The sequence below is a fragment of the Synechococcus sp. YX-04-1 genome (assembly GCF_030546365.1).
Classification (GTDB): Bacteria; Cyanobacteriota; Cyanobacteriia; order PCC-6307; family Cyanobiaceae; genus Parasynechococcus.
This window is the reverse complement of sequence record NZ_JAUONZ010000001.1, coordinates 1-108,848: the sequence shown is the minus strand read 5'-3', so window position 1 is coordinate 108,848 and position 108,848 is coordinate 1. Positions and strand designations below refer to the sequence as shown.

Below are 108,848 nucleotides of genomic sequence, written 5' to 3'. Positions count from 1 at the left end.
AGGAAAACCTCTTTGAACTTAGTATCAATCAGGATTGGTTTGTGCAAATCATGTATTGCCATTCAATTTATACGATAAATTCATCTATTGCGTTTGAGAGCTGGCTATTTAATCCTTCATTAGATATTTATTTATCTGGTATTGCTGGCTGGTATCCTTCAGGGCATCTTTATGAGAAATATCACGGAGTCTCAGGTAAATTCAAACAATTTGTCTACCCCCTTGTTCCAGATGTTTTGAAGGGTATTGCATTATTTTCGCTTGGTGGGTACTTGTATTGTTGGGATAAAACCGGTAAAACTCTGGTTCAGAATATTGTTCATAGGATCCTTGCTGAATCTGTTTCAGCCAGCCTCCCGCACCTGAGATTTGGAATGCCTGGTCCTGGCCTTCAAGAGGTCATGCAGCGCGCTTCAGCGACCTCTCATATACAAATTAAAGAAAAGTTCGATCAAAATTTTCTTCCTAGGCCATTATCTTGCAATGTAATCGAGCTTCTCACTTTCCTAAATTCTCAAGAACTCAAATATTTCAATGATATCTACGATTATGATGATAATAGCTCTATTCCGTTGTCCTTGTCTCTTGATAGGGTGTCATCTGTTTTGACTTTGGTATGGCAGCATTGCGAGGAAGACAGAGAAGCAATCGAATCTTCTAGTACAAATAAAAGCGATCAAACACTTCATCTCTTCGTTGCTACTTCTTTAAATCATGTTATTTGTAGAGAAACATTCTCTCTTCTGGCCCTTAAGGCAGAAAATATTCAATTTAAATTACCTCTTAGTAAATTCGATGAAATTGAGTTAGAGCACTTATATGTTTACGTCTTCTTGCCTTTGTTGTATGACGGCCAAACATGTAAGGGCTCTTACAAATATCAGGTGGGAACTTACTAGTTTGTATTGACTGTTTTTCTGGCCTGTAGATTTAATGTTGGTCAATCCCTCTTGTTTATTTACGTTTAAACTCAAGGTTTTAAATAAAATTCAATCAATCATCGGTAGAGCATTTGATTGAATTAAAAGTCTTGCATATTGCGTGAGTTGCTCCTTAATGTTATTCCAGTTTGCAGCTACATTCCCATAATTAACATGACCTTTGAATAGTTGTAGATTAATTTGCCCTTCATCACTACTTACCTCTGGTTCGCGTGTTCCCTCTAGAAGTGGCATCAAATTTAAAAATAACATCTCATAGCTTTCTGACGAGAATTTTTTGAGATTGCCTTGAAATGATTCAAGTATTTTCATTTTCTTTTCGCGGGAGCCCGAAAAAACAATGATCTTTCTTTTGCAAGTACTAAAACTGAAAAGGAAGGCATGCGTTGCTAGATCTAGGTGTGCGAGACGATTTAACACGTCTTGCCGAAGAATTTCATTGGTATAGGGTCGTGGAGTATCAAATCCACCGTCATGATTTAGCAAGAACATTCCAAATGGATTTTCCAAGTAATGAATATTTCCGTTACCTAGTACCATAAAGTTCTGAGCCCTTTCAATTGACTCGTTTGTGATATTAAGTGCTTCTAGTAAGGTGAAGTGTGATGATTCTTTCGTGTTGTTCAAGTAGTTGCATGTGAACTCTGGACTTATATTTCGGAATCCAAAGATTGATGGATAGTAGTTTTTGATCGACTTTGCCAAAAAACTAGAGTAGCAATCTGTACCGATAGGAGCTATCAAAAAATTTGAAGCCTGGAACTGCTTTGTTATTCGGTCTAGGTGTGCACTGGGATATGTGATAATTTCCGATGCTGTCTTTTTCACTACGACCAGTTCTAATCTTGAAAGCCACTATAGCTCACAATTGATTTTCTAAGTTTTATTTAGGCTGAGTTGGGAATCAAATTTTTTACTTTTAGTTTAACCCCTCATTATCTCGGCTCTAAGAGAATGTATTGTCATGGCTTTATTAATTCTCTTGCCTGGCCTGTCTTAATTTAATTCAAGATATCTTATTTGGTCCCTTTGGTGAGAATTTGTGGCCTCAATACGAGCCCTTCTTAATCATGAACGATCGGAGCTATATAAATCAACTTGTGTTGATCATTGTAGTAGTGCCAGGCTGTCTTTCCTCTTATGGTATTTATCGATGATGTTTGTAGTCTCCCTTTGATGCCAATGTCTGTCATCTCTCTCTATCTCTATCTCTGTCCGGTGGCTCACGGTGCTCTGTGTACTGAATGAGCTTTTAGCCTGCTTCCGTGCAACCTTACCTTGCCCGTGTCCAGATAGACGGCCAAGCCTCTTGGTGAAAAGATGCGACAAAAAGAATCAGTGGAAAGTTTGCATCTTCTTTCTGAAGAGTCTTCTGCTTTTACAACAGTGTTTGTTGGCTTTTAAGTGGTCCACTTGTAGCTGTAATTCTTAGATCGACTAATCCTCGAGCTTTTTTCTCTGTCAGTGATTATTCGTTCGCGATTGCTCTTTGTATCCAATAGTCCAGTTCGTCAATTCCATTATCGACTTCGCTGCAATATAATAAAATATCTTGAAGATAAAGTGTCGACACTTTTTTAATCATCTCGTTGGTATACATGTTTTCAGCAATTGGTATTTTATTTTTGTTGAGTAGGTTGTTGATTTCGCTCGCTTTCGTTGTGTGGGTTATCTCAGTAGTGCGTTCGCAGCCTTTGCTCGTGAAGATTGAGTTCTTGTCTCTTATGTCTTCTACGTTAATTCCAGTTCTCGCATATATTTCTTGATTGGCAAGTTTAATCTTTTCTAGTGAAAAATATTGGTCGTAGCTGCGGTATAGCAAAAAGTCGCATTGAGGTCTCGTGTGCTCGTCGTTGTATATCGAATCTATATTCTCCCAGATATGATCGATGAAGTCAGTGAAGCTTAGGCTTTTATTGAAATTAAATGCTTTGTGCGCGCGTTGGTAGCTTTCTTCTGAATGTTCATTCTGTGAATGACATAGCTTATCTAAAAAAAATGATAAGAGTCGCTTGAATGGATTCCGAAGAATGATGTACGCGTAATCGGCTTGTAATGCTTCTTTTGTGCTTGCATTGAAACAGTCATTATTGAGGTGTATCCATTCAATTTCTCTTAGGCTTGTAATAGTACCATTTCCCTTTGCGATAGCGTATCGGAGATTAGAACAGCCATTTTTAGGTATCCAAGTGCATATAGAGTTGCTTTGATAATGAATACTTGTGTGCTTGATTGCAAAGTCGTGATCTTGATTCGTCTTAAGGTTGGATGCGTCGCCTTTGGTTTTGAGGAGTGAGAGATTTCTCTTGCCTTCTCCCGCACTTTGTGGTGAGTTCTGTTTAAGGTTCAGGTTTTTTAGGCAGCTTTTTGTTGCTTTAAGAGCCGCTATATCAGCATATTTGAAGTTTTCTCTCTCACGCTCTTTGGACCTTTGTAGCTCTGATGCAAGCAGTGTTGCCGCTTCTTTGAGGTTTTCATAAAGGCCAAGCTTTATTTTCTCGCCTTCTTTCTGAAAGTCTATTTCATTGACATCATATTCAATAAAGTGTTCGATGATTTTCTCTCTTATCCCTTCGCATTGTGCTTCTACCTCAGGTCTGGCTTGTTTATACTTCTCTATTGGAAATACCTTTTTTAGAGCGTATTCAAGCTGCACCTGTCTCTCTTTTGCCTTTTTTAGTTCGATCGCTAGCGCTGAGGCTGCTTTTGTATCGTCTTGGCTGAAATCTGCTTTGTTCGCCATGCTTAAGCCCAATCTGGGTTCGTAGCATGCATTCTGTCATAGCTGTTGGGGTGGGTTGCATCATTTAGAATGCTCCTGCATGCGCTTGAATCGGGGGAGCAATCAATGTCATGTATGGAGAATATTGAAAAGCAAGATGGCATTGAAATGGCTATTCACGAATTAATATCCAAGGTAGATGAATCTCAGTCATTGATTGATGAGCTTGAGGGCCAGATCCAGGAGCTAAGGTCGCAAATACAATCAAAAGTGGACGCTGAATATGCTCCTAAGTTGCAAGCATTGCAAGAGCAATTAGACTTTTATTATGCCCTTAGTTGTAAGCAGTCGGAGATCATTCGAGCATCCGAGTTATTGCAAGCGAGGACATTTGCTTTGTTGGCGGGTTCTTAGGTCTGAGTGTTGGCCCGCTCGGCTCTATTAAGGAGGTCTTCAATAAAAAAGCCGGCATTATGCCGGCTTTGGTGCAATCAAATTCTCACGCTTTGATCAGGCGGAACCAACTCCGGTGTATGACCCGTAGAAGAACAAGCCCACAACGAACAGAACTGCCATTCCGCCTGCAGTGGCAACCAGCCATAGGGGAAGAACGCCTTCGGTCCAACGGCTTCTCCAGGGTACAGCCGGTGTTCCATCAGGATTGCGATCGGGAATTCGACCGTCGGGATACGGGGATTTTTTTCCGCTCATCGAATAATCCTCAGTTGAAGAAGTAGCTGGACATGAGCACTCCGGTTACGAAGACAAACAGCAGGCCCAAGTACAGGCTGGTGCGGTTGAGCTCAACCGGAAGGTTGTTGGGGTTGGGATTGCGTTCCATGGGTCAGATCAGCGGCGGATGAACTGCATCGCGCCGAGGGCGCCAAGGAAGAAGACCGTCGGGATGCCAAGGGTGTGCAACGCCAGCCAACGCACCGTGAAGATCGGATAGTTGCGTGGCGTGGTGGCGACGGGTGGAGCTTGTGTCATGACTTATTTCAGGCGGATGTCGAGTTCAGATTTGCCCTCATAGCGCTGGCTCACCACGGGAGCCTTGCTCTCAGATGCTTGGAAATAAGCATCGGGGCGAGGGGTGCCGAAAGCGTCGTAGGCGAGGCCGGTGGACACGAACAGGAAGCCTGCCAAAAAGATGGAAGGCAGTGTCACGGCGTGGATCACCCAGTAACGGATGCTCGTGATGATTTCGAAGAACGGTCGTTCTCCTGTTGAGCCGGCGGCCATAGCGTTGGGCGTGTCAGAACAAGGATCTTAGGAGGTGGCTCTGGTGTGGTGAGGCTGAGGCGTTACCTCAGTTACACAGCGTTGCCCACCCAACGGAGCAGGTTGCCCCGCTCACCCAGCACAAAGGCATGCTCTCCGTCGAAGACCATGCGGGTGAAGTTGCTGGGTTGACGGTCCCCGACAGGGTCGTTTTCCCAGCTGTCGCCGCCGTCTTTGCTCACCAGAAGGGTGCCGTTGCCGCCGCCGGCCCAAATGGCTCCGTCGTCATCCCACGCCAGATCCATGTAGCCGTAGCCGTTAGTGATCGGGATGATCGCCTTGCTCCAGCTGTCGAAATTTCCAGGCTCATCGTTGAGGCGGATCTGAGCACCGCGAGCAACCATCCAGAGATTGCCATCGGGTTGGAAGCCGATGCTTTGCAGCCGCTGGCTGCTCACGCGCTGGTGCACCTGCCAGACGGAATCTCCCGGTTCCCATGTGGCATAGAAGTTGCCGAGGCCACTCACGCTCACGTAGCTGCCATCGTTGCTTCGACGCAGATCCCGGACGGCACCCGCGGCGTCGGTCACCTTGGCTTCCCAGCTGCTGCCATCGTTATGGGTCTCGTAGACCGCCCCCACGTTGGTGGCCAGTTCTGCGGAATGGCTTCCCAGGGCAGTGATTAGGTAGGGCTCGCCGGGCAATTTGGTGTCGAGGAACAGGCGGGTCCAGTTCTGCCCGCCGTCATCGCTGTGCATCAGCAGCCCTGGCTGTCCTGCGATCCAGCCTTCATCGCCATTGAAGTCGATGCTGATCAGACGAAAGTTTTCTTCGTCGGGTAGGTCCAGGCTGCGCTCATTCCAGTGGGCGCCACCGTCATTGGTTTCCCGGATCATCCGGTTACTGCCCACCAGATAGCCGTGGCGGCTGTCGGTGAAGGCCACATCCAGTGGGTTGGCCTGGGTGTCGAGATCCATGGCCTGCCAGGGGCTGGTGGTGGCCGTGGGGACGTGGGTTGTAACGCAGCCGCTGAGGCTGATCCCCAACACAAAAACCAGTATGAGCTGGGTCGCAGAGTTCAACAGACGTTTCATGGGTTGGCCTCAGCGCAGGGAATAAAGGGATAGGAAGAAGGCGAAGCCGAGGGCAAGGCCGCCAAAGATCAGAACATTCTTCTGTCCTGGGGTCATTCGGTTGACACCGAGGCCGAAATTCAGATTTTCGTCGAAGCCGCTGGCTTTGGCGCGCGGGCCGATGTCGCGGAAAGCGGCCACTCTGCTCCTGCAGACCGGACAACGAAACGACATCGGATCGAGATCTTCGAAAGCCGTGCCGGCTTCGATACCAACCTTTTTGACGCCTTCCTCTGGGTCGTAGACGTAGCCACAGCTGCGACATTCGAAACGGTGGGTCCGTGTGTCGCTCTCCGGGGTGGTTTCAACCGCTGGCTCCACCGCTTCGGTCGATTCGACCGGCTGGACGGACTGTTGTTCGTCGCTCACCGCTGTGATGCTGGGCGAGTCGACTCTATCGGCGACAACTCTCGGCAGTGAATGCCAGACTGGCTCGACCTACGGGGACCTCCATGTTTGCCCTGCCCGGCTATGACGCCTTCCTGGGGTTTCTGCTGATTGCAGCAGCTGTACCTGTGTTGGCTCTGGTGACCAACAAGTTGGTGGCGCCGAAAAGCCGTGCCGGTGAGCGCCAGCTCACCTACGAATCCGGCATGGAACCCATTGGCGGGGCCTGGATTCAATTCAATATCCGCTACTACATGTTTGCGTTGGTCTTCGTCATCTTTGATGTGGAGACTGTGTTTCTTTATCCCTGGGCTGTTGCGTTCAACCGTCTCGGCTTGTTGGCCTTCATTGAGGCCTTGATATTCATCGCCATTCTCCTGGTGGCATTGGCCTACGCCTGGCGCAAAGGCGCCCTTGAGTGGAGCTAGTCATGTCTGAAAACACATCCCCCTCCATTTCTGCTGTTCGTGATCTGCGCGAAGCCAGCTGCGGTCCGATTGGTACCCCGACGGTCACCAACGACCTCAGCGAAAACGTCATCCTCACCAGCTTGGATGATCTGCACAACTGGGCTCGTTTGAGCAGTCTCTGGCCCCTCCTTTATGGAACGGCCTGCTGCTTTATTGAGTTCGCAGCTTTGCTCGGCTCCCGTTTCGACTTTGACCGTTTTGGTCTTGTTCCGCGCAGTTCTCCGCGTCAGGCCGACCTTTTGATCGTGGCTGGCACGGTGACCATGAAGATGGCTCCCGCGCTGGTCCGGCTTTATGAGCAGATGCCAGAGCCGAAGTACGTGATCGCTATGGGTGCCTGCACCATCACCGGTGGCATGTTCAGCGCTGACTCCACCACCGCGGTGCGCGGCGTCGACAAATTGATTCCGGTGGATCTTTATCTACCGGGCTGTCCGCCCCGCCCCGAAGCCATTTTTGACGCCGTGATCAAGCTGCGCAAGAAAGTTGGGGATGAGTCGTTGGCGGAGCGGCGCAAGCATCAGCAGACCCATCGCTATATGACGGTCTCCCATCAGATGAAGCGTGTGGAGCCTGTTGTGACCGGCGCCTACCTCCGGGCTGAATCCCAAAAAGCTGCCCTGGCTGCAGCTCCGGCCGGTCAGACCCTGGCCACCGATGCAGCCGTGCTCACCCCTGCTGCTGATCCTGTCGAGTCATGAGCGAAACCCCTTCCAAAAAAACTGTCGCCTCCGATGAAGCGGGTGCTGTTGTTGCTCCCGAGTCTGGTCCTGTGAGCCAATGGCTGAACAAGCAAGGCTTTGATCACAACAGCCTGGAGCCTGACCATCTCGGCGTTGAGCAGATCGGTGTTGAAGCTGCCGTGCTTCCGATGATTGTTGCTGCTCTTAAGAGCAACGGTTTCGACTATCTGCAGTGTCAGGGGGGCTACGACGAAGGCCCTGGTGAGCAGCTGGTTTGCTTCTATCACCTGTTGGCGATGGCGGAACAGGTTGAGGCGATGGCTTCTGACCCTTCCGCCACATTGCGGGAAGTGAGGATCAAAGTCTTCCTCAACCGTGAGGGAACCCCTTCGCTCCCATCCATCTATGGGTTGTTCCGCGGTGCGGATTGGCAGGAGCGTGAAACCTTCGACATGTATGGCATCCATTTCGAGGGGCACCCGCATCCCAAGCGCTTGCTGATGCCTGAAGACTGGAAAGGTTGGCCGCTGCGTAAGGACTACGTTCAGCCTGATTTCTACGAAATGCAGGACGCCTATTGAACGCGGTTCACGAGGCGTTCTGGGAACGGTGGCTGCGGTAAAACCGCATCACCGCGAGGGCAAGGCTGCGCGAATCGTGGCGCAGTGTTGCCGTCGGCCGCACTCCCTGCAGTGGTGCTTGGGTGACGTCATAGCCGTCCGAGCGGAGCCCTTCCGCATCGCAACGCACCGGATCGGCTCCGCGACTTTGGTAGTAGCGCACCAGATTTGAATCGGGCAGGTCGTCCTGGGCCAGGACGGCATTAAAAAGTCTGGGTTCAATACCAAGGCTGGCAAGCTGTGCTTCGATCGCTCGGATGTGACCTCGTACATCTAGGCCATCGGTCTCGCCGGGTTGCGTCATTAGGTTGCAGATGTAGAGCCTTGGTGCCTTGCTGCGTTTGATGGCGCTCACCAGTTCTGGCACCAGCAGATTGGGGAGCAAGGATGTGTAAAGGCTGCCCGGCCCGAGCACGACCAGGTCGGCATTGGCGATCGCTTCGAGTGCCCGGGGCAGGGCCGGCGGTCGTTCAGGACTGCAGCCCAGTCGAACGATCGGGCTGGGGGCGTGACCGATGTTGCTTTCCCCTTCGATCCGTTGGCCGTTTTCAAGTTCGGCCCAGAGCTGCACATCCACGTTGGTGGCCGGCACTACCTGACCTTGCACGGCCAGCACTCGACTTGATGCGGTGATGGCTGTTTCCAGATTGCCCGTGATCGCTGAGAGGGCTGAGAGAAACAAATTGCCGAAGCTGTGCCCCTCCAGACCGCTCCCGGCCGCAAAGCGGTATTGGAACAGGCGGGTGAGCAGTGGCTCTTCGGTAGAAAGGGCGGCCAGGCAATTGCGGATGTCGCCCGGGGGGAGCACCCCCAGTTCCCGTCGGAGAACCCCGCTGCTGCCGCCGTCGTCAGCGACGGTGACAATGGCCGTGATGTGGCTGCTGTAACGCTTCAGGCCGCTCAGCAGGGTCGATAAGCCTGTTCCGCCCCCGATGGCCACGATGTTGGGCCCCCTGTTCAAGCGGCTTTTGGCCCGCAGGGCATCCACCAGAACGGTGTCTTTGTCGGGGGCGAGAGCTTGTTGAATCGAGCCGAAGCTGCGGCTCTGCCCCCACAGCAAAAGGCCACTGCCGATGACCACCACCAGGGGGCCTGTGATCTCGCGGGGTAACACGGTGGTGAGGGTGCTCAGCAGCCAGCTGAGGGTTTCCAGAATCCAGTAGATCGGTTTTAGGTCGGCCCAGACTGCGGCCCCCAGCAGCGCCATCAACAGGCCCAGGCCGGACGTCAGCAGCCAGCGTTTGACCACCAGGCCAGGTTGCAACCAGCGCACGGCCCTTTGGGATCGGGTCATCAGATCCCGTCGCCGTTGATCGCGCATCATCCGGGCTTGGCGTCTGCTTGTCGGGGGCTTTCGCGCCAAGGAACGGCTTGGTCAGCAAGTTCACCGAACTGTACGGAGCTTGCGGAAAGGCGGCAGGATGTCTGTGTTTTTCGGCCCAGATCGTGCCGCAGCTTCAACCCGTCGTGGAGATGCGGGACCTCACGATGCAGTGGGGACCTCGGCCTGTTCTTGATCGGGTCAACCTGACACTGCGGGCTGGTGAGCGTTTGGCGGTGGTGGGGCCATCGGGGGCGGGGAAGTCAACAGTGCTGCGTCTGCTGGCCGGGTTGCAGCTGCCCACCAGCGGTGAGCTTCGCTTGTTCAACAAACCGCAGACCTACCTGCGGCTGGACCAGACCGATCCGCCGGACGTGCGGCTGGTGTTTCAAAACCCCGCTCTGTTGGCATCGCTAACCGTTGAGGAGAACGTCGGCTTCCTGCTGCGGGAACGGGCGCAGCTGTCGCGGCAGGAGATTCGCGAACGTGTGCATGGCTGCCTTGAGGCGGTGGGGCTTTACGACGTGGCCCACCTCTATGCCGGTGAATTGAGTGGTGGCATGCAGAAGCGGGTGAGTTTCGCCCGTGCCCTGATTGATGATCCTCAGCGGGGGGATCAGTCGATGCCTTTGCTGTTGTATGACGAGCCCACAGCAGGGCTCGACCCCGTGGCTTGCACGCGGATCGAGGACTTGATTGTGAAAACCACCACCGTGGCGCAGGGATGTTCTGTGGTGGTGAGCCACGTGCGCAGCACGATTGAACGGTCTGCGGAACGGGTGGTGATGCTTTACGACGGTCAGTTCCAGTGGGAAGGCTCGGTGGATGCGTTCCGCACCACGGACAACCCCTATGTCGTCCAGTTCAGGACGGGTAGCCTGCGCGGACCGATGCAACCGGCGGAGCACTGACCACCATGCGACGCAGCGTTCGTGATGCCATCGTCGGATTCACGGTGATTGGCGGCATCATCGGATTTGCTTCAACGGCCCTTTGGCTCAGAGGGGTTCGTTTGGGGTCCAGCCACTGGTCCCTGACCGCCCGTTTCAACGATGCGGCTGGTCTGGCAGAGCGTTCTCCTGTCACCTATCGGGGCATCCTTGTTGGTTCGGTGCGCTCGATTGAGGTCACGCCTGAGGCTGTGGTGGCTGAGCTTGAGATTGACAAAGGTGATCTGCGCTTGCCTCTCCCCGTGACGGCCACGGTGGGAGCAGGCTCGCTGCTGGGTGGTGACGCCCAGGTGGCACTGTTCAGCGGTGGACCTCCACTTCCCAAGAACGCACCCTTACCCCGTGGGGCCGATTGTCAGCCAACGCGTCAGCTCTGCAACGGTGGAACTGTTGTGGGTCGAGAGGCCCCCAGCCTCTCGACCGTGACCGCAACCATGCAGGAACTGCTGGCACAGGTTCAGGACGAACGGGTGATCCCCAATGTGGCTGCCTCACTCGAGCAGATTGAGGCCACCACGAAGGAATTCCAGGCGCTGACGGTGCAGTTGCAGGATGAATTGGCCAAGGCCGCTCCCGTGATTCGCAATTTGGAGGCGGCCACGGCTCACGTGAACAACATCGTCTCCTCCCTCGACAATCCCCAGACGGTGAGTGAGCTCAAGCAAACGGCCGCCAATGCTGCCCAGCTCACCGCCAAGATCGATGCTGTGGGTGGCGATGTGGCGCAACTGACAGGTGACCCTGAATTCATGAAGGGTGTGCGCAATCTCACCATCGGCTTGGGTGAATTGTTTGGCGAAATCTATCCGGTGCAAACCGCTCAGTAGGCACGGTATCGGGTCGATATTGGTGTGATTTCGATCCGATATCGTGCTGCTTAGATGTTGCTGATGGCGTCCATCGCAACCGCTGCAATTGCCTGATCGCTGGCCTTGGGCAGTTGAACGTATTTGCCGCCTGCGGCTTCGGCGAGGTCTTTGCCCATGCCGCTGCCGATGAACTTACGCTCGGTGTCGATTACCAGCAGCTTGATGCCGAGCATCCGGTAGCGGGCCGCTACATCCAACACCTCCTGTTTGAGGTCGGGCTTCTCTTCGCCTTCCAGTTGGGGTTGGCCCAGGGAGGTGCTGAGCGGCACGTTTCCGCGTCCGTCGGTAATGGCCACTACCACCACCTGGCCGAGATCGCCAGTGGCGAGGGCATTGGCGCCGACACGGGCGGCCTGGGTGAGGCCATGGGCCAGAGGTGAACCGCCGCCGCAGGGCATCGACTCCAGTCGGCGTCGGGCGGCGGTGATCGAGCGGGTGGGCGGGAGTAGCACCTCAGCCTGATCGCCCCGGAAGGGGATTAGGGCCACTTCGTCGCGGTTTTCGTAGGCCTCGGTGAGAAGCCGGATGACGGCACCTTTGGCGCTCTGCATTCGGTTCAGGGCCATCGAGCCACTGGCATCCACCAGGAACACCACCAGGGCACCGGCTTTGCGTTGCAGCAACTTGGCCCGCAAATCGCCTTCTTCCACGATCACGCTGCGATCTGGTTCCCGCTCCCGACGGATCTTTTGATACGGCGCTGCTGCCCGCAGGGTGGCATCCACCGCGATCCGGCGGACCGGCCCGCGGGGCAGCATCGGTTTCACGTAGCGACCACGGCTGTCGCTGAGCACCACCGAACGGCTGCCGCTGTTGCCGCTTTTGGATTTGGCGGCATTAAACAGCAGCAGATCGGGGTCAACCTCGATCGCCTCGGGATCGAGCATGAACTCCTCAGGGACTGCCGGAGGAGCTTGGTCCTCCTCGCCATCACCCTCGTCATCATCGGTGTTGTCGTCCTCGCTGTTGTCTTCCGGAGGTTCGTTCTCCTCCTCTCCGGATCCCTCCGGCGGTGGTGGTGGGTTCTCCTGTTGTTGATCGCCCTGGTCCTGGGGCGGTGGCGGCGGCTCCTGGTCCTGTGGCGGTGGTGGTTCCATCTGCTGGTCCGGTGGCGGCATCTGGGAGGCCCGCGGGGCGATCACCAGGGCCACGGCGACTTGCAAGTCTTCGGCTTCCACCCGGTCCCGACCGCTGAGGGCGGCATGGGCCTTGGCCACCCGTACGGCGTAGAGCTCGGAGCGGTGCCCTTCTACGCCGCCGCGGATGGCTTCGGTGACGAGGTATTCGATCTGTTCGCCGCTGATCTGCACATCCGGAAGCCACTGGCGGGCCAGCAGCAGTTGGGTGGCCAGGGCATCGGTTTCCTCGCTCCACTTTTCAGCGAAGCTGCGGCTGCATTGGCCGTGGCTGATCACTGCGTTGGTGATTTCCACCCGCTGCTCGGTGCTCACCAGCTGATTGGCCGAGAGCGCGATGGCAAAGCGATCCAACAGGTGATCGCGAACGTTGCCCTCTTCTGGGTTGTATGTGGCGATCAGCAGGGGGCGGCAGGGGTGGCTGAGGCTGAGACCTTCCCGCTCAACGCGGTTTTCGCCGCTGCCCACGGCCGCCAGCATCAAATTGACGATGCCGTCATCAAGGAGGTTGAGCTCATCGACGTAGAGCACTCCGCGATGGGCATCTGCCAGCAGCCCGGGCTGAAACACAGCACTACCGCTGGAGAGTGAGGCGGCTACATCAACAGCTCCCACCAGACGGTCTTCTGTGATGCCGAGGGGGATCTGAACGAAGGGGGCAGGGATCACCGTTGATGGAGCTTCGCCGCTGATCTGTTCACGTGTGGCGTCGTCCCATTCCTCTGGATTTTGTGGATCAAGATTTCTCCCCACACCCACTTCAGCGTCAAGAACGTCGATCGGGGGAAGAAGGGCATGTAATCCCCTTGCCAAGACTGATTTGCCGGTGCCGCGCCCACCCGCGATCACCACTCCACCCAAGCCAGGGTCGACTGCCGCCAGTAAGAGGGCGAGCTTGAGGGTCCCATGGCCGGTAATGGCAGCTAGGGGAAAGGCGCGGGTCGCCTGGTCGTCTTTGATCCCTACACCGCTTGCCACCATGGAGGCCTTCAACCCGCTTTCGGGCCAGTCTTGCGGATCGTGCCTGGCTTTTGAGCTGCCGCTGCAGCCAGATTTAAACGGCCTTGCTCATGCAGATGAGCCTCGAGAAATTCGATTGTCAGAGTGTTGAGTAGGAGCTGGAGTTGGTGTTGTCGTAACTCCGGGGTCACCGAATCAGGATTTAAAGGCTCGATTTTTAAGAGAATCTCACTTATTTCTTTGTTTAATTCAGGCGCAAGATTGTAATTGAGATGCTGTTTTATGATTGATGAAATCACGGCTTTTGGAGGCCTGTTGGCGCTGACTGGACCTGCTTCTTGTGTCAAGACCAAAGAGATTAGTGCGCGGGCTTTTTTGGCAATTTTTTCGGTTTTTGAGTGTGTGAGTTCTTTCCAGATTTGTATTGCTTCGTCGTTTTGTTTTAGCTCTGCAAGCGCTTCTCCTTTTAATTGAAGAGAGGCGAGGTCTCCTGGAAAATAGTCGAGAATCGAGTCAACAAGGCTGAGGCATGCCTGAGGGTTATCGCCTAGGCAGGCTCGGGCTTGTTTGAAGACGAGTGCTTTTATGTTGGTTCTTTCATTGATTTTTTCCGGGAGTTGGAAATTGAGTTTTTTGGCCTTGGCTGCTAATACTGACTGCTTAGCGAGACATGCCTTTGATTTTAATTGATTTTGCTTTGAATTTTTCTTGATTTCTTCAATATTTTTTTCGATAGACTTCGTAAGTTTTTCTCCCGTTCTGTCTTTTTTGAGCTCCTCTAAAAGGCTCAGCGCTTGCTTTTGCTGGCCCATCATGCTGAGGGATATGGCCTTGTCATGGAGCAGCCAGGGTGATTCGTGGCCCGCTTGTAGTGTTAGTTCAATCAACTCACAGGAAAGCTTTGGCAGTTCTGTAGTTCGTGCTCTGCGAGCTTCCTTGCGTATCTGTTGAGTTAATTCAAAATCATTGCATTGATTTTCTGCTTGAGGCAAGTCAAGTAGTTTTTGGTGATACTTTTTGGCGGTTTCATTTAAATGCTCGAAAAGATTATTGGTTTTATTCGCACTGGTTTTTTGTTGGAGTTGTTGAGATAGCTTCAGTAATTTCTTGGCTGAATTTGACGCTTTGGAGTCGTTTTTGCTTTGGCTGAGCTCGTTGAGGATTCGTCGTGCTTGATGGAATTTGCCCTTGCGCAAAAGCAGTTCTGCCTTTTTGAGTAGGAGTTCGTTCGAGGGACCTTCGCTTTGGATGGCCTTTTCAATATCACTAAACGCTGTGTTGAGTTTGCTTTTTGTGTTGAAGTTTTCGTTGGGCTGAAGGTAGGGTTGTTCAGTTAACGATCTGGATCTTGGCTCCCCTTGTTGAGCTCCAGCGCGTTTGTTGCCGATTCGCTTGGCTGAATTGGTTCGAAATTTTGCGAGGAGTTGATCGAAAAACATTCCCTCAACCTGCTCAGCAATTTAATAAATTAATCATTGCACGCTTCGGTTCGTAGGGTTGAGTCGTGCTTTGCCATCACGATTGCAATGGCATCGTTCCCGCTTGAATCAGCGCTTGCCATTGGACTTGGGGCCAATCTGAGCAGCTCGTATGGACCTCCTGAATCCACGTTGCGTTGGATCGCGCCGCGACTGAGCGATTTGCTTGTGGAGTGGGGCGATGCTGATGCTCGAGATGTGCGTTGTTCATCGTTTCTAAAGACCCAGCCGGTCGGGGGGCCGCCAGGCCAAGACGCGTATTGCAATGCCGTTCTTCTGATGTCTCGCGTGAAACGGCCGCCGTCTGAAATGGCGGCGCTCGAGTTGCTGGAGCAGCTGCAGCTCTTGGAGCAGAGGTGCGGCCGCGATCGTCAGCGAGAGCAGCGCTGGGGACCCCGACCATTGGATCTTGACCTGTTGTTTTGGGGTGAGTTGCGGCTCGAGCATTCCCGCTTGGTTTTGCCCCATCCACGGATGCACCTGCGCCGCTTTGTGCTGGAGCCGCTGCTCCAGGCGATGCAGTGCACTCACCCGCCATGCTGGTGACCCATCTCGCCTGATCCCATGGCGCCGCTGCCGGCCCCGGAGCCCTTTGAGTTGCTGGACACCGTTGAGGCGGTGGATGCTCGCAAGCTTCGTTTCGAGCGCAACAGGATCAAGTTGCCGATGGGGGTGGAGGCCACCTTCGGGATGATCCGTCACCCAGGCGCTTCCCTCGCGGTGCCGATTACGGATAACGGCCAGGTGGTGCTGTTGCGCCAGTACCGCTTCGCAGTGCAGGCTCGACTGCTCGAGTTCCCCGCCGGCACGCTTGAAGAGGGCGAAGACCCATTGGAATCGATGCAGCGGGAGCTGGGGGAAGAAGCCGGTTACAGCGCTGCACGCTGGGATGTTCTGGGCCCGATGCTCCCTTGCCCCGGGTATTCGGATGAGGTGATCCACTGCTTCCTGGCCCGGGAACTCACCCCTTTGGAGAACCCACCCGCTGGTGACGATGATGAAGACCTGGAGGTGGTGCGGATGAGTCCGGCAGCCCTGGATGCAGCCCTGGCCTCCGGTGATGAATGGCTCGATGGCAAGAGCGTCACGGCCTGGTTCCGCGCCAAGCAACTTCTCGGCCTCTGATGACCACCGCTCGCGTTCTGTTCTGGCACCGCCGCGATCTGCGCATTACGGACAACCTCGGCTTGGTGGCTGCTGCGGACATCAGTCCGGCGGTGACGGGGGTGTACGTGCTCGACCCGCAGGTGATCAACCCGCCTGATCATCTGCCACCAATGGCGCCGGCCCGGCTTTGGTTTCTGATCGAGAGCCTGGTGGAACTGCAGCAGCGCTGGCGCGAGGCCGGTAGTCGTCTGTTGATCGTGGATGGCGACCCGGTGGCGGTATTGCCGCAGCTGGCGGAGCAGATCGGTGCTGATGCTGTGGTTTGGAACCGCGACGTGGAGCCCTATGCCCGTGAGCGGGACCGCCAGCTGGCCAAAAAATTACAGGCCGATGGTCGCAAGGTGGTGGTGGATTGGGATCAGCTGCTGATCGCTCCTGAGCTGCTCAAGACCGGGGGTGGTGCCCCATACCGTGTGTATGGCCCTTTTTTGCGCAACTGGCGAGGCCAGGTGTTGGCCAAGCAACCCAGCAGTGTTGCTGCCCCCGCCGCTCTGTTGGATCTCGATCCCGCTCAGGTGCCGGCCGGAGATCCTCTGGAGGTGCTGCGGGGGAGCCATGGTTTCAAGGGCGCCGAGATCTGCCCCTGTCGTCCTGGCGAGGCGGCGGCGCTGGCGCAACTCACCGCGTTTTGCGATGGGCCGTTGCTCGGCTATGAGCCTGACCGCAATTTCCCCGGCACTCCCGGCACCTCTTACCTCAGTGCTGCCCTGAGCGTCGGCACGCTCAGCCCCCGCCAGGCTTGGTGTGCTGCCCAGGACTCCCGTGAGCAAGCCCGCAGTGAGGAGCATTTGCAGGCCATCGCCGTGTGGGAGCAGGAGCTGGGCTGGCGCGAGTTTTACCAGCAGGCCCTGTTCCACTTCCCGGAACTGGCGGATGGCCCTTACCGCGAGCAGTGGCGCCGCTTCCCCTGGGAGAACAACGAGGACTGGTTCGACTTCTGGAAGGAAGGCCAGACCGGCATGCCGATCATCGATGCCGCCATGCGCCAGCTCAACCAGACCGGCTGGATGCACAACCGCTGCCGCATGATCGTGGCCTCTTATCTGGTGAAAGACCTGATCTGCGACTGGCGCTGGGGCGAGCGCGCCTTCATGGAACTGGAGGTGGATGGCGACCTAGCTGCCAACAACGGTGGTTGGCAGTGGAGTGCCAGCAGCGGCATGGATCCCAAGCCGCTGCGCATCTTTAACCCCGCTACTCAAGCCTCCAAGTTCGATTCAGCCGGTGATTACATCCGCCAGTGGGTGCCGGAGCTGCGCCATGTGAACACCAAGGATTTGCTCAGCGGAGAGATCGGTGCCCTCGAGCGGAGGGATTACCCCGAACCACTGGTGGATCACAAGAGGCAGCAGGCCAAGTTCAAGGCGCTTTACGCCACCATCCGGTCCTGATCGCGACCTTCGCTGCGGCGGAACTGGGCTGGCACATTGGACACCAGCAGTTGGCGCAGGGTGTCGATCACCGTTTGTTGCTGGTCTTCCTTTAGCTCAGGGAAGATCGGCAGGCTGAGAACTTGGCTGCAGAGCTGTTCTGTCACCGGCAGGGAGCCCTGCTTTAAGCCGAGGTGGGCGTAGGCAGGTTGCCGGTGAATCGGGATCGGGTAATAGATGATCGTGCTCACACCGTGCTCCTGCAGGGTTTGTTTGAGCCAGTCGCGGCAGCAGCTCTCCGGGATCCCGTGGCGTGCACTGGTGGTGGAGGGATTACAGCTGGCGTTGCAGAGCGGTTGACCGCTGGGGCAGCTGCCAATGCGCACGACGAACTGGTTCCAGCTGTGGCCTTCGTTGGAGGAAGGCAGGGTGAGTCCTTGGAGATCCCCAAGGGCATCTCGGTAACGGGAGGCAATGGCTGTGCGGTTGCTGATCCAGCTCTCCAGCTTCGGCAGTTTCACATTCAGAACTGCTGCCTGAATTGCATCAAGTCGGCTGTTGTATCCAAGGCTTGTGTGCAAGTAGCGCTCGGGCATGCCATGCACGGCAAGCTCGCGCATGGCCTGAGCTAGCTCGGCATCGCGGGTGGTGACGGCACCACCGTCTCCAGCCGCACCAAGGTTCTTGGTGGGGAAGAAACTGAAGCAGCCCGCATCTCCGAAGCTCCCCACCGCCTGGCCCTGCCAACGGGCTCCCGTCGCCTGGGCGCAGTCTTCGATCACCTTCAGCTGATGGCGCTCGGCAATGGCCATCAGACGAGTCATGTCCACCGCACGGCCAAATAGATGCACCGGCATCAGGGCCTTGGTGGCCGGGGTGATCGCGGTTTCGATTTGTTCGAAATCGATCAGGTAGGTGCTGGGGTCGACATCCACGAACACCGGTATGGCGCCGACGGCGCTGATGGCCTCAGCGGTGGCGAAAAAACTGAACGAGCAGGTGATCACCTCATCACCTGCACCAATCCCAAGGCCACGAAGGGCAAGGATCAACGCGTCGGTGCCGCTGTTGCAGCCCACGGCATGCTCGCAGCCGACGCTGACGGCAAAGGCCTCTTCGAATTGTTTGATCTGCGGTCCGCCGATGTACTGACCGCTTCGCAACACCGCAAGAACCGCCTCTTCGAGGTCCACACCGAGATCGTTGATCTGCTGGCCGAGGCTGAAGGGAGGTACCTGCATAAAGGAAAGCTTAAGTGGCTCCGCCGAACCACTCCGGTTCTTGTCCGGGGTTCCACTTCACATTGCATCCCACCGAGGCCGTCTGGTCTGTGCTGACAGGAGTTCCCGTCAGCACGGCATCGAGGGCGGCCCGCAGGTCTCGGCCGTCGAGGGGCTGATTATTGCCGGGTCGGCTGTCGTCCAACTGGCCGCGATAGCGCAGGCTTTGTACGCCTTTGCCGTCGGGTGAGAACAGATAGAACTCCGGCGTGCAGGCGGCCTTGAGAGCTCGGGCCAGGATTTGCTGCTCATCCAGGAGGTAGGGAAAGCTCCAGCCGTGACGCTGGGCTTGATCTGCCAGTTGTCCCGGTCCGTCCTGGGGGTGGGTGATCAGGCTGTTGCTGCTGACGCCGACCAACTGCACCGCATTGCTGAAGTCGTTGTCCAGCCGAGTGAGCTCAGGTTCCACGTGTTTCACAAACGGGCAATGGGCGCAAAGCACCATCAGCAGCACGGGTCGCTGGTCCAGAGAACCGCTGCTCAGCCGGCCGCCGGTGACCTGGGGAAGATCAAAACTAGGAAGGCATGTGCCGAGCGCCAGCATCGTGGATGGTGTCAGGGCCATAACGCGCAGGCAGATGCGGCGAATCTGCTTCAGGATGGCCACCTCCGGTGGTGATGGATGCCGCGCCTGCGTCTGCTTTGGGGATTTGCCCTGCTGCTGGGGGCCTGCGGTGCTCCAAAGGAACCACCCAGCTGGCGGTTGTACCCCCTGCAGCGCCATTCCCCCCATGACGGGGTGGCTGTGGTGAACCAGCCCGATGGCTATGGGCTCCACATCTATCTGGAGACAGACACCAGCTTCCCGGGGGTGTGTCGTCCCCGATGGCTGCCGGATCCTGCCCGCTTGTTCAACGGCAATGGAGCCACTCCGTTCAGTTCCGGGCTGGCGACCCGTCAGGAGTTTTTCGATGCCGTGGCCCGGCGCGATGTGCGAGCTCTGTTGGAGAAGGAGCTGGAGGCTCTGTGCCAGGCACGCGCCCCTGAGGACCGCTGGCAGTGGACTGAGCCGCCCCGGAGCGACGATCAGGTGGTTCCTGTGCAGCTGCCCTCACTCGAAGAGGAAGACCTGCTCACCAATCCCGTGGAGGAATTGAAGCGGGCCCGGCAGCTGTTGAGGGATCAACGGGCTGGTGAGTAGCCCTCCCACACCACAGCTTCGGCTGCGCGCCAATAGCGGCTGAATCGCCCCAGCCGGGGTGGCCGCGGAAGCTCCACGAACGGTTCGGGTTCCAGCAGTTCAAGCGGCAGTTCTGCATCGATGGCTTCGCCGATCCGCTCCAGGCGTGGATCCACCGTGCTGCTGCTGATCACACCATCGGCCTGATGGCGACGGGCAAATGCCAGCACCTCAGCGGCCACATCCCCCTTGCGCAAGGTGAGGGGAAGGTCGAGGGCGTTTTCGTAGAGGAAACCAAGCCGTTTGCGGCTGATTCGTGCGTTTTGGATCCAGCGGGTGTCGAACACGAACACCGCTGGGGCATCAGGCCAGGCCTGCAGTGCTGGGTTGTTAGCACCAAGAGCCTCCTCGTGAATCCAGAGGATGGGGCGTTGAAACGTCATGGAGAATCTCCTGCTTATCGCTTGGGACGGGCCAGAGCGGCACTGGCGCCCCCGCTGTTCCGGCGTTGGCGGTTGCGTTGCTGGTTTCGGTCGTTGCCGATGTCCCGGATGGCTGGCATCGGAGCGAACAGCTGGTTCTCCAGTTGGTCGTAGCTGCCCTCGAAGGGGCAGGAGTTGGCACTGGGGCAGCCGTCGCAGTACTGCCCGTCGCTGTAGCGCTCCAGGTTGCCGCGGTTGAAGAAGTAGGGCTTGTGGCTGAAGGTGCTGGCCACCCATTGCCAGCTCAGATTGTTGCTGGCCGGATCGCCATCCAGCAGGTGCTCCAGGAACCAGTCGGCACCGGCTTTCCAGTGCACCCGTCGCCAATGCACGAGCCAGGAGGCCATCCACATGCGGGTGTGGTTGTGCAGCCAGCCGGTGCTCACCAGTTGATCGCGGAAGCCATCCATGCAGGCCAGCCCCGTGCTCCCGTCGCGCACATCGGCCGGCAGCTCCCGGGAATAGGCACCAGCGTCATGGCCCGTCTTGAACGGTTCCTGATCGTTGTTAATCCCGTCACCCAGGTCGAGCCACATCCGTTGCCAGAAGTCGCGCCAACCGAGTTCGTTGATCAACTTTCCGCCTTCATCGCGGTTGCGGATCCGTGCAAAGACGGCATCGCGCACCTCCGCGAGGCTCAGCACGCCGTGGCGGATGTAGGGCGACAGCCCGGTCACTGCGCCCTTGAGGTGGTTTCGGCTTTTGGCGTAGCGCCTTGCGTCAATGCGCCGCAGCTTCTCTTCGGCTGCCTCACGCCCACCACGGATCGGGCTGAGCTCCCCTTCCGCCCCTGGGAACTCCTGCGCCAACAGGGTATTCAGCGCATCGCGTGAGGCGAATTGCCGTGGCAGGTCGCCGTTGATCGGGGGTGACGCAGCGCTGGACACCGGCCTTTGGCAGCAAAGGAGCGGTGATCTTGGCGGGGGATGGGGGAGAATCGCGCGAATTCAACCCGTTCCGGTCTGTCCTGATGCTGCTTGATCTCACCGGCAAGAAGATTCTCGTCACCGGCATCGCCAACAACCGTTCGATCGCCTGGGGCATTGCTCAGCAGCTCAAGGCGGCCGGTGCTGAACTCGGCATCACCTACCTGCCCGACGACAAGGGCCGCTTTGAGGCCAAGGTGCGTGAACTCACCGCGCCCCTCGAGCCCAGCCTCTTCCTGCCTCTGAATGTGCAGGATGCCGACCAGATGGCTGAGGTCTTCGGCGAGATCAAGGAGAAGTGGGGCGTTCTTGATGGTTTGGTGCACTGCCTGGCCTTTGCCGGCAAGGAAGAGCTGATCGGTGACTACAGCGCCACCACCGCTGAAGGCTTCGCCCGTTCCCTCGACATCAGCGCCTATTCCCTGGCTCCCCTCTGTGCCCATGCCAAGCCGCTGTTCAGCGAGAAGGCTGGCGTGATCACGCTCTCGTACCTCGGTGCTGAGCGGGCGATCCCTAACTACAACGTGATGGGTGTCGCCAAGGCGGCTCTGGAGGCGTCCGTTCGCTACCTCGCGGCAGAGCTGGGTCCCGACAAGCAAGTGCGCGTCAACGCCATCAGCGCCGGCCCGATCCGCACCCTGGCTAGCTCAGCCATCGGCGGCATCCTCGAGATGATCCACAACGTTGAGGAAAAGGCTCCCTTGCGCCGCACCGTCACCCAGATGGAGGTGGGTGGCACCGCTGCCTTCCTGCTCAGTGACCTGGCCAGCGGAATCTCCGGCCAGACCATTTATGTGGATGCGGGCTACTGCGTCACGGGAATGTGAGGCACGATGAGGGAACTGAAGGTCGAGTGATGGCACGCCAGGGAGACATCCATCGGGTCACTGGTGAAACCGATGTGAAGGTGCGTCTGGATCTGGACGGCTCCGGCCAGTGCCAGGCCAGCACCGGTGTGCCGTTTCTCGACCACATGCTTCATCAGATCAGTAGCCACGGCCTGATCGACCTGGAGATCAAGGCGGTGGGAGACACCCACATCGATGATCACCACACCAATGAGGATGTGGGCATTGCCGTGGGGCAGGCCCTGGCCCAGGCCCTGGGGGACCGGCGCGGCATCCACCGCTTCGGTCACTTCGTTGCACCGCTGGACGAGGCCCTGGTGCAGGTGGCCTTGGATTGTTCCGGTCGCCCCCACCTCAGCTACAGCCTTGAGATTCCCAGCCAAAAGATCGGCACGTACGACACCGAGCTGGTGAAGGAGTTCTTCGTGGCGGTGGTTAACAACAGCGGACTGACACTGCACATCCGTCAGCTGGACGGCGTCAATTCCCATCACATCGTTGAAGCCTGCTTCAAGGCTTTTGCCAGGGCCCTGCGCATGGCCACGGAGGTGGATCCCCGCCGTGCCGGCGCGATCCCCAGCAGCAAAGGTGTGTTGGAGCAAGCCGGCGCCAGCTGAGGCCGGCCGCGCGCTTCACAGTCCGTTCCGAGAAGATGGGCGGACGTTGATCGTTCGCCCGTGACCGTTGCCCCCGCCCGCAGCTACGACCGCAGCGACTGGGCCAGTTCCTTTGTCAATGTTGAGGAGGAACTGACTGACGTAGCGCTGACTCCGGTGCGTGGAACGGTGCCGATGGAGCTTCAGGGCACGTTCTATCGCAATGGACCTGGACGACTTGAGCGGGATGGGCATCGGGTGCACCACCCCTTCGATGGCGACGGCATGATCGCGGCGATGCGGTTTGAGAACGGCAGCGTCTCCCTCAGCAACCGTTTTGTGCGCACTGAGGGTTGGCTGGCGGAGGAGAAGGCCGGCAAGGTGCTCTACCGCGGGGTTTTCGGCAGCCAGAAGCCCGGTGGTCGGCTGGCCAACGCCTTTGACCTGCGCTTGAAGAACATCGCCAACACCAACGTGGTGCGTCTGGGCGATCAGCTGTTGGCCCTCTGGGAGGCGGCGGAACCCCATGCGCTCGATCCGCGCAGCCTGGAGACTCGCGGCCTTTCACGCCTCGATGGAGTGTTGAAAAAGGGCGAGGCGTTCAGTGCTCACCCCCGCTTCGACCCCGGCCACAACGGCCGACCCTGCATGGTCACCTTCGGGGTCAAGACCGGGCCCCGCAGCACCATCCGCCTGATGGAGTTCGCCACCGATGGCCCTGAGGCCGGCACGTTGCTGCACGACCGTTCCGACAGCTTCCCCGGTTTCGCCTTCCTCCACGATTTCGCCATCACCCCCAACTGGGCGGTGTTCCTCCAGAACGCCATCGCCTTCAATCCCCTGCCGTTTGTGACCGGCGAAAAGGGCGCGGCCCAGTGCCTGGCATCCCAACCCGGTGGCAAGGGGCGCTTCTGGTTGATCCCCCGCGACTCCGGTCGTTTCGCTGGCCAGAAGCCCCGCATCCTCGAAGCCCCCGACGGCTTCGTCTTCCATCACCTCAACGCTTTCGAGGACGGTGATCACGTTGTGGTGGAGAGCATCGTCTACGACGATTTCCCGTCCATCGGCCCCGATGACGACTTCGCTCAGGTGGATTTCGACACGGTGCCGGAGGGAATCCTGCACCGGTGCCGCCTCGATCTCAGTCGTGAATCGGTGCAGACCGAGCGGATCAGCGAGCGCACCTGTGAGTTCGCCATGGTCAACCCCGAGCGTCAGGGCCGCAGCGCCTGCTTCGCCTGGATGGCGGTGGCTGAGCGGGAGACGGGCAACGATCCGTTGCAGGCCATCCAGAAACTTGATCTGCACTCCGGGGCGACCCACACCTGGAGTGCGGCGCCCAGGGGCTTTGTGAGTGAGCCGTTGATGGTGCGTCGTCCCGGTGCTGAAGCCGAAGACGACGGCTGGGTGCTGGACCTGGTGTGGAACGGGGCCCGCTCCGCATCCGACTTGGTGATCCTCCATGCCCGTGATCTGACTGAGGTGGCGGTGCTGGAGCTGCCGTTGGCTGTTCCCCATGGATTGCACGGGAGCTGGGCACCCCAACGCTGATACGTTGAGGCCTTTCGCAGGCCTCACGGGTGCCAACGTCATTCACGCGTCCGCAGATCAATCGTGACGAGCGGATGCTGTGGATCCATGCTGGTCCCCACAAGGCAGCCAGCAGTTACGTCACCGAGCGGCTCCGTCAAAACAGGGAGCATCTGGCTGCTCAGGGTGTGTTGATGGATGGCGATAACAACCGTCTCGCCAATGCCATTGCAGAAAAAAACTATGAACCAGTTGAGGAGGCACTTGCCACGCTGCCTTCTTCGCTGAACAGGGTTTTGCTCAGCAGCTCCTCTTTGGATGACCGCATCCTTAGTCGAACTGTCTTAGGAAAATTGCAGGATTTGGTTGAACGACAAGGCTTCAAATTAGGCGTCAGTTACTTCGTCCGTGACCAGCAGTCCTGGTTGAATTCGGTTTACGCGCACCGGGTGCGAAGGTTTCGTGAAGCCCCCGATTTTGAGCAATATTGTGATTACATTATGCACGATTCTGATTCATGGAATATTGCTTATCCATCCAAATTTCGCGTGCTGAGTCGCTTCCCAGCGATTGCGACGTTGCTTCTTCCTTTGTCCAAGCAGGTTGCGATTAGTGATCCCTTCCTGGCCCTTGTTGAGGCCCTTGATCTGGACACTCCTGCGGGTGAACAGGGCTGGCTTGCGGGCCGTTCCTCCAAGCAGAACATCCAGCCCGGGGCCCGGGGAATCTGGATGTCTGCCCTCTGCCGTCGCTTGATGGTGGAAACGGGTTTCGACCCGGAAGTGCTCAAGCGGAAGGGCAAGGTCATCCGTGATCTCGCCATCGAGCGCGGTTGGGATGGCGAGAAATTTGATGGCTTCGATCAACCGCTTCAAGATCGGGTTTCAGCCTTTTACGCCAGCTCCAACGAAGCGTTTGCCCAGGAGCACTGGGGTGTGAGTTGGAACAGTCTTTTCCCGGTTCGGCCTGCCGCGCAACGGGTGTATGCGGGTCCTCAAACCGAGGCGGAACGCAAGGAGATGCGCCGTCTCATGGTCCGTGTGCTGCGGGAGTTGCGTTTCCCCTGGCTGTTGCGGCGTCGTTTTTTTGCTCTGTATGACGCCGCTATCTGAGCGCGACGGGTGGGCTCCCGGGTCAGTCACGGCTTGACACAGGCCGGTCATGGTTGAGCAGGGTTTGTGGCTCCAGGCTCGCCAGCATGGAGATCCCAACGGAAGGCTCGGCATGACGAATCGACTCTGGGGCGCTGTCAACGTCGCCGCGCCCGTCCTCTTCGGCCTCAGTGTCTTTGCGCCATCCCCCATGAGGGCTGCGGAGCGCGTTTGCAATGGCACCCTGCTTCAGATCCAGGTGAATGAGCGTGGAACGAGCCGTAGCGATCGCTTTCGCTTTTCGCTCGGGCTCGACGCTGAACATGCCAGTAAGGACGCTGCGATGAGCGCCCTTAACGCCCGGTTGGCAGGGGCGCGTCAGGTCATTCAGCCCCTGGCGATGGGCCGGCTCACGATCCCTGCACCCCGCAGCTACTCCATTGGGGGAGGCACTTCGGGACCACGGCTGGAGCGGGCGAGCACCAACATCACGGGCGAGGTGAGCCGGGACAATTACGACGCGTTGATCCAGGCCGCCGGTCGCTTGCCGGGTGTTCGACTGCAGGTAATGACGTCCTTGGCGTCGAGCGAAAGCAGTGCCTCATTGGCGGATCAGTTGCTGAAGCAAGCTCTGGACACGGGGCGACGTCGCGCCCAGGCCACAGCTCGGGCTCTCGGCCTGCGCAAGGTGGAGTTGTTGCTAATTGACCAGCGTGGATCGACCTATCGGCCCATGGCGATGGCTGCACGCATGGGGGAAGCAAGCTTCAAGCCTGCGGAGGCTCCCAAGCCAAGTCAGAGCCTCACCCTCAAATTGGATTACTGCCTGCGTTGATTGGCATCGGGATCACTGCGGAGTGACCGTGCCCCGCCGCCATTCTTTCCAGGCCAGCCTTGGCGCACTCCAGAGGGTGGCCAGCACCAGCGGGGTGACCGGCACCGCGGTAATCACGATGAAGGCTTGAAGTGCGTCGATGGAAGTGCTGTCCCCCAGGCCCGTGCCGATGCGCAGCAGCACCAAGGTGAGACTGCCGATCATCAAGGCCCAGAACAGGCGAAGTAGCGCAGGGGGCTCGTTGCGGCCGCTCACCACCATGGCCGCGGCGTAACTCATCGAGTCGGCGCTGGTGCACATAAACAGCACCACCAGCAGCAGGCCGATCGGAATCAGCAGGCCGGCCAGGGGCAGCTGGCTGAGGATGGTCAGCAGTGCAGCGGCGGCTCCGTTTTGGGCGAGTGCTTCGCTGATGCCGCCTCCGGCCAACTCCAGATGCAATCCGGTGCCTCCCAGCAGGGTGAACCAAAGGTTGGTCACGATCGGACAAAGGATGGCTACTGCCAGCACCAGTTCACGGATGCTGCGACCTCGGCTGACGCCGGCGGTGAACAGCCCCATCAAGGGCGCGTAGCCCAGGAACCAGCCCCAGTAGAACACCGTCCAGCCATTCACCCAGTTCGACGGCACGGCATTGGGTGTGAGGGCCATCTGCGGCAGATGGATCAGGTATGTGATGAAGCCGCTGAAGAAGTGCTGAATCAGCCAGAGGCCTGGGCCCAACAGCAGCAGGCCCGCCGCCATGGCCAGGGTGAGCCACACATTGAGCTCCGAAAGCCACTTGATGCCTTTTTGAATGCCGCTGACGGTGGATGTTGCAAAGACGGCCGTCAGCAGCACTACCACCAGGGATTGCAGGCCGGCACTGTCGGTGAGCCAGGGCAGTTGCCCTGCGGCATTGCTGAGCTGCAGCGAGAGGAAGCCCAAGGGGCCAACGGTGCCCGCGATCGCGGCCACCACGGAAAAACCATCCGCCAGGTGACCGATCGGGCCATCCACCCAGGAGCGCGGCACGATGTTCACCAGGAGGGTGCGGGGACGAAGGGGTTCACCGCGTCGTTCGAGGATCGAGAAGGTGATCGTGGTGGTGGTGGCTACAAGAGCCCAGGCCAGGAAACCCCAGTGCAGAAAACTCACCGCCAGGGCGGGATCCACCGCTGCGGCTGTGCTGGGCTCGATCCCTTCAAACACCGGTGATGGTGTTTGGAAGTGATACAGCGGTTCGGCAGCGGACCAGAACACACCACCTCCCGCCAGCAGGGTGCAGATCAGCACCGCGCACCAATCGAAGAATTTGAAGCTCGGCTTGGCGTCCGCTCCCCCAAGCCGGAGTTTGCCGATGGGGCTGATGGCAAGGATCAGCGCGATCAGAAACAGCAGCATCACCATCCACTGCCAGACCCCGCCGAGGGCATCACTGATCACGGCTTTGCCGGCTTCGGTGAAATGCTTGGCCAGAGCCAGGTCGATGGCCGAGACCAACAGAAAAATCAGCAGGGGGATGGCGCCGACCCAAAGAGGGGGCTGTTGCCACCAGGAACGCTGGTTTGCGGGGTTGTCAGACATCGGATGAGGGGTGAAAGGTCAGGCTCGGACGGCGTCGCGTTGGTGGCTCCAGCAGGAGAGATCCACTGCAGGTTGTTCACCACTGGCGAGGCGTGCCAGAGAATCACCAATCAGGGGAGCGAACTTGAAGGCCTGGCCGGATCCCCCCGCAAACAGACTCAGCTTTGGGGTGAGCCGATCCAGCACGAAGTTCACATCGCTGGCCATGGAGTACGGGCTGATCACGGTCTCGACTCGCTCCTGAACTCCCTCCAATTCGTTGAACAGGAAGGTGTCGAGCAGCTCCACCAGTCGGGCTGGTGGGTCGGTGGCCATGGCGTTGGGTGCGGCGACCCGCAGTTCTTGTGGGGCCCAGTCGATACCGGCCTTGATCCGGGGTCGGCCATCCGCCGTTTGGCTCAACACGGGGAAGCCGTAGTACAGGCCACCATCGTCGCCTCGTTCTTGCTGGAAGCAGAACCACTGGGGGTAGCGATCAGCGAGTGCTGGGTTGACGGTGTAGTGGGCCCAAAGCATCGGCCACACCTCCAGTTTCGGTGCCAAGCCGAGGGGGGCCAGCAACAGTTGGCTCCAGATCCCGCAGGCCACCACCAGTTGGCTTGCGGCGATGTGCTCGCCGCTCTGCAGGGTGACGCCTCCACCATCGGGATCGAGTCCGGCCACTGGGCAGTGCTCGATCAGCTGATGGCCGGCGTTACGGGCGGTATTGATCCAGTGGGTGACAACTTTGTCGCTGCGCACGGCACCGGCGGTGGGTTCGAACAGGCCAGTGAAACCCGTCTTTGGCTTCAGCGGGAAACGGGCAGCGATCTGTTCGGCATTGAGGGCCTCATAGGGGATTCCCTGATCGTCCATGACCCGGCGGGCCCCGGGGATCGATCCCTCGATCGTTTCCTCATCCCAGCTTTCGCCGTAGAAGAGCAGGCCGTGGGTCTCTCTCAGCTGCTCGCCGGCGTGAGTTTCCTCTTCCCGCCAAAGGCGATTGGCCTCCTGGGCCAGACGGCAGAGCACCGGGTCGGAATACATCTCCCGGAACATCCGGGTTTCGCCGTAGCTGCTGGCCTTGGCGTGGGCCAGAGTCTTGGCTTCAAGCAGCACCACATCGCGCACGCCGCGGCGGGCCAGGGATGCAGCGCAGCTCAGGCCCGCCATGCCGCCGCCGACGATCACGACCGCTGCGCGGCTGGGCAGTGAGGTGGGCGTGCTCATTCGCTCTCTCCAAAGCTGAGGCCGATGGGTTCGGTGGAGGGTGTCGCTGCCACCTCCTCAAGGGCGGCACCCACCGACAAACCCTGTTCGCGCTGATTGAGATAGTCACTGGCCCGCCGGCGCACCTCATCGCGCACGAAGGCATAGACGTCCGTGGCGCCTGCGTCCTTCCAGGCATCGGGGGAGAACCGCTCGATCGAATCGGCGATCACGGCACCAGCATTCACCAGAGGGTCCGGCAGCACACGCACACCGCGGCGACGCAGGTCGTCTGCCAACTGCGGTTGCTGGAAGGGGGCATTGGCTGCAGGAACCACGGCGGGGGTCTTCAAGGCCGTCGCCATTTCGGTATTGATCAACCCGGAGATGGAACAGGGCAGCAGCAGGTCGAGATCTAACTCCCACCAGGCGCAGCTGTCCGGCAGCGGCGTCGCGCCGGGAAAACTGGCTCTCTCGCGATCAAGATCCACGGTGAACACGGTCCAACCGTGCTCGACGAGATGGCGGGCAACGGTGCCACCAACGGCACCGCAGCCATGCACGAGGGCCCGGCCGGGATGGGCGTCGTTGAGGTCCTTGTCCAGAACGGCCTCCACAGCACCAAGGGTGCCGTGGGCGGTGGCAGCACTGGCATCCACGGGGCTGCCAACTGCCGCCAGCACATGGGGGGTGAGCGCTGTCAGACGCTCCATGTCCTCCAGGCTGGTGTTGAGATCGCAGCCGGTGATCATGGCGCCATCAAGCGACTCCAGCAGCTCGGCGGTGACGCTGATCAGTTCATCCTTGACCGCATCGGGCTCCGCTGCCCGGGCAACGATCTTGCCTCCAGCGAAACCGGTGCCGTAAAGATCGTGCTTGTGGGTCATCAACCCCGCCAGCCGCTGTCCATCAGCGATGCAGGCTTCGTCGCTCGGGTAATTGAGCAAGCGCAGGCCCCCGTTGGCGGGGCGCTTGGCGTCGGTGTCTTCCGCTACGACAAACACCGAGAGGTGGTCGGAGACGTGTTCCGCCAGTACCGACACGGTCGGCGCTGTTTTCTTGTCGCTGCTCATCAGGCCACCTTCTCCATCATCTGGTGGTGTTCGACGTAGTCGAGACTCCACTCGCTGGGGGTTTCGGCGATGCGCTGTTGCAGACGCTCGTACACCGTGTCTGCAGCGGCGTCTCCGGCAGCATTGGCAAAGCTGTGGCGACTCCAGCTGCGGATCGTCGCCATTAGGCCGGCGGCGAAAGCGGTTGTGTCACCGTTGTCGTTCCAGCGGCGTCTGTACGGGCACTTCACATAGACCGTTCGTTCGTCCACGAGGCGCAGTCCGTTGCAGTAAGCGGCGCTGCTCGCGTCCTTCAGCGGAGCCATGAACTCCTCGGGGGACTTGTAGAAGTTCAGAACGGTGCCTTTTTTGTATTGCTCTGCGCTAATCAGACCTTCTTCCGCCATGCCGCGCCAGATCTGGTGCAATTGGTCGTGCACATTGCGGGTTTCGCCGCCGTTATGACCGAGATAGCGTCCTTCGTTATCGCGTGAGAGGTTCACGGTCAGCAGTCGCCCGCCCACCTTCAGCTCGCGACTACGCAGTTCGAGGATGTGGTTCCAGTCCTTCATCGCCTGGGCGGTGAAACGCTGAAGGGCATCGGCATCTCCGGAGGCCAGCACGTGGGTGTGGCTATCGAGTGGTCCGGGGGAGGTGCTCAGCCAGTGCATGGCTGTTGCGGAGAAGCCGAAGCTCACGCTGTCCGGAGCCACGGAGGGCTCGTAGAAGCTGCGGGCACTCACCAGCACTGTTGGCTTCGGATCCCGGGGAATCTGCAGGGCCAGGTTTTCTGCCAGAGCGAGGTTGTCGTTGCTCGGTAAGTCGTTACCGATCAGCGTCAGATGAGCACTCGGCTGGTTGGCATGCAGGCGATCCAGCACCTGATTCCAGAGCCCTACAGCAGTTCCGCCGTCGGCAGCTCCGTAATCGATCAGGACATGGCTGTCTGCGACAGCCAGTTGATTCACACAAGTCAAGGCCCAGTCCGAGGCGGCTTCGATGCAGAGAAGAGCGCCCTCGGTCTGCGCGCTGTAACCCGTGGTCATGGCGATGGCCATGGACCTCGTCAGCGGCAGGCTTCACCGTACAGACCATGCTCCAGGAGCCTTTGTATCCGTGGTTCTTCTTCAGGATGCACCGAGCAACTGGCGCAGCTTGGGTTCCAGGAGGCTGAAGGCCTTGCCGCGGTGGCCGTGCTGCTTTTTCTCCGCCAAATGCATCTCGGCGAAGGTGCGGCCGGTTCCAGCGACTTCGAAGATCGGGTCGTAGCCGAAACCCTGATCTCCCCGGGGTGCGGCTGTGATCAAGCCGTCGCAACGGCCTTCCACCTCCAGCAGGATGGCGCCGTCCGGAGCGGCGACACAGAGCGCGGCGCAGAAATAGGCCTGGCGTTGGTCTGAACCGTCCAGGGCTTTCAGCAGCCTGGCAATCCGTTCTGGATCCGTGGGGGCGTAGCGGGCGGAATGAACCCCCGGAGCGCCATTGAGAGCATCCACGCTGAGGCCTGAATCATCGGCCAGAGACCATTCCCCTGTTGCGGCCGCAATCGCTTGAGCCTTGAGCCGGGCATTGGCGGCAAAGGTGGTGCCTGTCTCATCGACCTCCAAACCTTCAGGCTGGGGTCGCACCGTGACGGGCAGGGCCTGCAGCAAGCCCTCGAATTCTCGAATCTTTCCGGCGTTACCGCTGGCGATCACCAGTGTCTTCATGCGGCCTCCGCGAACTGTCTGGCCCAGGCGAGCACCTTGTTCACTCGATCGGCATCAGGCCCTTCGCAGTAGAGCCGCAGCAGCGGTTCTGTGCCGGAAAAGCGCAGCATTAACCAGTGGTTCGGTCCCATCCTCAGTTTGATCCCGTCGGTGCTGATCACCTCCAGCACCTCGGCTCCGGCGACGGTCGAGGGCGTGCTCTGGTCCAGCAGCGTCTCGAGCCGTCGGCGCGCCTCCATGTCGGCCAAGCGCAGGTCGAGTCGGTCGTAGTGACTGCTGCCTCCGTGCTGTTGCTGGAGTGCATCCAGCCGCGCGCCAAGGGGTTGCTCTCCTTCCACCAGGGCTTCCAGCACAAGCATCGCCGCGAACAGGGCATCCCGCTCGGGCAGGTGCATGCCGAAGCCGACACCACCGGATTCTTCGCCGCCGATCAGCACATCCCCGGCCAGCATCTCTGCCGCGATGTATTTGAAGCCCACCGCGAGCTCCAGAACCTTGCGCCCCTGGGCCTCTGCCACCAGCCGCATCAGATCGGAGCCGCTCACGGTTTTGACAACGGCGCCCGGCAGCTGGCGGGCCCGGGCCAGGTGATCGATCAACAGGGGCATCAGCAGCTGGGTGCTGCAGAACCGGCCGGTTTCATCCACGGCGGCGATGCGGTCACCATCGCCGTCGAACACCAGTCCCACAGCAGGAGTCCCCCCGGCGGTTGAGGCTTTCACCGCTGTGATCAATTCCCCGAGGTAGGGCGCCAGGGGTTCCGGCGGATGACCGCCAAACAAGGGATCACGTTCGCTGCGGATTTCCTCCACAACGCCAGCAGCTGCAGGGCCGAGCAGCTCTGTCACACACCCGGCTGCTGATCCGTGCATCGGATCGACGATCACCTTCAGGTTGATGGCCTTGAGGCCATGCACCAGGGCGCTCAGATCCAGCTTGCTGCGCAGCCCTTCGAGATGCTCGCCGCGCCCATCAAACCGGGGGACTTCCGCCTTGATCGGTGCCGTGATGCCCCCGGCGGCCAGGCGTCGTTCGACAGCGGCCGTGAAGTCTCCTTCGACCGATCCACCAAAGGGACCTTTGATTTTCAGCCCCAGCCATTCCGGCGGGTTGTGACTGGCGGTGATCACCAACGCTCCCAGGGCTTTGCGCTCCACCACGGCCCAGCTGCAGGCCGGCGTGGGTACAGCGGTGTCGGTGAGTAGGGGTTCGAGTTCACAGCCCCGCACCGCGGCCGCGATGGCTTCCGCCAATTCGGGAGCCAGAAAGCGCCGGTCGTAACCGATCACCACCGTTCGGCTGTTGAGACCCTCGGGGGCGCGATGGGCAAGCTCCTGAGCTGCGGCAGCGGCAACGGGCAACAACCGCTCAACTGTGATGTCGACGCCGGTGATCCCGCGCCAGCCATCGGTGCCGAACTTGATCGGAGCTGGACTCAGAGGGAGGGGAGCCGATGCCATGGCACAGCCTGCACTTCAGAGGATCTAGCAGCTGGTAGCCGTAAGGTCGGCGGATGGGTGACACCCCGCCTGCCGACAACGCCCTCACCGACCGGTTGCTGCGCAGTTGGCTGCGTTGCCGTCGCAAGGCCTGGCTCGATCGCCACGGGAATCCAGCAGAGCGGCGCTGGACGGCCCATCGCAATCTGCTGCTGGACGACCAGCAGCGCAGTTTTGTGGCCTTGATGCCCCGTAAGCCAGGCCATGGCCTCGCCGCCTGTGCTGCCGGTGCCGAGGCCGTGGTGGGTCTGCGCCTAAAGGGGCTTGGCTCATCCGGTGAGCGTTTGGAGGCGCATCCTCCACTGCTGCGGCGGGTTAAAGGCCAGAGCCGCTGGGGCGACTTCGCCTATCAACCCGTGCTCGCCCGTCAGGGCCGCCGCACCACCCGGGAACATCAATTGCCTCTGGCGCTGATGGCTTTGCTGCTTGAGCAGGAGCAGCAGGGTGACGTTCCGTCCATGCTGGTCCTCGGCGGTGGCGGCCGGCGTTTGGAACAGGAGCGGCTGAATCTCTCCAGTGGCCTGCGCCGACAGTTGTCGGAAGCGCTGCGGAAACTGAGTGTTGATCTCGAGCGGCCAGACCCGCCTCCTCTGGCCGCCGACCGGCGCAAGTGCTCACTTTGCAGCTGGCGGCTGGCCTGCAATGCCGTGGCGGATGAGGAAGGGCATCTGAGTGAGGTCAGCGGCATCGGGGCCAAGCGGCGCGAGATGTTGCTGGAGCTTGGGATTCGTGGCCTGTCTGATCTGGCCGCGGCTGATCCGTTGCAGCTCGCCGAACGGCTGCAACGCTTTGGGGATCAGCATGGTGAGGTGGCCGCATCCCTGGTGGCCCAGGCCCGGGCGCAGCGCGATGGACGGGTGGACCGTTTGGACGCCGCACCGGTGCTTCCGGAACTGCAGGACTGCCCGGGTGTGCTGCTTTATGACATCGAATCAGATCCCGACGCCCGTCACGATTTCCTTCACGGTTTCCTGGTATTGCCCAGAAGCGAAAGCGGGGACTGGGATCTGGAGACAGTGGCGTACCACCCGATCCTGGCCTTGGCGGAGCACGGTGAAGCCAGATGCTGGCTCCGTTTGCAACGGTTGCTGAATCGCTATCGGGGTTGGCCGATCCTTCATTACGGGGAGACAGAAAGCCTTGCCTTGAGGCGTATGGCCGAGCGGCAGGGTGCCGCTGAGGCCGAGGTGCTGCAGCTTCGTCAGCGGTTGGTGGATGTGCATGCCCGGGTGCGGCATCACTGGCGCCTGCCCCTGGCCAGCTATGGCCTCAAGGCCGTGGCCGGTTGGCGGGGGTTTCACTGGAGTCAGGCAGGTGTGGACGGGGCCCGCGCCCTGCTGTGGTGGCGGCAGTGGCAGGGCGAGGGACCTGGTCGACGCGGCAACAGTCACGGCCTGCGCTGGATCTTCGATTACAACCGTGACGACTGCCTGGCCACCTGGGCCGTTGCCTCTTGGTTGCTTGAACAAGATCAGGCGTCGGGATCCTGAAAAGCCCAAGGTTTGCGGATCTGGAGTTGTTCTCTGTTGGGTCCCTCCAGCGTTGGACTGGCCAGGCACTGGCGTCGCACTAGGGCTAGCCCAAGCCAAGTGCCGTTGCATTCGAGAGCACTGGTAATCACCCCGGCTCGCATGCCATCCAGCGTGAGTTTGGTGGCGGCTGCCAGCGGACTGGGGCAGCTCCAACAGCGCAACTGTTGTTTCACCCCCGCTTGGCCAATGAGTTTGGCCATGGTCTCCTGACCCAGGTAGCAGCCTTTCTCCGTGCTGATCTGAGCGACGAGTCCCAGTTCCAGGGGGTTGGTCTCGCCATTGAGTTCACCAGGCCCCGGGGGAAATCCGCTTTGGAGCCGCCAGTGCTCCAAAGCCTTCGCGGTGGCTGGTTCTCCTGATGCCCAGGGTTCTGGCAGTGCCGCCTCCGGATCGCACCACACGGCTGCAGCGTTGGGCTCCAGCCACTGCAGTCGGCGCAACTGGGCCAGGGGTTGGAGGCGAACCCGATCGGCTGGAAAGATCACCTGATCGAATCCAGTTTGAACGGCAGAGGGCTCTCCCGCCAGAACGATCACATCGGCCCCCTCTGCATCTAAACGAAGTTCCAGTACGGCCCGCAAGCGTCCCGTTGCCGTCAGCCAGCAGGTCTGAAGCAGATCGCCGGATTTGAGTGCGTTGAGGTCAGCACTGGTCTGCCCCTGAAGAAACTGACGTGCTCCGCTGCCGTTCAACCGCAGCCAGGGGATCTGGGCGTCCCAAAACAACTTGCTCATGCCGGCGTGAAGGCGGCGATCTCAGACAGCTTGTAAAGGCTGATTAACTCAAGATTGTCAGCCGTCATGGCGGCGTCTCCCCCTTCCTCCCGGTCGACGATGGTGACGACTCGGTTCACCTTGTAACCAGCGTCGCGCAGCTGCCGGACCGCCTTGAGAGAGGAACCTCCTGTGGTGACAACGTCTTCCAGCACGGTGATCAGGGCCCCGGGGGCTGGTAGCGGACCCTCCAGCCAGGCTCCGGTGCCGTGGCCTTTGGCTTCCTTGCGCACGATCAGCGCATCAAGCTCCCGACCTCGATCGGCGGCGGCCATGGCAACACCACTGACCAGTGGGTCTGCTCCGAGGGTGAGACCAGCCACGGCCACCGCATCCGCTTCCACGTGGGTGAGCATCGCCCTGCTGATCAGGGCCAGGCCGGAACCGCTCAGGCTCACGGGTTTGCAGTTCACGTAGTGCTCGCTCTTGCGGCCTGAGGCAAGGGTGAAGTCTCCACGTCGATAGGCCAGGTTGGCCAGACGGTTCAGCAGTTGCTCCCGCTCAGTCGGGACACTCGACGATTCAGGCATGGGACTGGCCGCGCTTCGCAGATGTCCTTAGTTTGCGTGTAGAGCTGTTTCATCCGGTGCTGCTGCGGTCGTTCTTTCGCTCGAGCCTGCTCCTGCTCGCTGGTTCATCGGTGTTGGCAGGCCCGTTGGTGTGCACCACCAGCGTTGAGGCTCCTCCGCCCGGTAGTGGTTCGGCTCCCGTCGAAGTGACGGTGTGCCATCCCACGGAGACCACCACTGAGCTGATCAACCGTCGCTTTTACACCTGGACCTCGCCCATGGCCAGGGGCGTGGACCCCCTGCATCAATTGACCGATGTTCTGGGGATTGCGGTTGGCGGCATCGAGGGGAACCGGTTCATGGGCTTCGGCTTCCCCGACCAGACGCTGATCTGGGATGGGTCTGAACTGCAGAACACGACGGGAGCTCTGCTGGAGGAGCAGAGTCCGCCGCTGCCGATGCGAACTCTGGATATTTCGAGCGGGTTCAACGGCAGCCTGGCGGCCACCGAAGCCATCGAAGCCGTGCCGGACGCGCCCATGGCGGATCACTTCCCCGACGTGACTCCCCTGTGGTAACACTCTGTTCGAGGGGGTCTAGCAATCTGGTGAATGCAGCGAACTCATAATTCGCCTAAGGCGAGTTCGATCCTCGCGACCCCCATTTCCCCCTGTTGATGCGGCTTTTTCTGCTGGCTGTTCTGTTGGTTCTGCCGGCCTTCTTTGCGGCTGCAGAGGTGGCCCTGCTTCGGCTACGCCCCAGCCGCGTTGAAGTGCTGGTGGAGGAGCAGCAGGCCGGGGCCCGTTCCATCCAGCGTCTCCAGCGACGCCTGCGGCGCGCTTTGCTGGTGTCTCAACTGGGTGCGACCCTCGCGCTGGTGGCTCTTGGCTGGGCTGGCCGCGGTTTGGGCGGTCGGCTCTGGTCGGATGGGTCTGTGGGTGTGGCTTGGCGCGACACAGCTTTGTTCCTCAGCATCGTGCTGCTGGCCACACTGGTGGCTGGTTTGTTGCCCAAGGCCTGGGTGCTGAACCGTCCCGAATCCTCGGCGCTTCGACTGGTGCCGCTGCTGGAGGTGGTGATGCGCTGCCTGGCTCCGCTGCTCAACCTGCTCGAGGCGCTGGCCGGGCTGCTGATGCGCCTGCTCGGCCTTGCTCCCCAATGGGATGTGCTGGTGCCAGCTCTTTCGGCTGGAGAGCTGGAAACCCTCGTGGAATCCGGTCGAGTGACTGGATTGTTCCCCGATGAGAAGAACATCCTGGAAGGTGTCTTTGCTCTGCGGGACACCCAGGTGCGGGAGGTGATGGTGCCGCGCTCAGGGATGGTCACCCTGCCGGCCACGGTCCGTTTCGCGGAAATGATGGAGGCCGTCCATCACACTCGCCACGCCCGCTTCCCGGTGATCGGCCAGTCGCTGGATGACGTGCGCGGCGTTCTGGATCTCCGTCAGATGGCTGAACCGATCGCACGGGGGGAGCTCCAGGCCGATTCGCTGCTCGAGCCCTACCTCCAGCCTGCGGTGCCCGTGCTGGAGACCTGCACGTTGGCGGAGCTTCTGCCGATGATCCGCAGCGGTCAGCCGCTGCTGCTGGTGGTGGATGAGCACGGCGGCACCGAGGGTCTGGTGACCGCAGCGGATCTCACTGGAGAAATCGTTGGTGATGAGGATCCCGGCGAGACCGACGAACCGGATCTGCTCGAAGATAAGGACTGCCCTGGTGCCTGGCTGGTGGCCGGAGATCTGGAGATCTTCGAGCTCAACCGACAGCTCGATCTCGATCTGCCCGAGGCCGATGACCATCACACCCTGGCGGGCTTCCTGCTGGAGCGGCTCCAGCACATTCCATCCGCGGGGGAAGGGCTTCATTTCAACGGCCTTCAGTTCGAGATCACAGCCATGGCAGGGCCGCGCATCGAGCGGGTCCGGCTTGTTCTCCCCAGCTCAGAGGATGAATCCGACTGAAGGCCGATAGTCTTCCCCCAATCGAGCGCCTCTGCTGATGTCTCCCGATCCCATGGCCCCAGTCAAGGTCGGGGTGATCGGCATCGGCAACATGGGTTGGCACCACGCTCGGGTGCTCAGTCTTCTGCGGGATGCCGATCTGGTAGGGGTCGCGGATCCGGATGCTGATCGTGGAAAGCTCGCTACCGAGCAATTTGGCTGCCGCTGGTTCGCCGACTACAACTCCATGCTCTCGGAGGTGGAGGCCGTCTGCATCGCGGTTCCCACCCTGTTGCACCATCCCGTCGGTCTGGCCTGCCTGCGTGCGGGTGTGCATGTTCTGATCGAAAAGCCGATTGCAGCCAGTCAGGACGAAGCCACTGCGCTGATCGAGGCTGCTTCAGTGGCGGGGTGTCTTCTGCAGGTGGGCCATATCGAGCGGTTTAACCCTGCCTTCCGTGAGCTCACCAAGGTGGTGGCCAACGAGGAGGTGGTGGTTCTCGAGGCGCGTCGCCACAGCCCCCACTCCGATCGGGCCAATGACGTCTCCGTGGTGCTGGATCTGATGATCCACGACATCGACCTCGTGCTGGAGTTGGCCAAGGCACCCGTGGTGCGGCTTGCCGCTGCCGGTGGTCGCAGTGCCGAAGGCCCGATCGATTACGTCAACGCCACTTTGGGTTTCGAGAACGGTGTAGTGGCCAGCCTCACGGCTAGCAAGATGAGCCACCGCAAAATCCGCAGCCTCAGTGCCCACTGCCGTTCGAGCCTGGTGGAGACGGACTTCCTCAACCACACCCTGCATATCCATCGCCGGGCCCATGAGTGGTACTCCGCTGATCACGGTGAGCTGCTGTATCGAAATGACGGCTTCATCGAGGAGGTGAGCACCACCTCGATCGAACCGCTCTACGCCGAGCTCGAGCACTTTCTCCAGTGCGTGCACGGCCGGGAAATCCCTGCGGTGGATGGCCTTCAGGCCTCGCGTGCCCTCAAGCTGGCAGACCTGATCGAGCAGGCCGTTGAACATCCGGATACGGGAGCGCCCCTGTGCGCACCGATCTGAGTGCGATCGCTCGGATCAGACCAGCCCTTGTTGTTCGGCCAGTTCTCGCAACGCCGTGACCTGCCAGCGGCGGCAGTCACCGGGTGAGGATCGATAGAACTGCCCCCAGGCCTGGGCCTTGTGTTGCGGGTAGTTCTCCGGTCGGAGGGAGGGATGGCTCTGTTGCCAACCCACCCGGACGGCATGACCGATCACCACGTCGAGGGCCAGGTCATCCTCGAAGCGCACCTCTGGATTGGCTTCGACGAAGGCCATCAGCGAGAGCAGGCATTCGCTGCAGAGTTGGCGGTATTCCGGCGCCTTGATCCGACTGAGCAAATGGTCGACCTGGGCGGCGAAATTGCGTTCCCCTGGTGTTTTCTCAAGAATGAGTCGGCTGTTGAGCCGATTGCGCCGCTCCAGCTTGTCGCCGATCACCAGGCCGCGGCAGTGCTGCAGCAACGACCAGATCCCGGCATAGAAATCGCGGGGAACTTTTTGGAAGGACCCCAGGCGGATGCGGTGCTGAAGCCAGTCCCCACCCCCCGGTGTTTCCTCTAACGGGTCAGGCACTGACCACTGCACTCGGCCGCTTACGTGCAGCTGTTCGCCGCGTTGCAGGGCTGCTCTGGCATGGTCCACATCGGAGAGCACGGCGCGCAAGCGCTTGCGAATCGCGTGGGGTGCTTCGCTGCAGAGGGCTTCAAAGGCCTCGTCCTGACTGAGCATTTTCTCCACGGCTAGCTCTGATGTCAGCAGCAGCAACAGCTGCCCCAGTTGCAGGGTGAGGCTGCCCTTCAGTAGAGCTGGCTCCCGCCTCGCCACGCTGTCGAGGGCGAGCAGGAGTTCCTGTTCGAGCATGCGTTCACGGCCGTCGATCCCGCTGGTGGTTTCAATCCGTTGGGCGATGGCTGCACTGTCCATCGGTTGACGAAGCCTGGAGTCGCCGGTGTAGTTGCGGCCCACCACCACCTGTTTCTGGCGGACGAGAAGGTCGGTGAGGGCATCTTCCAGCTGGGGATGGACCATCCCCATGGCGCCAGCACAGCGCCGCACCACGTTCCAGTCTTCACAACGCAAGCCCCGTTGATAGACCTCCTCAAGCAGGGTGTGCAGGGCCACCGGATGGCCCTCGGGGCTGCGTTGAATCCCCTGGGGGCCGAGGCGCCGTTGCAGCAATTCGAGCACTTCGGCCTGTTCATGCAGCAGCCCACTGCTCCAGAGGCGCTGGCTCAGTTGTTCGATTGGAGTGTCATCCAGCTCTTGCTCCTCTGCGGCGGTCAGATCCCGTAGATCAGTGGCGTCGCGCAGCAGCGGCTGGGGTGGCTCGGACCGTTGCACCGGTTTCTGTTGGAGCGGCGGCAGCTGCACCTCCTGCGCCTGATCCACCAGCTCACTGAGGCAGCCCAAGCGGACGGGGATGCTTTCAATGACGCCCCTGCCGAGTTGTCGGGCCAGTTTGAGGATCACGTCGCGATGCTGCTGGAGGGCCGCATCGCGAATGGGGATCACCAGCAGGGGACGTCCCATGCCGCGCCAGTGCCGTTGCAGCAGATGCAGCTCGTCCACAACGGTCTCGAGCAGCTCCTCCGGGTCATCGGCCAGATAGCTGCTGACGTCTTCCAGCACCGACGGGGTGAACACACTGATGGCGCCGTCCTGGCGATAGACCCGAGCCGTGTCCTCGGTTTCCACCCGGTGCCCGGGGCGCCCAGTGAGCTCAAGCCGTGGATTGGTGCCAGCGGCTTTCAACCGTTGCTTCAGCTCGTCGGACGACTGCACGGAAATCACTGAGGTCGGATCGATCGGCACCTCTGCAGCCAGCAGCTCCTGGCGCACGGCATCCGTCTGAGCAGCCATCGCCACGAGAACGGTTTCGGCGCCAAGCGGCTGCGGCTCCCTGCGGCCACAGGGGTCAATGTCCTCTGGACGGATCAGATCGTCGATCAGCATTTCCCCGAGCCACACCAGGCTCTGGGTCCAGATCAGCGGCAGGTTGGTGTTGGCCACCCGCTCTTGGCTGCCTGGATTCAGCCGTTCCTGATCGACCGCACTGGCCGGGACCTGATAGAGCTCGGGATAGAGACGTTCGCCGTCCTGTTCAACGGCCAGTGTCTTGAGCTGGCTGTGCAGGCGCCGGGCCTCGTCCCAGCGCCTTTCGCAGCATGCAGTGACCAGTTCGAAGGCCAGAAACAACGGCCACTCCGACTCGATCCCTTCAAAGGCGGCGAGCTCCTCCGGTTCGTAGTGCAGGCGGTTGACGTCTTCCACCGCCGTCTGGTGACCATCCCGGAGGAAGCGTTTGTAGCCGTAGGCCCCGCCGAGTTCCCGTCGAATCCGACGGCCGGTGCGCTCCACCAGGGCGGCATCCTCCACCGCCCAGGCGGGATAACCAATCACCGAGAGGCAGGCACTGTCGGCTTCCTTACTGGCGGATTCCCGTGGCAGGAGCCCTTGCAGGGCCCGACGGAGGCGCACGATGGCTCCCTGGGGAATCAGCAGGATGCAGCTGCCGTTGCCGTGGGGGCCGTAGAGGTCGAGCCCATCGAGTGCTTCTAGGGCGGCTTTGGCCATTCCGATTGAGCTGGCATTGCGCTCCGGCAGGCCATGATTGCCTTTGTCGCCCCGTTCCCAGATCCCGTAGTCGGGGGTGCGGTAGGCCCTGGCGATGTAGTGCACCAGGTTTTGGAGGAAATCCACTTCGTCACGGCTTTGCACCACAGCGCAGCCGCCCTTGGTTAATTGCGCCAGCTGCAGCAGGAACAGTGAGGTGGCATCGAGTTGGAGATGTCCCCAGGCGTCGTCAGCCACCACTGGCTCGCCGGTGCAGCTGTCGTACTTGGCGTGAAGGGCGTCGAGGGGGTTGAGGCTCTCCTTGAAGCGCTCCACCTTCGCGGCCTGCCGCATCATCGAACGCATCAGCCCGCGCATGAGGGCCACCACCCGCTGCTCCAGTTCCCATGAGCGCAGGCTGTTCTGCCCCTGCTGACGGCGGTGGGCCAAGGCCAGTCCCCAAACGCACTGCACCGAATAGACGCAGTCCCGCACCCAGGCATCGCCGTAGTTGCCATGGATGGTGTGGGCGGTGCTGGCGGGGAGCAGGCCGCTGATCGGGTCCTGCCGATCGAGAACCACCCGTTGGATGGATTGATCCAGCCGCTGAAGGGTTGTGGCGTGGTTCTGCGGAAGGGTTTCCGTCGTCGTCACAACCATGCCCTCATGCATCACCGCCTCTAAATTCTCCATCGCAGCCCCACGGCCATGGACTCTGTCAGCACCGCTCCCGATGACCGTCGCCGCTGCCAGGTGCTCGGCGTGCCGGTGGATGCCTGCCGTGATGTCTGTGCTGCAGCCCTCGGTCTGCATGCCCGGGGCGGCGGACGCATCGTCACCCTGAACGCTGAGATGACGATGTCGGCTCGGGCCGATGCCGCTCTGGGTCAGGCGATCGGAACGGCTGATCTGGTGATCCCCGATGGAGCGGGAGTGGTTTGGGCCCTGGGCCGTCAGAAGATCCGGGTCGTCAAAACGGCGGGAATTGAGCTGGCCTGGACCTTGCTGGAGTACGCCGCAGCCCATCGATGGCGCGTGGCGCTGGTGGGCGCATCACCTGAGGTGATGGCAACGCTGCGTGCGGAGTTGCCGCGACGCATCCGTGGCCTCACCCTGGCGCTCGCGGTGGATGGTTATCAAGCTCCTGAGGCTTGGCCGGGCCTTGAGGATCAGCTCAAGGCTTTGAAGCCGGATCTCGTTTTGGTGGCTCTGGGGGTGCCGCGCCAGGAAACCTGGTCGGAACGCGTGGCGTCAGGGCAGCCTGGACTCTGGATGGGTGTCGGCGGCAGTTTTGACGTTTGGGCCGGCATCAAAAAACGTGCCCCCGGCTGGATGTGCCGGATGCAAATTGAGTGGCTATACCGGCTCATTCAGGAACCTTCACGCTGGCGACGCATGCTGTCGCTGCCAGCGTTTGCTCTGAAGGTGATCCGGTTGAGCTGAAGCTTCAGCGGAAGCCCACTGAGGCCTGCCAAACGAAGGCCAGCAGCAGGAAGAAGACCGGGATCAACGGAAGAATGTCGATCAGCGGAGAGAAGGCCTGATAGGCCTCGGGCAGCTGTGCCAGCAGGTCGAGGGTGAAGGCGGCCATCCCTTGCATCAAAAAGGCGTTGGGCTGGACGCTACCACGTGTGATGGGCTGGAGAGTCTGGCTCCCAGGGAGCGAAATCCTCTGAAAAACAGCCGTCTCGAATGGCTTGTGCCATGGCCGAGGTGAAACGCACCAGATGGGTGATGTTGTGAATGCTCAACAAGGTGAGGCCCAGAAGCTCCTCGCTACGAATCAGGTGATGCAGGTAGGCCCGGGTGTGGCCGGTGCAGGCCACACAGGAGCAGCTCGGATCCAGGGGGGTGTGGTCGTGTCGGAAGCGGGCATTGCGCAGGTTCCAGCGTTCGCCGCCCACCAGGGCGGTGCCGTGACGGCCGAGTCGGGTGGGCAAGACGCAGTCGAACAGGTCAATGCCGTTGGCCACGGCGATCGCCATCTCGCGCAAGGTGCCGATGCCCATCAGGTATCGGGGCTTTTGTGTGGGGAGCAGGGGTGTGACATCCCGCACGATGCGATGCATCTCCTCCACGGGCTCACCGACGCTGACGCCACCGACGGCGATGCCCGGCAAATCAAAGGAGGCGACGGCTGTCGCACTTTCCCGTCGCAGATGCGGGAAACAACCGCCCTGAACGATGCCGAATAGCGCCTGATCCTCACGGGTGTGGGCGGTGACGCAGCGCTCGAGCCAGGCATGGGTGCGGCGACAGGCATCGATGACGTCGTTCTCCGTCGCCGGATAGGGCGGGCATTGGTCGAAGGCCATGGCCACATCCGCCCCAAGGGCCATTTGGATTTGGGTGGCATGTTCCGGGGTCATGTCGATGGTGCGTCCATCGCGAGGGTTTCGGAACACCACGCCACGGTCATCGATCTTGTTCAGGTCCCCCAGGCTGAACACCTGAAAGCCGCCGGAGTCGGTGAGCATCGGGCCGTCCCAGCCCATGAACCGGTGCAGGCCTCCGGCCGCTGCCACGATCTCCTCACCCGGCTGCAAATGCAGGTGGTAGGTGTTCGAGAGCACCATCTGGGCCCCTGTGCGCCCCAGTTGTTCGGTGCTGATGCCCTTGACGGTGGCCAGGGTTCCCACCGGCATGAAGCGTGGTGTGTGCACCGGCCCATGCGGGGTCTCAAAGGTGCCGCACCGTGCTGATGTGTTGGCGCAATGCGCGTTGATCTCGAAGCCGAACACGACTGATCCGCCCCTGCAATGACCCTACGGTGAGGGCCGATTGCATCCATCGCGCCATTCCCAGGATCGTTCCCCCCTGGCTTTCTGATCTGGCGGGAGCCTGGATCTTCTACACAGTGCTGCCCGCATGGCCCTGGCCGCAGCCCTCGTTTCAGCGCATTGCCCGCTTCGCCCCCTGGATGGGGCTGCTGATCGGTGCGCTCCAGGGGGTGCTCTGGATCGGTTTGTCCAGGCTTGGTTGGCCTCTGGCTGCCTGTGCCCCCTGCGTGGTGGCTCTTGGAATCCAACTCAGTGGTGGGTTGCACCACGACGGCTTAATCGACACGGCAGATGGCCTCGGGGCTCCAGCGGAGCGGCGGCTCGAGGCGATGGAGGACAGCCGGGTGGGCGCGAGTGGCGTGCTGGCTCTTGTGATGGTGCTGCTGTTGCAGGTTGGGGCCTTAATTCAGCTAGGGGGGCAGGCCCCGCTCGGGCTCTGCCTGGCTGCGTTCTGGGCTCGGGTGGCACCGCTCTGGGCCATGGCACGTTTCGACTACCTCCGCTCTGATGGAACTGCTGCGTTTCATCGCGATCACGGCAGGCCGCTCTGGGACGCCTTGCCCGCGTTGTTGGTGGTGGTTGTGTTGGCTGGTTTGGTGGGGCCCATGCCCCTTTTCCTGGGGGGCGTTGTGGCGATCCTTGTCGCCCAGACCCTCGGGCGACGCCTGGGGGGGCACACCGGTGACAGTTATGGAGCGGTGCTTGTGCTCACCGAGATGATCACGTTGTTGGGTTTGGCCTTGCTTCTGCCGGCCAGTTGAGGACGAAGGCATTGCCCTGAGTGGGCAGATCCGGAGCGATCGTGGAAGGCTCCACGCAGAGCGTGAGGTTGCGGCCCTGCTGCTCCGCCAGGGAGCGTGCAAGGGCGAGTCCAAGGCCGGTGCCCGCTCGGTCCTGTCCGGTGGACCCCCGCGCTCCCCGCTCGAAAATCAGGTCGCGCTCCTCCAGGGGGATCGGCGGCCCGTCGTCCCAGACGCAGAGCCCGTCGGGCAACAGACACAGGCCCACGATGCATCCCGCTGGGCTGTAGCGGAAGGCGTTTTCAAGGAGGTTGGCGACGATCTCTGCGATCGTTCCGTCCTGGGATGGCTGATGAATCCACTGGGGCCACAGGTCCGGACCCTGCCAGGGGCGACCCTGCAGGCTTGCCGTCGCTTCCGCTCGCTCCAGCAGAGGCATCAGCAGCGTTTGCATGGTTGCCTCGCCTTCGGCAGGGCCGGGGGGCAGCAAGGTGGGGCCAAGGGGCTCCTGTTGCGGGAGACGTTGCTGCCCGAGGCCATCGAGCACGTCGATGTACTGGCCGAGTTGGCGTTGCTCCGAGAGCATCCCCTCCACAAGTGCACGGTGGGAGCTGTCTGGTTCCAGCCGCCGCAGCAGCAGTTGGGCGTAGGTGCGCAGGGCCGCCAGTGGATTGCGCAACTGGTGCACAAGGGTGCGCAGTTGATCGTTTTGTTGGCTGAGTTCCTGGCGCAGTTGCAGGCATTCCAGGTCTCGCCCCAGGGCGTGACTGATCGCGGCAGCACTGCGCCGCATCCGTTGGTCCAGGGTCAGCGTCCAACTCCGTCGCGGATCCAGATCGGCGCGCAGTGCTCCCAGGATCAGGCCGGCATCCTGGAGGGGATACCAGCGCCGACTCTCGTGCGGCAGGCGCAGGTTCGGGTCTGCGTCGGCAGGGGGAAGAGATCGTTTATTGGTAGACCATTGCCGGATCAGCAGCAAGGGCGGGCCTTGCTGATTGGGTGGCGCACTGACGTACAGCCCCAGATGCTGAATGCCTTCTTCTGCGATTAGATCAGCCAGCTGTTGATCGGTGAAATCGAAGAATCGATCGGTGAGCTGCATCAGTTCCGGACGATCAATTCAGGTGCTTGGGCAAGCCTGCGCCAGGGGGACTTGAAAAATCTGGGAAAAGTCTTAAGATCCTCTTATCGACCGAGACGCTGTTCATCATGAACAGACGTCCGCCAGCCCTCACAAAGGTTGCAATTGCTTTGCGACCAAAGCTACAGCAGAGGTTGCAGTGTCCTCAGCTGGTTCCCGCTTGGGTGTTGGCGTCCTGCCGGTGATTGTGGTGTGTCTGCAATTGCCTTGACGCTCCCCTTGCGTCTGGCGTTTTCGCGCCGACGGCACCTGTTTGTTCTGACGATCCACCCCGTTCTTCCTTTCGTACCGGAGCCCTTCCATGTCCAAGAAGCGCAAGCGCATTAGCCGTCGTCGTCTGGCAGGTCAGCGGGTCCTGGCCCATGTGCCAACCCATCACCTTGAGACCGGTGAGTACAAGCCTGTTACGGCCGCTCGCCGCTACATCGCAGAAGCGGCCATGGTGCCTCCGGCTCTGCTGAACGTGCGCCGCAACGAGCACACCACCGACCGTTTCTTCTGGGGTGAGAAGGGTCTGTTCAGTGCCCAATACGCCGAAGAGAACCACTTCCTCTTCCCGTCATTGCGCACGATTGTTGATTCCATCGGTGAAGACAAGCTCTTTGAAGGCCTCGAGCTTGGCGCTGATGATTGGGAGGAAATGGAGGAGTACGAATACGCCTTCGTTTGATCAGGCGTTCTCTAGAACACGTTCAATAAACAACAGGATCGGCTGCATCGTCTCATCAGGGATGGTGTGGCCGTTTTTGAATGGAAGCGTCTGACAGCGATCGGGCTGCAACTGCGAAGCGATCGCTGGCATGGCCTCGAACGGCACCACCGGATCATCTGAACCATGCATCAGCAACACAGGGGGGTGTTGCTGGGGTGGAGCCCAGTTCGGGTGCGGATAGCCGCTGCAGCTGATCAACCCTGCGATGGGCAGGACGCAGCCGCTCTCCAAAGCCATGGCCCCCCCCTGGGAAAAGCCGAAAACCACCGTCCGTTCGAGTCCAAGGCCTGAACTGTTTAGGCTCTGAAGTTGAGCCTTGAGGCGCTCAACGGCCGCGGGTACGGCGTCCCATTGGGCTGGGAATAGGCCATACCACTGGCGTCCTCCAGGTTGGTCGGGATGGAGTTCAGGGGCCTCAAGGCAAACCACATCAAGGGTTTTTGAGCACTCGCGCGCCAGGCGATCGCCCAGGGGCTTGAGATCCTCTCCATTGGCTCCCCAGCCGTGGAGCAGCACAAGCCGGCCATCCATAGGTCATCAAGATCACTGCTGCGTAGGTTGGCTCACTACCCAGTCACGACCCTTCGATGGCTCCTGTCGCTCTGCTGAGTGTTTCCGATAAGTCCGGGCTGGTGCCCCTGGCGGAGGCCCTGCATCGGACCCATGGCTATCAGCTGCTCTCCAGTGGGGGCACGGCCAAGGTGCTCGAGCAGGCAGGTCTTCCAGTGACCCGTGTTTCAGAGCACACCGGGGCCCCAGAAATTCTTGGCGGTCGTGTGAAAACGCTCCATCCAAGGGTGCATGGCGGAATTCTGGCCAAGCGGGGTGACGCGTCCCACCAAGCCGATCTTGAGCAGCAGAACATTGCCCCCATCGATGTGGTGGTGGTCAACCTTTATCCCTTCCGCGAAACGATTGCTCGGCCTGACGTCACCTGGGATCAGGCGATCGAGAACATCGACATCGGTGGCCCCGCCATGGTGCGGGCGGCTGCCAAAAATCATGCCGATGTGTCTGTGCTCACCAGCCCTGACCAATACGACCGTCTGTTGACCGCCATGGCGGAGACGGGCGGGAGTGTGCCTTCAGAGCTGCGGCGCCAACTCGCCCTTGAAGCGTTCCAGCACACCGCTTCATACGACACCGCGATCAGCCGCTGGATGGCCGAGCAAAACGCCGCGGAAGACAGCCCTTGGTTGGAGGCGGTGCCATTGCGGCAGACCCTGCGGTACGGCGAAAACCCCCACCAAAAAGCGCGCTGGTTCAGCCATCCCAAACAGGGTTGGGGTGGTGCCATTCAGCTGCAGGGCAAGGAGCTGAGCACCAACAACCTTCTGGATCTCGAGGCGGCCCTCGCCACGGTGCGGGAGTTCGGCTATGGAGTTGACGGCTCCGCGCCGGCGTTGCAACCTGCGGCCGTGGTCGTCAAGCACACCAATCCCTGTGGTGTGGCGATTGGAGCTTCGATTCCTGCAGCACTAACGCGGGCCCTGGATGCCGATCGGGTGAGTGCCTTCGGCGGCATCATCGCCGTGAATGGTGTGGTGGAAGCCACGGCGGCCCGTGAGCTCACCAGCCTGTTCCTGGAGTGTGTCGTTGCACCGGGCTTCACTCCCGAGGCGCGGGAGGTGCTGGCGGCCAAAGCCAATCTGCGCCTGTTGGAGCTGGCTCCGCAGGCTATTGATGCGGCCGGCCCCGATCACGTGCGGAGCATCCTTGGCGGTCTCCTGGTTCAGGATCTTGATGACCAGGTGATCACGCCGGCCGACTGGAGCGTGGCCAGCCAGCGGCCGCCAACACCGCAGGAGAAGCTGGACCTTGAATTTGCGTGGCGTCTGGTGCGTCATGTTCGCTCCAACGCCATCGTTGTGGCCAAGGATGGGCAGAGCCTTGGCGTGGGTGCCGGGCAGATGAATCGCGTGGGCTCAGCCCGGATTGCCCTGGAGGCGGCAGGTGAGAAAGCCCAGGGAGCCGTTCTGGCCAGTGATGGCTTTTTCCCGTTTGACGACACGGTGCGTCTGGCTGCCAGCCACGGCATCACCGCCGTGATTCATCCCGGAGGGAGCATGCGCGATGGCGATTCGATCAAGGCCTGCGATGAGCTTGGCCTGGCGATGCAGCTCACGGGGCGCCGCCATTTTCTGCACTGATGCTGGTGGGGGCCGCCGGCCCCCTAGCCTCGCGACACTGAAGAGTTCCCTTCAATGCTCGCCACCCTCCCCTTCAGCCTCAATTTCGCTCACCCCCTCGCGGAGTGGAGCCTGCTCGCCGTTGGTGGTTGGGCTCTGTACCTGGGGATCAAGGTCAAGAAAACCCGCACCGGCTCCGCAGAACAGCGCAAAGAGCTGGTGCCGAAGAAGTTCGCCCAGCGCCATTACCTCTGGGGCAGCATCCTGCTGGCTGTGATGACGCTCGGCACGCTGGGTGGCATGGCGGTCACCTATCTGAACAATGGCAAGTTGTTCGTCGGTCCGCACCTTTTGGTGGGTCTGGCGATGACCGGGATGATCGCCGTTGCCGCGTCGCTCTCACCCCTTATGCAGCGTGGGAATGTGATCGCGCGTAAGGCTCATGTGGGCCTGAACATGGGCATGCTCACGCTGTTCCTTTGGCAGGCCGTCAGCGGTATGGAGATCGTCAACAAGATCTGGACCAACCGCTGAAGAACCTTCAGAAGGCTGCCCGCTGACGGGGTGGGCAGCTCAGGCCATGGGCGGCATGGAAATCTTCCTGGACCTTCCAGGTGAGCCGTCGCGAAATCTGGCGGACAATCTGCTTGAGCAGATGATCACCACTGCTCTGGACCAACTGATCCGGGAGCATGGTGATCACCTTGGGCAAACGGATCCAGACCTTGAGATCCAGGTCCCATTGCACGGAGGTGTTCTCCTGTTCGGGGATGAGATGCATTCCCGCGCGGAAGTCGACGTCGTAGTGATGGCGCAGGGCGAGGGACTTTGGAACGGTCCGCATGGTTTCGATCCGGTAAATCCCTTCCTGCTGCGGCAGCAGTCGTAGAGCGATCGTGGGCTCCACTTCGAAGCCGAAGTTGCCGAACCGCCCCAGGGTCAGGCTGTAGGACTGCCGATCGATGGCCTCGACCTGCATCGGGCTGGCGCAACGTTCAAACCAGCTCTGATGGTTATCCAGGTAGCGAGCTACGACCGCTTGGGGCGCCAGCATCTGCATTGAATCCTCGAAGTGGCTGCTGTAGCAGCGCACCTGAGGGTCTGCACCGTGAAGCTGATTGTCGGTTTCAGTGGGCGACAAGACCGTCACGGATGGGGAGCTGCCGGTGAAGGGCGGATTAAAGATGAACCAATGTAAAGCTCTCCGCGGTTCAGTTTTCGCTCAATTGCATCAGTTTTTCGATCACCTCTTCCACCGCTCGATCCGGAGTTGAGGCGCCGGAGGTGATTCCCACCCGCACGGGCCCCTCAGGCAGGAAATCGCCTTCACGACAGAGTTCCGCCGCTAGTGGTTTGTGCTCGATCGAATTGCTGCCGACGTCAATCCGCTCGGGCGTGTCGATGTGGAAGGAGCGAATGCCGCGGCTGACGGCAATTTCCTGCAGGTGGGTGGTGTTGGACGAGTTGAAACCACCGATCACCACCATCAGGTCCAGCGGTTCATCCACCAGGGAGAAGATGGCGTCCTGACGCTCCTGGGTGGCGTCGCAGATGGTGTTGAAGGCCAGGAAGTGGTCGTTGAGCTGGGTTGGACCGTATTTGCTCAACATCGTCCGTTCGAACAAGCGTCCGATTTCTTCCGTTTCGCTCTTCAACATCGTGGTCTGGTTGGCCACGCCCAGACGTTCGAGGTCCCGATCGGGATCGAACCCTGGAGAGCACGCCTTGGCAAAGCGTTTGATGAACTCATCGCGGTCACCTTTGCCGAGGATGTAATCGGCGACGTACTGGGCTTCCTCCAGATCGAGCACCACCAGATAGGTGCCGGCAAATGAGCTGGTGGCCAGTGTTTCCTCGTGCTTCACCTTGCCGTGAATGATCGAGCTGAAGGTGTGCTTTTTGTGTTTCTCCACGGTGTTCCACACCTTGGAGACCCAGGGACAGGTCGTATCAACGATGTGGCAGCCCCGTTCATTCAGCAGCTGCATTTCCTGAACGGTGGCACCAAAGGCCGGCAGGATCACCACATCACCGGAGGTAACACCTGAGAAGTCCTTCACCCCCTGTTCGACAGGGATGAACTGCACATCCATCTCCCTGAGGTGATCGTTCACTGAGGGGTTGTGGATGATCTCGTTTGTGATCCAGAGACGCTCGCTCGGGTAATGCCTGCGGGTCTCGTAGGCCATCGCCACGGCCCGTTCAACCCCCCAACAGAACCCGAAGGCTTCCGCAAGCCGGACGTTGAGCCGGCCGTGTTCCAATCGGTAGCCGTTGTCTCGGATCGTGCCGATCAGGCCGCTCTGGTAAGCCTGCTCAAGGCTTTCCGCCACTTCCTCGGCGCGCCCGAAGCCTCGCCGGTTGTAACGCTCGGAATGGTGGAGGGAGCGCTTGAAGGCGTGGGTGTCCATGGAGGGCGCTGGAGTGGGGGAACTCTATGTGGCCTGAAGCAACACTTCAGGCAGTAAAAAAGCCCGGCCAGTTGGCCGGGCTCGAAATCAACAGCTGAGTCCGGAATGGAATCAGTTGTTGGTGGTGGAGAAACCGGCGTAGGCCTCCATGCCGTGTTCGCCGATGTCCAGACCTTCGGACTCTTCCTGTTCGGTGACGCGGATGCCACCGAAGAGGGAGCCGATGATCTGCCAGGCGATGAAGCAGGTGACCACGGTCCAGATGGCGTAGGCAGCTGCCCCCAGGGCTTGGATGCCGAGCTGGTCGATACCGCCGCCGACCAGAAGGCCAAGACCGGAGCCGTCGCCCTGGACGTCGTAGCCCCAGAGACCGATCACGATCGTGCCCCACACGCCGCACACACCGTGCACGGAGAAGGCGCCGACGGGGTCGTCAATGCCTGCGGCATCGAGAGCTGCAACGGAGAAGACGACGATGATGCCGCCGACCAGACCAGCCACCCAGGAACCCGTCAGGGTGAGGTTGCCGCAACCGGCAGTCACGCTCACCAGGCCGGCCAGGATGCCGTTGATGATCATGGTGAGATCAGGCTTCTTGGATGTGATCGTGGAGATCACCGTGGCACCGATGGCACCGCCGGCTGCGCCGAGGGTGGTGGTGACGGCCACATAGGGAACCCACTGGTCCATGGCGAGCTGGGAGCCCGGGTTGAAGCCGTACCAGCCGATCCAGAGGATCAGAGCGCCAAGGGTGGCGATGGACATGTTGTGGCCAGGAATGGCCTGAACCTTGCCATCGACGTACTTGCCGATGCGGGGTCCGAGAAGCATGGCGCCGACGAGGCCGGCCCAAGCGCCGACGGAGTGCACGATCGAGGATCCAGCAAAGTCGATGAATTCGACGCTGCCAACACTGTTGAGCCAGCCACCGTTCCATTCCCAGCTGCCAGCAACTGGGTAGATGAAGGCGGTGAGGACCAGGGCGAAGATCACGAATTCGCCGAACTTGATCCTTTCAGCCACAAGACCGGAAACGATCGTGGCTGCTGTTCCAGCGAAGGCCGCCTGGAACAGGAAATCAACGGTGGGAACCAGGCCGGCATCGCTGATGGTCTCAGCGGTGACGGTTGGATCGAAGAAGAGGCCTGAGAAATACAGCCAACCGTCGATGACGGAATCGCCGTACATGAAGGAGTAGCCCACAAACCAGTAAGCGGTTACCGCAAGGGCAAACACAAACAGGTTTTTGGAAAGAATATTGACGGCATTCTTTTGCCGGCACATGCCTGCTTCGACCATGGCGAAGCCGGCATTCATGAAGATCACCAGGATGGTGGCGACCAGAAGCCAGAGGTTGTTGGCCAGGAAAGCTGCGGAGAGCTCAGGCAGCTCTTCGGCTTTGGCCGAGAGCGTGAAGATGCCAAGGCCCATGAGCGCCAGGGGCGCACAGGCGAGCCAGGTCATGGCGCGGTTAGAACTGAAGCCCCGGATGCTCTTTAGGAGCAGCATCGGGCCTTCCAGGAGGCTGGCCTCCTGAAGGGTTTTGCGCCGCTGTTGCGGTGGCGCGTGGAATGCAGTTGTCATGAACGAGGGTGCAGAGCTGCGTGACACGCCCAGTTGTAACTAGGCGAACCAGCCCACGCTGCACGTCAATCTCGTCTTTCTATGTTCGATCTGCTACAAAAAATCAATCTAGGTCGACTAGGCGCGTTCCCTGCCAGTGCACCGCATCAGCGCTGTAGCTGAAACAACAAGGTAGAACTTCCACGCCGCTGTTGGTCGCCTGGCGAAACAGCTCTCCATAGCGCGGATCGGCGCTGTCGCCCGGTGCAAAGGAATTCACATCCGGGCGGCTGAGGCAGGGCACGAGCATCGCCCGCGCGTCAGGGAGCACCCCCATCAGCTCAATCAGATGTTTTTGCCCCCGTTCGGTCACCGTGTCGGGGAACAGGGCCGTGCTGCCGTCGGTCCAGGTGGTGTTCTTCACCTCCAGGTAGATCGGTCGTTGATCGGGGTTCTGTGCTGCTGGAGTCAGCAGGAGGTCGATCCGGCTGCGCTTGTTGGTGCCGTAGGCCACTTCAGCGCGGATCCCCGCAATGGCACCGAGTTGGGCCTCCAGGCACCCCGCTTCAATCGTTGCGCGAATCAGGCGGTTGGGCAGGGCCGTGTTGATGCCAACCCAGCAAGGCTGGCCATCGGCGCCTGGCACTTCGGCTTGCTCCCAGGTCCAGGCCAGCTTGCGTTTGGGGGAGGGTGCGTGGCGCAGACGCACCCGTTGGCCAGGGATCAAGACCCCGGTCATCGGGCCGGTGTTGGCGCAGTGGGCGGTGACGGTCTCGCCGCTGCTCAGCTCCACATCGGCCAGAAAACGTTTGTAGCGCTTCAGCAGCACGCCCTCCGTTAAAGGTTCAAAGCGCAGCAGGGCATCGCCCGGAGAGGGAAGGCCAGTCATGGCATCAGCCGAGATTGGCCCATGGTCTCGCGTGGTGCCTCCACAATGCGCCCAATGCTGTGGGGCGAATGGCGCGTTCACTGAAGGGGATCGCACTGGTGGTGACCCTCGGCACCCTGCTGAGCAAGGTGGGTGGCCTGATTCGGCAGCTGGTGATTGCGGCGGCCTTCGGTGTTGGCGCGGCCTATGACGCCTACAACTACGCCTATGTGCTGCCTGGATTTTTGCTGATCCTGCTCGGGGGGATCAATGGCCCCTTCCACAGCGCCATGGTGAGTGTGCTGAGTCGTCGCCCACGTGCGGAAGGAGCCCATATCCTTGCGGCGCTCAACACCAGCGTCAGCGCACTGTTGCTACTGGTCACCATCGTTTTGGTGTTGGCGGCGGATCCCCTGATCACCCTGGTGGGCCCTGGCCTTGCCCCCGAGCTTCATGCCATCGCTCGGGTTCAGCTGCAGGTGATGGCCCCGATGGCGCTGCTGGCCGGGCTGATTGGGCTGGGCTTTGGCTCCCTCAACGCTGCGGACGAATTCTGGATTCCTGCGATTTCCCCGCTGATGTCCAGCGGTGCCTTGATCCTTGGGGTGGGACTGCTCTGGTGGCAGCTCGGCGCTGACATCGTCTTGCCGTCCGCGGCCATGACCGGGGGTGTGGTGCTGGCCTTGGCCACGTTTGTGGGGGCCTTGCTGCAGTGGTTGATCCAACTACCAGCATTGATCCGGCAGGGTTTGGCCCGTTTTCAACTGGTCTGGGATTGGCGGCACCCGGGGGTGCGCGAGGTCTGGCGTGTGATGGGGCCGGCGACGCTGTCGTCCGGGATGCTGCAGATCAATGTGTTCACGGATCTCTTCTTTGCTTCCGGCATCGTCGGTGCGGCGGCGGGTCTGGGGTACGCCAATTTGCTGGTGCAAACGCCCCTGGGCTTGATCTCGAATGCATTGCTGGTGCCCTTGCTGCCCACCTTCGCCAGGCTCACGGCGCCGTCGGATCGTCCGCAGCTGATTGAACGGATTCGGCAGGGGTTGATGCTTTCTGCCGCATCGATGATTCCTCTGGGGGGACTGTTCATTGCCTTGGGCGGCCCCATCGTCGCCTTGGTGTACGAGCGTGGTGCCTTCGATGGGTCCGCCGCCCAGTTGGTGACGGGCCTATTGATGGCCTACGGCCTGGGCATGCCGGCCTATCTCGGCCGGGATGTGCTGGTGCGTGTCTTCTACGCCCTCGGAGATGGGACGACGCCCTTTCGTCTCTCGTTGGCGGGGATTGGTTTGAACGTGGTGTTTGATTGGCTCCTGGTGGGTGGCCCGACACCTTGGGGGAATCAGTCGCCATTCAATTTCGGTGCACCTGGGCTGGTGCTCGCGACGGTTGCCATCAACCTGTTCACCTGCCTTGCCCTGTTGTTGGTTCTGCAGCAACGGATTTCAGGGCTGCCACTGCGGCGCTGGGGGATGGACCTGCTGCGGCTGGCCATCGCCGGTGTGCTGGCAGCGGGGGGCGCGGGGATCGTGGTGACCGTCATGCCCTGGCCCTCAGGGCTCGTGGGCCTCTCGCTGCAGGTCTCTGTACCTGGCTTGTTGGGTTTGGTTCTGTTCGCCTTGATCGGAGCACAACTCAAGGTGCCGGAGGTGCGTGAGATCGCGCAGTTGGTGGTGGGCCGATTCAGGGCTCGCTGAGGCGAACATCGAGCTCTTCACGCACTTGAATGGGAAGTTCCAGCTGTTCGCGACCCACGAGTTGTGGACCTTGAACAGACACGATCCTTGCCTCAATGCCGAACTCTTTGAAGGCGGTTTCCAGTTCCTGAATCAGAGCTTTTTCAACCTGAGCCTCCGCATCCACCACGCGCCCAATCAGCCGTTCACCCAAGCGGCCAATGCGTTGGCGGACCAAATCTCTTGAGTTGGTGACTTCAATGATCAGCACACCAACCGCCGCGGATGGACTGCAACCTTATCCGCAGTACGGCTCGAGGATCTCCTCGAGATCACGCAGCTGGCTGGGGGGGATCAGCTTGGCGAGAGGCAGCTGACTAGCACCCCCAGCCAGCTGCACTTTCACGGCATCCAGGGCCTGCCGCGCCGCCACTTCAGCGCCTTGATTGACACGGGCACTGCATTCGATGGCTAAGGCTGAGGCCAGATCGGCGTCGCCCAGGTACAGATGCCAGCCGCTGATCTGAACGTACAGGCGATCCGCCAGAGCACTCTGAAGGTCCTGTAGGTCGCTGGCGGAAAGGGACATCAGCCCAGGAGGATCGAGGAAAGGATTGCATCCATGTTGGCTTTATTCCTCCGGCTTGGGGCGTTGACGAATCACCCAAATCAATTGGCCCAGCCACAGGGTGGCCCAGAGGCCCGTGATCCAGGGCAGGCTCCCCTCAGGGAAGGGATGGCGCATCTCCTGCAGGAACCAACCGCCGCTGTTCACCGCGGCGAAGATGCCGCCGTGCAGGCATAGGTTCACGATGCGCTCGAAATGCCGGTAGGTCGGATCCTCAGGGTTAGCGGGGCCATACCAGCGGATCGGCATTGCTCGAGCTCAGAAACCCCTGAATCCTGACGCGGCTCGGGCCCAGTTGACGAGCGGACCCTCGATGGGGTCTGATGGTTCAGCGCAAGCGCTTGTAGCTCAGCGGATTAGAGCATCTGACTACGGATCAGAGGGTCGGGAGTTCGAATCTCTCCAGGCGCGTTTCAACTGCCCCCACGGGCAGTTTTTTTTTGGTTGATCGGTCGGGCTGATCGCTGCGATTTCTTACGATTGGGCAAAGCTTTACTGACATTTCATGGGCCAGGCATCTGGACGCGCCATCGACGCCGATCTGGCTCAGTCGGATCCGGATATCGCCGCGTTTATCAATCAAGAACGGCAGCGTCAGGAAACCCACCTAGAACTCATCGCATCGGAGAACTTTGCCTCCCGTGCGGTGATGCAGGCCCAGGGTTCCGTGCTCACCAATAAGTACGCCGAGGGTCTGCCCAGCAAGCGGTATTACGGCGGTTGTGAGCACGTTGACGCCATTGAGGAGTTGGCCATCGAGCGGGCTAAGCAGTTGTTTGGTGCCGACTGGGCCAATGTGCAGCCCCACAGCGGTGCCCAGGCCAACTTCGCCGTTTTCCTGGCTCTGCTGCAGCCCGGCGACACGATCATGGGTCTTGATCTGTCCCATGGCGGGCATCTGACCCATGGTTCTCCGGTCAACGTCAGCGGCAAGTGGTTCAACGTCGTCCAGTACGGCGTCGACAAAGAGACCCAACGCTTGGACATGGAGGCGATCCGCCAGCTTGCGTTGGAGCACAAGCCGAAGCTGATTGTTTGTGGCTATTCCGCGTATCCACGCACCATCGACTTCGCCGCCTTCCGCGCCATCGCTGATGAAGTGGGTGCCTATCTGCTGGCCGATATGGCCCACATCGCCGGCCTCGTGGCCGCTGGTGTGCATCCCAGCCCGGTGCCCCATTGCGATGTGGTGACCACCACCACCCACAAGACCCTTCGCGGCCCCCGCGGTGGCCTGATTCTCTGCCGCGATGCTGAGTTCGCCAAGAAATTCGACAAAGCCGTGTTCCCTGGCAGTCAGGGCGGCCCCTTGGAGCATGTGATTGCTGCCAAGGCTGTGGCATTCGGTGAAGCGTTGCAGCCTTCGTTCAAGGCCTACAGCCAGCAGGTGGTTGCCAATGCGGCAGCCCTCGCCGAACAGCTGATCGCCCGCGGCATCGATGTCGTCAGCGGTGGCACCGACAACCACGTGGTGCTGCTGGATCTTCGTGGCATCGGCATGACTGGAAAAGTGGCTGATCTGTTGGTGAGTGATGTGCACATCACTGCGAACAAGAACACAGTTCCCTTCGACCCCGAATCGCCCTTTGTCACAAGTGGCCTGCGGCTGGGAACAGCCGCACTTACCACCCGTGGTTTTGACGTACAGGCCTTCCGTGAGGTCGCTGATGTGATTGCCGACCGTCTTCTCAATCCTGAGGATGATGCGATTCGCCAGCGTTGCCTCGACCGGGTGGCCGCCCTCTGTGAGCGCTTCCCTCTCTATGCCGACAGCAAGCAGCCGGTTCTGGCCTGAGGCTTGGCCTTGGCTTTCGAACGAGCCTCGGCCGTGCCTGGTTGATCGGTTGCAGGCTCTTTAGGATTGGAGCCACTCCTTCTGACCTGGGGATCGTCTGTTTGCTGGAGCCTGCGTGAACCTCTTGGCCAGCCCTATCGCGGTCGCCTCGGTCAGCTTTCTTCTGGCCGCGGTGACCACCATGGTGCTGGTGCCCCAAGTGCGCCGGCTGGGCTTGCGCTTCGGGTGGACCGATCAACCGGATGAGCGCAAGCAGCACATCACTCCAATGGTGAGGCTGGGGGGCATTGCCATGGTCCTGGGTTTTGCCCTGGCTTTGGCGGCGGTGTGGTCCGTGGGGGGGTTTGGCTTGCTTGCCCCGGCCCGGGATCAACTGATCTGGAGCACCCTGGCCGGTTCGCTCTGCTTTTTTCTGATCGGCCTGGCGGACGACCTATTCGCCCTCTCCCCCTGGCCGCGGCTGGCTGGACAGGTCGCCGTGGCTTGTGCGGTGTGGAGCCAGGGCGTTCGGATTGGAGCGATCGATCTTCCCTGGTTCACGGCTTCAGCCGGTCCGATTGCTCTGCCCGACACCCTCAGCCTGCTGGCCACTGTTGTTTGGCTGGTGGGAATCACCAACGCCATCAACTGGCTGGATGGCCTTGATGGCCTTGCTGCGGGAGTGGCTGGCATTGCCGCTGTCGGGCTGGTGTCCGTCAGCTTTTCGCTGCATCAGGTGGCCGCTGGATTCCTCGCCGCCGCGCTGGCGGGCTGCTGCCTCGGCTTCCTGCGGCACAACTTCAACCCTGCCCGCATCTTCATGGGGGATGGGGGCTCCTACTTCCTGGGATTCACCCTCGCTGCCGTGAGCATCGTGGGACCTGCCAAAGGGCTCACGACGGTGAGCCTGCTGCTGCCGCTGCTGATTCTCTCGCTGCCTCTGGCCGACATGTCGGCTGTGATCATGGGCCGTCTGCGGGAAGGCCGTTCCCCCTTCTATCCCGATCGCCGTCACCTCCATCACCGACTGTTGCGCGCTGGCTTCAGCCATCGGCGCACGGTTCTGCTGATCTACGTCTTCACCCAGTGGCTAGCTGCCTTGGCCCTTGTGGTGGCCAATGCTGAGATGCGCTTCCTCTGGCTGGCTTTGGCCACGGCCATCCTCGTGGCCACGGTGGTGATCAGCCGTCGCCAGTTGCAGCACGAGCGAGCTTTGATGAACACCAACCCCTGTCCCACCCCTGCTGATCCCGCTGCCCTTGGCGAACCGCGTGGCTGAATCGGGTGTTGAAATCCTGTGCGTGGGTACAGAGCTGTTGTTGGGCGACATCCTCAACGGCAATGCCCGATGGATTGCAGAACAGTTGGCAGGCCTGGGGCTGCCGCATTACCGCCAAACCGTAGTTGGCGACAACAAAGATCGTGTGATCTCTGCCGTACGGGAGGCATCGCAGCGCTGCAGGGTTCTGGTGACGACAGGAGGTTTGGGCCCAACCCCCGATGACCTCACCACAGAGGCCCTTGCTGCTGCTTTCGAGACTCCCCTGGAGGAGCGGCCCGAACTCTGGCTGGAGATCCAGCGGAAGTTATCGGCGGGTGGCCGGCCGGTTGCTCCCAGCAACCGCAGCCAGGCTTATCTGCCCCGTGGAGCGGATGTTCTTCCAAATCCAAAGGGGTCTGCACCGGGAATGATCTGGTCGCCCCGACCTGATTTCACGATCCTTACCTTCCCGGGGGTGCCTGCGGAAATGCGGGTGATGTGGACGGAAACGGCCGCCCCCTGGCTTCAAGCCAATGCTGGGACTTCAGGGGTGTACGTGAGCCGTCAGCTCCGTTTTAGTGGCATTGGTGAATCCGATCTGGCTGAGCGCGTTGCCGATTTGTTGGCGTCCGCCAATCCAACGGTTGCTCCTTATGCCTCTCTCGGAGATGTGAAATTGCGGCTCACGGCCTGTGCTCCCACTGCCGATGCCGCCGCTCAGCTGTTGGTGCCGCTGGAAGCTGAGCTGCGCCGTCGCACAGGGAACAACTGCTACGGCATCGATGAGGACAGCCTGGCGTCGGTGGTGATCGACCTGCTTAAGCAAAGGCACCAGACGATGGCGGTGGCGGAGTCCTGCACCGGTGGTGGATTGGCGGCAGCCCTTACGGCTGTTCCAGGCTCCTCGTCGGTGTTCCAGGGTGGCGTCGTCGCTTACAGCAATGCGGTGAAACAGGCCTTGCTTGGGGTGTCGCGGGATCTGCTCACGGCCCATGGTGCTGTTTCCCAGCCTGTGGTTGAGGCGATGGCTCGGGCAGCCCGGGAGCGCCTGAACTGCGACTGGGCGATCGCGGTCAGCGGTATTGCCGGCCCTGGCGGTGGCAGTGCCGAGAAGCCCGTGGGCTTGGTGCATCTGGCCTTGGCTGGTCCCGATGGCTGTGAGGCCTGGGTGCAGCATTTCGGTGAGCGGCGGGGTCGGGAGGCCATTCAGAAGATGAGCGTGATCCGTGGCTTGGACCGTCTGCGTCTTCGCTTGCTCGCTCAGGTTTAGGGTCGACGGTTCTTGCGGCTGAACTGTTGAGTTCCGGCACCCTCTACGACAAGGTGTGGGACCTGCATCGGGTGGCGGAGCTCCCCGGCGGATCCACCCAACTGTTTGTCGGTCTGCATTTGATACATGAGGTCACCAGTCCTCAGGCCTTCTCGGCTTTGAAGGACAAGGGCCTGACGGTGCGCTGTCCTGAGCGCACGGTGGCCACGGTGGACCACATCGTGCCGACCACCTCTCAGCAACGGCCGTTCGCCGATCCGTTGGCAGAGGAGATGCTCAGCACTTTGGAACGGAACTGCCAGGAGCACAGCATCCCTCTGAACAACATCGGCAGCGGCCGGCAGGGCATCGTGCATGTGATTGCCCCGGAGCTGGGCCTAACCCAGCCGGGCATGACGGTGGCTTGCGGTGATTCCCACACCTCCACCCATGGCGCCTTCGGGGCGATCGCCTTTGGGATCGGCACGAGTCAGGTGCGCGATGTGTTGGCCAGTCAGAGCCTGGCCATGAACAAGCTCAAGGTGCGCCGGATTCAGGTGAATGGCCTTCTTTCAGAGGGTGTGTCGGCGAAGGATCTGATCCTGCATGTAATCCGCCACCTTGGTGTGAAGGGCGGCGTTGGCTACGCCTACGAGTTCGCCGGCTCGGCCATCGAGGCGTTGTCGATGGAAGAGCGGATGACCCTCTGCAACATGGCGATCGAGGGGGGAGCCCGATGCGGTTACGTCAATCCCGATCAGGTCACCTTTGAGTATCTGAAAGGTCGCCCCCATGCCCCTGAAGGTGACGCCTGGAGCCGCGCTGTCGCCTGGTGGAGCTCCTTGGCCACTGATCCTGACGCAACGGTCGACGACGAGGTGGTGTTTGATGCCGCTGCGATTCCACCCACGGTGACCTGGGGCATTACACCCGGCCAGGGACTGGGGATCGATGAAACGGTGCCCAGCCTTGATCAACTGGATCCAGGGGAGCGTCCGATTGCGGAGGAGGCCTACCGCTACATGGATCTCCAGCCGGGAACGGCCATCGCTGGGGTGCCTGTGGATGTTTGTTTCATCGGCAGCTGTACCAATGGCCGTCTCAGCGATCTGCGTGCGGCTGCCGACGTGGCCCGTGGGCGCCAGGTGGCTGAAGGCATCAAGGCGTTTGTGGTTCCCGGCTCGGAGCAGGTTGCGAAGGCTGCTGAAGCTGAAGGGCTGGATGCGGTGTTCCGTGCCGCAGGCTTTGAGTGGAGGGAGCCCGGCTGCTCGATGTGTTTGGCCATGAATCCGGATCGGCTGGAGGGGCGTCAGATCAGCGCCAGCTCCAGCAACCGCAATTTCAAGGGTCGGCAGGGATCGGCCTGTGGCCGGACGTTGTTGATGAGTCCAGCAATGGTGGCCGCAGCTGCCGTTAACGGTCGTGTGACCGATGTCCGTACTTTGATTTCTCCGTCCGCATCGTGATGGCTCTCTTCCCGACTGGTCCGGTTCAACAGGTGAGTGGAACGGCGATTGCCGTCCCCGGTGAAGACATCGACACGGATCGGATCATTCCGGCACGATTCCTCAAATGCGTCAGTTTCGAGGCGTTGGGCGACCAGGTGTTTGCCGATGACCGTCTCGAGCTCTCCGGTGAACATCCCTTTGATCAGGCCCGTTATCAGGGGGCCTCGATCCTCGTGGTGAACGGCAATTTCGGCTGCGGTTCCAGCCGTGAGCATGCACCTCAAGCGTTGATGCGCTGGGGAATTCGCGCGGTGGTTGGGGTCAGTTTTGCCGAGATCTTCTACGGCAACTGCCTCGCCCTTGGCATTCCCTGTGCAACGGCAGCCCCGGAGCAGATCAAGGCGATTCAGGCGCAGGTGGATCGTGAGCCGGGACGCTCCTGGAGCCTGGATCTCGCCGGTTTGCAACTGACCTCAGCGGAGTCCAGCTGGCCTGTGTCCATAGATCCTGGTCCTCTCGACATGCTGCGCAGTGGTCGTTGGGATGCGACGTCCCAGCTCCTGGACCATGGCCCCCAGGTTGCGGAATTGATGCAAACACTGCCCTACATCAACCAGTTCGCCTCTGAGTAACAGCCAAGTGCGACTCCTGTGTCTATGAAAGAGATAGGAGGTCGCATTCGGAGGTCGGATCTCAATGGCTTATTCGCTTTCGCGGTTGTTGTTGCCCCTGTTGCCGCTCTTGGTTGTTGCCGGTGTGGTTCCTGCTGGGGCCGTTCCGCTTAAGGTGCAGCCCCATGATCCGTTGGATCGCAGCTGTCCTGGCTGTGATCTCCGCCAGGCGGATTTCCGTCAGGCCCATCTCATCGGTGCTGATTTTCGCGGCAGTGATCTGCGCGGCGCCGATCTGAGGGAGGCGAATCTTGAAGGTGCTGACCTGACGGGAGCGTTGCTGGAAGGTGCTGACCTGCGGGGAGCCAACCTCAGCAATGCTGAGCTGTCTGGCGTGGACCTGCGCAATGCCGATTTGCGGGAGGCCCAGGTGATCAATGCCTATGCACCGAACGTGCAGACCTCCGGCATGCGCTACGCCGGAGCTTCACTGTTTGGCAGCGATCTGATCATCGGGGGTGCTGATTGATCAGAAGGGTCGATCCGCGTTGGTGGTTTCCATCCAGTTCGTTGGGGTGTAGGGCACAAACGGCACGCCTGTGCCCTTGAAGTCAAAGTCGTTGAGCCGGAAGCGAACGCCACCAATGCCCTTGTAGGGATTGAAGTAGACCCCCACGTCGTAGCTGCGCCGTTGCCAGCGCAATTCGATGTTGGAGTTGACGGTTTTTCCGAAGTACTTCGAACCGGGATCGACGTTGTAACTGACGCCGGTGCTCAGCACGACCGGTCCAACAATCTGTTGGGTTAGGCCGACCCCAAGGGTGGCGAGATCGACGTTCCGATCGAAGTCGAACGGGCTGTCGCCGTTTTTCAGGGATCCGCTGCCGACGATCGAGATCTGCGTGAAATCGAGGAAGGGCTTGCTGAAGGTGCCCAGGGTGATGGTGGGGCCTCCGCTGAGACTCAGGGTCTCCTGGTGACGGCCATCGCCGTACACCGCAATTGAGGTGTTGACGTTGGTGTTCAGGCTCAGCCCCGGAACAATGGGGACGGGGGAATAGCGATAGGCCGCTGTTGGAATGAGCTCTGCTGTCTTGCCTTTCAGCAATGGAATCTTGCTGGTGACGGAGGCGAACAAGCTGCCACGCCCACTGCGCAAACGGCGGTCGCTGTTGAAGCGGTCGGCGTCGTAGTCGCCGATGGCACCGCGAATCAGGTAGTCGTGGTCAACCTCGCCTGTCGACCAGCTGCCCTTGGTCTCGGCATAAACGCCATAGGCCGCATGGATGTTGGTTTCACCGAGGGAGCCATTCCAGGTGCGGTAGCGGTAGGCCCCGAAAAGATTGGTGTTCAGCACACCCAAACCACCGAGGTTGATATCCCGGCCGAAACTTCCCCAGTAGCGGCTGCTGCTGAGGATGTCCGTGGGGTCGAAGCTGCTGATATCGGCGTCGACGTTCAGTTCGTAATTCCCATAGCGGCCGCGCATTTTGGCGTCCAAGCCAAACAAATCTGCGGCGCTGTTGAAGTCGCCATCAATGGCGCGCTGAACCATGAACTGCGGTTGAACGGACAGCTCAGTGCTGGTGCCGATGGTCAGCGGCTTGAGGTTGCGTCCCACAAAAAGGCCACCGCGGTCTCTGTTGTCGATGCCTACAACGAAGCGGTTCTCCACTTCCTCTTCCTTCTGGATGAGTTGTCGACGGGTGACCGGAATGGGTAGCCGCTCTTCGACGATCAGCCGGTTGCGTCGCGCCGAGATCAGCACGTCTCCATTGGCTTGTTCGCGGGCGATCACATCTTCTGCATCGATCCTGGTTTGCGCTGGGGTAAAGGGATCGTTGCTGAAGCCCATGCGATCGGCTTGCCAGCCATCCGCTGTAACCAAGACTTTCGAGGCCTGAACTCTCCAGCGGCTGATCGTGCCATTGAGGAAATTTGTGCTTCCCAGGCTCTTCAATTGAGGAACCTTGACCACGCCGAAGCGGTTTTCATCTCTGACTGAGGAATTCAGGCGTTGAACGGGGATGCCACTGCGCCGTTCGATGCTGAAGCTGCCCTGGAGGTCGACATCTGAGATGCGTTGGTCGATCTTGGCGATCGCCTCAGTTCGCATGGCCTGCTGCTCGGCTGGCGAGATCGTGGGTTGTTCCGTTTTGCCGCCGCCGTTGACATGACGCTGGGGGTCTCCTCCATCGCCGAGGGCAATCGAGTCGAGACGCTCGGAGAGGGAGGAGGGCTTGACGCGCTGGCCAAGATCCGGGTCGTCACACTCCGGCAGGGGCGGCACCATGGCGATCTCCGGCTTGGGTGTATCCCGTCCCCAGCGGTAGCGCAGGCCCAGCAAGTAGGCATTGCTGCCCTCAGTGACGCCTCCATAGGTGCCGAATGCACCGGAGCGGTGGTGAATCCGGCCAACGAGCGAGAGGTCGGAGGACACTGCTGCCTCCACCTCGAAGCCGAGATAGTTCAACAGTTGGGTGTAGTTCTCGCGGAATGTTTTCTCGTAAAGGCTGACGTTGGAGTTGTAGCTGATGCCTTCAACAACGCTGAAGCTCAGCCAAGGCTGAACCCAGACACGCGCTCCGATTCCAAGGACCCCTTCGCCGAAGTTCTGTGCGGGCAGATCGGCATAGGCCTTGCTCTGGTTGAATTCGCCCCCCTGTTGCTGCTTGGCGATGTGGCTGAACAGGTCGGCCTCAAGTTCAATGGCGAATGGACCAGCGCGCATGATCCGTTTCTGCACGCCGACGCCCAACACGGCTTCGGGACGCATTCGACCGTTGAACAGGAAGGTGTCGCCGAAGGCGGCATCAATCATCTGACCGCCCCAGGCCGTGACTGCCCAAGGTTGCGGATGCCAGTCGGGAACCGGAGGAAGCAGCGGCGGGCATGCCACAGGAGGCATGTCTTCAACGCTTGCTGGGGTGGGTGACTCAGGCGGGGCTGATGGTGTTCGAGAGGTTGTTAACGGATTGGTGAGGGGCTCCTCAAGGTCGATCACTCCGTAAACATCGTTGAGCTGACCTTCGTTTTGAACGAGGTTGTAGCGAAAGCTCGATGCTTGAAAAAATTGCTTGCCACGTCTGAAACGGACGGCGCCGCGGGCGTAAAGCGTGCGATAGGCAGCATCAAATTCGATGCGATCAGCGCGTAGTTCAGCGTTTCCGAGCTGAACAGAAACGTTGCCTTCGGCGATCGTGGCCTTGGACTTGGTGTCGGTGTATTGGCGATCGGCACGAACGTTCAGGCGCGCCGGCGCTGGAGCAACTGTCTCTGACGTTGATACAGCTGAACCGGCCGTGACGGGCAACACAGAAACCGACCCTGTCATCAGGGTTCCGGTCAATGCAAAGAGAAGGCGGTGCGCCGCCAAGGCAATCCTGCTGCGGGCAATGAGCTTGCCAGCTCATTTCAGAAATCACGGTCCGATCAGACCAGTGTGTGGCGCGGTCTGATCGAAGGGGTGAATCAATCTTCCAGGTCTTTGCGGCTGGGGGTGCGGCTTGGATCGCTCGCAAGGAACCCGAACACGAAGATGCCGAGGAAGAAGAAGACGACCGAGTAAACGGAGATCTTGAGGGCGAGCATGGAGACCGACCGGCGTCTGTGACTAGGGCATCATCCTATGGGGCATGACAGCGTCAGCAGGGGTATGAACCCTGATCAGGTCGGTCGATCGGAGTGGATTGAAACGTTTCGCAGTCGCTCGCGTCGTGATCTGCGCGCCGGGTGGCGCCGCTCAGGCGCCGCCCAGGCTGGGTTTTTCCTCGATGAAAGCTGGGGAGCAAGGCACCGTCCCGACTGGGCCAAACGTGGTCTGCTGATTTGGCCAAGAGGGCGACAGTGGCTGCGGCTTGAGCAGCAGTTGAGCTGGCCTGATGGCTGGTCTGCCAGTGATTTCTGTAGTGCTCGGCTGGTGCTGAGCTGGTGGGCCGAGCAGATGCGGCTCTGGGTGGATGGCGTGCTGGTTCATGAGGGAGATCTGTTCGATACCGCCTGTCGCTGGCCTTTGCCTGAGGCTTGTCGTGAGGGGGCGGCGCTGGATCTTGTCCTGGAGCTCTGCAGCCCTTTGCATGACGACGGAGCTCTGATCAGCAGCCATCTCGATCTGGAGCCGCAGGCTGCTGGCCCTGATCCCGAGCGCACGTTGTTGCCTGCGGCCTTGGAACTGCATCTAGCGGCGGATGGAGACCTGCCGTCGCATTGGGCGGATCTGAATCCCAGCGGTGTTGAGGCGCAGGCCGCTGTTGCAATGCACCTGGATCAGGTGGACCCTCCACAAGGGTCGTTGCATTGGCTGGGTCATGCCCATCTCGATCTGGCTTGGCTCTGGCCGGTCGCCGATACCTGGCAGGCCGCTGAACGCACCTTCCGATCAGCGTTGGCTTTGATGCGTCGCTGGCCCGAGCTGCGCTTTGCCCATTCCACGCCGGCCCTCTACGCGTGGATGGAGCAACATCGCCCGGCTCTGTTCGCGGAGATCCAGGTGGCCAGCCGCGCCGGTCGCTGGGAACCGATCAACGGCCCCTGGGTGGAGACCGACTGTGTGCTGGTCAGCACGGCGTCGTTGTGGAATCAGTTTGTTCTCGGTCAGGACGACAGCCGGCGCCGCTTCCCGGAATGGACCCATGAGCTGGCCTGGTTGCCGGACAGCTTTGGCTTCGCTGCTGGCCTGCCTGCGGTGGCGGCAGCCACCGGTGTGCGCTGGTTCTGCACCCACAAGCTGGCCTGGAATGCTGAGAACCCTTTCCCCCATCGTTTGTTCCGCTGGCGCGGACGGGGACGGTCTGAACTGCGCAGCCTGATGCTGCCGCCGATCGGACGTCGAGCTGATCCTGTGGAGATGCTGGGAGAGCAGCGGGCATGGCATAAGGCCACGGGGCTGGAGGCGGCGCTCTGGATTCCGGGCGTTGGTGATCACGGTGGTGGCCCCACCGAGGAGTTGCTGGCGCAGATCGAGCTCTGGGAGGGGCAAGCAGCCGCCCTGCCCGCCCGTGCCGGCACGGTGCGGGAGTTCCTGACAAGCCTGGAGCAGGACGATCAGGCCTGGCCGGTGTGGCGTGATGAGCTCTTCCTGGAGTTGCACCGCGGTTGCGCCACCAGCCGTCCCGATCAGAAGCGCCACAACCGAACGCTTGAACGGTTTTTGCGGGAAGCCGACACTGTTTCGGCCCTGTTGGCCATGGCCGGCCGGGATGGCGGTGGCAGCGATTGGCGCCCGCTGTTGTTTCAGCAGTTTCACGACATTCTTCCGGGAACTTCGATCCCGGAGGTGTTTGAACAGGCGGAACCGGTTTGGCGCTCGGCCCGGCGCCAGGCCCGCCGTGAGCGCGACCGGCGGCTGGCAAGGCTGCCTCGTTCGAAGGGCACAGCGGCGGAATGGAGTTGGTGGGGTCTGCAGCCCTTGGCCTCCTGGTCGCCTCTGGTTCGTCTTCCGGTGGGGTCGTGGTCAGCCAACGCCGTTTCACTTCCGCAGCAAGCGGCTGCCGGTGGTGGCACCTGGGTGCAGTTACCGCGTCAGCACGGGACTTGTTCTGTGCCGCTCCGGCGAGAACCAGGGTTGGCGTCCGGCGCTGCTCAGCCCCGTCAGCCTGTGGTCATCACGTCGCTTGGGTCGGGTGTTTGGCGCGTGGGTAATGGTCTGATCGATATTGACGTCTCCGCGGCAGGACTGCTGGCTCTGCGGGATCGCGATGGACGGAATCAGTTGTCGTCCCCCCTGCAGTTGGAGCGGTATCGGGACCGGGGCGAATTCTGGGATGCCTGGGATCTGGCGGCGGACTACCGATCCCAGCCCTTGGGTGTCATGTCCATGGATGTCGTGGAATGGCTCGATCAGGGGCCCCTGGTGGCCCATCTGGTGCTGCGGCGCCAGCTCGGCGCCAGTTGCATGCGTCTGGACCTGCGGCTGAAGGCCGACACGCCCTGGTTGGAGCTGATCTGCAGTGTCGACTGGTGTCAGACCCATGAGCTGCTGCGCCTGGACCTGCCACTGGCGACCCCTGCTGTCCGTATCGCTGCCGACACCAGCGGGGGGGTGATCGAACGGCCCGCTGAACCTATGACGGCTCGAGAACAAGCCCGCTGGGAAGTCCCTGTGATCTCCTGGTTCGCTTCGCAGTCGCCAGCTCCCGGAGGCGGGATGGCTGTGTTGCTGGACGGTCCCCAGGGTGTGGATTGGTCTTCAGACCGACTCGGCATTTCGCTGCTGCGGGGTCCGACCTGGCCTGACCCCAGCGCTGATCAGGGGTGGCATCGCCAGCGTTTGGCCCTTATGCCGTTCTCCGGCTCCTGGAGTGATGCCGGTGTGCCGCAGGCGGCCATTGCGTTTCGCGAGCCCGGGTGGTGTGCGGCTTTGCCTGCGGAGCTGCGTCAGTGGTTCCCATCGCTGCCGCTTCAACTCACGCCGGTGGCCTTGGAGCGCCATGTCGACGCTTGCCTGCTGAAGCTGCTCAATGCGGGGTCAGCGCGCTGCTGTTGGACCCCCGGTGCGGGGTGGAGTGTCCGCAGGCAAGCTGATTCCAATGCTGCTGATGCCGTGGTGATCGCTCCGGGAGAACTCGTCTCCCTGGTGGTTGATCAGTCCTCGTGATCGTCGAACGGGTCGTCGAGTGCTTTTGATGGAGGTCCAAAGGCCTGGTACACGCCAAATCCGGTGAGTCCGAACAAAACGGCGAGCACGCCAATGGCGACGGACAGGGCTGGGGACGACGTTTCCATCACATCTCTCGACAGGATCAACCCCGAACCGGAGTCGGCCCCTACAGTATCGAGACTTCAAACCACCCGAGACCCGGCGTCGCCATGGCACAACGCACCCGTCTGGGAGACCTTCTCCGCCCACTTAACTCCGAGTACGGCAAGGTGGTACCCGGATGGGGCACCACTCCGGTGATGGGCATCTTCATGGTGCTGTTTCTTGTGTTTCTGCTGGTGATTCTTCAGCTGTACAACAAGTCCCTCATCCTCGACGGCATCAACGTGAACTGGAACGGCCTCGGCTGATCAGCACCCATGAACATCTTCGGCGTCGGTCTCCCCGAAATGGCGGTTATCGGCGCCGTTGCTCTTTTGGTCTTCGGGCCGAAACGGTTGCCAGAACTTGGCCGGACCCTCGGAAAAACCCTGAAGGGCTTCCAATCCGCGTCCAAGGAATTCGAGCGCGAGATCAACAAAGCCATGGCTGAGCCGGAGGTGTCCGGTGAGGCTGCGAAGACGGCCGAAGAACTTCCCCCCAGCGACTGAGTTGTTCCAGCGGTATGACCACTGATCTCAAGCTGGTGGTGGGACTGGGCAATCCGGGGGAGAAATATGCAGGCACTCGCCACAACATCGGCTTCATGGCCCTAGAGCTTTTGGGTGAGCGCTCTGGATTCAGTTTTCGTCAGCAAGCCAAGTTGCATGGTCTTGCAGCAGATACAGGGGTGGGTGAGCAGCGGTTGCGCTTACTGATGCCCCAGACCTACATGAATGACAGTGGACGCGCGATTCGTGCTGCCCTTGATTGGTTCGGGCTGGAGCCCCACCAACTGCTGGTGCTGGTGGACGACATGGATCTTCCGCTCGGTCGTTTGCGATTGCGGGCCCAGGGCAGCGCCGGTGGCCACAACGGCTTGCGCAGCACCATTCAACATCTCGGGACTCAGGCGTTTCCCAGGCTGCGGATCGGCATTGGTGCACCAGCTGAGAATCCTGCTGAGCGTCGCGCTCGAACGGTGTCCCATGTTCTTGGCCCGTTCAGCAAGGTGGAGCAACCTTGTGTCTGCGCTGTTCTTGATGCTGTTCTGGACGGGATTCAACGTCTTCAGCGCCAGAGCTTTGAGCGTGCTGGAACCTGGATCAACGGTTTTCGCTATGACCTGGAGCCAGTCGACTGATGCCGGCTCTCCCGGCGACAACGGCCCATTTGCGGGTGCTCCGCCAGTGTTTTCAAGCCAAGTGCGTGGAGGGTGAAGTCTCGGCTGGAGGCTTCGAGTGGCAGTTCTCCTGGGCCTTTGACCGCGGCGAACTGATGGTGGAGCCGTCCTTGGGACGAGCCCTGATTGAGGATGCCCTTCGGCGGTTTCTGGTGCGTTCTGATTACAGGCTGGAACCGGGGGGTGACTACACCTTCATGGTTAGGGCCAGGTTCTGAGCGAGAACGTGGGAGCAGGCACCGGCCATTTCAGGCGGCACTGCAGGTGCTCCTCGAGCATCACCAAAGCGGCCACGGCATCCAGATCCACCGGTGGAATGCGCAGTCCTGCCGGCAGCATTCGTCGCCAACCTCGAGCCGGCCACAACGTCCAGTAACGCTGTCTTGCCCTCAGGGTTGTTCCCTGTTCAGGAATCACGGTGAGATTGCCCAGCCATTCCAGTTGCTTGATCCAGGCTCGGCTGCCCGTGCCGTCGCCGATCAGGATGCGGTCGAGAGCTTGGTCGTGATTCCACTTCTCCAGCCAGGGTTCCACAGCGTCCGGGTCCAGCACATGCCCTTCGCGCACGAGGCCGAGCTGAAGATCAGCCAGCACAAGACCACATTTGCAGCGGCCTGGATCGAGAACGGCCACCCGTTTCATGGGGATGGCTGAATTGTGACGACGACAGGATCGGCGCTGTTGCTGACCCCTGCGGAAATCACTTCCAATCCAACGCTTTGGCTGGGTCCTTCCATCAGGGTCTGGGCCAGTTGGGAGAGGGCTGATCCATCGAACTGAAGGCCCTCGCTCAGCGATCCTCTCCGCTGCACCTCGGCATAGGCCGAGGCCAAGAGAAGGTTCAGTCGTGTGCGAATGCCCTCTGGCGTGCGTTCATCCGGTGGCAGTGTGGTGGTGGCCAGCACGTCTCCGCGTTGGGCCACTGGCCGGTTGGGACGCACCTCGGGGAAGGCGTACACCGCTGTTTCACCCCGCAGCACATTGGTGGCGGAGCGCAGCGAGATCACCCAGGTCTCCGGTTTGCGGATGATGCTTTGCAGGCGTTCAACATCGCTGCGCGGAACGCGGATCAACTGGCGTTCGGGGGCTTCGCCAGGCCGCACTTTCCCGTAGGCGTTGAGATTGGCCTCCTGCAACAGCCTGTCCACAGCCTGTTTCGCCTGGTCTGGGGCATCGAGTCGAACCGTTGCTCTCGCCAAGGTCTGTCCGCTGCTGATCACCACCGATCCACGCCTCAGGGCGACCAGATTGCGTTCCAGTTCCTTGAGTTCCTGCTCACCGGCACGGATGCGGCTGCGAACGCTGTTGAGTTCGGCTTCCGTCCGCTGGATGTCCGCATCGCGGGAGGCGATGTCCTGGCTGAGGCGTTCACGTTCAGCTTCGAGTTGGGCCCGCTCTTTCTGAAGAGGAGCCAGTTCAAGGCGCAGGGTGTTGGCCCGTTGCTGCGATTGCTTGAGCTCAGTGGCGATCCGCTTGGTTTCCGTTTGGGTCTTGTCCCGTTCCCGCTCGGCTGCCTCCAGCTGTTGCCGGCTGTCCTGGAGTTTCTCCTGCAGGGCATCCAGTTCAAACAGGCCCACCCGCAACTGCCGGCTCACCAACAGCATCAGGCCAAGCGAGAGTGCGCTGATCAGGCTGCCGGTCAGCACCGTGATCAAAACGGCGGTGCGCCTTGGGCGCATCCTGAACAAACTGAGTCGCGCTTTGCCGACGCGGCTGCCCAAACGGTCGCCCAGGGTCGACAGCACGCCCCCGAGCACCAGCAGAACCAGGATCAGTGCCCAGCCGCTCATGGCTGCACCCGTCGGTCGATGGCCGGCTTAGCTGAAGCGTTTGGCCAGAGCGATTGGATCCAGAACGGTGATTTTCTTGCGGTCAATCTGAACCAGACCGGATTGACGCAAGTCTCCCAGCAGACGCGTGATTGTGACCCGTGTTGAGCCAATTGCTTCGGCGATGGCTTGATGGGACAGGCGTAGGTCGATGGTGATGCCCAGCTCATCTGCCACGCCGAAATCCCTGCACAGCACGAGCAGGAAGCTCACCAGCCGGGATGACATGTCCCTGTGGGTCAGGGTTTCAATCATCGTTTCGGTCTGCAGAATTCGGCTGGAGAGACCCTGCAGCAAGCGCAGGCCAACGCTGGTGTCTGCTTCGATGGCGGCCTTCACGGAGGTCGCCGGTGCCGTCACCATTTCGACCCGGGTGAAGGCCACAGCGTGGTAGAACCGATCGGACCTTTGACCGGTCAGCAGGGACAGCACTCCGAAGAGGCTGTTCTCGCGAAGCAGGGCCACGGTGATTTCTTCACCCGACTCGTAAACGCGGGACAGGCGCACGGCTCCCCGGCGGATCAGATACACCCGTTCTGCGGGATCTCCGGGGAAGAAGATGGTCTTGTTGCGGTCAACCAGTTCACTGCTGGCGCCATCGAGATCCCGGATGATCTCCAGGAGAGAACGGTTGGCCGGCTCTGCGCTGGGAGCTGGAGCCACCATCTGCGGGGCGTATCGGCTGAAACCTCGGCTACTGGTCATGACAACCCCCTGGTGAGGCGAAGTTACGGAGCTGGCGGTGGCCGCCATGTAGCGGTTATTACGTAACGCTGCTGTGCTCGTTGAAGGCCTGGCGTTGCGCCTGCATCAGGGATGACACTCCCGGCTCCGCTAAATCCAGCAGCTCATTGAGTTGGTTGCGGCTGAAGGGCGCTCCCTCAGCAGTTCCCTGGATTTCCAACAGACGTCCATCGCCGGCCTGCACAACATTCAGGTCCACCTCAGCTCGGCTGTCTTCGCTGTAGTCCAGATCCAGCAAGGCCTGGCCATCCACCAAGCCGACGGACACGGCCGCCACCTGGTCGACCAGGGGCGATTGCTCCAGGACTCCTTGTTCCACCAGTGATCGGCAGGCCTGGTCCAGGGCAAGCCAAGCCCCGGTGATCGAGGCCGTCCTGGTGCCGGCGTCCGCTTGGATCACGTCGCAGTCGATCAGCAAGGTGCGCTCACCAAGGCGCTCCATGTCGATCACGGCGCGCAGGCTGCGGCCGATCAACCGCTGAATCTCCTGGGTGCGACCCGAGAGTTTCATTAGCTCCCGTGATTGCCGCTGTGGGGTGGAGCCGGGCAGCAGACGGTATTCGGCGCTGAGCCATCCCAACCCTTCTCCCTTACGCCAGCGGGGAACCTTGTCCTCCAAGCAGACGCTGCAGAGCACAGCGGTTCGACCGGTGTGAACCACAAGGGAGCTCAAGGCGAACCCCATGGGATTCCAGGTCACCGAGAACGGTCGCAACTGCTGCGGGCGACGGCCATCAGTGCGGTGTTCAAGGGATTGGCTCATCGGTGGTGTGCAGTTCGTCAAGCCTCGCAGGCGGTTGGGTCTCGCCCTGTCCAAACACCATGGGTGGTGTCAATCCTCTTGTGGAATGTGATCTCGCCGCTAGATTCAAGGTCTCGCCGGGATCGCCCGGACAGATGCTTCCGCGATGACCACAAGCCTCGCCGACCCCCAAGCCTTCCAGAACTCCCTGGATCGGGATCAGCAGGCTTTGCAGCGGGCGGGCCTCAGGCCCTTACCTTCTGTCTCTGACCCGCCACCCCTACATCTGGTGGCTCCAGAAGGGCAGCTGCAAGTGCATACAGCGCCCTACCGAGGCAGTTTCGCCAATGTTCTGAGTCAAGCCATGCGTGCTGCCGGCTTGGGCAGTCGTGTTCTGATCAGTCAGTTCCTCAAAGGGGGCGTTCAGCAGGGACCTGCAGGACGGGTGCAGCTCTGTGGAGGCCTTGTTTGGCTGCGGCCGGAAGTGCCCCTCTGCCTCTCCTCGCCGGGGCATCCCGGTGGCGCTGAGGCGGTGGCTGCTGTTTGGTCCATCTGCCGCCAGCATCTGATCCAGGGAGATCTCGACCAGCTGGTCTTGGATGAAATCGGTCTTGCAGTGGCCTTCGGATACCTGGATGAAGCGGACGTGATTGAAGCCCTCGAGCAGCGGCCCGCTTCGATGGATGTGATCATCACTGGACCTGCAATCCCCGCCGGTGTGGTGGAGATGGCAGATCAAGTCACGGAGTTGCGCCGAGGTTTCTGATGCTCAAGTGCGATCGCTGGATCACTGAACAGGCCGGTCAGGGAATGATCGAGCCATTCCAGAGCGGGTTGGTCCGTCACCTCGAGCCGGAGCAGAAGCTGCGACCGGTGCTGAGTTTCGGTTGTTCGTCCTACGGCTACGACCTGCGCCTGTCTCCTCAGGAATTTCTGATCTTCCGGCATGTTCCGGGCACGGTGATGAACCCCAAGCGGTTCAACCCGGCCAACCTCGAGCCCACCCCCCTTCATGAGGATGAAGACGGGCGCTACTTCATTCTTCCGGCGCATTCCTACGGCCTCGGTGTGGCGTTGGAGAAGCTGCGGGTTCCCCCCAACATCACGGTGATCTGTTTGGGCAAGAGCACCTACGCCCGCCTTGGAATCATCGTGAACACCACCCCTGCTGAAGCGAGCTGGGAGGGTCACCTCACCCTTGAATTCAGCAACAGTTCCGGCGCTGACTGCCGCATCTATGCCGATGAAGGCATCTGTCAGCTGCTGTTTTTCGAGGGTGATCCCTGCTCAACCACCTACAGCGATCGACAAGGTAAGTACCAGCACCAACCGGAACGGGTGACGCTGGCCAAGGTTTAGATCTCTCTTGAATTAGGGAGCTAAACGAGCACGGTGCAGCCTGCTTTTTTCGTACCAGGCTGCGAATTCAGGGGCCCACTCCACCATGTGGGGCCACATCAGATCGCAGAGCTGGCGGATCTCTAACTGGGCATCAAGCTTGGCCCGCAGATCCATGAAGTGCAGGAACGCCCGCAGGCTGAAGCTCACCACAAAGTGCTGGCGGTAGTCGAAGGGAAGGATGCCGCGGGCATGCTCTTCGGAGAAGCCGGCCTTGAGCAGATCCCTGTAGCGCTCGGCGGCGCTTCGGCACAGATCGAGGTCCTGTTGGCGTAGCGCTTCGGTGTAGGCGTATTTCTTGCCCTGCCGATCGCTGTACTCGCCGACAGGCCGCAGATAAAACACCTCTTCCAGGTCCAGGGCTCCATCCGCTGCACGGCAGATGCGTTCACCGGTGTAACGCATCGATTGCACATCGAAGCTCACCCCCACCCGGTGGGTGCGGGCCTGCTGCATCACCGAGTGTGGGAACCAGCCCACGTTCAGAACGATCTGCGCATGCTCCATCGGGCCGTAGTGGCCGCGTTCTCCAGATAGCAGACGTTTCACACAGATCTCTCCAGCTCGCTGCTCATCGGGCCAGTTGGCACGATCTCCGGCCACGAACCCTTCGCTGTAGTCCTGATGCATGGCGGCGTACACGCATTGCTGCGGGTTCGGCGTAGCTGCGATCAGATCGACCCGAAAGCGGTCCATGGGAGCGTCAGAGTGACGAGTTGTGGTGATCATGGCGAGGCGTGTCAACCATGGCTGCGGGGCCCGGCCGTGGATTGGCTCGACGCTCCAGCCAATGTGTTGTCAGCGGAGGTGGAGGCTGGCAGCTGGCTGACGTTGCCGACGCCTGGCAGAGCCGGCAGCGGCTGATTCTCAAGCAGTGCTGTGGTGAGCAGCTGGAGTTCCTCAGGGCTGCGCAGACCAAGAGATCTCCCCCTCGGCTCTCCTTCAGCGTTAAACAGATTCAGCTGAGGGATGCCGTTGACGTCGTAGCGATCAACGAGATCTTGCCAACGGGGGTTGTCGACGTTCACCAGAACTACATCGAGTCGATCCCGCGATTTCTTTTCCAACTCCAGCATCGAGGGCGCCATCTCCCTGCAGACCTGGCACCAATCGGCGTAGAACTCGATCAGCGTTGGGCGTCCATTGGTTAACGCCGTTTGCGGGTCGAGGGATCGTCTCGCCAGCTGCTCCATCGGGCTTTCGCTCTGAATGCCGCCGCGCAGGATGACCAAGCCAAAAGCCAGAGCCACCGCGATCAGCACCAGCACCCATCGCTGTGCCGTGCCCAGGGGCGAAGACTCCGGGGTGCCTGTCATCGCACTTCAACCGCAGCGGTCACTCTGGCAGCTCCTTCGAAAGGCCGCCGCTAACTTGCATCCATGCCAATTCTGCGACTGCTGAGCCTTCCGGTTCGAGCGCCGTTGCTGACGGTGCTGTTTCTGGTTGCAGTTGTGCTCGGCAACCATTGGCAGATTGTTCAGCCCACCTTCACGTCTCTCTACGACGTGAGTGCGGTCTGGTTCTGGTGTTTTGTGCTGCTGCAGACCCAGGTGGTTGTCGTGTTCTGCACAATGCCGGATCTGCTGTTGAGACAGGTGTCGTTGCTCATGGCATCAAGCCGGGTGATGACGTTGGTGGTCACGCTGCTGGTGGTGATCACTGGTGGCATCTACCTGTTGAAGCTCAATGTGCTCACCGACGTGCTCATCCTGGCTTCAGCCTTGTTGTTGGCCAGGCTCGATCTCATTCGCATCGGCGTTCTTCCCGCTGCTGGGATCTGCCTGGTTTTGATGAGTTTGGTCGTGATCTCTGGCATCGTCGCCGGCACGCTCTTGCCGCACCCCAGCGTCAGCCTCTTCGCAGAAGGATTGGTTGCCGCCTAGGTAGCCGAGCAGATTATCGAACACTTTCTTGGTGTAGAAGCGCGTTTCCGGGTAGGGAATGCGTTCCACCCAGAGCGCGGAGTCGTCTGCATCCGTGGGTTGCTTCCAAGCCGCCACGGCACCTGGCCCGGCGTTGTAGCTGGCAATGCTGCGAAAGGGGTCGTTCTCCCATCGCTCCAGCAATTGGTTGAGGTACCGCGCGCCCAGTTTGAAGTTTTTGGCGGGATCCTTCAGCATTGGCGTGCTGGTGGGTGCGCCAGCCATCTCTGTGGCCGTGGAAGGCAGCAATTGCATCACGCCAACGGCCCCGGCGGGAGAGACGACTCCAGGTGCGAAGCGTGATTCCTGTTTGGCGATCGCTCGCAGCAGATTGGCTTGAAGGCTTTCTTGCTTGGCCGCTGTCTGTATCTCAGCTTCGAAGAGGTGAGGGAATTGGCTGCGATGGAGAAGACGGCGTTGGTGGCAGCTGGGATCACGCCAGCGGAGGCTGAGCCACCAGAGCTGATCCAGTCCCATCCAGGTGTCCCCGACGGCCAGGCGCAGCCTGCCTTCTGCGAGACGTTCCTCGGGTGGCGGCGGGCTTGCAGGATCTCCCAGGGCCTGCCAGGCCTCCCAGGCGGCGTGCACCTGGCCCAGGCGCCAGAGCTCGTTCACTAGGCTGTGATGGCTGTTGAGCGGTTGCCAGGTTGGTGACTCTTGCTGCGGGTCTGGGGATCGCAAATCCAGGGGTTCGGCGATGCCCAGCTGCTCCATGGCGTGCCATCGGTAGTAGCCCCCTGGGAAGGCCCTGATCAGGCGGCGCCAGGTGCGTTCCGCCTCTGCCACATCACCGAGTTCCTGATGGCTGCGCCCAAGCCAGAACAGCCGCCGCGCCTCCAACGGAGGAGGCAGGGGGCCATCCTCGTGGCGGCGTTCCAGCAGGTCGCGGGCACGATTCCAATCCCCAGCGAGAAACGCCTCGCGGGCCAGGTCCCATTGGAGTTGCCAGATGTCGGGGTCGTTGGGCCAGCGGCTTAGGGCGGCATCCGCTCCATCGCCGCCGGCGAGTCGCACGCGGGCCGCGGTCACAGCGGCTGAGCGCTCCTCAAGGGCAGCCGGTAGAGCATCCAGTACACCAGGCTCGGGATAGAGCGGTTCGCTCAAGATCCGCGCCGCTTCAAGGCTGGCGGGGTGGTTTGGATGGGTCTGCGCCAGCGTCAGCAGTTGAGCAGTGCCCGCTTCAGGGTTGCCATGCAGCAGCCGTGAACGACCGATGGCCAGCTGGGTCTCGGGGGCAGCATCGAGCTCCCGAAGGCAGGTCAGTGCGGTTTCGGCATGGCCTCGTTTTGCAAGTGCCTGCGCCAAGGTTTGGCGTTGTTCGGGCTGCGGTGCCTGCGCCCCTGTGGCTTGGCAGGCGTCAAGCATCAGCTCCAGGGCGCCGGCTCGGCGCGCATTCCAATGGGCCAGGTGCAGGGCGCCTCGATGGTTCTCCAGCGCTTCGTACCCATCCCCAGCCGCCAAGGTCAGTGCTGCTGGGTGGGCGGGTTGCTGCTGGAGCAGCTGCCGATGAAGGATGGGGTTGTTGTTGCCAAGCGCCAACCGAGCCCAGGCGGAGCCGGGTGCTTCGGGAAAGCGATCCAACAGGAGCTGCCAGGTCTGAGCGGCTTCCGATGTCTTGCCTTGTGCGGCGGCGGTGAGGGCTGCCCGTTCGAGCACCACGGCTGCCATCGGATCGCGCCCCCAGCCTTGGCCATGGAGCAGTTCCGGCGCCCCATCCCTGGCCACCATCAACAAGGCGGCTTCGCGACGGGTCTGCGGATCGATGGCCCAGCGGTAGTGCTGCCACAGCTTTGCCTGTGAGAGCTGAGGTGTGAGGCGCTGATGCTGCTTGTTCAGCAGTTGCTGCCCGCCCCATGCAGCCAAGCCACTCAGACCAGCAACCGACAGCAGCAGCAGCGTTCCGATTCGCGGCCCTGCCTGCACACCCAACCTGGAGCTGGTCGCATTCTGATGCTCCAAAGACAGTTGGCGAGCCTTTGATCAGCTGAGGGCCGTGGAGGGCAGAGTTGCACCTGTCACGTCCCTGGGAATCAGCGTCAGAGGTGCTTCCTATGGTGCTGTCCACGATTGAGACCCATGGTTCAAAAGGCGTGTTCTCCGATCGGCCCCGCTCTCGGTGACGCTGCGCCAGGGTTTGGAACCGATGGGATCCGTGGGCTCGCCGGCACCGTTCTCACCCCAGCCTTGTGTCTTCAGGTGGGCTATTGGGTTGGCCGGGTTCTGCAGGCGGAAGGCCCTGTTCTGATCGGGATGGACTCCCGGACCAGCGGCAGCATGGTGGTGTCTGCCCTGACGGCCGGTTTGACGGCGGCCGGTCGCGATGTGTGGACGCTTGGTCTTTGTCCGACGCCGGCGGTTCCTTTGTTGATCCGCCAGCTGGGGGCGGCTGGTGGCCTGATGGTGTCTGCGAGCCACAACCCCCCTGCAGACAACGGCATCAAAGTGTTTGGGGCCGACGGCGCCAAACTCAGCGCTCCACGTCAGGCCCAGGTGGAAGCCGGTCTGAAGGGGCAGACGTCCATGGTTGAGCAAGGAGCGTTCCGCTGCGGTGTGGCGCGCTCCAGCGCCGACCTCCTGGATGGCTACAGGGAGGTATTGCAGCAATCGGTGGCTGAACGGCGACTGGATGGCGTCCCCATCGTTTTGGACCTTTGCTGGGGATCAGCGACAGCCTGTGGTGCCGATGCCTTCCGTGCCTTGGGGGCTGATCTCACCGTGCTCCATGGGGAACCCGATGGCTCCCGCATCAACGTGGCTTGCGGATCAACCCATCTGGAACCGCTGCAGCGGGCTGTGATCGAGCGCGGCGCGGCGATGGGCTTTGCCTTTGACGGTGATGCTGACCGAATGCTGGCGGTGGATGGCCGCGGTCGCATCATCGATGGGGACCATGTGCTTTTCCTGTGGGGATCCGTGCTGCAGGAGCAGCAGGCGCTCCCCGATCAGCGGTTGGTGGCCACCGTGATGTCGAACCTCGGCTTTGAGCGGGCTTGGCAGCAGAGGGACGGCATCCTTGATCGCACGCCGGTGGGAGATCAGCATGTCCATGCCGCGATGGTGGCCAGTGGCGCGGCCCTCGGTGGAGAACAATCCGGCCACATCCTCTCGGCCTCCCATGGGCTATGCGGCGATGGTGTTCTGACCGCCGTGCAGCTGGCCACCTTGTGCCATGCCCAAGGCATCAGCCTCAGCGATTGGTTGGACCGCAGTTTTCAGGCCTACCCGCAGAAATTGGTCAATGTGCGGGTGATGGACCGTTCACGTCGCAAGAACTGGAGCTCGTGCACCCCTCTGACCGACGCCATCGCTTCAGCAGAGCAGTCGATGGGAGAGACCGGCCGCATTTTGGTGCGAGCCAGCGGCACGGAGCCCGTGCTGCGGGTGATGGTGGAAGCCGAGCAGTCCGATGCTGTTGAGCATTGGACAGGGCATCTGGCCGCCGTTGCCGAAGAGCATCTCAACGTGGCCTGAGGATCAAGGCCTCTGCCATCAGAAGGGCGCCATCACAGGCATCGCCCCTGGCCTCACCCCAGCGGGCTTTGGGAATCGACTGACGAATGGCCTGTTGCACGGCTGTTCGGAACCCCGGCAGATGGATAACAGCTCCCCCATGGCAGACCACCAGGGGGGAACGCAGTGATAGCTGCTGGGCCACGGTGCTGATGCAGTTGGAGAGGGCTGCTGCTGATCGCTGCACGATTTCCTCTGCGCTCGAGCAGCCCTGGGCTGCTGCCTCCACCACCAGCGGAGCTAAGGCTGCGAAGTTCGCTGTGCCGAAGTCGTGCTGCACCACCCGGGCTTTCACCGCTGCGTGGCTGTCGCATCCCATCTGATTCCAGATCTGCAGGCGCAGAGGATGGTCGGGCAGGCGCCCATCGGCCATGCGCAGGGTCAGTTGCAATCCCTGGTGGCCGAGGTCAAAGGCTGAACCGGCTCCATCAAGCAGCCATCCCCAGCCGCCACAGCGGTGTTCATGGCCGTTCTCGTCTCGGCCCAGCACGATCATTCCCGTACCGCTGATCGCCAGGATTCCCGCACCCTCAGGGATCGCACCTCGCAAGGCCGTGCGTTCGTCTCCGGTGACCAGCACCTTTCTGAACTCCGTGTCATCACCGATGGCCAGGGCGTGACCCACCAAACGTTCAGCGCGCTGTTGCAACGCTGTTCCGTGTTCGATGCCGCTGGCTCCGACAACGGCCGCCTGGATCACGCCAGCGGGGTGATCTTTGAGGGCGTTTTGTGCACTGATGCGGATCGCCTCGAGGAAACGTCCTTCACCCTGGGGGGCATCCAGGTGACTGACGCCGGGCCCCTCGCCTTCGCCAACAGTCTGGTGCAAGCCCTTTTGGACCACGCTGAGGCGGCAGCGGGTCTGCGTCTGTCCAGCATCGAATCCAGCGAGCAGCCTCATGATTCGCTGGGTCGACTCACCAGGCTGGCCAGGGCAAACCAGCCGATCAGTTGAACTTCGGGGCGGAAGAAGATCGTGTCGGTGCTTCCCTGCATCAGCAGGCCAGCGATGGCAGCAAGGCTGGCGATGGCTGCCAAGGCGCTTGGACCATCGGCATTGAGCTGCTTGAGGCCCTGCTTCAGGCTGCTGGTCAGCAATCCCAGGCAGGCCAGTAGCCCAGGAATGCCGGTTTCCACCAGGATTTCCAAGGGAACGGAGTAGGCACTGAGGGCGTTGAACTTCGGTTGCTGATACAGGGGATAGATGCTGTTGAACGCCGCATTGCCTGGGCCGATGCCCAGCCAGGGACGGTCTTGCACCATCTGAATGGCCGCCATCCAGACGTTGATGCGGAAATTGTTGGAACTATCACCCCGTCCCGCCAGCAGGCTGGTGATGCGCGTGCGGATGGGATCGATCTGGGTGGCCGCCACCACCAGGCAAGCGGCTCCAACCAGCAGCACGGAGAGGGGCACCAGACGTCTCCAGAGTGGGGGCCAGTGGCGTGTCCAGCGCAGCAGCAGCAAAAGCAGAAGTACGGCGCCGGCAGCAACCATCCCCAGCCAGCCGCCGCGGCTGTAGGTGAACAGCGTGGCTGTCCCGGCCAACACCAGTGTGGTGCCGGCAAACAGCTGGGCTCCCACGCCACGCCAGCGCACCAGTGCAATCGCTGCAAAGGGAATCAGCGGCAGCAAGTAACCCGCCAGGAGGTTGGGGTTCCCCAGGGGGCCATAGATCCGAATGGTGCCGGCGCTGATGGAATTCGGATCGGCCCAGCCGGCCAGTTCCTCGCTGGAGGCATAGAGCTGTCGCAAAGCCAGAACACTGCTGAGTAGGCTGCCACTCAGTAGTCCTGCGACCAGCCGGTTCCACCATCGTTCATTGCTCAGCAGCAGCTTGCAGAGCAAGGCATAAACGCCCAGGTAGCTGAGCAGTTTGATCAGGCCTTTGCTGGCGGCGATTGGAACCGGAGAACATCCCGTGGCCACAATTGCGATGGCCAGAACAAGCATCAGCCAGCGCGAGATGGTTCCGATGCTCTGTGGTGGCGGACTGCAGAGGCACCACAGCAGCCACAGGGCGCCACAGGCTGTAATCACCAGGGCCAGGCCCGTGCGTGTGAACAGGGGTAGACCCGTGAGCAAGACCAGCAGGAGCAGTCCCGCCAGCCTTTCAAGGCGTTTCAGCACCGCTTGATCCGGAGTGATCAGCCCCTGCCAGCGTGCCAACAGTGGACCACCGCTTGCCGTCTGGGTTGCATCCGCAGAGGCCATCGTGGGGCTTCAGGTGGTGAGTGCTTCCGCCGGATTATCGATCTCCTGCCACCGCTGTTCCAGATCTGACACGGAAGGAAGTGGATTCTGGTTCCGGCGGTAGAGCACCCGGTAGACGGGGAGGTTTTGCTCGAGCACGTAGCGCTCCCGTTCCGTGGGAACCGAAAGCGGGTTGCTGGCGCGCCAGGGCCGTTGATCCTCTGCGGGGCGGTCAAAACAGGCGCTGAGTTCGGTGAGAGCCACCATCGGCTCAATCACGTCGAGAACATCGCTCTGCAGAAACAGCTCACGGCCGGGCTGGAGGGCCGTTGCGATGGCCAAGAGCAGCGCGGGTTGCAGGACCCTGCGCTTGCGGTGCCTTCGTTTGAACCAGGGATCGGGAAACTGTATGGAGACCCGTTGCAGCCGGTCCTGCTCCAGGGCCTTCATCCAGCCTTCCAGACTGATGTTGGCGTTGCAGAACAGGATCCGAACATTGCCGTGTTCCGAGGCGAGCGCCTCTCGATCGGCCGAGGTCACGAGGGGCCGGCGGATTTCAACGCCGAGATGGTTCCAATGGGGATCACGCACGGCCAGGCCCAGCAGGCAACGTCCACGGGCACAGCCGATATCAAGGTGGATCGGATGATCAGGAACGCGAAACAGCTCCTCGGGTGGAGGGAGTTCCAGCGGCAACTGGAAGAAGCTGCTGAGGGGATTGACGTGCTGACGCAAGGTTCCGAGGCGGTGCGATTCGGTTCAACCGAGATTGTCAGAGCCACTGCCAGAGGAGCTTTTTGGGTCCTGGCGAAGCAATCCCCAGCAGGCGGTGTAGCCATGCAGATGCGTCGTCCCGCCGACGGGTCCGATCTCACCGTTACAGAACGCTCCCGCCACAGGAAGGTCAGGCATCAGTTGGCGGGCCAGGCTGATGTCGCCATCGGCACGACCGAAGAGCCCCTTGCCCCGTCCCAGGCAGGCCATGAGCAGTCCGAAATGGACCGTGTCGCCTGAATCAGCCGTCGCTGCTTTGAGCAGGGCAAGGGCTTCGTCCTGGGAGGCGGCGGCTTCGCGCAGGTGAAATTGCACGTTTTGGCCGGCACGCACCCGCTCAGCTACGGCCACGGCGCCATTGTTGGGATCGACTCCGATCAGGTTGCGGATCAGGAAGGCACTCGCTTCTGATGCTGCTCCGTTGGCGTTCAGCCGCAGGCTGCTGCGTTCGACGCCGAGAAACAATGAGTGACGCACCAGCTCGCGCTCTTGTTCGCTGAGGTCGGCCAGAACCCGTTGCAGACAATTGATGGGGCTGGCCTTGGTGCCGCCATCACTCAGTTCCAGCAACACGTTGCGCTGCACCTGCTCGATTGAGAAGACCGGGCCGATGGGGCGACAGCCCTGTGCCACCACCGTTTCGAGTCGCCAGCTCCCCCCGATGGAACAGACCACCGCGCCGGTGACGACGTTGTCATCCAGCAGCAGCGATCCGTGCCGACTGTTGTGGGGTGCTGCGATGCCCCCAATCTTCTCTGCACCCGGATAGGCGTAGTCCAGCCCGCTGATGAGGTCATTGATTCCACTGCTGGTGGGGTCGATCAGCAGGATTTGGCTGCGAGCAGCCTCGGGGGTGAGGCCCACCCAGTCTTGCCATTGCTGGGCGGCTCCATCCAGATCAGGCAGCTCCTCTGTGCTCAGGTGTTGGGTGGCGATCGAGGCCCCCGGCAGGGAGAGCACCGTCACGCTCAATGCAGGCGTCTGCTCCAGCTCCGAGGCGGTGCCGTCGCCGCGGGTGCCCACCACGCCTCCCCCGGTGCATCCGATCCAATGCTTCGCGCTGATCTGGGCGCGAAGCATTGGCAGCAGCCGCGGCAGGTCGGTGGCGTAACCCGTTGAGGTGAAGACGAGGGCGAGATCGGCTTCGCCCCTGGATCGGCCCAGTTGCTCGACCACATCCCGAACGGCTTCGTCCAGGGACGCTTTCGCGGAAAGTCCTGTCCGGCACCTGGCTTCAGCGCCCCCGGAGCGGAACCAGCTGAACGGTGCGAACGGTGCCATGAAGCGGACCCTATCAACCCTGGAGGTCAGCTCGGGACGTTGATAATGGCGGCACTGTGACAGTCCCCAGTGAACGAGCTCACGTACCGCGCTCTGGTGTGGCTGACCTATCGCTTGGCCGCCACCTTTGCCGTTGGTGTGCCTTTGGTCCTATTGATCTGGTCGGCGTGGCGTCGCGAGCCGTTGGTGCTGCGGCTGCTCGGCATCTACTGGAAGGTGGCCAGCCTGATGGCGATCAGCCTGCTGCTGCTGATGGACCAGCGCCCCCTGGGCTACGCCATGGCGGTTGTCGCACCGGTGTTGATGGTGATCAGCCTGTGGTTCTGGGTCGACATCAATGAAGAGCTGGCCGACCAGCCGTCCTGGCGTCCGCTGCCCCTGGCGGTGAAGGTTTGGCGTTGGTCGTTCAGTGGTTTTGGTCTCCTCAGCCTGGGCATGAGCCTTACGGGTTTGGGCTGCATGCAAAAGCTGGAGGCCTCGGCCTGCCTCACCTGGCTGGAGGCCCCTCAGGGCATCCATGGCCTGGCGGCAACAGTGTTCAATTTTCTCTTCGGTGGTCTGTGGACCGAAGCCGTTGCCGCCTTTGTGGGTTACGTCGCCCTGGTGGCTTATCTGGCCGGCCTGCTGCAGTGGCTGTTGGTGCGTCTGCCCCGTTACGGACGCGTGGCCGGCGATTTCTGATGAACGATCAGGTGGTGGTTCAGGCACTGGAGGAGCGAACGCGTGTTCAGCCCCAGCGGGTTGTTCGTCTGCGGGGGCAGGTGGGTGATGTGCCGTTTGAACTGCTGATCTTCCGTGGGTTCAGCAGCAGTACTACCCATCCAACCGCCTTTGACCCCGATGCCTCTGTTCTCCCGGAGGGAACGACTCTGGATCAGGCTGAGCTGCTGCAGGGGCCCTTGTCGCCCACCCAGGAGGTTGTGCTGGCTGGACCGATGCCGCCGAACGACCTCCTGGTTCAGGCCAACTGGTGAGTCCGGCGTTCCAGAACGCCAACACAGCGTCCGCAGATGTGGGGATGCTCAGGGTTCTGACCCACATCCCCCTCGTAGTGCCAACAGCGCTCGCATTTGGTTCCCCGCGCTCGGCTCACCTCGATCGATGCGAGCTCGTCGTCCTGGCTGGCCAGCAATTCGGCCCAAGGCTCGCCGCCAATCTGTAGTTGTGAGACCAGCAGCCAGTCCCGCAGCCCGTCCACTTCGGCATTCCCCGTCTCACTCAGCCAGGAGAGAGCGGCCTGGAGTTCCGGACGACGGGCGTCAATCCGCACGGCTGCCTCAAGCGATGCACCAAGTTCCTGACGGCCGCGGCAGTCTTCCAGCACTTTGTTGACGGCGGCGCGGAGCTCCCGCAGCTCTTGAACCGGAGCGCTCAGAGCAGCATCACGCCACTCGGTTGGAACCGTCGGCCAGCCGCGGTGGAAGACCGAGGTCTCCTCCACGGGGTAGGGGAGGTTCTGCCAGATGTCTTCGGCCATGTGGCACAACACCGGAGCGATCAGTCCGGCCAGGCGTTCGATGATCAGGGCCATCACGGTCTGGCAGCTGCGCCGGCGCTGGTCCTTGGGGGCGCTCACATAGAGCCTGTCCTTGGCGATGTCGAGGTAGAAGTTCGACAGATCGGTGACGCAGAAATTCTGTAGCAGCTGGAAGAAGCGGAAGAACTCGAAGCTTTCGAAGGCTTCTGTGATGTCGTCCATCACCTCGGCCGTGCGCTGCAGCATCCAGCGGTCCAGCAATGGCAGTTCGGCAATGGGGATCGCGTCGGTTGCCGGATTGAAGTCGTGCAGGTTGCCCAGCAAATAGCGGCTGGTGTTGCGCACCTTGCGGTACACATCAGCCAGCTGGCGCAGAATCCCTGCCCCGATCGGCACATCGGCGGAGTAATCCACCGAGCTCACCCAGAGCCGCAGCACATCAGCGCCGTAGGGCGGTTCCTGTTTCTGGTTCTTGCCCCCCTCGATGATCACCATTGGGTCGACCACATTGCCGAGGGATTTGCTCATCTTTCGGCCCTTCTCGTCCAAGGCGAAGCCATGGGTGAGCACCCGCTTGTAGGGGGCGTGGCCATTCACGGCGACCGAGGTGAGCAGTGAACTCTGGAACCAGCCGCGGTGCTGGTCGGACCCTTCCAGGTACAGGTCGGCGGGATAGCTCAGGTTGTTGCGCTGACTAGCGACGGCAGCCCAGCTTGAGCCGGAGTCGAACCACACATCCATGGTGTCGGTGCCCTTGCGCCACTGGTCGGCCTGGTCGGCGTAGGCGGGTGGCAGCAGATCCGCTTCGTCTTTCTCCCACCAGACGTCGGCACCGTGCTCGGCGATCAAGGCTTGGATGTGATCCAGGGTGTCGGCGTTCAGCAGCACCTCGCCGTTGCTGCGGTGATAAAAGACGGGGATCGGCACCCCCCAGGTGCGCTGACGGGAGATGCACCAGTCGCCCCGCTCCTTGACCATCGATTCGATCCGGTTGCGACCGGAGGCAGGGGTCCACTCCACTGCGGCGATCGCATCAAGGGCCTGTTGACGGAACCCTTCCACGGAGGCGAACCACTGTTCAGTGGCCCGGAAGATGGTGGGTTTCTTGGTGCGCCAGTCGTAGGGGTAGCGGTGGCCATAGGCCTCTTGCTTGAGCAGGGCCCCGGCGGACTCCAGCGCCTCGATGATCTTGGGGTTGGCATCCTTGAGTACGTTCAGGCCCGCGAACGGCCCGGCTTCGTCGGTGAGGTTGCCGGCTTCGTCCACAGGGCAGAGCACCGGCAGGCCGTTCTTCTGCCCGGTGTGGAAGTCGTCGACGCCGTGACCAGGCGCGGTGTGCACGAGGCCTGTGCCCGATTCGGTGGTGATGTAATCGCCCCCGATCACCACAGGACTGGTGCGGTCAAGGAGCGGGTGGCGGTATGTCAGACCGGCGAGCAGGGCGCCTTTCACCGTGGCGCGCCGGCTCAGCCGGAGCCCCAGGGTGGCGCTCAGCGTCTCGATCAGATCGGCGGCCACCAGCAGCAGTCGGCCTTCGCCGTCGTCGGCGAGGGCGTAGTCGAGCCGTTCATTGACCGATACCGCCAGGTTGGCTGGCAATGTCCAGGGGGTGGTTGTCCAGATCGCCACCTGCAGGGCTTGCCCCAGGGCATCCGTCTCGGTGGGCAGGTCCAGGCCTTCTGCCCTGAGGGCATCCTGCAGCGCTGCCGGCAGCTCCACGGCTGGGAAGGCGGCGTAGACGCTGGGACTGGTGTGGCCGTCGGGATACTCCAGTTCGGCTTCGGCCAAAGCTGTGCGTGAGCTCGGGCTCCAGTGCACCGGTTTCAGACCCCGGTAGATGTGCCCCTTGAGCACCATTTCGCCAAACACCCGAATTTGAGCCGATTCGTACTCCTTTTGCAGGGTCAGATAGGGCTGCTCCCAGTCCGCCCAGATGCCCCAGCGCTGAAAGCCTTTCATCTGGCCATCCACCTGTTTGCGGGCGTAGGCGGCAGCTTTTTTACGCAGCTTGATTGGTGTCAGCGCCTTGCGCTGCTCCTGATCCATCGACTGCAGCACCTTGAGCTCGATCGGCAGGCCGTGGCAGTCCCAGCCCGGCACGTAGCGCACCCGCCGCCCGTTCAATACCTGATATTTGTTGATGACGTCCTTCAACACCTTGTTGAGGGCATGCCCCATGTGCAGAGCGCCGTTGGCATAGGGCGGGCCGTCATGGAGAGTGAAGGTTGGGCCGCTGTTGTTCAGGCCCAGCTCGCCGTCGATGCCATGGTTCTTCCAGAAGGCCTGCAGTTCAGGTTCCCGTTGGACGGCATTGGCGCGCATGCCAAATCCCGTCTGCAGAAGGTTGAGCGTGGGTTTATAGGAGGGACGTTCCTCAGCGGCGGCGTCGCGCGTCTCCTTGCTCACGGGGTCCCTGCTCTGGCCTCGGGATTATCAGTCTTCGCCCTCTGGAGATGTGACCTCATCTGCTTCGGCTGATGCGGCGTCGCTTTCGTCAGTGGTTTCAGGGGACTCGGGACGCACCCATTTTTTGCCCGTAACCCCTGATTTTCCGGCCGGTTTGAGTTGTTTGGCGATGCCGCCAATGCCCTCGCCCACCCGGCCTGTGGTGATCAAAAGTTGTTGAAGGCTTGTGCGCCAATGATCGAGTGAGGTGAACCGCTGTTGCTCGGTTTCGCTGAGGCTGTTCCAGCGGGCCTGTCCGACCTCGGAGCCCAAGCGTGCGATCAACAGGCCGGCGCAGAGAACAGCAAGCATCGGCGCTCCCCGCAGCCGGTCCGTGCTGGTAACCAAAACGAGACCCAGCAGCAACACCACCGCGCCCCAGACGCCATCGCGGGGGCGGCTGAGTTCAACGGCTAAAAGGGGAAGCAGCAGGAGTGCCAGGCCGAGCAGGAGGCACAGATCGCCGCTGAGGGTCGCAAGCATCCGTGGTGTGGCGGTCTGCTTCCATTCTGGTGCGATCTCTAAAGTCAGGGTGTTGCCCACCTGGCGGAATTGGTAGACGCGCTGGTTTTAGGTACCAGTGGCTTTGGTCGTGGGGGTTCAAGTCCCCCGGTGGGCATTCCTTTCTCTACCGTGGTTCGGGATCTATACAGACTTGTTGCCTGACCTCCGGATGCACCAGAGCACTGCTCAACAAAAGCAGCCTCGTCCGGTTGGAGTGGGCTACCGATCGGTTCCGCGCGAATTCGTTGATCCACCGGCCGTCTGGAACCCCACTGTTGGGCTCTTTCTTGGCGGTTATGCCCTGGCGGCTCTGACCATCTGGGGCTGGTTTGTGGCGGCTTTGCCCCTGCCGTTGCTGCTGTGCACGGGCTTTTTGGCGCTGCACCTAGAAGGGACGGTGATTCATGACGCCTGCCACAACGCGGCCCATCCAAATCGATGGATCAATCAGGCCATGGGCCATGGCTCGGCGCTGTTGCTCGGGTTCAGCTTTCCCGTCTTCACGCGGGTGCATCTTGAGCATCACGCCCATGTCAATGACCCGAAGAACGATCCGGATCACATCGTCAGCACGTTCGGGCCGCTCTGGCTGATCGCTCCGAGATTTTTCTATCACGAGTGGTTTTTCTTTCAGCGTCGTCTCTGGCGCCGCTGGGAGTTGATGCAGTGGGGGCTGGAGCGCAGCATTTTTTTGGTGATCGTTCTGGCGGCGGCACGCTTTGACTTTCTGCCGTTCATCTTCAACTGCTGGTTTGCGCCTGCCTTGATGGTCGGCGTGACGCTGGGTTTGTTCTTCGACTACCTCCCGCATCGGCCGTTCACCTCTCGCAACCGCTGGACGAACGCCCGCATCTACCCCGGCAGGCTGATGAATTGGCTGATCATGGGGCAGAACTATCACCTGGTTCATCACCTCTGGCCATCCATTCCCTGGTTCGAATACAAACCGGCCTACGAGGCCACCAAGCCTCTGCTCGATTCCAAGGGATCACCCCAACGGTTGGGCATTTTTGAAACCCGCCGGGATGGGTACAACTTCCTCTACGACATCCTTGTGGGAGTGCGCAGCCACAAGCGCCGTAGCGGAAAGATGAGGCGAGCAGCCCGTTTCATGCCGGGACGGGGTCTGCGCCGCCACTGGCTTGGTTTCGTTGACCGCATCGCGATCAAAACCGAGCCCAAGCGTTGGGTGTCCCGCTGAGTCGCGTTCAGTCGGCCAGGATTTTCGGAACCCGGAAGAAGTCACCCTCCCTTTGCGGTGCCTGGTTGAGGATGTCCTCCCGAACGGGGGTCGGTTGCACTCCATCGGCCCGGGTGACGTTGGTCACCTCCACAGCTCGGGTGGTTTCTGGAACGCCTTCGGTGTCCACCTGCTGGAGCTGACTTACGTATTCGAGGATGGACTCGAGCTGACCGGTGTAGGTCGCGATCTTGTCCTCGGGTAGATCAAGACGGGCGAGATGGGCCACCTTGCGGACGTCGTCGCTGGAAATCTGGCTCATGACTCGCCGAGGAACGTGCGCAGATCCTCGCTCAACGCGGTGGCGGCTGTCTCCAGCAAGTCGTCACCGTGCTGGGCGGTGGCCAAGGAGGGGTGGGATCCCATGCGTCCATCGGGGTGACGGCGACGGAAGTCGTCAGGTCCATGAATGGGGCCTGCCGGAGCGGGGTCGGGCAGCGGTCGCTGCTTGGTCTGCAGGCTCGGCTCCACGGCGAGGGTGACAGCGATTTCGCTGGGGGTGGCGTGATGACCTTCTTTGTCGCCGTACAGCTCGCGCGCCTGGCGCATCACGGGGCCGGCCATGAACCAGTTGGCCAGCCGACAACGCAGCTGCGGGGCAACGGGGAGATTGCGGGTGGTGGCGGTGCCGTGGGCCTGTGCAAAGGCGGCTTTGGCCGTCGCAATGTTGCCGCCGTGGCCATTGATCACGAATACCCGTTCGAAGCCATGCCGGCCCAGGGACAACACCAGGTCGTGCAGAACGGCCAAAAGCGTTGCCGGCTGCAGGCTCATCGTTCCCGCGAAACCAAGGTGGTGTTCCGCCATGCCGAAGGCCTGGGCTGGGGTGACCAAAACGCCGGTGCGACGTCCCACTTCAAGGGCCACCGCTTCGGCGGTGAGGGCGTCGGTGCCGATGGCGCCCGTGGGGCCGTGCTGTTCGGTGGATCCCAGGGGAATGATCACCCCCTTGCAGCCTTGGAGGTAGCTCTCCACCTCAGGCCAACTGCGCAGGGCGAGGCGAATGGCTTCCGTGCTGTCGACAGGGCCGGGAGTTGCAGCGGTCATTCAGGCTGAACCAATGCCCTGATGATCGCTCAACTCCAGCCGATCAGTGGGCGGTGCCGTTGCCGTCGTACTGATCGGTGTTGTAGTAGCCGCCGCGGGTTCCGAAGAACAGGCAGGCCAAGGGGAACAGCACAACGCTCGCGAGAAGCACTGTGCCGAGGTTGAAGCTGGAGGTGGCTGCGTCCATCACCGGGCCTGAACTGAGCTCAGCTTGGCGTGGATGCACCGCTAATGCATCGGTGATGTGGGTTCTGTTGTGAGTTCCCGTCCTTCTCCGGGAATCTCCAGCCACTCCCTCAGCCATCCGGTGAGCCAGATGAAGGGAAGTGTGTCGGTCAGCGCTGCCAGCACTTTGAACAGGTAGCCGCTGCCGATGAAGCTGAGCAGCTGCGGCAGCACGGACCGTTCCGGCTGTACAGGAAGCACATGGGCGCCGTAATGGCTGATCAGCACCACTGCACTGGTGTCCACCAGCTGGCTCACCAGGGTGGAGCCGTTGTTGCGCAGCCAGAGGGCTTTGCCTTTGGTGAGCCGTTTCCAGAAATGAAACAGCCGCACATCCACGAATTGCGCTGAGAGATAAGCCACCATCGAGGCGCCAATCGAACCGAAGCTGAGCTGCTGAATCGTGCGAAAGGTGCTGTCGTCACTGCCGTCCATGACGGGCAGCACGCCCCCAAGCCAAAGGATCAGCAGCACCCAGCCGTTGAGCAGCAGCCCGACCCACACCACTTGATTGGCTTTCTGTTCTCCCCAGATCTCGCTGATCAGGTCAGTGCAGAGGAACGTGATCGGATAGGGCAGTGCGCCGACAGCCACAACGATCGGCCAGCCGCCAATGCTGCCCAGTTGAAGGAAGCGCGTCAGGCCCAGGATATTGAGCATGCCCAGGGTCCCGAGGAAGAGGCCCGCCAGCACCAGAAACACCCCATCACGCCGTGCCTGGAGGTTGCTGTCCACAGCCTGCAAAGTTCAAGCTGGAACAAGCGTGGCCGCCAGCCGGCAGCCTGTCATCGATTTCGTCTCGCTTCCGCTCAATTTTTTTGCCCGTCCGGCTCAGATCGTGGGTCCTGATCTGGTGGGCTGCAGGTTGGTGAAACGCCAAGACAACGGCAGCCTGCTCTGGGGCGTGATCGTTGAAACCGAGGCCTATTCCCAGGACGACCCTGCTTGTCATGGTTACCGCCGCCGTTCACCGCAAAACGAAACCCTGTTCGGTGAGCCAGGGCGGTTCTATGTGTATGTCAGCTATGGCATCCACCACTGCGTGAACGTGGTCACCGATCGGGGCGACTGGGCCAATGGTGTGTTGCTGCGTGCCGTTGCTCTGCCCGATGAACCCGAGAGGGTTGGGGCAGGGCCCGGCTTGCTGGCACGTCGTTTCGGGCTTGATCGACGTGATGACAGCCGTCCGGTGACGGGCGAACATGAGGTGTGGATGGCCCCAAGGTCAGACACGTTTGCCAGCCAGGATCTTGTGACAACCACGCGGATTGGCATCACCCAGGGCGCTGCAACCCCATGGCGCTGGTATCTGCGGAGCAGTCGCAGTGTCAGCAGGCGAGCTCGGGGTGATCGCATGCCGCCCAGGGCACAGTGCTGGTCGCCATCGCAGGAGCCGTCGTCATGAGTGGCTGGCCGCATCGTCACGTTCTTGATCTCGCGTCGTTTGCGCGAGAAGACTTTGCGGCGGTGCTTGAGCTGGCTCAGCGGTTTCGTTCGCTTCCGATCACCGGTGCCCGGAAACTTCCCGCCTTGCAGGGACGTTTGGTGGCAACGCTGTTCTTTGAACCCAGCACCCGAACCCGCAGCAGTTTTGAGTTGGCGGCCAAGCGTCTGTCCGCAGACGTGATGAGCTTTTCACCCTCCAGCAGCTCGCTCAGCAAAGGGGAAAGCGTTCTCGACACGGCGCGCACCTACGTGGCCATGGGGGCCGACGTGTTGGTGGTGCGCCACCGTTCCACTGGTGTGCCACAGCAGCTGGCGCTGGACCTGCAGCAGATGGGTGAGCGCACCGTGGTGCTCAATGGGGGCGATGGACTTCATAGCCATCCCAGTCAGGGACTGCTGGACCTGCTCACGCTTGCCCGCTTTTTCTCTCCTCAGCACCCCATGCCGGAGGCCCTGCAAGGACGCCGGATTGTGATTGTTGGAGACATCCTTCACTCGCGGGTGGCCCGTTCGAATCTCTGGGCCTTAACGGCCTGTGGAGCGGATGTGGTGTTGTGCGGTCCTCCCAGCCTGGTTCCGGAGGATTTCGCGGGCTTCGTGGATGCGCCGCCCCCAGGTCTGCTGAAGGACCCTGTCCCGCAACGGGGCAAGGTCAGCGTGGTGCGGCGCCTGGAGCATGCACTGCCGGGCGCCGATGCTGTGATGACCCTGCGGCTTCAGAAGGAACGGATGGGCCAGCAGTTGCTGACCAGTCTGGAGCGCTACCACCGCGATTTCGGATTAAGCCATGAGCGCATGAAGCTCTGCGGTGAGAACGTTCCCGTTCTGCATCCCGGCCCGGTCAATCGCGGCGTCGAATTGAGTGGGTCGCTCTTGGATGACCCGCGCGTCAGCCTGGTGGAAGAGCAGGTCAGGAATGGTGTTCCCACTCGGATGGCCTTGCTTTATTTGATGGCAGCTTCTGAATCCGCGACTGAAGCCTCCTTGGTGTCGAGCAGCTCCTGAGTTTGAGGGAGGCCACTGAGTTGATGGGCGTAGTAATCCATCGCTGCCTTGAGGGCGGCATCGGGTTCGGCGATGGAGGGACCTTTGCCGCTGGCCATCGGGAAGTGGGCATCCTCAGCATCAAGGGCCAGATGCTGGCTTGGCATGCCCGTTAGCAGAATCGAGGCCCGTTGCCGGGTCGCCAGGGCGTACAGCCATTTGATGCTCAAGGTGATCCGGTTCTCTTGGTTGGGGATCAAGGCCAGGTGAACGATGGCCCAGAGCAGCAGGCCTAGGCGTCCGGAAACTTTGAAGCCATGCAGGTCGGCGACCGCACTGGCGTGCACCACAGCCATGCTGCCGAAATCGAAGTAGCGGAAGGTGGGGCGGGAACGTCTGGCGACGATCGCAGCGATGTCCTTGCCGATGAACGTGCCGGCCTGTTTCGCGGGAGCTGCCATGCCCGGCAGCGGCTTGCCATTCACGGTGTGGCTGTAGCTGCAGAGATCACCGGCGATGCGGATCTCGGGATGGTTCGGTATCGAGAAATCGGAGTTGACAATGACCCTCCCACCGCGATCGACCTCGCAACCCGTGGCCTTGGTCAGCTTCTGACCCAAATGGGACGCCTTCACTCCAGCGGTCCAGATCACCGTTGCTGCCTGGACTCGAACGTCTCCAGTGGGCCCACCGATCACAACTTCCCCGGGTCGCATGGTTTGGACGCGACCCTGACGCATGTATTCGATGCCATCGCGCTCGAGGCCCTTGAGGGCCGCCTCCGAGAGCTCCGCTGGCATTGCTCTGAGGACCCTGTCGCCGGGGTCCACTAACACGATTCGTGTTTTCTGTGAATCCAGCTGCTTGAAGGCATTGTTTAAGGCCCACCGCATCAGCTCGGAAACAGCGCCAGCCATCTCGCAGCCGCTGGGGCCGGCACCAACGATCACAACCGTTTGCAGAAACTGGCGTGCCTCGGGGTTGGGTGTCTGCTCTGCCTGCTCCATCGCCATCAGCAGACGGCGGCGTATTTCCTCGGCGTGCTCGAGGATTTTCATCGGGGGCGCAAAGGTGCGCCAGTCTTCGTGGCCGAAATAGGTGCTCCCCGATCCTGTTGCCAGGACCAGATGGTCGTAGCTGTAGGCCTTGCCATTGAAGACGATCTGTTTGCCCTCGGGGTTCACCGTGGTGACCTCCCCCAGCAGCACCTGCACGTTCTTTTGTTTGCCCACCAGTTCGCGCAGAGGCGTGGCCACATCACTCCTTGAGACCAAACCAGTGGCCACCTGATAAAGCAGGGGCTGGAACAGGTTGAAGTTGCGCTTGTCAATCAGGGTGATGCGCACATCGGCCTTGGCCAGGGCCTTGCAGGCATGCACCCCTGCAAAGCCGCCGCCAACGATGACCACATGCGGCGCATGACGCAACCGCTCCGCTGGCGGTTCAAGCTCCAGAAAGTAATGGTTGCTTGCCATCTGCAGCCCACCAGATTCTTTCCGAAGGGTATGGATTGGATTCTTGGTTGGCTGTTTTGAACGGTTCTGCTTCAGATCAGCTTGAACCCTTCGAGAAAGAGGCCATAGAGAAAGCCGATGCGACCAAAATCCAACAGTTGTTGGGGCAACTTCAGGGATGGTTCGGAACTGCGTCGTCGCCGAATCGTGAATTCAGTGCCAAGCACCACCAGCAGGGCAGCGACGGGGTCCATCTGCGCGAGAACGCCTGAGACTGATGTGATGGCGCTACCGATCAAAAAGCCAATTAGCCCGGCAAGGGCCAGTAAGGACAATCGTCGCCAGGGATTGCGTGCCCAGTGATCCAGCCTTTCAAGTGCTGCACCAACGTTGGTTTGCAGCCGGGTGGATTGAAGCCGTCGCACGGCAAAGGTTTCAGGGGGAAGAGGCAGGGTCGAAACCAGTGATCCCCATCACCCGGCCATGCCCCTGCCATCACCTGTTTACACCACCCCTGGACAATCTGCAGGCATCAGACACTACGGATAGGAGATTTCAATAAAAAACCCGGAGCAAGCCCGGGCCAGGTGATGAGGATTGGCGAAGCAAAGCCAGAGTTATGGGCTTTGACAACGGCTTGCGCCGAAAGTTATTTGGACTCAGCTTTCGCCTTTCTGGACGCTTTGCCTTCGAGGAGCTCCAGCAGCGCTTCCATTTGTGCCATCACTCCCCGAACTTCGCCTGCTTCGGGAAGAAGGCCGTCTTCCATCACTCCCTGGTGCATCTCACGCAGCTCTTGGCGGATGTAGCGCAGGTGGCTCACGACCTGCTCGCGCTTCGATTGCGACATCGGCTACGGGGGAGTTCAATAACCCCCTTTTACCTCATGGTGGGTCAGGTGCGGCGTGATGGTGCGCGACTTATCGCACCGGCTGCAGCGAGCAACGTGAAGGTGAGCAGGGCTGATGGTCGTGCCACGGTGCTGAACACCACAAGGGCAAATAAGCCAATCAGTGGCAGGTGACGTCGCAAAATCGCAGTGGAGAATAGGGGATTCGAACCCCTGACCTCTGCGGTGCGATCGCAGCGCTCTACCAACTGAGCTAATTCCCCGGTGAGTCAACGCTAGCCGGCACGGCCTGCGTCAAACTGCAAGCAATGGCGTCTGAGGACGGCTCGATGCTCACGCAGGAACGGCTGGAGGCTTTTGACGAGGCGTCGACGGCTGAGCTCGCCCGCCGTCTCGAAGAGGACGACTACCCCTCTCCTTTCGACAGCCTTTCGGATTGGCACCTGCTTCGGGCGCTGGCCATCCACAGGCCCGAGCTGATCCTTCCTTACCACCATTTGGTGGACCAAGAACCTTTTGATGAAGACTGAGCAGGGGTCGCCACTTCGCGGGCGGCGTGTGCTGGTGGCCGTCAGCGGCAGCATTGCTGCCGTTAAGACGCCTTTGCTCGTCAGTGCGCTGATCAAGGCCGGCGCTGAGGTGCGCTGTCTTGTGACCACAAGTGGTGCTGCCTTGGTGAGCCCCGTCGCGCTTGCCAGCCTCAGTCGTCATCGCTGTTACCTCGAAGCAGACCAGTGGAACCCGGCTGCGTCGAGGCCGCTGCACATCGAGTTGGCGGAGTGGGCGGAGTTGACCATCGTCGCGCCCCTAAGTGCCAGCAGCCTGGCCCGCTGGAGCCAGGGTTCAGCGGACGGGCTGCTCGCCAGCGTTCTTTTGGCAACGGAAGCTCCGGTCATTGCGGCTCCGGCGATGAACACGGCCATGTGGCGCCACCCTGCGGTGCAACGCAACTGGCTGCAGATCCAATCCTTTCCTGGGGTGGTCCCCCTGTTGCCGGCGTCCGGTCTGTTGGCCTGCGATCGCGTCGGCGATGGGCGTATGGCCGATCCGCTGTTGATTGAGTTGGCGGCTGCGTCTGTGTTCAGCCGCGGCTTGGGCACTCTCGACGTGACCCTTGATTGGTCGGGGATGTCTGTTCTTGTTTCGGCTGGACCGACCCAAGAGTCCATTGATCCGGCCCGTTTCCTGAGCAACCGCAGCAGCGGTCGAATGGGGGTGCTGCTGGCGCAGGCGGCACGCTTCCGGGGTGCCACCGTTCATTTGGTGCATGGCCCATTGGATCTCCCCGACGCTTGGCTTGAGGGCCTGCAGTGCACTGCGGTGGAGAGTGCCGCTGAACTCGGTTCGGCTCTGGAGTTGGCTCAGCCCCGATCAGATGTGCTCGTGATGGCTGCTGCCGTCGCTGACCTGCGGAGGGATGCTGATCTTCCAGGCAAACTGGCCAAGCTGGAGCTTCAGCAGGCTCTGACCTCCGGTTGGGCCGAGGTGCCTGACCTGCTGTCGAACCTGACCCGCCAACGCCGTCCTGGACAGTTGGTTCTTGGCTTCTCAGCGCTCACAGGCAGTGACGCCCATTTGCTGGAGCGGGCTGAAAGCAAGCGGCTGTCGAAGGGCTGCGATCTGATGATGGTGAATCCCGTGGACCGTGACGGTCAGGGCTTTGGGAACCAACCCAATGGGGGCTGGTTGCTGGGAGACGGTTGGAGACTGGAGCTGCCTGTGACTGCAAAGCTCTCTCTTGCCCATCAGTTGCTTGATGCTCTGATGAAGGTTCGGGATCAGGCCGCGGCGTCGATGGAGTCCTGACCGAGCAGGTCGATGAATGTGTGCAGCTGAAGCCTGGGGATGTAGGGCCAACCGCCGTTTTTCTCCATCCCTTGCAGAAGTGTGAACAATTTCTGGCGGTTTTCAGGAAGGCTTTGGCGGAACGGACCGTCCTGAACGTCCCGATGCAGGGCTTCAAGCTCACGCAGCAGGGTGAGGAGTGCTTCTGGATTTCCCCTCAACTCCTCTGCTATCTCGCCCAGGGCGGCCAGTGCCGGAGCCATCCGGGCCTGGGTCGAATCGGGATCGTTGGATGTCACGCGCTTTCGACAAGTTGTTGAGAGCTGCAAAAGGCTAGCCCTGACGTCATTTTTCGCCCTGTAGGATCCGGATCTGACGGCATTCCGTCCCCATTAGCGTTCAGCCGATTGGCTCCTTCCATGCGCATTCGTCCTCTGCTGGCCGTCGTGCTGGCGCTCTGCCTCGCGTTCTTCACCACGGCCTGTAGTGGCGACAGTGAAGCCGTTCAGCGTGGTGGATCCAATGTCACCTACGACGACATCCACAACACCGGCAAAGCCAACGATTGCCCCACGATTGGGGACTCGGCTCGTGGCTCGATTCCTTTGACCGCCGGTGGCAGCTACGAGCTGCGTGAGATCTGCATGCACCCCGTTCAGGTTTATGCGAAGGAGGAGCCCAAGAACATCCGTCAGCAGGCTGAGTTTGTTGAGGGCAAGATCCTGACCCGTTACACCTCCAGCCTTGATTCAGTTTTTGGGGATCTGAAGGTGACGGAATCTGGATTGCAATTCCAGGAGAAAGGCGGCATCGACTTCCAGCCGATCACCGTTTTGGTGCCCGGTGGCGAGGAGTTCCCCTTCACCTTCTCCAGCAAGTCTCTCAATGCAACTGCTGATGGCTCGGCGTTGACAACCAGCACCGATTTTGAAGGCACCTATCGCACCCCCAGCTACCGCACTAGCAACTTCATCGATCCCAAGGGACGGGCTCTGACCACCGGTGTCCAGTACGCCCAAGGCCTTGTGGCACTCGGCGGTGATGACGAGCAACTCGAGAAGGACAACAACAAGCGCTACATCGATGGAGTGGGAACCATGAGTCTCTCCATCACCAAGGTGGATCCTGAAACTGGTGAATTCGCTGGTGTGTTCAGCGCTATCCAACCCTCCGACTCCGACATGGGTGGTCGTGAAGTGGTCGACATCAAGATCACTGGTGATCTTTACGGCCGCCTTGAAGAGGCCTGATCAGGCTCATCACAACAGGTTGCAAGGGGGGGCTCAGGCCCCCTTTTTTGTGGCGCATTGCAATCCTCCGGCGATCTGGGAGAATCGCCCGATCTTTCCCTGAAGTCATGACCGCCAGTGCTTCCGCTCCCGCCCAGCGATCCGGTGTGATTGCTCCCTACGGCGGAACGCTGGTCGATCTGATGGTGGCCGAGGCGGATCGTGCCGCTGTGAAAGCCACCGCGACCAAAACGATCGAGTGTTCCGATCGCAACGCCTGTGATGTGGAGCTGCTTTGCGTTGGTGGCTTCTCTCCTCTGCGTGGCTTCATGCACCAGGAGGACTACGACGCTGTGGTCAGTGGCCATCGTCTGGCTGCGGGCCAGCTGTTCGGTCTGCCGATCGTGATGGACACCGACCGCGATGACGTTGTGGTGGGTGACAAGCTGCTGCTCACTTACAAGGGCCAGGATCTGGCGGTCCTCGAGGTGGAGGACAAGTGGGAACCCAACAAAGTGGCTGAAGCCAAGGGCTGCTATGGCACCACCTCCATCGAGCACCCTGCGGTTCGGATGATCACGATGGAGCGCAAGTGCTTCTACTTGGGTGGAAGCCTCAAGGGTCTTGCTCTGCCCGAGCGGGTGTTCCCCTGCAAGACCCCGGCTGAGGTGCGTGCTGGCCTGCCCGAAGGCGAGGACGTGGTGGCGTTCCAGTGCCGCAACCCCATTCACCGCGCTCACTACGAACTGTTCACCCGTGCCCTGCATGCACAGAACGTGAGTGATAACGCCGTGGTGCTCGTCCATCCCACCTGTGGTCCCACCCAGCAGGACGACATCCCTGGTGCTGTTCGCTTCCAGACCTATGAGCGTCTGGCGGCCGAAGTGAACAACGACAGCATTCGCTGGGCCTACCTGCCCTACGCCATGCACATGGCAGGCCCGCGTGAAGCTCTCCAGCACATGATCATCCGCCGCAACTACGGATGCACCCACTTCATCATCGGCCGCGATATGGCCGGCTGCAAATCGTCTCTGACCGGTGATGACTTCTACGGCCCTTACGACGCGCAGAACTTCGCTAAGGAGTGCGCTCCCGAGCTCACGATGGAGACGGTTCCTTCCCTGAACCTCGTTTACACCCAGGAAGAGGGCTATGTGACGGCGGAGCATGCCGAAGCACGTGGCCTGCACGTGAAGAAACTCAGCGGCACTCAGTTCCGCAAGATGCTTCGCGGTGGTGAGGAGATTCCCGAATGGTTCGCCTTCAAAAGCGTGGTTGAGGTGCTCCGCGCCTCCTGAAGGCTGAGAACCGGTTTAACATTCCTTCATCTACAAGGCGACCTGTGAACAAGCGTTGGCGAAATATCGGTCTCGGGGCCCTTTTGGTCTTGGCGATCGTTGTGATTGCACCAGCGTTCATTGGTGGCGGCGGTGGTAGCCAGCCCCAGGTGAACACCATCCGCTACAGCGAGTTCGTTGAGGCGGTGAAGGATGACCAAATCAGCCGTGTGCTGATTTCTCCGGATCAGGGCACCGCTCAGGTGGTTGAAAACGACGGCCGTCGTGCCCAGGTCAACCTGGCTCCCGATCGTGAGCTGCTCGGTTTGCTGACCGAACACAGCGTCGATATCGCTGTGCAGCCCTCCCGTCAGACCCCTGGCTGGCAGCAGGCTGCCGGAAGCCTGATCTTCCCAATCCTTCTGTTGGGCGGACTGTTCTTCCTCTTCCGGCGTGCCCAAGGCGGCGGCGGCGGAAACCCCGCCATGCAGTTCGGCAAGAGCAAGGCTCGGGTTCAGATGGAGCCTTCCACTCAGGTGACTTTCACCGATGTGGCCGGCATTGAGGGAGCAAAACTTGAGTTGACCGAGGTGGTCGACTTCCTCAAGAATCCTGATCGCTTCACGGCCGTCGGTGCCAAGATCCCCAAAGGCGTTCTGCTTGTTGGACCTCCCGGCACCGGTAAAACCCTTCTGGCCAAGGCCGTGGCTGGTGAAGCAGGTGTTCCCTTCTTCTCGATCTCTGGCTCAGAATTCGTCGAGATGTTCGTTGGCGTTGGCGCCAGCCGTGTTCGTGACCTGTTCGAGCAAGCCAAGAAAAACGCTCCCTGCATCGTCTTCATCGATGAAATTGACGCCGTTGGTCGTCAGCGTGGAGCAGGCCTTGGCGGTGGTAACGACGAGCGCGAGCAAACGCTGAACCAGCTCCTGACGGAGATGGATGGTTTCGAGGGCAACACCGGCATCATCATCGTGGCGGCCACCAACCGCCCGGACGTGCTTGATGCCGCTCTGATGCGCCCAGGTCGCTTCGATCGTCAAGTCACTGTTGATCGCCCTGACTATTCCGGACGTCTACAGATTCTCGGAGTCCACGCCCGCGGCAAGACCCTCGCCAAGGACGTCGATCTCGACAAGGTTGCCCGTCGGACACCGGGTTACACCGGCGCTGATTTGGCCAACCTTCTCAACGAAGCCGCCATCCTTGCGGCCCGTCGCGAACTCACTGAAGTGAGCAACGACGAGATCAGTGATGCCATTGAACGGGTGATGGCGGGTCCTGAGAAGAAGGACCGCGTGATGAGCGAGCGTCGCGCCCGCCTGGTTGCTTATCACGAGGCTGGTCATGCCCTCGTGGGTGCTCTGATGCCGGATTACGACCCGGTTCAGAAGATCTCCATCATTCCCCGCGGTAACGCTGGCGGTCTGACCTTCTTCACCCCCAGTGAAGAGCGGATGGAATCGGGCCTTTATTCACGGGCCTACCTCCAGAACCAGATGGCCGTTGCCCTTGGTGGCCGGGTGGCTGAAGAGATTGTCTACGGCGAAGACGAGGTCACCACTGGTGCCTCCAACGACCTTCAGCAGGTTGCTTCAACGGCGCGTCAGATGATCACCCGCTTCGGAATGAGCGACGAACTGGGTCCCGTTGCTCTTGGGCGTGCGCAAGGTGGCATGTTCCTTGGACGCGACATCGCTGCGGAGCGTGACTTTTCTGAGGAAACCGCCGCGATGATCGACAAAGAGGTGTCTGAGCTGGTGGATGTTGCCTACAAGCGCGCCACCAAGGTTCTTGCCGACAACCGAGCCGTTCTGGATGAATTGGCTGAAATGCTCGTTGAGCAGGAGACTGTTGATGCTGAAGAGCTTCAGGAGCTGCTGATCAAACGTGACGTCCGGGTCGCCGAATACGTCTGATTTCGATTCGTCTTCCAACCCTTGGCTGGTGCGGCAGGAGCTCTTGGTGGCATCCCTGCAGCATCAGCCTCTTTTATTGGTGATTCGGCCTGAGCCTGACGACCTCGTGGCTTCAGGTTCGGGGTCTGGCTTGTTGGGGCAAGTGCAGCAGCTTCATGCTGCAGGACTGCGACATCTCGAGGTGGCCTGGCTTGACCAGCCAGGCTGGATGGGGTTCATGCAGCGGGTGCAGGACCATTGCCCTGAATTGAATCTGGGAGCGGCCTCGGTGACGGTCACCAAGGCGCTCAACGACCTATCTCGGCTTGACCTCAGCTATGCGATGGCGCCTTTCTGGTGCCCGGAGCTTGTGGAGCAGGCCCGAGAGCTTGGGGTCTTGCTGGTGCCTGGGGTCTTCAGCCCCACAGAGGTGCATCAAGCCATGCAGTTTGGCTGTCGTGTCGTCAAGCTGTTTCCTGCCATCAACCTTGGGCCTGGGTATTGGGGGCGCTTGCAGGCGCCCCTCGGCCCCCTGCCCTTTGTGATTGCCGCTGGAGGTCTCGAGGTGGGCGATCTCCCTGTATGGCTGGAGGCTGGGCATGGCGCTGTGGCTTTGGGCCGCAGGGTGGTGGGTTCGCCGCCTGCCTTCCAGGCACTTCTCGACTGGTTGCATCAATCGACAAGCCAGTGCTGATGCCAACGACTGGTCGACGTGCGTCCAAGATGCTACAGATGAGATAGCTATCTAACTGCGTCATGTCGCAGCTCACGATCAAGCTCAGCGACAAGGCCGATGCCCTGATCGCTCAGCTTCAGAAAGAGATTTTCAATCGCCGGCGCAAGAAGGTTTCGGCTGCAGGGGTTGTGGAGACCCTGGTGGAAAGCGGCGCGAAATCGCAGTCCGACAAGCGTTTTGCCACGTCCTGGACGAATCTGATCAAGGACATCGAGAAGGCGGCCAAGCTGTCCTATGCCCATGGCAGCAAGCCATCCACCCTCAGTGACGAGGAGTGGGCCCTGGTGTTGAGTCATCGCAGCCGCGGGGCGACCGGTCGTGCGCGCCGGACGGTGAAGAAAACGATGGCTGCCAAGAAACCAGCCTCAGCCAAGGCTCAGGCCAGCAAAAAGCCCGCTCGCCGCACCCGGACCCGCAGCGCCGCAAAGACGAAATCTGCCGCAGCGGCGTTGAGCTCCAACGCCAGTTCAGCGGTGGGTTCCGTTTGATCTGACTTGAGGGTGGTGCTCACCAAAGGCTGCATTGCCCCTGCTGCCTCAGCAGGTGATCAGCCAAAACGAGTGCCACCATCGCCTCAACCATCGGCACGGCCCGAGGCAGAACGCATGGGTCATGTCGTCCTTTCCCCGCGAGTGTGGTGGCCTTGCCATCGGAATCGATGGTCTGCTGCTCTTTGCGGATCGTGGCCGTTGGCTTGAAGGCCACCCGGATCACAATCGTCTCACCATTGCTGATCCCTCCCTGGATGCCACCCGAGTTGTTGGTGGCGGTCTTCAGCCGACCATCGTCGCTCGGCAGAAAGGCATCGTTGTGCTCGCTGCCCTTCAACAGCGTTCCATCGAAACCGGAACCAATTTCAAATCCCTTGGTGGCCGGTAACGACATCACAGCTTTGGCGAGGTCGGCTTCGAGTTTGTCGAACACCGGCATGCCCAGACCAATCGAGGGATGGCGCACCACGCATTCGATAACCCCTCCGCAGGAATCACCCTCACGGCCAATGGCTTCGATGCGCTCAATCATCCGCTCGGCGATCGCTGGCTCAGGACACCGAACGATGTTGGCCTCCACATCGTTCAGCTGAACTCGCTGCGGGTCGATGCCGGAGGCTTCGATGGTGTGGATCCGCTTCACCCAGGCCAGGATTTCAGTTCCTGCTGCTTGTTTCAGCAGCTGCTTGGCGATCGCACCTGCAGCAACACGGCCGATGGTTTCCCGCGCTGATGCACGTCCCCCACCGCTGCGTGCCTGGATTCCATATTTCGCCTGGTAAGTGGCATCGGCATGGGATGGCCGGAAGGCGACCGCCATGTCCTTGTAATCCCCGGGTCGTTGGTCCTTGTTCCGCACGACCATGGCGATCGGGGTGCCAAGCGTGGTTTCGCCATCCAGCAGGCCACTGAGAATTTCCACCTGGTCCGCTTCCTTGCGCGGGGTGGTGATGTGGCTTTGGCCTGGCTTGCGTCGATCCAGTTCGGCCTGAATCGACTCGACGCTGAGGTTGAGCCGTGGTGGACAGCCCTCAACAATCACACCCACCCCTCCCCCGTGGGATTCACCGAAGGTGCTGATCCGGAAGAGGTCGCCGAAGCTGCTGCCCATGGCCATTGATCGATGTGGTGAGGCTACGAAGCCATCGGTTCAGATCAACTCCGGATGGGGCAATTTCGGGCGTTCTGTCGTGGGTTGCTGCCGGGCCATCTCGAAATCACAGAAGTCAAACCCAGGCCCCACACAACAGCTCACTAGGGAGTAGACGCCCAGACTCCTTGCCGCCTGCCAGGCGTTGGCGGGAACCACCTTGACGGGGTTGGATGCATCCAAAGCATCACGTTGCAGCCCTGTGCCGTCGGCTTGGCACTGAAAGAGCTCCAGCGTTGCCCCATCAATGTGCGTCCAGGCTTCGTCAGCACCGATCACTCGATGCCAGCAACTGACGGCACCTGCGGGCAGCAAAAAAAGAATCGCCGTCAATGCAGAACGCTCGGCACCGTCGTGGCGTTGAACCCGGTCTGGGCTCCGATGCAACTCGCGGTACCAGCCCCCCTCCGGATGGGGCATCAAGCCGAGTTGCTCGATCAGGGTTTGTACCTGAGTCACTGCAGACCCGCACGCTGGCGCATGTCCTGCACGTGCTGCCAGATCTGAGCCACCCACAGGAAGATCCAGCTCATGCCGATCAGCCAAAACGGCTGGTCCTTGCGAAAGACGTCGAACAGCAACACCACCCTGGGCTGGCTGGAGCGATTGATGGCGGAGTGCATGAAGGTGTCGTCCCAGAGAAATCCTTCACCTTCCTGCAAGTAGTAGCTCTGCCCATCAATCGTCAGTTCGCAGGAACTGCGCCCCTCTCCAAAATTCTCCACATACAACGGCAGGTGATATCTCCACACTCCTTTGAACGGGCCTTTATGGGGCCGTAGAACCTTGCCGGGGGGGAACAGGCTCACGGCAGCGGAAACCACATCGGGGTGATGCTGCAGAAAGCTCCGCAACGAAGGGATCAGCGCCTGATTGGCGGGGTAGTTGTAGCCATAGCCCCTCAAGGGCAGCATCCCCCAGATCTTGCGATCGAATTCATACAGCGTGCGCTGTTGCTGCATGATTTCGTGGTTAGCGGGCAAGCGCCCCGAGAGGGCTACTTCCAGGGTTTCCTGGCGGATCTGCTGGTACGACTCCAACAGTTCCCGATGGGCCGGGAAGCCGACGTCCGCTGGAACGACCGCAGGGTTGTGCAGCGATTGCTCGTAGCACCAGCGTGCGACCTCACGCCAGAAGCGGTAGTGCCATGGACCCCAGCGGATCACGCGTTGGATGGGGGTGCGTTGTTTCCGCTTCGCCTTTGGGCTGCTCACGCTGTGCCGGCTCTTTTGATCGAGGAGCTTTGCATGCTGATTCCCTACTGGGGTGGGATCAAGGCTCTCAGTGTGCGCCAGCCTCGGCGCAGGGTTGTGGCCCAGTCATCGCTGCCGCGGCGGATCAGTCGTGTTGAGGGATAGAGCGGGGTTGTTTCACCCTGATCGGGCCAGTTGGTGATCGAGCCATTGTCGAGAATGACAACGCAGGGAATGCCTAAGGCCCCCGCCAGATGTGCGGTGGTGTTGCTGATGGTGAGCACTCCACGAACTCCCGCGACTTGTCTGGCAAACCCATCCAGATCGAGCATTTGGTCGATGGGTTGGGATGAGCGAATGCGTTGTCCACTCAGTTCTCGCAGTGCACGGATTCGTGCTGGTTTTTCCAGGTACTGCAGGGACTGAATTGGTTGGCGGATGGTTTGGAGCACCGATGCCCAGTCTTCTACGGGAGGCAAGCTCTTGTTCCTGGATTTGGAAAACCAGCTGATGCCGATGCCCTTGGGCTTCTCTCCAGCAAAGATGGATGCTGCCAGCGTGCGGAAGCCACTGATCAGCTGTTGTTCGTCAGAGCCAAACCAGTACGCCAGACGCTCCTGGGCCGCCATGTGCGATATCTCAGCACGGTTCGGAATCCTTGCTGGATCGCAGCAGATCACACCAGGGAAGCTCCTCTCAATGAGGGGATGAAGACGAGGATCGGTTAAGACGATCACGTGCACGATGTGTTCTTTTAGATCGCCGATAAATCTCAGGATTCGCAACTCATCCCCCAAGTCCCGTGTGTTGGGCAGAACAAGAACTCCGCTGCATGTCACATTTGGCCCTGGCCAAATCGGGAGTCGGTGAAGGGTGGTCTCTTCAGATGCTCGTGCCAGAGCCTGCCAACAATCTCTGTAGCAGCGGGCCCGTTCAAAGCGGTTGCCGATATAACGCATTTGAGACCACTTCTTCTTGTCCATGGCCCGTGCTGCTTGAGCGGCGATTACGTTTCTGAGGTCGTCGCTCATGATATTTATTAGAGAGTTTTGTTTTTGATTTTGTAGGTAATTTCAAATGCCTTGATCAAAAAAGATGCAGGTATCTCGTTGTTATTGTGCCACCAGGGTGTCGGCATTGAGGCGGAATGCATCCCAATCGCGACGTACTTGTTGCGCGTAAGGCTGGGCCAAAGAGCGAATGAAGAATTTGAATTCCCAAAGGTGGTTTTCGGCAATATCTTTCAGTTTTTTCTCCAAAGGGGAAGAGTCTTGGTTTCGGTTAAGACGGCGTGCTGCTCTGCGGTGTTTGAGGGCCAGAACTTCCCCCCACTGAGCAGCCATAAGTAGAAACTCTTTGGAGGAGAGCTTAGAGGTGTCAAAATCCCGCTTGTAGGGACAGCGTTCCCGTACAGAATAGCTTTCATTCTCAAGGCTTACCCAGCCCAAGTGATGGTCGGGGAAATCAGAGAGTGCCGTGTATGCATCAGCATGACGGACAGCGTGGCTGGCAAAATTGTCGTTGTATTCCTTGGTTTCCTCTTCGCTCAAATAGCCGTAGGCAGTTGGTTGTCCTTGGAGTTTGATATCCAGGATGAAATCATGATCTTCTGTTTGTTTGTCGATGTCCCGAACTAGGGCGTAAAATCTTCTATTCCCTAGTGAACCTGTGCCCGCTCCTAGGCGCTCAACAACATCCAGTATTTCCATGGGTTTATCTGTTTGTTCAAGCCCCATAAATTTATTCCGGCGCGCTCTATAGTTGGCTAGAGCATCGATCAGTTGTTCGCGACGTGGAATGTCTAGGGCTCGGACTTTCTCTGAATTGAGCTGAAAATGACGATCCTGTTCTCCACTAGTCCATTTCTCGAGCATTTTTCGTCGGGAGCTTTTCCCTTGCGTCTTGTTCAAGAAGCTCGCAAGCGGTTTACAAGTGTTGGCTGAGGTGAATCGTTTTTCGAATAATTTTTTGCTTTTGATTGTCTTCCTGAAATTCAACAGGTAGGAGCGAGAAAATGTGTTGAGAGCGCTATCGATTTCATCTGAATTGTTGAGATCGCGGTCCCAGCAGTCCAGTACGATGCTGACCGCAAAACGCCAAATATCATATTGATAATCAGCAACCAGAGAATCGTCAAAATCATCAAATCCGAAGCACACATTTTCGCCTTGATGCTTAAACGCTCCCATGTTGTAAACGTGTGAATCGCCTTGGAGCCACGTTCTTGACCAAGAAGAGCCTCCGAATTGATGGAGTCTCCATGATCCAGCAAAGTCCTGCCAGAATAAATGATTGGTTCCACGATAAAAGATATAGGGAGATTGGGCCATTTTCTGGTACTTTTTGAATTTTGATTCTTCGGGTAGGAAAGCATTTTGTGCTCGAATAGCTTTAATGATTTTCCCTTCCCTGTCATAGCTTTTTGATTCGCTGATCAGGTCTTTCATACTTGAGCTCTTGGCTTTTACTTTTTTACCTATAGCTGTTGCGCGGCGCATGCTTTACGGTTTTCAAAACAACAAAAAGCCCCCTCCTAGGAGGGGGCTTTCCGATTCAGTTGATCTGAATCGTTTTGGCTGTTCCAGAAGGAACAGGTTGATTCCAGATCAACCG

117 protein-coding genes, 4 tRNA genes and 1 pseudogene (1 of these 122 running past the window's edge) are annotated in these 108,848 nt (G+C 60.6%); 56 read left to right on the top strand and 66 right to left on the bottom strand.

The genetic code is table 11. The features are described from left to right. On the top strand, positions 1-899 hold the 3' end of the coding sequence (locus Q3Y53_RS00610) for a hypothetical protein (RefSeq protein ID WP_303531661.1). It extends 961 nt beyond the left edge of the window; the window shows 899 of its 1,860 coding nt (coding positions 962-1,860); its start codon lies beyond the left edge, outside the window; it ends in the stop codon at positions 897-899. Positions 900-989: 90 nt separating this feature from the next. On the opposite strand, the gene Q3Y53_RS00605 is transcribed toward Q3Y53_RS00610, so the two are convergent. Both Q3Y53_RS00605 and Q3Y53_RS00600 read right to left on the bottom strand, forming a co-directional pair. After that, a complete protein-coding gene (locus Q3Y53_RS00605; protein WP_303531660.1) occupies positions 990-1,568 on the bottom strand; it encodes a hypothetical protein in 579 nt (192 codons plus the stop codon). Positions 1,569-2,409: 841 nt separating this feature from the next. Next, positions 2,410-3,684: a sulfotransferase family 2 domain-containing protein gene (locus Q3Y53_RS00600; RefSeq protein WP_303531659.1), complete on the bottom strand. Its 1,275-nt coding sequence runs from the start codon at positions 3,682-3,684 to the stop codon at positions 2,410-2,412. Positions 3,685-3,798: 114 nt separating this feature from the next. Between Q3Y53_RS00600 and Q3Y53_RS00595 the strand changes: the two genes are divergently transcribed. Then, positions 3,799-4,077: a hypothetical protein gene (locus Q3Y53_RS00595; protein ID WP_303531657.1), complete on the top strand. Its 279-nt coding sequence runs from the start codon at positions 3,799-3,801 to the stop codon at positions 4,075-4,077. Positions 4,078-4,173: 96 nt separating this feature from the next. Here Q3Y53_RS00595 and Q3Y53_RS00590 read toward each other — a convergent pair whose 3' ends face one another. The 6 genes from Q3Y53_RS00590 to Q3Y53_RS00565 form a co-directional block, all read right to left on the bottom strand. After that, a complete protein-coding gene (locus Q3Y53_RS00590; RefSeq protein WP_011363231.1) occupies positions 4,174-4,374 on the bottom strand; it encodes a photosystem II reaction center protein J in 201 nt (66 codons plus the stop codon). Positions 4,375-4,384: 10 nt separating this feature from the next. Continuing rightward, positions 4,385-4,504: a photosystem II reaction center protein L gene (locus Q3Y53_RS00585; RefSeq protein WP_006852026.1), complete on the bottom strand. Its 120-nt coding sequence runs from the start codon at positions 4,502-4,504 to the stop codon at positions 4,385-4,387. An 8-nt stretch (positions 4,505-4,512) separates the two neighbouring features. Further along, positions 4,513-4,653 (bottom strand): cytochrome b559 subunit beta, encoded by a 141-nt coding sequence (gene psbF / locus Q3Y53_RS00580; RefSeq protein WP_166015669.1) that lies wholly within the window; start codon positions 4,651-4,653, stop codon positions 4,513-4,515. A 3-nt stretch (positions 4,654-4,656) separates the two neighbouring features. Beyond that, positions 4,657-4,905 carry a cytochrome b559 subunit alpha gene (gene psbE / locus Q3Y53_RS00575; RefSeq protein ID WP_006850675.1) on the bottom strand — a complete coding sequence of 83 codons (249 nt, stop codon included), beginning with the start codon at positions 4,903-4,905 and terminating at the stop codon, positions 4,657-4,659. 71 nt (positions 4,906-4,976) lie between these two features. Further along, a complete protein-coding gene (locus Q3Y53_RS00570) occupies positions 4,977-5,978 on the bottom strand; it encodes a photosynthesis system II assembly factor Ycf48 (protein WP_226424918.1) in 1,002 nt (333 codons plus the stop codon). Positions 5,979-5,987: 9 nt separating this feature from the next. After that, positions 5,988-6,386 (bottom strand): rubredoxin, encoded by a 399-nt coding sequence (locus Q3Y53_RS00565; protein ID WP_226424919.1) that lies wholly within the window; start codon positions 6,384-6,386, stop codon positions 5,988-5,990. A gap of 83 nt (positions 6,387-6,469) precedes the next feature. Between Q3Y53_RS00565 and Q3Y53_RS00560 the strand changes: the two genes are divergently transcribed. The 3 genes from Q3Y53_RS00560 to Q3Y53_RS00550 are packed head-to-tail and all read left to right on the top strand — an operon-like array spanning position 6,470 to position 8,138. Further along, entirely contained in the window at positions 6,470-6,832 is a 363-nt protein-coding gene (locus Q3Y53_RS00560) for an NAD(P)H-quinone oxidoreductase subunit 3 (RefSeq protein ID WP_011363234.1), read from the top strand. A gap of 2 nt (positions 6,833-6,834) precedes the next feature. Then, the gene (locus Q3Y53_RS00555) at positions 6,835-7,575 is read left to right on the top strand and encodes an NADH dehydrogenase subunit K (protein ID WP_303531620.1); all 741 of its coding nucleotides are present in this window, start codon (positions 6,835-6,837) and stop codon (positions 7,573-7,575) included. Next, positions 7,572-8,138 (top strand): NAD(P)H-quinone oxidoreductase subunit J, encoded by a 567-nt coding sequence (locus Q3Y53_RS00550; protein WP_303531617.1) that lies wholly within the window; start codon positions 7,572-7,574, stop codon positions 8,136-8,138. Before Q3Y53_RS00555 ends, Q3Y53_RS00550 begins: the two co-directional genes overlap by 4 nt. 7 nt (positions 8,139-8,145) lie before the next feature. On the opposite strand, the gene yvcK is transcribed toward Q3Y53_RS00550, so the two are convergent. After that, positions 8,146-9,501 (bottom strand): gluconeogenesis factor YvcK family protein, encoded by a 1,356-nt coding sequence (gene yvcK / locus Q3Y53_RS00545; protein ID WP_303531614.1) that lies wholly within the window; start codon positions 9,499-9,501, stop codon positions 8,146-8,148. A gap of 149 nt (positions 9,502-9,650) precedes the next feature. Here yvcK and Q3Y53_RS00540 point away from each other — a divergent pair, with 149 nt between their 5' ends. Further along, entirely contained in the window at positions 9,651-10,409 is a 759-nt protein-coding gene (locus Q3Y53_RS00540) for an ABC transporter ATP-binding protein (RefSeq protein ID WP_303532729.1), read from the top strand. A 5-nt stretch (positions 10,410-10,414) separates the two neighbouring features. After that, a complete protein-coding gene (locus tag Q3Y53_RS00535; protein WP_303531612.1) occupies positions 10,415-11,275 on the top strand; it encodes an MlaD family protein in 861 nt (286 codons plus the stop codon). A 50-nt stretch (positions 11,276-11,325) separates the two neighbouring features. Here Q3Y53_RS00535 and Q3Y53_RS00530 read toward each other — a convergent pair whose 3' ends face one another. Both Q3Y53_RS00530 and Q3Y53_RS00525 read right to left on the bottom strand, forming a co-directional pair. Next, positions 11,326-13,434, bottom strand: coding sequence for a putative cobaltochelatase (locus Q3Y53_RS00530; protein ID WP_303531611.1), 2,109 nt, complete (start codon positions 13,432-13,434; stop codon positions 11,326-11,328). Between the two features lie 8 nt (positions 13,435-13,442). Next, positions 13,443-14,852: a hypothetical protein gene (locus Q3Y53_RS00525; RefSeq protein ID WP_303531609.1), complete on the bottom strand. Its 1,410-nt coding sequence runs from the start codon at positions 14,850-14,852 to the stop codon at positions 13,443-13,445. 87 nt (positions 14,853-14,939) lie between these two features. On the opposite strand from Q3Y53_RS00525, the gene folK reads away from it, so the two are divergent. Genes folK through Q3Y53_RS00510 form a run of 3 tightly spaced genes read left to right on the top strand, consistent with a single transcriptional unit; the run spans position 14,940 to position 17,449 of the window. After that, complete coding sequence (folK, locus tag Q3Y53_RS00520) at positions 14,940-15,437, top strand: 2-amino-4-hydroxy-6-hydroxymethyldihydropteridine diphosphokinase (RefSeq protein WP_303531607.1); 498 nt, start codon at positions 14,940-14,942, stop codon at positions 15,435-15,437. A gap of 18 nt (positions 15,438-15,455) precedes the next feature. Next, positions 15,456-16,016 (top strand): NUDIX hydrolase, encoded by a 561-nt coding sequence (locus Q3Y53_RS00515; RefSeq protein ID WP_226424925.1) that lies wholly within the window; start codon positions 15,456-15,458, stop codon positions 16,014-16,016. Further along, on the top strand, positions 16,016-17,449 hold the full coding sequence (locus tag Q3Y53_RS00510) for an FAD-binding domain-containing protein (protein ID WP_303531603.1): 1,434 nt from the start codon (positions 16,016-16,018) through the stop codon (positions 17,447-17,449). Before Q3Y53_RS00515 ends, Q3Y53_RS00510 begins: the two co-directional genes overlap by 1 nt. Here the strand turns inward: Q3Y53_RS00510 and Q3Y53_RS00505 are convergent. Then, positions 17,428-18,669 carry a DegT/DnrJ/EryC1/StrS aminotransferase family protein gene (locus Q3Y53_RS00505; protein WP_303531600.1) on the bottom strand — a complete coding sequence of 414 codons (1,242 nt, stop codon included), beginning with the start codon at positions 18,667-18,669 and terminating at the stop codon, positions 17,428-17,430. The genes Q3Y53_RS00510 and Q3Y53_RS00505 overlap by 22 nt on opposite strands. A gap of 10 nt (positions 18,670-18,679) precedes the next feature. Beyond that, a complete protein-coding gene (locus Q3Y53_RS00500) occupies positions 18,680-19,273 on the bottom strand; it encodes a thioredoxin family protein (RefSeq protein WP_186515395.1) in 594 nt (197 codons plus the stop codon). A 57-nt stretch (positions 19,274-19,330) separates the two neighbouring features. On the opposite strand from Q3Y53_RS00500, the gene Q3Y53_RS00495 reads away from it, so the two are divergent. Continuing rightward, positions 19,331-19,849, top strand: coding sequence for a hypothetical protein (locus Q3Y53_RS00495; protein WP_186514519.1), 519 nt, complete (start codon positions 19,331-19,333; stop codon positions 19,847-19,849). On the opposite strand, the gene Q3Y53_RS00490 is transcribed toward Q3Y53_RS00495, so the two are convergent. Next, positions 19,831-20,271 carry a hypothetical protein gene (locus Q3Y53_RS00490; protein ID WP_303531594.1) on the bottom strand — a complete coding sequence of 147 codons (441 nt, stop codon included), beginning with the start codon at positions 20,269-20,271 and terminating at the stop codon, positions 19,831-19,833. The two genes, Q3Y53_RS00495 and Q3Y53_RS00490, sit on opposite strands and share 19 nt — an antisense overlap. Before the next feature lie 14 nt (positions 20,272-20,285). Then, positions 20,286-21,197, bottom strand: a complete 912-nt coding sequence (locus tag Q3Y53_RS00485) for an FAD-binding domain-containing protein (protein WP_303531592.1) — start codon at positions 21,195-21,197, stop codon at positions 20,286-20,288. An 83-nt stretch (positions 21,198-21,280) separates the two neighbouring features. Between Q3Y53_RS00485 and fabI the strand changes: the two genes are divergently transcribed. From fabI to Q3Y53_RS00460, 5 genes are all read left to right on the top strand, one after another. Continuing rightward, a complete protein-coding gene (fabI, locus tag Q3Y53_RS00480; protein WP_226425042.1) occupies positions 21,281-22,063 on the top strand; it encodes an enoyl-ACP reductase FabI in 783 nt (260 codons plus the stop codon). Positions 22,064-22,092: 29 nt separating this feature from the next. Then, positions 22,093-22,701: an imidazoleglycerol-phosphate dehydratase HisB gene (gene hisB / locus Q3Y53_RS00475; RefSeq protein WP_303531588.1), complete on the top strand. Its 609-nt coding sequence runs from the start codon at positions 22,093-22,095 to the stop codon at positions 22,699-22,701. A gap of 60 nt (positions 22,702-22,761) precedes the next feature. Continuing rightward, positions 22,762-24,231, top strand: a complete 1,470-nt coding sequence (locus Q3Y53_RS00470) for a carotenoid oxygenase family protein (RefSeq protein ID WP_303531585.1) — start codon at positions 22,762-22,764, stop codon at positions 24,229-24,231. A gap of 173 nt (positions 24,232-24,404) precedes the next feature. Continuing rightward, positions 24,405-25,322 (top strand): hypothetical protein, encoded by a 918-nt coding sequence (locus Q3Y53_RS00465; RefSeq protein WP_303531582.1) that lies wholly within the window; start codon positions 24,405-24,407, stop codon positions 25,320-25,322. Positions 25,323-25,434: 112 nt separating this feature from the next. After that, positions 25,435-26,136 carry an SIMPL domain-containing protein gene (locus tag Q3Y53_RS00460; protein ID WP_303531579.1) on the top strand — a complete coding sequence of 234 codons (702 nt, stop codon included), beginning with the start codon at positions 25,435-25,437 and terminating at the stop codon, positions 26,134-26,136. A 12-nt stretch (positions 26,137-26,148) separates the two neighbouring features. On the opposite strand, the gene Q3Y53_RS00455 is transcribed toward Q3Y53_RS00460, so the two are convergent. The 6 genes from Q3Y53_RS00455 to Q3Y53_RS00430 form a co-directional block, all read right to left on the bottom strand. After that, a complete protein-coding gene (locus Q3Y53_RS00455; RefSeq protein ID WP_303531577.1) occupies positions 26,149-27,702 on the bottom strand; it encodes a BCCT family transporter in 1,554 nt (517 codons plus the stop codon). An 18-nt stretch (positions 27,703-27,720) separates the two neighbouring features. Then, positions 27,721-28,911 carry an FAD-dependent oxidoreductase gene (locus tag Q3Y53_RS00450; protein ID WP_303531575.1) on the bottom strand — a complete coding sequence of 397 codons (1,191 nt, stop codon included), beginning with the start codon at positions 28,909-28,911 and terminating at the stop codon, positions 27,721-27,723. Beyond that, positions 28,908-29,963, bottom strand: a complete 1,056-nt coding sequence (locus Q3Y53_RS00445; RefSeq protein ID WP_226424936.1) for a Glu/Leu/Phe/Val dehydrogenase dimerization domain-containing protein — start codon at positions 29,961-29,963, stop codon at positions 28,908-28,910. The genes Q3Y53_RS00450 and Q3Y53_RS00445 overlap by 4 nt, the downstream gene beginning before the upstream one ends. Beyond that, a complete protein-coding gene (locus Q3Y53_RS00440; RefSeq protein ID WP_226424937.1) occupies positions 29,963-31,000 on the bottom strand; it encodes a class I SAM-dependent methyltransferase in 1,038 nt (345 codons plus the stop codon). The genes Q3Y53_RS00445 and Q3Y53_RS00440 overlap by 1 nt, the downstream gene beginning before the upstream one ends. Before the next feature lie 69 nt (positions 31,001-31,069). Next, entirely contained in the window at positions 31,070-31,651 is a 582-nt protein-coding gene (gene rdgB / locus Q3Y53_RS00435) for an RdgB/HAM1 family non-canonical purine NTP pyrophosphatase (RefSeq protein ID WP_226424938.1), read from the bottom strand. Further along, positions 31,648-33,111 (bottom strand): phosphoglucomutase/phosphomannomutase family protein, encoded by a 1,464-nt coding sequence (locus Q3Y53_RS00430; RefSeq protein WP_303531565.1) that lies wholly within the window; start codon positions 33,109-33,111, stop codon positions 31,648-31,650. Before Q3Y53_RS00430 ends, rdgB begins: the two co-directional genes overlap by 4 nt. Positions 33,112-33,164: 53 nt before the next feature. Between Q3Y53_RS00430 and Q3Y53_RS00425 the strand changes: the two genes are divergently transcribed. Beyond that, a complete protein-coding gene (locus Q3Y53_RS00425; RefSeq protein ID WP_303531562.1) occupies positions 33,165-34,640 on the top strand; it encodes a TM0106 family RecB-like putative nuclease in 1,476 nt (491 codons plus the stop codon). On the opposite strand, the gene Q3Y53_RS00420 is transcribed toward Q3Y53_RS00425, so the two are convergent. Further along, positions 34,622-35,416 carry a glycine cleavage T-protein gene (locus Q3Y53_RS00420; RefSeq protein ID WP_303531561.1) on the bottom strand — a complete coding sequence of 265 codons (795 nt, stop codon included), beginning with the start codon at positions 35,414-35,416 and terminating at the stop codon, positions 34,622-34,624. The two genes, Q3Y53_RS00425 and Q3Y53_RS00420, sit on opposite strands and share 19 nt — an antisense overlap. After that, a complete protein-coding gene (gene pyrE / locus Q3Y53_RS00415; RefSeq protein ID WP_303531559.1) occupies positions 35,413-35,985 on the bottom strand; it encodes an orotate phosphoribosyltransferase in 573 nt (190 codons plus the stop codon). The genes Q3Y53_RS00420 and pyrE overlap by 4 nt, the downstream gene beginning before the upstream one ends. Positions 35,986-36,041: 56 nt before the next feature. Here pyrE and Q3Y53_RS00410 point away from each other — a divergent pair, with 56 nt between their 5' ends. The 4 genes from Q3Y53_RS00410 (at position 36,042) to Q3Y53_RS00395 (ending at position 38,969) form a co-directional block, all read left to right on the top strand. Further along, a complete protein-coding gene (locus tag Q3Y53_RS00410; RefSeq protein WP_303531557.1) occupies positions 36,042-36,542 on the top strand; it encodes a hypothetical protein in 501 nt (166 codons plus the stop codon). A gap of 12 nt (positions 36,543-36,554) precedes the next feature. Then, a tRNA-Ile gene (locus Q3Y53_RS00405) sits at positions 36,555-36,627 on the top strand. A gap of 13 nt (positions 36,628-36,640) precedes the next feature. After that, complete coding sequence (locus Q3Y53_RS00400) at positions 36,641-37,924, top strand: hemolysin family protein (RefSeq protein WP_303531555.1); 1,284 nt, start codon at positions 36,641-36,643, stop codon at positions 37,922-37,924. Positions 37,925-37,961: 37 nt separating this feature from the next. Beyond that, positions 37,962-38,969, top strand: coding sequence for a Gfo/Idh/MocA family protein (locus Q3Y53_RS00395; RefSeq protein WP_303531552.1), 1,008 nt, complete (start codon positions 37,962-37,964; stop codon positions 38,967-38,969). 15 nt (positions 38,970-38,984) lie between these two features. Here Q3Y53_RS00395 and Q3Y53_RS00390 read toward each other — a convergent pair whose 3' ends face one another. After that, positions 38,985-42,161 carry a glycoside hydrolase family 15 protein gene (locus Q3Y53_RS00390; protein ID WP_303532720.1) on the bottom strand — a complete coding sequence of 1,059 codons (3,177 nt, stop codon included), beginning with the start codon at positions 42,159-42,161 and terminating at the stop codon, positions 38,985-38,987. Positions 42,162-42,209: 48 nt separating this feature from the next. On the opposite strand from Q3Y53_RS00390, the gene Q3Y53_RS00385 reads away from it, so the two are divergent. Beyond that, entirely contained in the window at positions 42,210-42,944 is a 735-nt protein-coding gene (locus tag Q3Y53_RS00385) for a WecB/TagA/CpsF family glycosyltransferase (protein WP_303531549.1), read from the top strand. Between the two features lie 4 nt (positions 42,945-42,948). Here Q3Y53_RS00385 and Q3Y53_RS00380 read toward each other — a convergent pair whose 3' ends face one another. Then, complete coding sequence (locus tag Q3Y53_RS00380) at positions 42,949-43,092, bottom strand: photosystem II reaction center protein K (protein WP_025362038.1); 144 nt, start codon at positions 43,090-43,092, stop codon at positions 42,949-42,951. 31 nt (positions 43,093-43,123) lie between these two features. Beyond that, positions 43,124-44,242, bottom strand: a complete 1,119-nt coding sequence (gene tgt / locus Q3Y53_RS00375) for a tRNA guanosine(34) transglycosylase Tgt (protein ID WP_226424947.1) — start codon at positions 44,240-44,242, stop codon at positions 43,124-43,126. Between the two features lie 29 nt (positions 44,243-44,271). Between tgt and cobS the strand changes: the two genes are divergently transcribed. After that, positions 44,272-45,042 (top strand): adenosylcobinamide-GDP ribazoletransferase, encoded by a 771-nt coding sequence (cobS, locus tag Q3Y53_RS00370; RefSeq protein WP_226424948.1) that lies wholly within the window; start codon positions 44,272-44,274, stop codon positions 45,040-45,042. Here cobS and Q3Y53_RS00365 read toward each other — a convergent pair. Beyond that, complete coding sequence (locus Q3Y53_RS00365) at positions 45,002-46,123, bottom strand: sensor histidine kinase KdpD (protein WP_303531537.1); 1,122 nt, start codon at positions 46,121-46,123, stop codon at positions 45,002-45,004. The genes cobS and Q3Y53_RS00365 overlap by 41 nt on opposite strands. A 340-nt stretch (positions 46,124-46,463) precedes the next feature. On the opposite strand from Q3Y53_RS00365, the gene Q3Y53_RS00360 reads away from it, so the two are divergent. Further along, positions 46,464-46,832: a DUF3155 domain-containing protein gene (locus Q3Y53_RS00360; RefSeq protein WP_186494443.1), complete on the top strand. Its 369-nt coding sequence runs from the start codon at positions 46,464-46,466 to the stop codon at positions 46,830-46,832. Here the strand turns inward: Q3Y53_RS00360 and Q3Y53_RS00355 are convergent, their stop codons facing one another. Then, positions 46,833-47,405 (bottom strand): alpha/beta hydrolase, encoded by a 573-nt coding sequence (locus Q3Y53_RS00355; protein ID WP_303531531.1) that lies wholly within the window; start codon positions 47,403-47,405, stop codon positions 46,833-46,835. Between the two features lie 56 nt (positions 47,406-47,461). Between Q3Y53_RS00355 and purH the strand changes: the two genes are divergently transcribed. Together purH and Q3Y53_RS00345 are read left to right on the top strand one after the other, a co-directional pair. Continuing rightward, positions 47,462-49,024, top strand: coding sequence for a bifunctional phosphoribosylaminoimidazolecarboxamide formyltransferase/IMP cyclohydrolase (gene purH / locus Q3Y53_RS00350; RefSeq protein WP_303531528.1), 1,563 nt, complete (start codon positions 47,462-47,464; stop codon positions 49,022-49,024). 54 nt (positions 49,025-49,078) lie between these two features. Beyond that, the gene (locus Q3Y53_RS00345; protein WP_303531526.1) at positions 49,079-49,537 is read left to right on the top strand and encodes a DUF4079 domain-containing protein; all 459 of its coding nucleotides are present in this window, start codon (positions 49,079-49,081) and stop codon (positions 49,535-49,537) included. Positions 49,538-49,544: 7 nt separating this feature from the next. On the opposite strand, the gene Q3Y53_RS00340 is transcribed toward Q3Y53_RS00345, so the two are convergent. From Q3Y53_RS00340 to sfsA, 4 genes are all read right to left on the bottom strand, one after another. After that, on the bottom strand, positions 49,545-50,153 hold the full coding sequence (locus tag Q3Y53_RS00340) for a DUF1997 domain-containing protein (protein WP_303531525.1): 609 nt from the start codon (positions 50,151-50,153) through the stop codon (positions 49,545-49,547). 61 nt (positions 50,154-50,214) lie between these two features. Then, complete coding sequence (locus Q3Y53_RS00335) at positions 50,215-51,414, bottom strand: 4-hydroxy-3-methylbut-2-enyl diphosphate reductase (protein WP_226424955.1); 1,200 nt, start codon at positions 51,412-51,414, stop codon at positions 50,215-50,217. Between the two features lie 111 nt (positions 51,415-51,525). After that, the gene (locus Q3Y53_RS00330; protein ID WP_226424956.1) at positions 51,526-52,998 is read right to left on the bottom strand and encodes an ammonium transporter; all 1,473 of its coding nucleotides are present in this window, start codon (positions 52,996-52,998) and stop codon (positions 51,526-51,528) included. A 103-nt stretch (positions 52,999-53,101) separates the two neighbouring features. Next, on the bottom strand, positions 53,102-53,866 hold the full coding sequence (sfsA, locus tag Q3Y53_RS00325) for a DNA/RNA nuclease SfsA (protein ID WP_303531521.1): 765 nt from the start codon (positions 53,864-53,866) through the stop codon (positions 53,102-53,104). A gap of 68 nt (positions 53,867-53,934) precedes the next feature. On the opposite strand from sfsA, the gene murJ reads away from it, so the two are divergent. After that, a complete protein-coding gene (gene murJ / locus Q3Y53_RS00320; RefSeq protein ID WP_303531518.1) occupies positions 53,935-55,542 on the top strand; it encodes a murein biosynthesis integral membrane protein MurJ in 1,608 nt (535 codons plus the stop codon). Here murJ and Q3Y53_RS00315 read toward each other — a convergent pair. The 3 genes from Q3Y53_RS00315 to Q3Y53_RS00305 are packed head-to-tail and all read right to left on the bottom strand — an operon-like array spanning position 55,529 to position 56,398. After that, positions 55,529-55,792: a cytochrome-c oxidase gene (locus tag Q3Y53_RS00315; protein WP_114988123.1), complete on the bottom strand. Its 264-nt coding sequence runs from the start codon at positions 55,790-55,792 to the stop codon at positions 55,529-55,531. The two genes, murJ and Q3Y53_RS00315, sit on opposite strands and share 14 nt — an antisense overlap. Positions 55,793-55,819: 27 nt before the next feature. Next, a complete protein-coding gene (locus Q3Y53_RS00310) occupies positions 55,820-56,110 on the bottom strand; it encodes a DUF3181 family protein (protein WP_303531507.1) in 291 nt (96 codons plus the stop codon). Between the two features lie 42 nt (positions 56,111-56,152). Continuing rightward, positions 56,153-56,398, bottom strand: coding sequence for a hypothetical protein (locus Q3Y53_RS00305; protein WP_303531504.1), 246 nt, complete (start codon positions 56,396-56,398; stop codon positions 56,153-56,155). Positions 56,399-56,486: 88 nt separating this feature from the next. Between Q3Y53_RS00305 and Q3Y53_RS00300 the strand changes: the two genes are divergently transcribed. From Q3Y53_RS00300 to Q3Y53_RS00270, 7 genes are all read left to right on the top strand, one after another. Further along, positions 56,487-56,560 (top strand) — tRNA-Arg (locus tag Q3Y53_RS00300). A gap of 94 nt (positions 56,561-56,654) precedes the next feature. Next, positions 56,655-57,944: a serine hydroxymethyltransferase gene (gene glyA, locus Q3Y53_RS00295; protein WP_226424961.1), complete on the top strand. Its 1,290-nt coding sequence runs from the start codon at positions 56,655-56,657 to the stop codon at positions 57,942-57,944. 115 nt (positions 57,945-58,059) lie between these two features. Beyond that, on the top strand, positions 58,060-59,202 hold the full coding sequence (locus tag Q3Y53_RS00290) for a glycosyltransferase family 4 protein (RefSeq protein WP_303531499.1): 1,143 nt from the start codon (positions 58,060-58,062) through the stop codon (positions 59,200-59,202). After that, positions 59,195-60,454 (top strand): competence/damage-inducible protein A, encoded by a 1,260-nt coding sequence (locus tag Q3Y53_RS00285; RefSeq protein ID WP_226425044.1) that lies wholly within the window; start codon positions 59,195-59,197, stop codon positions 60,452-60,454. The genes Q3Y53_RS00290 and Q3Y53_RS00285 overlap by 8 nt, the downstream gene beginning before the upstream one ends. A gap of 26 nt (positions 60,455-60,480) precedes the next feature. Then, positions 60,481-61,899 carry a 3-isopropylmalate dehydratase large subunit gene (leuC, locus tag Q3Y53_RS00280; RefSeq protein WP_303531497.1) on the top strand — a complete coding sequence of 473 codons (1,419 nt, stop codon included), beginning with the start codon at positions 60,481-60,483 and terminating at the stop codon, positions 61,897-61,899. Continuing rightward, positions 61,899-62,513 carry a 3-isopropylmalate dehydratase small subunit 2 gene (locus Q3Y53_RS00275; protein ID WP_303531495.1) on the top strand — a complete coding sequence of 205 codons (615 nt, stop codon included), beginning with the start codon at positions 61,899-61,901 and terminating at the stop codon, positions 62,511-62,513. Before leuC ends, Q3Y53_RS00275 begins: the two co-directional genes overlap by 1 nt. A 64-nt stretch (positions 62,514-62,577) precedes the next feature. Then, positions 62,578-63,021 carry a pentapeptide repeat-containing protein gene (locus Q3Y53_RS00270; protein ID WP_303531492.1) on the top strand — a complete coding sequence of 148 codons (444 nt, stop codon included), beginning with the start codon at positions 62,578-62,580 and terminating at the stop codon, positions 63,019-63,021. Here the strand turns inward: Q3Y53_RS00270 and Q3Y53_RS00265 are convergent, their stop codons facing one another. After that, positions 63,022-65,826 carry a DUF3769 domain-containing protein gene (locus Q3Y53_RS00265; RefSeq protein ID WP_303531489.1) on the bottom strand — a complete coding sequence of 935 codons (2,805 nt, stop codon included), beginning with the start codon at positions 65,824-65,826 and terminating at the stop codon, positions 63,022-63,024. It abuts the gene before it with no gap. 137 nt (positions 65,827-65,963) lie between these two features. Then, on the bottom strand, positions 65,964-66,083 hold the full coding sequence (locus tag Q3Y53_RS00260) for a photosystem II reaction center protein I (RefSeq protein ID WP_006042333.1): 120 nt from the start codon (positions 66,081-66,083) through the stop codon (positions 65,964-65,966). 64 nt (positions 66,084-66,147) lie between these two features. Between Q3Y53_RS00260 and Q3Y53_RS00255 the strand changes: the two genes are divergently transcribed. Next, positions 66,148-69,087, top strand: coding sequence for a glycoside hydrolase family 38 C-terminal domain-containing protein (locus tag Q3Y53_RS00255; RefSeq protein ID WP_303531447.1), 2,940 nt, complete (start codon positions 66,148-66,150; stop codon positions 69,085-69,087). Here the strand turns inward: Q3Y53_RS00255 and psbN are convergent. Continuing rightward, positions 69,075-69,215, bottom strand: a complete 141-nt coding sequence (gene psbN, locus Q3Y53_RS00250; protein WP_011363291.1) for a photosystem II reaction center protein PsbN — start codon at positions 69,213-69,215, stop codon at positions 69,075-69,077. The two genes, Q3Y53_RS00255 and psbN, sit on opposite strands and share 13 nt — an antisense overlap. 84 nt (positions 69,216-69,299) lie before the next feature. Between psbN and psbH the strand changes: the two genes are divergently transcribed. The 4 genes from psbH to Q3Y53_RS00230 are packed head-to-tail and all read left to right on the top strand — an operon-like array spanning position 69,300 to position 70,629. Beyond that, positions 69,300-69,500: a photosystem II reaction center phosphoprotein PsbH gene (gene psbH / locus Q3Y53_RS00245; RefSeq protein ID WP_226402308.1), complete on the top strand. Its 201-nt coding sequence runs from the start codon at positions 69,300-69,302 to the stop codon at positions 69,498-69,500. Between the two features lie 9 nt (positions 69,501-69,509). Then, positions 69,510-69,740, top strand: coding sequence for a TatA/E family twin arginine-targeting protein translocase (locus Q3Y53_RS00240; protein ID WP_303531441.1), 231 nt, complete (start codon positions 69,510-69,512; stop codon positions 69,738-69,740). A gap of 14 nt (positions 69,741-69,754) precedes the next feature. Next, positions 69,755-70,372: an aminoacyl-tRNA hydrolase gene (pth, locus tag Q3Y53_RS00235; RefSeq protein WP_303531439.1), complete on the top strand. Its 618-nt coding sequence runs from the start codon at positions 69,755-69,757 to the stop codon at positions 70,370-70,372. Then, entirely contained in the window at positions 70,372-70,629 is a 258-nt protein-coding gene (locus Q3Y53_RS00230) for a DUF3146 family protein (RefSeq protein ID WP_226402302.1), read from the top strand. Before pth ends, Q3Y53_RS00230 begins: the two co-directional genes overlap by 1 nt. Here Q3Y53_RS00230 and Q3Y53_RS00225 read toward each other — a convergent pair. The 4 genes from Q3Y53_RS00225 to rph are packed head-to-tail and all read right to left on the bottom strand — an operon-like array spanning position 70,613 to position 73,747. Further along, positions 70,613-71,053, bottom strand: a complete 441-nt coding sequence (locus Q3Y53_RS00225) for a resolvase (protein WP_303531432.1) — start codon at positions 71,051-71,053, stop codon at positions 70,613-70,615. The two genes, Q3Y53_RS00230 and Q3Y53_RS00225, sit on opposite strands and share 17 nt — an antisense overlap. Further along, positions 71,050-72,201: a DUF3084 domain-containing protein gene (locus Q3Y53_RS00220; RefSeq protein ID WP_226424971.1), complete on the bottom strand. Its 1,152-nt coding sequence runs from the start codon at positions 72,199-72,201 to the stop codon at positions 71,050-71,052. Before Q3Y53_RS00220 ends, Q3Y53_RS00225 begins: the two co-directional genes overlap by 4 nt. Before the next feature lie 27 nt (positions 72,202-72,228). Then, on the bottom strand, positions 72,229-72,945 hold the full coding sequence (ntcA, locus tag Q3Y53_RS00215) for a global nitrogen regulator NtcA (protein WP_006850810.1): 717 nt from the start codon (positions 72,943-72,945) through the stop codon (positions 72,229-72,231). 58 nt (positions 72,946-73,003) lie between these two features. Then, positions 73,004-73,747 (bottom strand): ribonuclease PH, encoded by a 744-nt coding sequence (gene rph, locus Q3Y53_RS00210; protein ID WP_303531422.1) that lies wholly within the window; start codon positions 73,745-73,747, stop codon positions 73,004-73,006. A gap of 145 nt (positions 73,748-73,892) precedes the next feature. Between rph and Q3Y53_RS00205 the strand changes: the two genes are divergently transcribed. Both Q3Y53_RS00205 and dcd read left to right on the top strand, forming a co-directional pair. Beyond that, a complete protein-coding gene (locus Q3Y53_RS00205) occupies positions 73,893-74,492 on the top strand; it encodes a cob(I)yrinic acid a,c-diamide adenosyltransferase (protein ID WP_226424973.1) in 600 nt (199 codons plus the stop codon). Next, entirely contained in the window at positions 74,492-75,085 is a 594-nt protein-coding gene (gene dcd / locus Q3Y53_RS00200) for a dCTP deaminase (RefSeq protein ID WP_006849961.1), read from the top strand. The genes Q3Y53_RS00205 and dcd overlap by 1 nt, the downstream gene beginning before the upstream one ends. Positions 75,086-75,097: 12 nt before the next feature. Here the strand turns inward: dcd and thyX are convergent, their stop codons facing one another. After that, positions 75,098-75,820 (bottom strand): FAD-dependent thymidylate synthase, encoded by a 723-nt coding sequence (thyX, locus tag Q3Y53_RS00195; RefSeq protein ID WP_226424974.1) that lies wholly within the window; start codon positions 75,818-75,820, stop codon positions 75,098-75,100. Positions 75,821-75,864: 44 nt separating this feature from the next. Then, the gene (locus Q3Y53_RS00190) at positions 75,865-76,440 is read right to left on the bottom strand and encodes a thioredoxin domain-containing protein (protein WP_303531415.1); all 576 of its coding nucleotides are present in this window, start codon (positions 76,438-76,440) and stop codon (positions 75,865-75,867) included. Positions 76,441-76,503: 63 nt separating this feature from the next. On the opposite strand from Q3Y53_RS00190, the gene Q3Y53_RS00185 reads away from it, so the two are divergent. Continuing rightward, the gene (locus tag Q3Y53_RS00185) at positions 76,504-77,007 is read left to right on the top strand and encodes a hypothetical protein (protein ID WP_226424976.1); all 504 of its coding nucleotides are present in this window, start codon (positions 76,504-76,506) and stop codon (positions 77,005-77,007) included. A 90-nt stretch (positions 77,008-77,097) separates the two neighbouring features. On the opposite strand, the pseudogene Q3Y53_RS00180 reads toward Q3Y53_RS00185, so the two are convergent. Next, a pseudogene (locus Q3Y53_RS00180) lies at positions 77,098-78,411 on the bottom strand (transglycosylase SLT domain-containing protein); the annotation flags it as partial. Between the two features lie 711 nt (positions 78,412-79,122). Here Q3Y53_RS00180 and glmM point away from each other — a divergent pair. Continuing rightward, positions 79,123-80,517 carry a phosphoglucosamine mutase gene (glmM, locus tag Q3Y53_RS00175; protein WP_226424977.1) on the top strand — a complete coding sequence of 465 codons (1,395 nt, stop codon included), beginning with the start codon at positions 79,123-79,125 and terminating at the stop codon, positions 80,515-80,517. On the opposite strand, the gene Q3Y53_RS00170 is transcribed toward glmM, so the two are convergent. Genes Q3Y53_RS00170 through Q3Y53_RS00155 form a run of 4 tightly spaced genes read right to left on the bottom strand, consistent with a single transcriptional unit; the run spans position 80,504 to position 84,804 of the window. Then, positions 80,504-81,457, bottom strand: a complete 954-nt coding sequence (locus Q3Y53_RS00170) for a BadF/BadG/BcrA/BcrD ATPase family protein (protein WP_303531410.1) — start codon at positions 81,455-81,457, stop codon at positions 80,504-80,506. The two genes, glmM and Q3Y53_RS00170, sit on opposite strands and share 14 nt — an antisense overlap. Beyond that, the gene (locus Q3Y53_RS00165) at positions 81,454-82,770 is read right to left on the bottom strand and encodes an IctB family putative bicarbonate transporter (RefSeq protein ID WP_303531407.1); all 1,317 of its coding nucleotides are present in this window, start codon (positions 82,768-82,770) and stop codon (positions 81,454-81,456) included. The genes Q3Y53_RS00170 and Q3Y53_RS00165 overlap by 4 nt, the downstream gene beginning before the upstream one ends. A 9-nt stretch (positions 82,771-82,779) precedes the next feature. Next, positions 82,780-83,484: a tRNA (guanosine(46)-N7)-methyltransferase TrmB gene (trmB, locus tag Q3Y53_RS00160; RefSeq protein WP_303531404.1), complete on the bottom strand. Its 705-nt coding sequence runs from the start codon at positions 83,482-83,484 to the stop codon at positions 82,780-82,782. 24 nt (positions 83,485-83,508) lie between these two features. Continuing rightward, positions 83,509-84,804 (bottom strand): FIST N-terminal domain-containing protein, encoded by a 1,296-nt coding sequence (locus Q3Y53_RS00155; protein WP_303531401.1) that lies wholly within the window; start codon positions 84,802-84,804, stop codon positions 83,509-83,511. A gap of 69 nt (positions 84,805-84,873) precedes the next feature. Between Q3Y53_RS00155 and Q3Y53_RS00150 the strand changes: the two genes are divergently transcribed. Continuing rightward, a complete protein-coding gene (locus tag Q3Y53_RS00150) occupies positions 84,874-85,485 on the top strand; it encodes a DUF3177 family protein (protein ID WP_303531399.1) in 612 nt (203 codons plus the stop codon). Further along, on the top strand, positions 85,485-85,778 hold the full coding sequence (locus tag Q3Y53_RS00145) for a hypothetical protein (RefSeq protein ID WP_226424983.1): 294 nt from the start codon (positions 85,485-85,487) through the stop codon (positions 85,776-85,778). The genes Q3Y53_RS00150 and Q3Y53_RS00145 overlap by 1 nt, the downstream gene beginning before the upstream one ends. Here Q3Y53_RS00145 and ileS read toward each other — a convergent pair. Further along, positions 85,763-88,687, bottom strand: coding sequence for an isoleucine--tRNA ligase (ileS, locus tag Q3Y53_RS00140; protein WP_303531396.1), 2,925 nt, complete (start codon positions 88,685-88,687; stop codon positions 85,763-85,765). The genes Q3Y53_RS00145 and ileS overlap by 16 nt on opposite strands. Before the next feature lie 27 nt (positions 88,688-88,714). Then, the gene (locus Q3Y53_RS00135) at positions 88,715-89,209 is read right to left on the bottom strand and encodes a Ycf66 family protein (RefSeq protein WP_303531392.1); all 495 of its coding nucleotides are present in this window, start codon (positions 89,207-89,209) and stop codon (positions 88,715-88,717) included. Between the two features lie 54 nt (positions 89,210-89,263). Between Q3Y53_RS00135 and Q3Y53_RS00130 the strand changes: the two genes are divergently transcribed. Next, positions 89,264-89,345 (top strand) — tRNA-Leu (locus Q3Y53_RS00130). 54 nt (positions 89,346-89,399) lie between these two features. Further along, a complete protein-coding gene (gene crtR / locus Q3Y53_RS00125) occupies positions 89,400-90,431 on the top strand; it encodes a beta-carotene hydroxylase (protein WP_303532718.1) in 1,032 nt (343 codons plus the stop codon). 7 nt (positions 90,432-90,438) lie between these two features. On the opposite strand, the gene gatC is transcribed toward crtR, so the two are convergent. Genes gatC through Q3Y53_RS00105 form a run of 4 tightly spaced genes read right to left on the bottom strand, consistent with a single transcriptional unit; the run spans position 90,439 to position 92,477 of the window. Continuing rightward, the gene (gatC, locus tag Q3Y53_RS00120) at positions 90,439-90,732 is read right to left on the bottom strand and encodes an Asp-tRNA(Asn)/Glu-tRNA(Gln) amidotransferase subunit GatC (RefSeq protein ID WP_226424986.1); all 294 of its coding nucleotides are present in this window, start codon (positions 90,730-90,732) and stop codon (positions 90,439-90,441) included. Continuing rightward, positions 90,729-91,517 carry a creatininase family protein gene (locus Q3Y53_RS00115; protein WP_303531389.1) on the bottom strand — a complete coding sequence of 263 codons (789 nt, stop codon included), beginning with the start codon at positions 91,515-91,517 and terminating at the stop codon, positions 90,729-90,731. Before Q3Y53_RS00115 ends, gatC begins: the two co-directional genes overlap by 4 nt. 43 nt (positions 91,518-91,560) lie before the next feature. Further along, positions 91,561-91,704 carry a hypothetical protein gene (locus tag Q3Y53_RS00110; protein WP_173402180.1) on the bottom strand — a complete coding sequence of 48 codons (144 nt, stop codon included), beginning with the start codon at positions 91,702-91,704 and terminating at the stop codon, positions 91,561-91,563. A gap of 41 nt (positions 91,705-91,745) precedes the next feature. Next, positions 91,746-92,477 carry a queuosine precursor transporter gene (locus Q3Y53_RS00105; RefSeq protein ID WP_226424988.1) on the bottom strand — a complete coding sequence of 244 codons (732 nt, stop codon included), beginning with the start codon at positions 92,475-92,477 and terminating at the stop codon, positions 91,746-91,748. Positions 92,478-92,505: 28 nt separating this feature from the next. Between Q3Y53_RS00105 and Q3Y53_RS00100 the strand changes: the two genes are divergently transcribed. Then, a complete protein-coding gene (locus tag Q3Y53_RS00100) occupies positions 92,506-93,147 on the top strand; it encodes a DNA-3-methyladenine glycosylase (RefSeq protein ID WP_226424989.1) in 642 nt (213 codons plus the stop codon). Beyond that, entirely contained in the window at positions 93,144-94,193 is a 1,050-nt protein-coding gene (locus Q3Y53_RS00095) for an aspartate carbamoyltransferase catalytic subunit (RefSeq protein ID WP_226424990.1), read from the top strand. The genes Q3Y53_RS00100 and Q3Y53_RS00095 overlap by 4 nt, the downstream gene beginning before the upstream one ends. On the opposite strand, the gene Q3Y53_RS00090 is transcribed toward Q3Y53_RS00095, so the two are convergent. The 5 genes from Q3Y53_RS00090 to Q3Y53_RS00070 form a co-directional block, all read right to left on the bottom strand. Continuing rightward, entirely contained in the window at positions 94,133-95,647 is a 1,515-nt protein-coding gene (locus tag Q3Y53_RS00090) for an NAD(P)/FAD-dependent oxidoreductase (protein ID WP_303531381.1), read from the bottom strand. The genes Q3Y53_RS00095 and Q3Y53_RS00090 overlap by 61 nt on opposite strands. Positions 95,648-95,718: 71 nt before the next feature. Continuing rightward, a complete protein-coding gene (locus Q3Y53_RS00085; RefSeq protein ID WP_303531378.1) occupies positions 95,719-96,051 on the bottom strand; it encodes a DUF565 domain-containing protein in 333 nt (110 codons plus the stop codon). A gap of 224 nt (positions 96,052-96,275) precedes the next feature. Continuing rightward, entirely contained in the window at positions 96,276-96,476 is a 201-nt protein-coding gene (locus Q3Y53_RS00080; RefSeq protein ID WP_011363323.1) for a hypothetical protein, read from the bottom strand. A 44-nt stretch (positions 96,477-96,520) separates the two neighbouring features. Further along, positions 96,521-96,658 carry a hypothetical protein gene (locus Q3Y53_RS00075; protein ID WP_303531353.1) on the bottom strand — a complete coding sequence of 46 codons (138 nt, stop codon included), beginning with the start codon at positions 96,656-96,658 and terminating at the stop codon, positions 96,521-96,523. An 8-nt stretch (positions 96,659-96,666) separates the two neighbouring features. Beyond that, positions 96,667-96,739 (bottom strand) — tRNA-Ala (locus tag Q3Y53_RS00070). 45 nt (positions 96,740-96,784) lie between these two features. Between Q3Y53_RS00070 and Q3Y53_RS00065 the strand changes: the two genes are divergently transcribed. Both Q3Y53_RS00065 and coaBC read left to right on the top strand, forming a co-directional pair. Continuing rightward, positions 96,785-97,006 (top strand): DUF2555 domain-containing protein, encoded by a 222-nt coding sequence (locus Q3Y53_RS00065; RefSeq protein ID WP_038551345.1) that lies wholly within the window; start codon positions 96,785-96,787, stop codon positions 97,004-97,006. Continuing rightward, a complete protein-coding gene (gene coaBC / locus Q3Y53_RS00060; RefSeq protein WP_303531349.1) occupies positions 96,996-98,282 on the top strand; it encodes a bifunctional phosphopantothenoylcysteine decarboxylase/phosphopantothenate--cysteine ligase CoaBC in 1,287 nt (428 codons plus the stop codon). The genes Q3Y53_RS00065 and coaBC overlap by 11 nt, the downstream gene beginning before the upstream one ends. On the opposite strand, the gene Q3Y53_RS00055 is transcribed toward coaBC, so the two are convergent. Continuing rightward, complete coding sequence (locus tag Q3Y53_RS00055) at positions 98,255-98,560, bottom strand: hypothetical protein (RefSeq protein WP_303531347.1); 306 nt, start codon at positions 98,558-98,560, stop codon at positions 98,255-98,257. The genes coaBC and Q3Y53_RS00055 overlap by 28 nt on opposite strands. Before the next feature lie 120 nt (positions 98,561-98,680). On the opposite strand from Q3Y53_RS00055, the gene Q3Y53_RS00050 reads away from it, so the two are divergent. The 5 genes from Q3Y53_RS00050 to Q3Y53_RS00030 all read left to right on the top strand — a co-directional run bounded on the left by Q3Y53_RS00050 (position 98,681) and on the right by Q3Y53_RS00030 (position 103,889). Then, the gene (locus tag Q3Y53_RS00050) at positions 98,681-99,511 is read left to right on the top strand and encodes a photosystem II manganese-stabilizing polypeptide (RefSeq protein ID WP_303531346.1); all 831 of its coding nucleotides are present in this window, start codon (positions 98,681-98,683) and stop codon (positions 99,509-99,511) included. Positions 99,512-99,618: 107 nt separating this feature from the next. Further along, on the top strand, positions 99,619-100,791 hold the full coding sequence (sat, locus tag Q3Y53_RS00045; RefSeq protein ID WP_303531344.1) for a sulfate adenylyltransferase: 1,173 nt from the start codon (positions 99,619-99,621) through the stop codon (positions 100,789-100,791). Between the two features lie 44 nt (positions 100,792-100,835). Further along, positions 100,836-102,686, top strand: coding sequence for an ATP-dependent zinc metalloprotease FtsH (gene ftsH / locus Q3Y53_RS00040; RefSeq protein WP_226424998.1), 1,851 nt, complete (start codon positions 100,836-100,838; stop codon positions 102,684-102,686). A 28-nt stretch (positions 102,687-102,714) separates the two neighbouring features. Further along, positions 102,715-103,359: a bifunctional 4-hydroxy-2-oxoglutarate aldolase/2-dehydro-3-deoxy-phosphogluconate aldolase gene (locus Q3Y53_RS00035; protein ID WP_303531340.1), complete on the top strand. Its 645-nt coding sequence runs from the start codon at positions 102,715-102,717 to the stop codon at positions 103,357-103,359. Positions 103,360-103,421: 62 nt separating this feature from the next. Continuing rightward, positions 103,422-103,889 (top strand): hypothetical protein, encoded by a 468-nt coding sequence (locus Q3Y53_RS00030; RefSeq protein WP_226425000.1) that lies wholly within the window; start codon positions 103,422-103,424, stop codon positions 103,887-103,889. A 19-nt stretch (positions 103,890-103,908) separates the two neighbouring features. On the opposite strand, the gene aroC is transcribed toward Q3Y53_RS00030, so the two are convergent. From aroC to Q3Y53_RS00005, 5 genes are all read right to left on the bottom strand, one after another. After that, entirely contained in the window at positions 103,909-105,003 is a 1,095-nt protein-coding gene (gene aroC / locus Q3Y53_RS00025) for a chorismate synthase (protein ID WP_226425001.1), read from the bottom strand. A 39-nt stretch (positions 105,004-105,042) separates the two neighbouring features. Further along, positions 105,043-105,501: a cupin domain-containing protein gene (locus Q3Y53_RS00020; RefSeq protein WP_303531335.1), complete on the bottom strand. Its 459-nt coding sequence runs from the start codon at positions 105,499-105,501 to the stop codon at positions 105,043-105,045. Next, positions 105,498-106,256 carry an aspartyl/asparaginyl beta-hydroxylase domain-containing protein gene (locus tag Q3Y53_RS00015; protein WP_303531332.1) on the bottom strand — a complete coding sequence of 253 codons (759 nt, stop codon included), beginning with the start codon at positions 106,254-106,256 and terminating at the stop codon, positions 105,498-105,500. The genes Q3Y53_RS00020 and Q3Y53_RS00015 overlap by 4 nt, the downstream gene beginning before the upstream one ends. A 44-nt stretch (positions 106,257-106,300) precedes the next feature. Next, entirely contained in the window at positions 106,301-106,864 is a 564-nt protein-coding gene (locus tag Q3Y53_RS00010) for a hypothetical protein (RefSeq protein ID WP_303531329.1), read from the bottom strand. A gap of 483 nt (positions 106,865-107,347) precedes the next feature. Continuing rightward, positions 107,348-108,733, bottom strand: coding sequence for a DUF2252 family protein (locus Q3Y53_RS00005; RefSeq protein ID WP_303531327.1), 1,386 nt, complete (start codon positions 108,731-108,733; stop codon positions 107,348-107,350). Between the last annotated feature and the right edge of the window lie 115 nt (positions 108,734-108,848).

Bases quoted from the DNA above. Each gene is read 5' to 3' on its own strand.
- Q3Y53_RS00600 (WP_303531659.1), bottom strand. From the start codon at position 3,684: ATGGCGAACAAAGCAGATTTCAGCCAAGACGATACAAAAGCAGCCTCA.
- Q3Y53_RS00595 (WP_303531657.1), top strand. From the start codon at position 3,799: ATGGAGAATATTGAAAAGCAAGATGGCATTGAAATGGCTATTCACGAA.
- Q3Y53_RS00590 (WP_011363231.1), bottom strand. From the start codon at position 4,374: ATGAGCGGAAAAAAATCCCCGTATCCCGACGGTCGAATTCCCGATCGC.
- Q3Y53_RS00585 (WP_006852026.1), bottom strand. From the start codon at position 4,504: ATGGAACGCAATCCCAACCCCAACAACCTTCCGGTTGAGCTCAACCGC.
- psbF (WP_166015669.1), bottom strand. From the start codon at position 4,653: ATGACACAAGCTCCACCCGTCGCCACCACGCCACGCAACTATCCGATC.
- psbE (WP_006850675.1), bottom strand. From the start codon at position 4,905: ATGGCCGCCGGCTCAACAGGAGAACGACCGTTCTTCGAAATCATCACG.
- Q3Y53_RS00570 (WP_226424918.1), bottom strand. From the start codon at position 5,978: ATGAAACGTCTGTTGAACTCTGCGACCCAGCTCATACTGGTTTTTGTG.
- Q3Y53_RS00560 (WP_011363234.1), top strand. From the start codon at position 6,470: ATGTTTGCCCTGCCCGGCTATGACGCCTTCCTGGGGTTTCTGCTGATT.
- Q3Y53_RS00555 (WP_303531620.1), top strand. From the start codon at position 6,835: ATGTCTGAAAACACATCCCCCTCCATTTCTGCTGTTCGTGATCTGCGC.
- Q3Y53_RS00550 (WP_303531617.1), top strand. From the start codon at position 7,572: ATGAGCGAAACCCCTTCCAAAAAAACTGTCGCCTCCGATGAAGCGGGT.
- yvcK (WP_303531614.1), bottom strand. From the start codon at position 9,501: ATGATGCGCGATCAACGGCGACGGGATCTGATGACCCGATCCCAAAGG.
- Q3Y53_RS00540 (WP_303532729.1), top strand. From the start codon at position 9,651: ATGCGGGACCTCACGATGCAGTGGGGACCTCGGCCTGTTCTTGATCGG.
- Q3Y53_RS00535 (WP_303531612.1), top strand. From the start codon at position 10,415: ATGCGACGCAGCGTTCGTGATGCCATCGTCGGATTCACGGTGATTGGC.
- Q3Y53_RS00530 (WP_303531611.1), bottom strand. From the start codon at position 13,434: ATGGTGGCAAGCGGTGTAGGGATCAAAGACGACCAGGCGACCCGCGCC.
- Q3Y53_RS00525 (WP_303531609.1), bottom strand. From the start codon at position 14,852: ATGTTTTTCGATCAACTCCTCGCAAAATTTCGAACCAATTCAGCCAAG.
- folK (WP_303531607.1), top strand. From the start codon at position 14,940: ATGGCATCGTTCCCGCTTGAATCAGCGCTTGCCATTGGACTTGGGGCC.
- Q3Y53_RS00515 (WP_226424925.1), top strand. From the start codon at position 15,456: ATGGCGCCGCTGCCGGCCCCGGAGCCCTTTGAGTTGCTGGACACCGTT.
- Q3Y53_RS00510 (WP_303531603.1), top strand. From the start codon at position 16,016: ATGACCACCGCTCGCGTTCTGTTCTGGCACCGCCGCGATCTGCGCATT.
- Q3Y53_RS00505 (WP_303531600.1), bottom strand. From the start codon at position 18,669: ATGCAGGTACCTCCCTTCAGCCTCGGCCAGCAGATCAACGATCTCGGT.
- Q3Y53_RS00500 (WP_186515395.1), bottom strand. From the start codon at position 19,273: ATGGCCCTGACACCATCCACGATGCTGGCGCTCGGCACATGCCTTCCT.
- Q3Y53_RS00495 (WP_186514519.1), top strand. From the start codon at position 19,331: ATGCCGCGCCTGCGTCTGCTTTGGGGATTTGCCCTGCTGCTGGGGGCC.
- Q3Y53_RS00490 (WP_303531594.1), bottom strand. From the start codon at position 20,271: ATGACGTTTCAACGCCCCATCCTCTGGATTCACGAGGAGGCTCTTGGT.
- fabI (WP_226425042.1), top strand. From the start codon at position 21,281: ATGCTGCTTGATCTCACCGGCAAGAAGATTCTCGTCACCGGCATCGCC.
- hisB (WP_303531588.1), top strand. From the start codon at position 22,093: ATGGCACGCCAGGGAGACATCCATCGGGTCACTGGTGAAACCGATGTG.
- Q3Y53_RS00465 (WP_303531582.1), top strand. From the start codon at position 24,405: ATGGATGGCGATAACAACCGTCTCGCCAATGCCATTGCAGAAAAAAAC.
- Q3Y53_RS00460 (WP_303531579.1), top strand. From the start codon at position 25,435: ATGACGAATCGACTCTGGGGCGCTGTCAACGTCGCCGCGCCCGTCCTC.
- Q3Y53_RS00455 (WP_303531577.1), bottom strand. From the start codon at position 27,702: ATGTCTGACAACCCCGCAAACCAGCGTTCCTGGTGGCAACAGCCCCCT.
- Q3Y53_RS00450 (WP_303531575.1), bottom strand. From the start codon at position 28,911: ATGAGCACGCCCACCTCACTGCCCAGCCGCGCAGCGGTCGTGATCGTC.
- Q3Y53_RS00445 (WP_226424936.1), bottom strand. From the start codon at position 29,963: ATGAGCAGCGACAAGAAAACAGCGCCGACCGTGTCGGTACTGGCGGAA.
- Q3Y53_RS00440 (WP_226424937.1), bottom strand. From the start codon at position 31,000: ATGGCCATCGCCATGACCACGGGTTACAGCGCGCAGACCGAGGGCGCT.
- rdgB (WP_226424938.1), bottom strand. From the start codon at position 31,651: ATGAAGACACTGGTGATCGCCAGCGGTAACGCCGGAAAGATTCGAGAA.
- Q3Y53_RS00430 (WP_303531565.1), bottom strand. From the start codon at position 33,111: ATGGCATCGGCTCCCCTCCCTCTGAGTCCAGCTCCGATCAAGTTCGGC.
- Q3Y53_RS00425 (WP_303531562.1), top strand. From the start codon at position 33,165: ATGGGTGACACCCCGCCTGCCGACAACGCCCTCACCGACCGGTTGCTG.
- Q3Y53_RS00420 (WP_303531561.1), bottom strand. From the start codon at position 35,416: ATGAGCAAGTTGTTTTGGGACGCCCAGATCCCCTGGCTGCGGTTGAAC.
- pyrE (WP_303531559.1), bottom strand. From the start codon at position 35,985: ATGCCTGAATCGTCGAGTGTCCCGACTGAGCGGGAGCAACTGCTGAAC.
- Q3Y53_RS00400 (WP_303531555.1), top strand. From the start codon at position 36,641: ATGCGGCTTTTTCTGCTGGCTGTTCTGTTGGTTCTGCCGGCCTTCTTT.
- Q3Y53_RS00395 (WP_303531552.1), top strand. From the start codon at position 37,962: ATGTCTCCCGATCCCATGGCCCCAGTCAAGGTCGGGGTGATCGGCATC.
- Q3Y53_RS00390 (WP_303532720.1), bottom strand. From the start codon at position 42,161: ATGGTTGTGACGACGACGGAAACCCTTCCGCAGAACCACGCCACAACC.
- Q3Y53_RS00385 (WP_303531549.1), top strand. From the start codon at position 42,210: ATGGACTCTGTCAGCACCGCTCCCGATGACCGTCGCCGCTGCCAGGTG.
- Q3Y53_RS00380 (WP_025362038.1), bottom strand. From the start codon at position 43,092: ATGGCCGCCTTCACCCTCGACCTGCTGGCACAGCTGCCCGAGGCCTAT.
- Q3Y53_RS00365 (WP_303531537.1), bottom strand. From the start codon at position 46,123: ATGCAGCTCACCGATCGATTCTTCGATTTCACCGATCAACAGCTGGCT.
- Q3Y53_RS00360 (WP_186494443.1), top strand. From the start codon at position 46,464: ATGTCCAAGAAGCGCAAGCGCATTAGCCGTCGTCGTCTGGCAGGTCAG.
- Q3Y53_RS00355 (WP_303531531.1), bottom strand. From the start codon at position 47,405: ATGGATGGCCGGCTTGTGCTGCTCCACGGCTGGGGAGCCAATGGAGAG.
- purH (WP_303531528.1), top strand. From the start codon at position 47,462: ATGGCTCCTGTCGCTCTGCTGAGTGTTTCCGATAAGTCCGGGCTGGTG.
- Q3Y53_RS00345 (WP_303531526.1), top strand. From the start codon at position 49,079: ATGCTCGCCACCCTCCCCTTCAGCCTCAATTTCGCTCACCCCCTCGCG.
- Q3Y53_RS00335 (WP_226424955.1), bottom strand. From the start codon at position 51,414: ATGGACACCCACGCCTTCAAGCGCTCCCTCCACCATTCCGAGCGTTAC.
- Q3Y53_RS00330 (WP_226424956.1), bottom strand. From the start codon at position 52,998: ATGACAACTGCATTCCACGCGCCACCGCAACAGCGGCGCAAAACCCTT.
- sfsA (WP_303531521.1), bottom strand. From the start codon at position 53,866: ATGACTGGCCTTCCCTCTCCGGGCGATGCCCTGCTGCGCTTTGAACCT.
- murJ (WP_303531518.1), top strand. From the start codon at position 53,935: ATGGCGCGTTCACTGAAGGGGATCGCACTGGTGGTGACCCTCGGCACC.
- Q3Y53_RS00310 (WP_303531507.1), bottom strand. From the start codon at position 56,110: ATGTCCCTTTCCGCCAGCGACCTACAGGACCTTCAGAGTGCTCTGGCG.
- Q3Y53_RS00305 (WP_303531504.1), bottom strand. From the start codon at position 56,398: ATGCCGATCCGCTGGTATGGCCCCGCTAACCCTGAGGATCCGACCTAC.
- glyA (WP_226424961.1), top strand. From the start codon at position 56,655: ATGGGCCAGGCATCTGGACGCGCCATCGACGCCGATCTGGCTCAGTCG.
- Q3Y53_RS00275 (WP_303531495.1), top strand. From the start codon at position 61,899: ATGGCTCTCTTCCCGACTGGTCCGGTTCAACAGGTGAGTGGAACGGCG.
- Q3Y53_RS00270 (WP_303531492.1), top strand. From the start codon at position 62,578: ATGGCTTATTCGCTTTCGCGGTTGTTGTTGCCCCTGTTGCCGCTCTTG.
- Q3Y53_RS00265 (WP_303531489.1), bottom strand. From the start codon at position 65,826: ATGACAGGGTCGGTTTCTGTGTTGCCCGTCACGGCCGGTTCAGCTGTA.
- Q3Y53_RS00260 (WP_006042333.1), bottom strand. From the start codon at position 66,083: ATGCTCGCCCTCAAGATCTCCGTTTACTCGGTCGTCTTCTTCTTCCTC.
- Q3Y53_RS00255 (WP_303531447.1), top strand. From the start codon at position 66,148: ATGAACCCTGATCAGGTCGGTCGATCGGAGTGGATTGAAACGTTTCGC.
- psbN (WP_011363291.1), bottom strand. From the start codon at position 69,215: ATGGAAACGTCGTCCCCAGCCCTGTCCGTCGCCATTGGCGTGCTCGCC.
- psbH (WP_226402308.1), top strand. From the start codon at position 69,300: ATGGCACAACGCACCCGTCTGGGAGACCTTCTCCGCCCACTTAACTCC.
- Q3Y53_RS00240 (WP_303531441.1), top strand. From the start codon at position 69,510: ATGAACATCTTCGGCGTCGGTCTCCCCGAAATGGCGGTTATCGGCGCC.
- pth (WP_303531439.1), top strand. From the start codon at position 69,755: ATGACCACTGATCTCAAGCTGGTGGTGGGACTGGGCAATCCGGGGGAG.
- Q3Y53_RS00230 (WP_226402302.1), top strand. From the start codon at position 70,372: ATGCCGGCTCTCCCGGCGACAACGGCCCATTTGCGGGTGCTCCGCCAG.
- Q3Y53_RS00225 (WP_303531432.1), bottom strand. From the start codon at position 71,053: ATGAAACGGGTGGCCGTTCTCGATCCAGGCCGCTGCAAATGTGGTCTT.
- Q3Y53_RS00220 (WP_226424971.1), bottom strand. From the start codon at position 72,201: ATGAGCGGCTGGGCACTGATCCTGGTTCTGCTGGTGCTCGGGGGCGTG.
- ntcA (WP_006850810.1), bottom strand. From the start codon at position 72,945: ATGACCAGTAGCCGAGGTTTCAGCCGATACGCCCCGCAGATGGTGGCT.
- rph (WP_303531422.1), bottom strand. From the start codon at position 73,747: ATGAGCCAATCCCTTGAACACCGCACTGATGGCCGTCGCCCGCAGCAG.
- Q3Y53_RS00205 (WP_226424973.1), top strand. From the start codon at position 73,893: ATGACCACAAGCCTCGCCGACCCCCAAGCCTTCCAGAACTCCCTGGAT.
- dcd (WP_006849961.1), top strand. From the start codon at position 74,492: ATGCTCAAGTGCGATCGCTGGATCACTGAACAGGCCGGTCAGGGAATG.
- thyX (WP_226424974.1), bottom strand. From the start codon at position 75,820: ATGGACCGCTTTCGGGTCGATCTGATCGCAGCTACGCCGAACCCGCAG.
- Q3Y53_RS00190 (WP_303531415.1), bottom strand. From the start codon at position 76,440: ATGACAGGCACCCCGGAGTCTTCGCCCCTGGGCACGGCACAGCGATGG.
- Q3Y53_RS00185 (WP_226424976.1), top strand. From the start codon at position 76,504: ATGCCAATTCTGCGACTGCTGAGCCTTCCGGTTCGAGCGCCGTTGCTG.
- glmM (WP_226424977.1), top strand. From the start codon at position 79,123: ATGGTTCAAAAGGCGTGTTCTCCGATCGGCCCCGCTCTCGGTGACGCT.
- Q3Y53_RS00170 (WP_303531410.1), bottom strand. From the start codon at position 81,457: ATGAGGCTGCTCGCTGGATTCGATGCTGGACAGACGCAGACCCGCTGC.
- Q3Y53_RS00165 (WP_303531407.1), bottom strand. From the start codon at position 82,770: ATGGCCTCTGCGGATGCAACCCAGACGGCAAGCGGTGGTCCACTGTTG.
- Q3Y53_RS00155 (WP_303531401.1), bottom strand. From the start codon at position 84,804: ATGGCACCGTTCGCACCGTTCAGCTGGTTCCGCTCCGGGGGCGCTGAA.
- Q3Y53_RS00145 (WP_226424983.1), top strand. From the start codon at position 85,485: ATGAACGATCAGGTGGTGGTTCAGGCACTGGAGGAGCGAACGCGTGTT.
- Q3Y53_RS00135 (WP_303531392.1), bottom strand. From the start codon at position 89,209: ATGCTTGCGACCCTCAGCGGCGATCTGTGCCTCCTGCTCGGCCTGGCA.
- crtR (WP_303532718.1), top strand. From the start codon at position 89,400: ATGCACCAGAGCACTGCTCAACAAAAGCAGCCTCGTCCGGTTGGAGTG.
- gatC (WP_226424986.1), bottom strand. From the start codon at position 90,732: ATGAGCCAGATTTCCAGCGACGACGTCCGCAAGGTGGCCCATCTCGCC.
- Q3Y53_RS00115 (WP_303531389.1), bottom strand. From the start codon at position 91,517: ATGACCGCTGCAACTCCCGGCCCTGTCGACAGCACGGAAGCCATTCGC.
- Q3Y53_RS00110 (WP_173402180.1), bottom strand. From the start codon at position 91,704: ATGGACGCAGCCACCTCCAGCTTCAACCTCGGCACAGTGCTTCTCGCG.
- Q3Y53_RS00095 (WP_226424990.1), top strand. From the start codon at position 93,144: ATGAGTGGCTGGCCGCATCGTCACGTTCTTGATCTCGCGTCGTTTGCG.
- Q3Y53_RS00090 (WP_303531381.1), bottom strand. From the start codon at position 95,647: ATGGCAAGCAACCATTACTTTCTGGAGCTTGAACCGCCAGCGGAGCGG.
- Q3Y53_RS00080 (WP_011363323.1), bottom strand. From the start codon at position 96,476: ATGTCGCAATCGAAGCGCGAGCAGGTCGTGAGCCACCTGCGCTACATC.
- Q3Y53_RS00065 (WP_038551345.1), top strand. From the start codon at position 96,785: ATGGCGTCTGAGGACGGCTCGATGCTCACGCAGGAACGGCTGGAGGCT.
- coaBC (WP_303531349.1), top strand. From the start codon at position 96,996: ATGAAGACTGAGCAGGGGTCGCCACTTCGCGGGCGGCGTGTGCTGGTG.
- Q3Y53_RS00050 (WP_303531346.1), top strand. From the start codon at position 98,681: ATGCGCATTCGTCCTCTGCTGGCCGTCGTGCTGGCGCTCTGCCTCGCG.
- sat (WP_303531344.1), top strand. From the start codon at position 99,619: ATGACCGCCAGTGCTTCCGCTCCCGCCCAGCGATCCGGTGTGATTGCT.
- Q3Y53_RS00030 (WP_226425000.1), top strand. From the start codon at position 103,422: ATGTCGCAGCTCACGATCAAGCTCAGCGACAAGGCCGATGCCCTGATC.
- aroC (WP_226425001.1), bottom strand. From the start codon at position 105,003: ATGGGCAGCAGCTTCGGCGACCTCTTCCGGATCAGCACCTTCGGTGAA.
- Q3Y53_RS00010 (WP_303531329.1), bottom strand. From the start codon at position 106,864: ATGGCGGCCCAGGAGCGTCTGGCGTACTGGTTTGGCTCTGACGAACAA.
- Q3Y53_RS00005 (WP_303531327.1), bottom strand. From the start codon at position 108,733: ATGCGCCGCGCAACAGCTATAGGTAAAAAAGTAAAAGCCAAGAGCTCA.